Annotated in this window: 102 protein-coding genes, 1 tRNA gene and 8 pseudogenes (2 of these 111 running past the window's edge); 43 read left to right on the top strand and 68 right to left on the bottom strand. The window is 48.6% G+C overall.

The features are described 5' to 3' along the window. From MCB1EB_RS03120 to MCB1EB_RS03075, 10 genes are all read left to right on the top strand, one after another. On the top strand, positions 1 to 202 hold the final stretch of the coding sequence (locus tag MCB1EB_RS03120; protein ID WP_045363054.1) for an EscN/YscN/HrcN family type III secretion system ATPase. The gene continues 1,142 nt to the left of window position 1, outside the view; the window shows 202 of its 1,344 coding nt (coding positions 1,143-1,344); its start codon lies beyond the left edge, outside the window; its stop codon occupies positions 200 to 202. Further along, on the top strand, positions 181 to 564 hold the full coding sequence (locus tag MCB1EB_RS03115; RefSeq protein WP_126353851.1) for a hypothetical protein: 384 nt from the start codon (positions 181 to 183) through the stop codon (positions 562 to 564). The genes MCB1EB_RS03120 and MCB1EB_RS03115 overlap by 22 nt, the downstream gene beginning before the upstream one ends. Positions 565 to 567: 3 nt before the next feature. Next, the gene (locus tag MCB1EB_RS03110; protein WP_045363056.1) at positions 568 to 1,029 is read left to right on the top strand and encodes a hypothetical protein; all 462 of its coding nucleotides are present in this window, start codon (positions 568 to 570) and stop codon (positions 1,027 to 1,029) included. Further along, complete coding sequence (gene sctQ / locus MCB1EB_RS03105; RefSeq protein ID WP_045363057.1) at positions 1,007 to 1,954, top strand: type III secretion system cytoplasmic ring protein SctQ; 948 nt, start codon at positions 1,007 to 1,009, stop codon at positions 1,952 to 1,954. Before MCB1EB_RS03110 ends, sctQ begins: the two co-directional genes overlap by 23 nt. Before the next feature lie 134 nt (positions 1,955 to 2,088). Continuing rightward, positions 2,089 to 2,415: a hypothetical protein gene (locus tag MCB1EB_RS03100; RefSeq protein ID WP_126353850.1), complete on the top strand. Its 327-nt coding sequence runs from the start codon at positions 2,089 to 2,091 to the stop codon at positions 2,413 to 2,415. Positions 2,416 to 2,635: 220 nt separating this feature from the next. Next, positions 2,636 to 3,286, top strand: coding sequence for a type III secretion system export apparatus subunit SctR (sctR, locus tag MCB1EB_RS03095; protein WP_045363059.1), 651 nt, complete (start codon positions 2,636 to 2,638; stop codon positions 3,284 to 3,286). 21 nt (positions 3,287 to 3,307) lie between these two features. Next, entirely contained in the window at positions 3,308 to 3,577 is a 270-nt protein-coding gene (locus MCB1EB_RS03090) for an EscS/YscS/HrcS family type III secretion system export apparatus protein (RefSeq protein ID WP_045363060.1), read from the top strand. 2 nt (positions 3,578 to 3,579) lie between these two features. Beyond that, the gene (sctT, locus tag MCB1EB_RS03085; protein ID WP_045363061.1) at positions 3,580 to 4,356 is read left to right on the top strand and encodes a type III secretion system export apparatus subunit SctT; all 777 of its coding nucleotides are present in this window, start codon (positions 3,580 to 3,582) and stop codon (positions 4,354 to 4,356) included. Next, positions 4,353 to 5,405, top strand: coding sequence for an EscU/YscU/HrcU family type III secretion system export apparatus switch protein (locus MCB1EB_RS03080; protein ID WP_045363063.1), 1,053 nt, complete (start codon positions 4,353 to 4,355; stop codon positions 5,403 to 5,405). The genes sctT and MCB1EB_RS03080 overlap by 4 nt, the downstream gene beginning before the upstream one ends. Continuing rightward, positions 5,392 to 6,150 (top strand): lytic transglycosylase domain-containing protein, encoded by a 759-nt coding sequence (locus MCB1EB_RS03075; protein ID WP_052393789.1) that lies wholly within the window; start codon positions 5,392 to 5,394, stop codon positions 6,148 to 6,150. Before MCB1EB_RS03080 ends, MCB1EB_RS03075 begins: the two co-directional genes overlap by 14 nt. Before the next feature lie 81 nt (positions 6,151 to 6,231). Here the strand turns inward: MCB1EB_RS03075 and sseE are convergent, their stop codons facing one another. The 6 genes from sseE to MCB1EB_RS03045 all read right to left on the bottom strand — a co-directional run bounded on the left by sseE (position 6,232) and on the right by MCB1EB_RS03045 (position 10,469). Continuing rightward, complete coding sequence (gene sseE / locus MCB1EB_RS03070; RefSeq protein ID WP_045365840.1) at positions 6,232 to 6,666, bottom strand: type III secretion system effector protein SseE; 435 nt, start codon at positions 6,664 to 6,666, stop codon at positions 6,232 to 6,234. 20 nt (positions 6,667 to 6,686) lie between these two features. Then, complete coding sequence (locus tag MCB1EB_RS03065) at positions 6,687 to 7,460, bottom strand: hypothetical protein (protein ID WP_045363065.1); 774 nt, start codon at positions 7,458 to 7,460, stop codon at positions 6,687 to 6,689. Positions 7,461 to 7,476: 16 nt separating this feature from the next. Then, positions 7,477 to 8,865, bottom strand: a complete 1,389-nt coding sequence (sctE, locus tag MCB1EB_RS03060) for a type III secretion system translocon subunit SseC family protein (RefSeq protein ID WP_052393790.1) — start codon at positions 8,863 to 8,865, stop codon at positions 7,477 to 7,479. Then, complete coding sequence (locus tag MCB1EB_RS03055) at positions 8,850 to 9,347, bottom strand: SycD/LcrH family type III secretion system chaperone (RefSeq protein WP_045363067.1); 498 nt, start codon at positions 9,345 to 9,347, stop codon at positions 8,850 to 8,852. The genes sctE and MCB1EB_RS03055 overlap by 16 nt, the downstream gene beginning before the upstream one ends. Before the next feature lie 104 nt (positions 9,348 to 9,451). After that, a complete protein-coding gene (locus tag MCB1EB_RS03050) occupies positions 9,452 to 9,994 on the bottom strand; it encodes a hypothetical protein (protein ID WP_045363069.1) in 543 nt (180 codons plus the stop codon). A 28-nt stretch (positions 9,995 to 10,022) separates the two neighbouring features. Further along, complete coding sequence (locus MCB1EB_RS03045) at positions 10,023 to 10,469, bottom strand: hypothetical protein (protein ID WP_126353849.1); 447 nt, start codon at positions 10,467 to 10,469, stop codon at positions 10,023 to 10,025. Positions 10,470 to 10,867: 398 nt separating this feature from the next. On the opposite strand from MCB1EB_RS03045, the gene MCB1EB_RS03040 reads away from it, so the two are divergent. From MCB1EB_RS03040 to MCB1EB_RS02990, 11 genes are all read left to right on the top strand, one after another. Continuing rightward, a complete protein-coding gene (locus MCB1EB_RS03040; protein ID WP_232034140.1) occupies positions 10,868 to 11,629 on the top strand; it encodes a helix-turn-helix transcriptional regulator in 762 nt (253 codons plus the stop codon). Beyond that, the gene (sctF, locus tag MCB1EB_RS03035; protein WP_045363071.1) at positions 11,586 to 11,801 is read left to right on the top strand and encodes a type III secretion system needle filament subunit SctF; all 216 of its coding nucleotides are present in this window, start codon (positions 11,586 to 11,588) and stop codon (positions 11,799 to 11,801) included. Before MCB1EB_RS03040 ends, sctF begins: the two co-directional genes overlap by 44 nt. Further along, positions 11,798 to 12,088: an EscG/YscG/SsaH family type III secretion system needle protein co-chaperone gene (locus MCB1EB_RS03030; RefSeq protein WP_045363072.1), complete on the top strand. Its 291-nt coding sequence runs from the start codon at positions 11,798 to 11,800 to the stop codon at positions 12,086 to 12,088. Before sctF ends, MCB1EB_RS03030 begins: the two co-directional genes overlap by 4 nt. Before the next feature lie 10 nt (positions 12,089 to 12,098). Beyond that, positions 12,099 to 12,446: a type III secretion system inner rod subunit SctI gene (sctI, locus tag MCB1EB_RS03025; protein WP_081953499.1), complete on the top strand. Its 348-nt coding sequence runs from the start codon at positions 12,099 to 12,101 to the stop codon at positions 12,444 to 12,446. After that, positions 12,443 to 13,159, top strand: a complete 717-nt coding sequence (gene sctJ, locus MCB1EB_RS03020) for a type III secretion system inner membrane ring lipoprotein SctJ (RefSeq protein ID WP_045363076.1) — start codon at positions 12,443 to 12,445, stop codon at positions 13,157 to 13,159. Before sctI ends, sctJ begins: the two co-directional genes overlap by 4 nt. Continuing rightward, complete coding sequence (locus tag MCB1EB_RS03015) at positions 13,156 to 13,746, top strand: type III secretion system domain-containing protein (protein ID WP_045363078.1); 591 nt, start codon at positions 13,156 to 13,158, stop codon at positions 13,744 to 13,746. Before sctJ ends, MCB1EB_RS03015 begins: the two co-directional genes overlap by 4 nt. Beyond that, positions 13,743 to 14,402, top strand: coding sequence for a hypothetical protein (locus MCB1EB_RS03010; protein WP_045363080.1), 660 nt, complete (start codon positions 13,743 to 13,745; stop codon positions 14,400 to 14,402). The genes MCB1EB_RS03015 and MCB1EB_RS03010 overlap by 4 nt, the downstream gene beginning before the upstream one ends. Next, positions 14,392 to 15,507, top strand: a complete 1,116-nt coding sequence (gene sctW, locus MCB1EB_RS03005) for a type III secretion system gatekeeper subunit SctW (RefSeq protein WP_126353848.1) — start codon at positions 14,392 to 14,394, stop codon at positions 15,505 to 15,507. The genes MCB1EB_RS03010 and sctW overlap by 11 nt, the downstream gene beginning before the upstream one ends. Positions 15,508 to 15,972: 465 nt before the next feature. Then, the gene (locus MCB1EB_RS03000) at positions 15,973 to 16,398 is read left to right on the top strand and encodes a CesT family type III secretion system chaperone (protein ID WP_045363082.1); all 426 of its coding nucleotides are present in this window, start codon (positions 15,973 to 15,975) and stop codon (positions 16,396 to 16,398) included. Positions 16,399 to 16,464: 66 nt separating this feature from the next. Beyond that, positions 16,465 to 17,868 (top strand): hypothetical protein, encoded by a 1,404-nt coding sequence (locus MCB1EB_RS02995; RefSeq protein ID WP_052393793.1) that lies wholly within the window; start codon positions 16,465 to 16,467, stop codon positions 17,866 to 17,868. Between the two features lie 644 nt (positions 17,869 to 18,512). Then, on the top strand, positions 18,513 to 19,793 hold the full coding sequence (locus tag MCB1EB_RS02990) for an anthrax toxin-like adenylyl cyclase domain-containing protein (RefSeq protein WP_052393794.1): 1,281 nt from the start codon (positions 18,513 to 18,515) through the stop codon (positions 19,791 to 19,793). Position 19,794: 1 nt separating this feature from the next. Here MCB1EB_RS02990 and MCB1EB_RS02985 read toward each other — a convergent pair whose 3' ends face one another. After that, on the bottom strand, positions 19,795 to 19,920 hold the full coding sequence (locus MCB1EB_RS02985; protein ID WP_431311532.1) for a RapZ C-terminal domain-containing protein: 126 nt from the start codon (positions 19,918 to 19,920) through the stop codon (positions 19,795 to 19,797). A gap of 269 nt (positions 19,921 to 20,189) precedes the next feature. On the opposite strand from MCB1EB_RS02985, the gene MCB1EB_RS02980 reads away from it, so the two are divergent. Then, positions 20,190 to 22,907 (top strand): hypothetical protein, encoded by a 2,718-nt coding sequence (locus tag MCB1EB_RS02980; protein ID WP_045363083.1) that lies wholly within the window; start codon positions 20,190 to 20,192, stop codon positions 22,905 to 22,907. Positions 22,908 to 23,161: 254 nt separating this feature from the next. Here MCB1EB_RS02980 and rapZ read toward each other — a convergent pair whose 3' ends face one another. From rapZ to MCB1EB_RS02930, 10 genes are all read right to left on the bottom strand, one after another. Further along, the gene (gene rapZ, locus MCB1EB_RS02975) at positions 23,162 to 24,034 is read right to left on the bottom strand and encodes an RNase adapter RapZ (RefSeq protein WP_045363085.1); all 873 of its coding nucleotides are present in this window, start codon (positions 24,032 to 24,034) and stop codon (positions 23,162 to 23,164) included. A gap of 194 nt (positions 24,035 to 24,228) precedes the next feature. After that, on the bottom strand, positions 24,229 to 25,197 hold the full coding sequence (gene hprK / locus MCB1EB_RS02970) for an HPr(Ser) kinase/phosphatase (protein WP_026921018.1): 969 nt from the start codon (positions 25,195 to 25,197) through the stop codon (positions 24,229 to 24,231). Beyond that, complete coding sequence (locus tag MCB1EB_RS02965; protein WP_026921019.1) at positions 25,194 to 25,670, bottom strand: PTS sugar transporter subunit IIA; 477 nt, start codon at positions 25,668 to 25,670, stop codon at positions 25,194 to 25,196. The genes hprK and MCB1EB_RS02965 overlap by 4 nt, the downstream gene beginning before the upstream one ends. Then, positions 25,667 to 25,999 carry a ribosome hibernation-promoting factor, HPF/YfiA family gene (gene hpf / locus MCB1EB_RS02960; RefSeq protein ID WP_026921020.1) on the bottom strand — a complete coding sequence of 111 codons (333 nt, stop codon included), beginning with the start codon at positions 25,997 to 25,999 and terminating at the stop codon, positions 25,667 to 25,669. The genes MCB1EB_RS02965 and hpf overlap by 4 nt, the downstream gene beginning before the upstream one ends. A 154-nt stretch (positions 26,000 to 26,153) precedes the next feature. Beyond that, positions 26,154 to 26,936, bottom strand: coding sequence for an LPS export ABC transporter ATP-binding protein (lptB, locus tag MCB1EB_RS02955; RefSeq protein ID WP_026921021.1), 783 nt, complete (start codon positions 26,934 to 26,936; stop codon positions 26,154 to 26,156). Beyond that, entirely contained in the window at positions 26,933 to 27,598 is a 666-nt protein-coding gene (gene lptA, locus MCB1EB_RS02950) for a lipopolysaccharide transport periplasmic protein LptA (protein WP_045363086.1), read from the bottom strand. The genes lptB and lptA overlap by 4 nt, the downstream gene beginning before the upstream one ends. 8 nt (positions 27,599 to 27,606) lie before the next feature. Next, the gene (gene lptC / locus MCB1EB_RS02945) at positions 27,607 to 28,215 is read right to left on the bottom strand and encodes an LPS export ABC transporter periplasmic protein LptC (protein WP_045363087.1); all 609 of its coding nucleotides are present in this window, start codon (positions 28,213 to 28,215) and stop codon (positions 27,607 to 27,609) included. Then, the gene (locus tag MCB1EB_RS02940) at positions 28,215 to 28,763 is read right to left on the bottom strand and encodes a KdsC family phosphatase (protein ID WP_045363088.1); all 549 of its coding nucleotides are present in this window, start codon (positions 28,761 to 28,763) and stop codon (positions 28,215 to 28,217) included. The genes lptC and MCB1EB_RS02940 overlap by 1 nt, the downstream gene beginning before the upstream one ends. Then, entirely contained in the window at positions 28,763 to 29,746 is a 984-nt protein-coding gene (locus tag MCB1EB_RS02935) for a KpsF/GutQ family sugar-phosphate isomerase (protein ID WP_026921025.1), read from the bottom strand. The genes MCB1EB_RS02940 and MCB1EB_RS02935 overlap by 1 nt, the downstream gene beginning before the upstream one ends. Before the next feature lie 195 nt (positions 29,747 to 29,941). Then, entirely contained in the window at positions 29,942 to 33,670 is a 3,729-nt protein-coding gene (locus MCB1EB_RS02930; protein ID WP_045363089.1) for an NACHT domain-containing protein, read from the bottom strand. Between the two features lie 246 nt (positions 33,671 to 33,916). Here MCB1EB_RS02930 and MCB1EB_RS02925 point away from each other — a divergent pair, with 246 nt between their 5' ends. After that, on the top strand, positions 33,917 to 35,608 hold the full coding sequence (locus tag MCB1EB_RS02925) for a glutamine--tRNA ligase/YqeY domain fusion protein (protein ID WP_045363090.1): 1,692 nt from the start codon (positions 33,917 to 33,919) through the stop codon (positions 35,606 to 35,608). A gap of 32 nt (positions 35,609 to 35,640) precedes the next feature. Beyond that, positions 35,641 to 36,282, top strand: a complete 642-nt coding sequence (pdxH, locus tag MCB1EB_RS02920; protein ID WP_045363091.1) for a pyridoxamine 5'-phosphate oxidase — start codon at positions 35,641 to 35,643, stop codon at positions 36,280 to 36,282. A gap of 58 nt (positions 36,283 to 36,340) precedes the next feature. Here pdxH and MCB1EB_RS02915 read toward each other — a convergent pair whose 3' ends face one another. Further along, on the bottom strand, positions 36,341 to 40,351 hold the full coding sequence (locus MCB1EB_RS02915; RefSeq protein ID WP_081953500.1) for a HEAT repeat domain-containing protein: 4,011 nt from the start codon (positions 40,349 to 40,351) through the stop codon (positions 36,341 to 36,343). 6,416 nt (positions 40,352 to 46,767) lie between these two features. Here MCB1EB_RS02915 and MCB1EB_RS12300 point away from each other — a divergent pair. Then, positions 46,768 to 46,921: pseudogene (locus MCB1EB_RS12300) on the top strand (recombinase family protein); the annotation flags it as partial. On the opposite strand, the gene msrA reads toward MCB1EB_RS12300, so the two are convergent. Together msrA and MCB1EB_RS02895 are read right to left on the bottom strand one after the other, a co-directional pair. Continuing rightward, the gene (msrA, locus tag MCB1EB_RS02900; protein ID WP_045363097.1) at positions 46,916 to 47,467 is read right to left on the bottom strand and encodes a peptide-methionine (S)-S-oxide reductase MsrA; all 552 of its coding nucleotides are present in this window, start codon (positions 47,465 to 47,467) and stop codon (positions 46,916 to 46,918) included. The pseudogene MCB1EB_RS12300 and the gene msrA overlap by 6 nt on opposite strands. Positions 47,468 to 47,469: 2 nt before the next feature. Beyond that, positions 47,470 to 49,239, bottom strand: a complete 1,770-nt coding sequence (locus MCB1EB_RS02895) for an ABC transporter ATP-binding protein (protein WP_045363099.1) — start codon at positions 49,237 to 49,239, stop codon at positions 47,470 to 47,472. 113 nt (positions 49,240 to 49,352) lie between these two features. Here MCB1EB_RS02895 and MCB1EB_RS02890 point away from each other — a divergent pair, with 113 nt between their 5' ends. Genes MCB1EB_RS02890 through MCB1EB_RS02880 form a run of 3 tightly spaced genes read left to right on the top strand, consistent with a single transcriptional unit; the run spans position 49,353 to position 50,384 of the window. After that, a complete protein-coding gene (locus MCB1EB_RS02890) occupies positions 49,353 to 49,655 on the top strand; it encodes an ElaB/YgaM/YqjD family protein (RefSeq protein ID WP_026921033.1) in 303 nt (100 codons plus the stop codon). Between the two features lie 17 nt (positions 49,656 to 49,672). Then, positions 49,673 to 50,050 (top strand): phage holin family protein, encoded by a 378-nt coding sequence (locus tag MCB1EB_RS02885; RefSeq protein ID WP_026921034.1) that lies wholly within the window; start codon positions 49,673 to 49,675, stop codon positions 50,048 to 50,050. Continuing rightward, the gene (locus tag MCB1EB_RS02880) at positions 50,025 to 50,384 is read left to right on the top strand and encodes a DUF3318 domain-containing protein (protein WP_045363101.1); all 360 of its coding nucleotides are present in this window, start codon (positions 50,025 to 50,027) and stop codon (positions 50,382 to 50,384) included. Before MCB1EB_RS02885 ends, MCB1EB_RS02880 begins: the two co-directional genes overlap by 26 nt. Before the next feature lie 34 nt (positions 50,385 to 50,418). On the opposite strand, the gene MCB1EB_RS02875 is transcribed toward MCB1EB_RS02880, so the two are convergent. Genes MCB1EB_RS02875 through MCB1EB_RS02855 form a run of 5 tightly spaced genes read right to left on the bottom strand, consistent with a single transcriptional unit; the run spans position 50,419 to position 53,443 of the window. Beyond that, positions 50,419 to 50,997, bottom strand: coding sequence for a type IV pilin protein (locus MCB1EB_RS02875; RefSeq protein WP_269471771.1), 579 nt, complete (start codon positions 50,995 to 50,997; stop codon positions 50,419 to 50,421). Positions 50,998 to 51,025: 28 nt separating this feature from the next. Beyond that, a complete protein-coding gene (locus tag MCB1EB_RS02870) occupies positions 51,026 to 51,583 on the bottom strand; it encodes a pilus assembly PilX family protein (protein WP_052393798.1) in 558 nt (185 codons plus the stop codon). Next, the gene (locus MCB1EB_RS02865) at positions 51,577 to 52,485 is read right to left on the bottom strand and encodes a PilW family protein (protein ID WP_232034138.1); all 909 of its coding nucleotides are present in this window, start codon (positions 52,483 to 52,485) and stop codon (positions 51,577 to 51,579) included. Before MCB1EB_RS02865 ends, MCB1EB_RS02870 begins: the two co-directional genes overlap by 7 nt. Further along, complete coding sequence (locus MCB1EB_RS02860; RefSeq protein ID WP_052393802.1) at positions 52,425 to 52,880, bottom strand: type IV pilus modification PilV family protein; 456 nt, start codon at positions 52,878 to 52,880, stop codon at positions 52,425 to 52,427. The genes MCB1EB_RS02865 and MCB1EB_RS02860 overlap by 61 nt, the downstream gene beginning before the upstream one ends. Beyond that, entirely contained in the window at positions 52,850 to 53,443 is a 594-nt protein-coding gene (locus tag MCB1EB_RS02855) for a GspH/FimT family protein (protein ID WP_045363102.1), read from the bottom strand. Before MCB1EB_RS02855 ends, MCB1EB_RS02860 begins: the two co-directional genes overlap by 31 nt. A gap of 208 nt (positions 53,444 to 53,651) precedes the next feature. Here MCB1EB_RS02855 and MCB1EB_RS02850 point away from each other — a divergent pair, with 208 nt between their 5' ends. From MCB1EB_RS02850 to MCB1EB_RS02830, 5 genes are all read left to right on the top strand, one after another. After that, positions 53,652 to 54,599, top strand: coding sequence for a metal ABC transporter solute-binding protein, Zn/Mn family (locus MCB1EB_RS02850; RefSeq protein ID WP_081953587.1), 948 nt, complete (start codon positions 53,652 to 53,654; stop codon positions 54,597 to 54,599). Further along, positions 54,599 to 55,426 (top strand): ATP-binding cassette domain-containing protein, encoded by an 828-nt coding sequence (locus MCB1EB_RS02845; protein WP_051213852.1) that lies wholly within the window; start codon positions 54,599 to 54,601, stop codon positions 55,424 to 55,426. Before MCB1EB_RS02850 ends, MCB1EB_RS02845 begins: the two co-directional genes overlap by 1 nt. After that, positions 55,419 to 56,207, top strand: coding sequence for a metal ABC transporter permease (locus MCB1EB_RS02840; RefSeq protein ID WP_045363103.1), 789 nt, complete (start codon positions 55,419 to 55,421; stop codon positions 56,205 to 56,207). Before MCB1EB_RS02845 ends, MCB1EB_RS02840 begins: the two co-directional genes overlap by 8 nt. A gap of 497 nt (positions 56,208 to 56,704) precedes the next feature. Then, positions 56,705 to 57,001: a helix-turn-helix transcriptional regulator gene (locus MCB1EB_RS02835; RefSeq protein ID WP_045363104.1), complete on the top strand. Its 297-nt coding sequence runs from the start codon at positions 56,705 to 56,707 to the stop codon at positions 56,999 to 57,001. Continuing rightward, positions 56,998 to 58,218, top strand: coding sequence for a type II toxin-antitoxin system HipA family toxin (locus MCB1EB_RS02830; protein ID WP_045363105.1), 1,221 nt, complete (start codon positions 56,998 to 57,000; stop codon positions 58,216 to 58,218). The genes MCB1EB_RS02835 and MCB1EB_RS02830 overlap by 4 nt, the downstream gene beginning before the upstream one ends. Before the next feature lie 73 nt (positions 58,219 to 58,291). Here the strand turns inward: MCB1EB_RS02830 and MCB1EB_RS02825 are convergent, their stop codons facing one another. The 8 genes from MCB1EB_RS02825 to MCB1EB_RS02790 form a co-directional block, all read right to left on the bottom strand. Next, positions 58,292 to 59,746, bottom strand: coding sequence for an efflux transporter outer membrane subunit (locus tag MCB1EB_RS02825; protein WP_045363106.1), 1,455 nt, complete (start codon positions 59,744 to 59,746; stop codon positions 58,292 to 58,294). A 17-nt stretch (positions 59,747 to 59,763) separates the two neighbouring features. Then, positions 59,764 to 62,961 (bottom strand): efflux RND transporter permease subunit, encoded by a 3,198-nt coding sequence (locus MCB1EB_RS02820; RefSeq protein ID WP_081953501.1) that lies wholly within the window; start codon positions 62,959 to 62,961, stop codon positions 59,764 to 59,766. Positions 62,962 to 62,990: 29 nt separating this feature from the next. Then, positions 62,991 to 64,196, bottom strand: a complete 1,206-nt coding sequence (locus MCB1EB_RS02815) for an efflux RND transporter periplasmic adaptor subunit (RefSeq protein ID WP_045363107.1) — start codon at positions 64,194 to 64,196, stop codon at positions 62,991 to 62,993. A gap of 98 nt (positions 64,197 to 64,294) precedes the next feature. Then, a complete protein-coding gene (locus tag MCB1EB_RS02810) occupies positions 64,295 to 65,692 on the bottom strand; it encodes a 4Fe-4S binding protein (RefSeq protein ID WP_081953502.1) in 1,398 nt (465 codons plus the stop codon). A gap of 7 nt (positions 65,693 to 65,699) precedes the next feature. Next, positions 65,700 to 66,539, bottom strand: a complete 840-nt coding sequence (locus MCB1EB_RS02805) for an FTR1 family iron permease (protein WP_026921043.1) — start codon at positions 66,537 to 66,539, stop codon at positions 65,700 to 65,702. A gap of 69 nt (positions 66,540 to 66,608) precedes the next feature. Beyond that, the gene (locus MCB1EB_RS02800) at positions 66,609 to 66,974 is read right to left on the bottom strand and encodes a cupredoxin domain-containing protein (RefSeq protein WP_081677964.1); all 366 of its coding nucleotides are present in this window, start codon (positions 66,972 to 66,974) and stop codon (positions 66,609 to 66,611) included. Positions 66,975 to 67,042: 68 nt separating this feature from the next. Further along, positions 67,043 to 67,591: an iron transporter gene (locus MCB1EB_RS02795; RefSeq protein WP_026921044.1), complete on the bottom strand. Its 549-nt coding sequence runs from the start codon at positions 67,589 to 67,591 to the stop codon at positions 67,043 to 67,045. 182 nt (positions 67,592 to 67,773) lie between these two features. After that, positions 67,774 to 68,838 (bottom strand): glycosyltransferase family 4 protein, encoded by a 1,065-nt coding sequence (locus MCB1EB_RS02790; protein ID WP_045363109.1) that lies wholly within the window; start codon positions 68,836 to 68,838, stop codon positions 67,774 to 67,776. 323 nt (positions 68,839 to 69,161) lie between these two features. Here MCB1EB_RS02790 and MCB1EB_RS02785 point away from each other — a divergent pair, with 323 nt between their 5' ends. Beyond that, complete coding sequence (locus MCB1EB_RS02785) at positions 69,162 to 71,051, top strand: ABC transporter ATP-binding protein (RefSeq protein ID WP_045363110.1); 1,890 nt, start codon at positions 69,162 to 69,164, stop codon at positions 71,049 to 71,051. 427 nt (positions 71,052 to 71,478) lie between these two features. On the opposite strand, the gene MCB1EB_RS02780 is transcribed toward MCB1EB_RS02785, so the two are convergent. Then, complete coding sequence (locus MCB1EB_RS02780; RefSeq protein ID WP_045363111.1) at positions 71,479 to 71,976, bottom strand: hypothetical protein; 498 nt, start codon at positions 71,974 to 71,976, stop codon at positions 71,479 to 71,481. 485 nt (positions 71,977 to 72,461) lie between these two features. Between MCB1EB_RS02780 and MCB1EB_RS02775 the strand changes: the two genes are divergently transcribed. Together MCB1EB_RS02775 and MCB1EB_RS02770 are read left to right on the top strand one after the other, a co-directional pair. Next, positions 72,462 to 73,085, top strand: coding sequence for an SCO family protein (locus MCB1EB_RS02775; protein ID WP_045363113.1), 624 nt, complete (start codon positions 72,462 to 72,464; stop codon positions 73,083 to 73,085). 16 nt (positions 73,086 to 73,101) lie between these two features. Beyond that, on the top strand, positions 73,102 to 73,551 hold the full coding sequence (locus MCB1EB_RS02770; protein WP_313790308.1) for a copper chaperone PCu(A)C: 450 nt from the start codon (positions 73,102 to 73,104) through the stop codon (positions 73,549 to 73,551). Here MCB1EB_RS02770 and MCB1EB_RS02765 read toward each other — a convergent pair. The 4 genes and pseudogenes from MCB1EB_RS02765 to MCB1EB_RS02750 form a co-directional block, all read right to left on the bottom strand. Beyond that, positions 73,546 to 73,778, bottom strand: a pseudogene (locus MCB1EB_RS02765) (sugar nucleotide-binding protein); the annotation flags it as partial. The gene MCB1EB_RS02770 and the pseudogene MCB1EB_RS02765 overlap by 6 nt on opposite strands. 13 nt (positions 73,779 to 73,791) lie before the next feature. Further along, positions 73,792 to 73,934, bottom strand: a pseudogene (locus MCB1EB_RS02760) (dTDP-4-dehydrorhamnose 3,5-epimerase family protein); the annotation flags it as partial. Continuing rightward, positions 73,919 to 74,815, bottom strand: coding sequence for a glucose-1-phosphate thymidylyltransferase RfbA (gene rfbA, locus MCB1EB_RS02755; protein ID WP_045365875.1), 897 nt, complete (start codon positions 74,813 to 74,815; stop codon positions 73,919 to 73,921). The pseudogene MCB1EB_RS02760 and the gene rfbA, both read right to left, overlap by 16 nt. Before the next feature lie 79 nt (positions 74,816 to 74,894). Next, positions 74,895 to 75,155, bottom strand: a pseudogene (locus MCB1EB_RS02750) (GDP-mannose 4,6-dehydratase); the annotation flags it as partial. Positions 75,156 to 75,401: 246 nt separating this feature from the next. Here MCB1EB_RS02750 and MCB1EB_RS12235 point away from each other — a divergent pair. Then, a pseudogene (locus MCB1EB_RS12235) lies at positions 75,402 to 75,756 on the top strand (transposase); the annotation flags it as partial. Positions 75,757 to 75,772: 16 nt separating this feature from the next. Here MCB1EB_RS12235 and MCB1EB_RS02745 read toward each other — a convergent pair. The 8 genes and pseudogenes from MCB1EB_RS02745 to MCB1EB_RS11960 all read right to left on the bottom strand — a co-directional run bounded on the left by MCB1EB_RS02745 (position 75,773) and on the right by MCB1EB_RS11960 (position 91,442). After that, positions 75,773 to 77,956 carry a preprotein translocase subunit SecA gene (locus MCB1EB_RS02745; protein ID WP_045363117.1) on the bottom strand — a complete coding sequence of 728 codons (2,184 nt, stop codon included), beginning with the start codon at positions 77,954 to 77,956 and terminating at the stop codon, positions 75,773 to 75,775. Between the two features lie 17 nt (positions 77,957 to 77,973). After that, the gene (locus tag MCB1EB_RS02740; protein WP_081953503.1) at positions 77,974 to 84,945 is read right to left on the bottom strand and encodes an ankyrin repeat domain-containing protein; all 6,972 of its coding nucleotides are present in this window, start codon (positions 84,943 to 84,945) and stop codon (positions 77,974 to 77,976) included. 4 nt (positions 84,946 to 84,949) lie between these two features. After that, positions 84,950 to 86,329, bottom strand: a complete 1,380-nt coding sequence (locus tag MCB1EB_RS02735) for a hypothetical protein (protein WP_126353845.1) — start codon at positions 86,327 to 86,329, stop codon at positions 84,950 to 84,952. Positions 86,330 to 86,577: 248 nt separating this feature from the next. Further along, positions 86,578 to 87,957 (bottom strand): hypothetical protein, encoded by a 1,380-nt coding sequence (locus MCB1EB_RS02730; protein ID WP_045363123.1) that lies wholly within the window; start codon positions 87,955 to 87,957, stop codon positions 86,578 to 86,580. 401 nt (positions 87,958 to 88,358) lie between these two features. After that, on the bottom strand, positions 88,359 to 89,852 hold the full coding sequence (locus MCB1EB_RS02725; RefSeq protein WP_126353844.1) for a hypothetical protein: 1,494 nt from the start codon (positions 89,850 to 89,852) through the stop codon (positions 88,359 to 88,361). 71 nt (positions 89,853 to 89,923) lie between these two features. Next, positions 89,924 to 90,880, bottom strand: a pseudogene (locus MCB1EB_RS02720) (IS5 family transposase); the annotation flags it as partial. A gap of 29 nt (positions 90,881 to 90,909) precedes the next feature. Continuing rightward, a complete protein-coding gene (locus MCB1EB_RS11965) occupies positions 90,910 to 91,083 on the bottom strand; it encodes a hypothetical protein (protein WP_161566166.1) in 174 nt (57 codons plus the stop codon). Between the two features lie 206 nt (positions 91,084 to 91,289). After that, a complete protein-coding gene (locus MCB1EB_RS11960) occupies positions 91,290 to 91,442 on the bottom strand; it encodes a hypothetical protein (RefSeq protein ID WP_161566165.1) in 153 nt (50 codons plus the stop codon). A 423-nt stretch (positions 91,443 to 91,865) separates the two neighbouring features. Here MCB1EB_RS11960 and MCB1EB_RS02710 point away from each other — a divergent pair, with 423 nt between their 5' ends. Together MCB1EB_RS02710 and MCB1EB_RS02705 are read left to right on the top strand one after the other, a co-directional pair. Beyond that, entirely contained in the window at positions 91,866 to 92,279 is a 414-nt protein-coding gene (locus MCB1EB_RS02710; protein WP_045363128.1) for a DUF4158 domain-containing protein, read from the top strand. A gap of 327 nt (positions 92,280 to 92,606) precedes the next feature. Beyond that, positions 92,607 to 93,440, top strand: coding sequence for a symmetrical bis(5'-nucleosyl)-tetraphosphatase (locus tag MCB1EB_RS02705; RefSeq protein ID WP_174232254.1), 834 nt, complete (start codon positions 92,607 to 92,609; stop codon positions 93,438 to 93,440). Positions 93,441 to 93,448: 8 nt separating this feature from the next. Here the strand turns inward: MCB1EB_RS02705 and MCB1EB_RS02700 are convergent, their stop codons facing one another. The 9 genes from MCB1EB_RS02700 to MCB1EB_RS02660 form a co-directional block, all read right to left on the bottom strand. Beyond that, positions 93,449 to 94,249 (bottom strand): lysophospholipid acyltransferase family protein, encoded by an 801-nt coding sequence (locus MCB1EB_RS02700; RefSeq protein ID WP_045363130.1) that lies wholly within the window; start codon positions 94,247 to 94,249, stop codon positions 93,449 to 93,451. A gap of 62 nt (positions 94,250 to 94,311) precedes the next feature. Continuing rightward, complete coding sequence (locus MCB1EB_RS02695; RefSeq protein WP_045363131.1) at positions 94,312 to 95,595, bottom strand: dihydroorotase; 1,284 nt, start codon at positions 95,593 to 95,595, stop codon at positions 94,312 to 94,314. 39 nt (positions 95,596 to 95,634) lie between these two features. After that, complete coding sequence (locus MCB1EB_RS02690; protein ID WP_026921056.1) at positions 95,635 to 96,633, bottom strand: aspartate carbamoyltransferase catalytic subunit; 999 nt, start codon at positions 96,631 to 96,633, stop codon at positions 95,635 to 95,637. A 75-nt stretch (positions 96,634 to 96,708) separates the two neighbouring features. Then, a complete protein-coding gene (gene pyrR / locus MCB1EB_RS02685; RefSeq protein WP_045365881.1) occupies positions 96,709 to 97,236 on the bottom strand; it encodes a bifunctional pyr operon transcriptional regulator/uracil phosphoribosyltransferase PyrR in 528 nt (175 codons plus the stop codon). After that, positions 97,223 to 97,627 (bottom strand): Holliday junction resolvase RuvX, encoded by a 405-nt coding sequence (ruvX, locus tag MCB1EB_RS02680; protein ID WP_045363133.1) that lies wholly within the window; start codon positions 97,625 to 97,627, stop codon positions 97,223 to 97,225. Before ruvX ends, pyrR begins: the two co-directional genes overlap by 14 nt. Positions 97,628 to 97,707: 80 nt before the next feature. Continuing rightward, on the bottom strand, positions 97,708 to 98,283 hold the full coding sequence (locus tag MCB1EB_RS02675) for a YqgE/AlgH family protein (protein ID WP_045365884.1): 576 nt from the start codon (positions 98,281 to 98,283) through the stop codon (positions 97,708 to 97,710). Between the two features lie 90 nt (positions 98,284 to 98,373). Beyond that, positions 98,374 to 98,544 (bottom strand): rubredoxin, encoded by a 171-nt coding sequence (locus MCB1EB_RS02670; RefSeq protein ID WP_026921060.1) that lies wholly within the window; start codon positions 98,542 to 98,544, stop codon positions 98,374 to 98,376. Positions 98,545 to 98,760: 216 nt separating this feature from the next. Next, entirely contained in the window at positions 98,761 to 100,410 is a 1,650-nt protein-coding gene (gene groL / locus MCB1EB_RS02665) for a chaperonin GroEL (protein WP_026921061.1), read from the bottom strand. A gap of 45 nt (positions 100,411 to 100,455) precedes the next feature. Further along, positions 100,456 to 100,749, bottom strand: a complete 294-nt coding sequence (locus MCB1EB_RS02660; protein ID WP_034956440.1) for a co-chaperone GroES — start codon at positions 100,747 to 100,749, stop codon at positions 100,456 to 100,458. Between the two features lie 571 nt (positions 100,750 to 101,320). On the opposite strand from MCB1EB_RS02660, the gene MCB1EB_RS02655 reads away from it, so the two are divergent. Continuing rightward, positions 101,321 to 101,956 carry an F-box protein gene (locus tag MCB1EB_RS02655; RefSeq protein ID WP_045363135.1) on the top strand — a complete coding sequence of 212 codons (636 nt, stop codon included), beginning with the start codon at positions 101,321 to 101,323 and terminating at the stop codon, positions 101,954 to 101,956. A gap of 207 nt (positions 101,957 to 102,163) precedes the next feature. Here the strand turns inward: MCB1EB_RS02655 and MCB1EB_RS02650 are convergent, their stop codons facing one another. The 7 genes and pseudogenes from MCB1EB_RS02650 to surE form a co-directional block, all read right to left on the bottom strand. Further along, the gene (locus MCB1EB_RS02650) at positions 102,164 to 102,940 is read right to left on the bottom strand and encodes a 3'-5' exonuclease (protein ID WP_045363136.1); all 777 of its coding nucleotides are present in this window, start codon (positions 102,938 to 102,940) and stop codon (positions 102,164 to 102,166) included. Continuing rightward, positions 102,937 to 103,623: pseudogene (locus tag MCB1EB_RS02645) on the bottom strand (sigma-70 family RNA polymerase sigma factor); the annotation flags it as partial. The gene MCB1EB_RS02650 and the pseudogene MCB1EB_RS02645, both read right to left, overlap by 4 nt. Positions 103,624 to 103,655: 32 nt before the next feature. Next, on the bottom strand, positions 103,656 to 104,984 hold the full coding sequence (locus MCB1EB_RS02640; RefSeq protein ID WP_126353842.1) for an IS5 family transposase: 1,329 nt from the start codon (positions 104,982 to 104,984) through the stop codon (positions 103,656 to 103,658). 123 nt (positions 104,985 to 105,107) lie between these two features. Further along, positions 105,108 to 105,503, bottom strand: a pseudogene (locus MCB1EB_RS12690) (sigma-70 factor domain-containing protein); the annotation flags it as partial. A gap of 20 nt (positions 105,504 to 105,523) precedes the next feature. Continuing rightward, on the bottom strand, positions 105,524 to 106,393 hold the full coding sequence (locus tag MCB1EB_RS02630) for a peptidoglycan DD-metalloendopeptidase family protein (RefSeq protein ID WP_431311529.1): 870 nt from the start codon (positions 106,391 to 106,393) through the stop codon (positions 105,524 to 105,526). After that, on the bottom strand, positions 106,390 to 107,226 hold the full coding sequence (locus MCB1EB_RS02625) for a protein-L-isoaspartate(D-aspartate) O-methyltransferase (RefSeq protein WP_045363140.1): 837 nt from the start codon (positions 107,224 to 107,226) through the stop codon (positions 106,390 to 106,392). Before MCB1EB_RS02625 ends, MCB1EB_RS02630 begins: the two co-directional genes overlap by 4 nt. Further along, positions 107,223 to 107,981 carry a 5'/3'-nucleotidase SurE gene (gene surE / locus MCB1EB_RS02620; RefSeq protein ID WP_026921068.1) on the bottom strand — a complete coding sequence of 253 codons (759 nt, stop codon included), beginning with the start codon at positions 107,979 to 107,981 and terminating at the stop codon, positions 107,223 to 107,225. Before surE ends, MCB1EB_RS02625 begins: the two co-directional genes overlap by 4 nt. Positions 107,982 to 108,013: 32 nt before the next feature. On the opposite strand from surE, the gene MCB1EB_RS02615 reads away from it, so the two are divergent. The 3 genes from MCB1EB_RS02615 (at position 108,014) to MCB1EB_RS02605 (ending at position 111,184) form a co-directional block, all read left to right on the top strand. Next, positions 108,014 to 108,871, top strand: coding sequence for a 23S rRNA (adenine(2030)-N(6))-methyltransferase RlmJ (locus MCB1EB_RS02615; protein WP_045363141.1), 858 nt, complete (start codon positions 108,014 to 108,016; stop codon positions 108,869 to 108,871). Then, positions 108,868 to 109,824 (top strand): transaldolase, encoded by a 957-nt coding sequence (tal, locus tag MCB1EB_RS02610; RefSeq protein WP_045363143.1) that lies wholly within the window; start codon positions 108,868 to 108,870, stop codon positions 109,822 to 109,824. Before MCB1EB_RS02615 ends, tal begins: the two co-directional genes overlap by 4 nt. 136 nt (positions 109,825 to 109,960) lie before the next feature. Continuing rightward, positions 109,961 to 111,184: a hypothetical protein gene (locus MCB1EB_RS02605; RefSeq protein WP_045363144.1), complete on the top strand. Its 1,224-nt coding sequence runs from the start codon at positions 109,961 to 109,963 to the stop codon at positions 111,182 to 111,184. A gap of 21 nt (positions 111,185 to 111,205) precedes the next feature. Here MCB1EB_RS02605 and MCB1EB_RS12615 read toward each other — a convergent pair whose 3' ends face one another. The 6 genes from MCB1EB_RS12615 to rdgB all read right to left on the bottom strand — a co-directional run. Next, on the bottom strand, positions 111,206 to 111,463 hold the full coding sequence (locus MCB1EB_RS12615) for a GNAT family N-acetyltransferase (protein WP_197721982.1): 258 nt from the start codon (positions 111,461 to 111,463) through the stop codon (positions 111,206 to 111,208). Positions 111,464 to 111,620: 157 nt separating this feature from the next. Continuing rightward, positions 111,621 to 112,493, bottom strand: coding sequence for a hypothetical protein (locus MCB1EB_RS02595; protein ID WP_045363145.1), 873 nt, complete (start codon positions 112,491 to 112,493; stop codon positions 111,621 to 111,623). 365 nt (positions 112,494 to 112,858) lie between these two features. Next, complete coding sequence (locus MCB1EB_RS02590; protein ID WP_052393805.1) at positions 112,859 to 113,743, bottom strand: tyrosine-type recombinase/integrase; 885 nt, start codon at positions 113,741 to 113,743, stop codon at positions 112,859 to 112,861. Positions 113,744 to 113,917: 174 nt separating this feature from the next. After that, positions 113,918 to 114,007: transfer RNA gene (locus MCB1EB_RS02585), tRNA-Ser, on the bottom strand. Between the two features lie 74 nt (positions 114,008 to 114,081). Beyond that, positions 114,082 to 115,311 (bottom strand): radical SAM family heme chaperone HemW, encoded by a 1,230-nt coding sequence (hemW, locus tag MCB1EB_RS02580; protein WP_045363146.1) that lies wholly within the window; start codon positions 115,309 to 115,311, stop codon positions 114,082 to 114,084. Position 115,312: 1 nt separating this feature from the next. Then, positions 115,313 to 115,343 carry the 3' portion of an RdgB/HAM1 family non-canonical purine NTP pyrophosphatase gene (gene rdgB / locus MCB1EB_RS02575; protein WP_045363148.1) on the bottom strand. 635 nt of this gene lie beyond the right edge of the window, so the window shows 31 of its 666 coding nt (coding positions 636-666); its start codon lies off the right edge, out of view; its stop codon occupies positions 115,313 to 115,315.

The raw sequence follows: 115,343 nt of genomic DNA, 5'->3' as shown, positions 1-115,343 counted from the left end.
CCGGTTGCGCCAACTCGCCAGCGCGCATAAAGACATCGAGTTACTAGTGCGAGTTGGCGAATATCAAGCCGGCCAAGATCCTGAGGCAGATGAAGCACTGGCCCGCAAAGACGCGATCCGTGAGTTTTTGCGTCAACCCACGACGGAAAAAAATGACTTTGAACACACTCTTGAACTGCTATGGAAAACGATACACGCGTAACTCTAGCCATGCTTTTGACTCTCAAGACGCGACGTGAGCAGAGCTTGCGCGCCAAATTGGCGGCCAACGCACGGCAGCAAGAACAACTGCGGGATAAGAAAGCGCTGCTACTTGAAGAGCGTTACCAGATCTGGAAGACCTGGCGTAGCCACAGCACTGTGGTTGAAGTACTCGATGCCACTGCGCGCCAGACCTTGAAAAACCAATTGACCGACCATTTTCAGAACGATCAGGCCTTGGCGGAACAAATCGACACACTCCAGGCGCAATGGCAAGCCTTACAGATTGACAAAGCCCAGCAGCAGACACTGCTACGCAAGGTTTTAATGAAACAGGAAAAATTCAACACGCTTTTGGAGTAACCCATGCTTTTGCTAAAAACTGGCACACGCGGCATACCGCGCCGTACCACTGGCGACACGCTGCACGATGAAGACCAACCCGATGCCCAACACTGCTTTGAGGCACTGTTACATGCGCCCGTTTCACACGCGTGTGCACCGCAGGATGCCGCGTCGGATCCGCCAGCAAGCGCACCACCGTACCCGCTGCATAAGAGCGCCGAAGCGCACTTCGTCGCCACAGCCCGCTCCCTGCGCAAAAATCTGGAGACACTCCATTTGCGACTGACCAATGGGCCGCTCGCGGGTTTGGAAATTTCAGCCTGCGCACACGGCCCACAGGTGGCGCTAAGCGTGCAAGTCCCAGATAAACAGCAATTTGAACGCGCGGTTGGCCAGCTTGAAGAATGCCAAGCTGAATTAGCCCGATTATTTGACCATTCCGTGACCTTGGAGGTGCGTGATGCAACCCCTGCCACTGACTGAAGCCGCCGGCGCACTGCTGCGCAAAATAGGGGCGGGACGACGCCGGCAACATAACGCTAGCACATATGTCCTGGCCTATCAGCATGCCGGCGGCGCCGGCTTGATTCTGCACACCCACATTGCAGGCGCTCCGGTGCGGCTGTGGCTAGAGGCAATGCAATGGTGCCGTTGGCTCGAACCGATGCTGGTCGTCCCCGCTTGGTCAGCGGTACCCGCCGACCTACGCGATGCATTGGCTGCCTGGACCTGCGCCAGTACGGACCCGGGCTGCGCGGACAATGATTGGCTCGTGGGCAGCACGATTGAAACGGGTTACGTCGAGCCGGCGCAGGATTGGTGTCTACACCTTGAGCAAGCAGAAAGACAGCTTACCTTGCGCGTCCTTGACGCACCGCTGGCCTGGCTCGATACGCTGGCTGACCAGTTCGAGCCTATCCTGGCACCCGAGCTCAATCCGCCTGCGCCACGCGTTCCGGTGCCGCTTGTCGCAGGTTGGAGCACCCTCGACGCGCAAGCCTTAAAACAGATCAACGTTGGCGACGCCATTCTGCTACAGCATGCCTACCGCCTGGCAGAGGGCGAACTGTGCCTTTTTATGAACCGCCCCCTTGCCGTGCTCACGCATGACGCAACCGGCAATTACACGATCGGAAACATTATGGACCACTCCAATGATTGGCTGGACATCACGCCAACCACAACCTCAGAAAACGGCAGCAACCTAATGGTGCGCGTGGTTGCAGAAGCGGCCTCACTTCAAGCGCCACTCGCGGCGCTCGCGCACCTAAGTGTTGGCGATGTGCTAGACGGCCCAGCGCACAGCGATGGCCTCGTCACGCTCACCGTCAACGGCCGGCCTGTCGCACGCGGTTTGCTACTCGACATCAATGGACACCTCGCGGTTCGGATTGAACATCTTGCTTGAATGATCAATGTGCAATAGGGATACTTTTCGCACGATCGATCCTGCTTATGGTGGTGCTGGGTTCATCGTTTCTAAAGCTTACCATCTTCTTTTCGCTACTACGTACTGCACTCAGTATCCTTCACAGGATCGTATTGGCCTACCCAATATCAGAAGATACAATTGCTTCAGAATTTAATTTGCTCGAAATTGCAGAGTCGCCCGGTCTAGATCCAAGCAAGCAAGAAGCTCATCGATTATCAAAATTTGCATATTGGCTGCCACAAGGCGGTTATGTTGACATAAAAATTCGTCCAAATAAAAACATAGCAAACGATCCTTGCTATCTATTTACTCCTGATTTCAGCCACTGCTCTCTCATTGTCCATAAGAAAAATGTTAATGACTATCGTGTTCGGCATGTGGAAGGTGGCAAAGAAGATGAGCCATATCACGACCTCCCTGAACATATAGCACCGTAAGCGTTAACCATTTTGGCAAAACGACTAATGTCGCCGATAGAGGCGTTTCAAGGCCATTCGCGCAAACTGATGCTGATTTGGCGGTATATGCCTAAAGCCTAAAATTTCACCCAGTCAGCCATTGTTGACTACATCAGCGTAGTTCAGGTATTTGCCGGATAGGCCAGCGCTTAAGGCCCCGACAATAATGCAGGCTCAATAAACCTTTCCGGGGAATCTTATGAGCCTGCTAAATCAGCCCGTGCAACTGATTACTGTACTTTTTGCGCTATCGATCCTGCCGCTTATAGTGGTATTGGGGTCGTCGTTTCTAAAGCTTGCCATCGTCTTCTCGCTCCTGCGCAATGCACTAGGTACCCAACAGATTCCGCCCAACATGGCGCTACACGGGCTGGCCCTGATGCTCACGCTCTTCATCATGGCACCGATTGGTGTGCAAATTCAGAGCAACCTGGCGCAGCGTCCACTCCATCTCGAAGCGAAAAATTTCACTGACCGGATCGATAAAGACGTGCTGGTTCCCTATCGGGAGTTTCTGGAGCGCAATACCGATCCAGGGCAAATTCAGTTTTTCTCGGAGATGGGTCATCAAGTCTGGCCTAAGCAATATCACAGCCAAATTCCAGACCGTTCGCTGATCGTGCTCATGCCTGCCTTCACCGTCAGTCAACTGACTGAAGCCTTCAAGATCGGACTCTTGCTGTATTTACCGTTTGTCGCGATCGATCTCATCGTCTCCAATGTATTGCTGGCCATGGGCATGATGATGGTCTCGCCGATGACCATTGCTTTGCCGCTTAAATTGCTCGTTTTCGTACTCGCGAACGGCTGGGAAAAACTGCTTAAACAGCTCGTGCTGTCCTTTTCCTGATCTGACGCACCAAGGTTTTCTATGAGCGAATCCATCGTTACTCAACTCGCGGCCCAAATGATGTGGCTGGTGTTGCTGCTGTCATTGCCAGTCGTCGTCGTGGCCTCGGTCGTCGGCATCATCGTCAGCCTGGTACAGGCGCTGACCCAGGTGCAAGACCAAACCGCTTTATTTCTGATTAAGTTGATCGCGGTCGCCACCGTACTGGCGATGTCTTATCACTGGATGGGCGATGTGCTGCTCAACTATATGAATCAAATTTTCGCACACATGAGCCAGATGGGAGATTAAAGATGACAGAGTACACGCAATGGCTCACGGCACTTGGGTTATGCATGCTGCGTCCGCTTGGCGTCATGCTCATCATGCCGCTGTTTAATCGGACCACCCTTGGGGGGACGCTGATTCGCAATGCGCTCGTGCTCATGATTGCCTTGCCCGCTGCGGCTGTCTATGCGCATACGCCCTTGGCGAAGTCAATGACCTATGTACATTACGGCCTGATCTTAGGCAGCGAATTGAGCATCGGTTTGATGATCGGTTTTTGCGCCGCCATACCGTTTTGGGTTATCGATATGGCAGGTTTTTTGATTGATACGATGCGCGGTGCGTCCATGGCCAGCGTACTCAATCCACTGCTCGGCGAACAATCGTCATTATTCGGGATTTTGTTCACGCAGATCTTCAGTCTGCTGTTTTTACTCACAGGGGGCTTTAACCAGCTTATTGCGGCAATTTACCAATCTTATGTGGCGCTGCCGCCAGGCGTCAGTTGCCGTTTTGACGCAGCCTGGCTCACCTTCCTCTCGGACCAATGGCAATTGATGTACGAACTGTGCCTATGTTTCTCGATGCCCGCGCTCAGCATTATTCTACTGGTGGATATGGCGCTGGGTCTTATCAACCGCTCAGCGCCACAATTGAATGTCTTTTTTCTCTCGATGCCAATCAAGAGTGGCTGTGCGCTGCTGATGCTGATTATTTGCAGCAATTTCGCCTACCAAACACTGCTTGAGCACAGCCTGTCATTTACAGCCCGCATCTTTACCGCACTGCACTCCACGCCATGAGTGAAAAAACTGAAAAACCTACTGAAAAAAAGTTGCGCGATGCGCGCAAAAAAGGCCAGGTCGCCAAGAGTGCCGACGTTACCAGCGGCGCGCAGCTGGCGGCTCTGCTCGGCTATTTCACCCTCGAAGGCCCGGCGCTGATGCACGGCTTCGAGGCACTCATCAACGTCTCAATAGACTCCATTCTACTGGATCTAAACGCCGCACTGAACCAGCTTCTCGGCGTCTTTGCGGGCCTGGTGATACGTTTTACCTTAGGGATCGCCGCCCTCGTAATCATTACGACGGTGCTCGCGATTGTGTTGCAAATCGGTCCATTGCTTGCGTCCGAAGCCTTAAATCCTTCATTAAAAAAAATTAATCCGCTCGAAAACCTTAAGCAAATGTGCTCACTACGTAGCCTCTTCGAATTGAGCAAATCACTCTTCAAAGTCGTGCTGCTGTCATTAATTTTTTTCTATCTAATTCGCCAATATGCGCCCTCGCTCCAGTTTCTGCCGCTGCAGGCTGTAACCAGCGGTCTGCTGGTGAGTACTCGGCTGCTCTACATCATGTGGAGCACGCTGGTCGGTTTCTATGTGCTTTTTGGGCTGGCTGATTTCGCCTTTCAACGCTACACCATGACGAAGCAATTGATGATGTCCATCGAAGACATCAAACAGGAGTTCAAAAACTCTGAAGGTAACCCTGAAATTAAACAAAAACGCAAAGAAACGCACCGCGAAGTACAAAGCGGCAGCCTGGCCGCCAATGTAGCGAAATCGACCGCCGTGGTGCGCAATCCAACGCATCTTGCAGTGTGCTTGTATTACCGTCCTGGAGAAACCCCGCTACCCCAGGTACTCGAGATCGGGCATGACGAATTTGCCTTGCATATCGTCGCGCTCGCCGAGAAAGCGGGTATTCCTGTTGTAGAAAACATCCCTCTGGCACGAGCCCTCGCCGCCCAAACTGAAGTCGGCCGCGCTATCTCGCCGCATTTGTTTGAGCCCGTCGCGCATATTTTGCGTCTGGCGATGAAACTTAAATATGACCATGAACCCACATAATCTCGCTCACAGCCTAGCGCGCTGCGCTTTATTCTCCTCCGAATGTTTGGTTTATTCTATGCTCTCTTGCTGCCTCACCCTCGTGAGCACCGTGTCGGCCCAAGCACAAACGACGCCAGCAAACACGCCGCTGGTCTGGAAACGCACCGCGATGCCGTGGCCAACTCTACCCGCGATTCAGAGTGCGGCCCACGAACCCGCCAAACCGGCCCGCTGGCAGAGTCCGCCGCGCGCCTATGATGCACTGATTGAGCAGATAGCCAACGAGCTAGATCTAAGCCCGGGCTTATTGCACGCTGTCATCGCAGTCGAATCAAATTACAATGCTGCGGCCATTTCGCCCAAAGGTGCGCTTGGACTGATGCAAGTTATGCCAGCGACTGCGCGCCGCTTTGGCTTTTCCGATTTGCACAATCCACAGGCCAATCTACGCGCGGGTGCTACCTATCTGAAATGGTTACTCAATACTTTTGACAATCGTCTCGAACTGGCCATCGCGGCTTACAACGCCGGCGAAGGCGCGGTACGCAAATATGGCGGCCAAATTCCCCCTTACCGCGAGACCCAGAATTATGTGCGCAACGTATTGTTGCGTTATCATGACAAGGCGCAACAATACGTTGCGCCTTATAAAACCACAGAAAAACTTCCTATGACGACCCAATCGCCCACGCCCCCGAGCGTAGCGACCGAGTTAAACAAACTAGCGAACTTGCTGTTGCGTGCCTCGGAACCGTCGGATTAAAGTGCCTGCCAATGTCCATCCGGTCTGGCAGGCTTGCAGGCCTAGTCTCACTTTAAACCTCGCTCGACCTGACCCGCGGATTTACTGAGGCCGTTGGCCCCTTGCGCCGGCACGCATTGGGTAAACCAGCCAGCGTTGCCCGTCAATTTCGCGCCAGCCTGCCCCCTGAGCTTGCAATACAACAGCCAAACGAGAGCGAAACTGATTGAGGGCAAAATTAGATTGGCTTTCAATAAACATGCCCCGTATTTCGCGCACCGCCCCCACCTCGCGCTCGATTTGGTGCATCAACGAGATAAATGCAGCGACCGCACCAGGTTTACCCTGCACGGCAGGGGTGGCGACCAAATCACAAATGATCAGCACCTCCCCCTCTTGTCGGTAGACAAGCTCAAGCTCATCCAGCTGAATTTTCCAACCGATCACAAAAGCGCTTTCTTTGAAGTAAGCGACTTCCGGCTGGAAGCGATGCGCTCTCAGAAATTGGGTAACAGCATCATCAAGGCAGGCTGACATCGACATTGCATAGCTCCTTGTTAGAACTTCACCGCAGAGAACACGCGGTCATTTAATGCAACCAGCTCGCGTGTGGTTTCATGTAACTGACGAGAAGCCTCAAGTGCATGATCCGCAGTTTTAGCAAGCGATTTTTGGAAACTTTCTGCTGCTTGAGTTTCGAAATCGCCGTCTAGCTGTAGCTGCTCCGCCTCGCGCTTAGAAGTGGCTGCGGAATAGCCAGCAATCCCTGCCACTGCGTCTTTCCCACCCAACATACTATTTCCGATACCCTCAAGCTTAGAAGAATTTGCCGCCGGAGTGGCAGCTTTAGTCGTAACCGAAACTGTATTTAGATTTGCCGTTTTAGCTGAAGTTGAAGCGGAAGCAGAAGCCAAATTTAAAGTTTTAGATGAAGCAGAAGCTGAGGTTAAATCTATGGTTGTAGTTGCAGCCGAAGCTGGATTATTGACCTTGTTCGCAGCCCCGACTGCGCTAATACTCGCTCCAACCAATCCTATAGAGCCAGCCACAATTTGGCCAACCGCTCCGGTTTTAGCCGCCTCGAAATTTTTCTCAATCGCTTCTCTCTTAGTGGCCAACGCATGGACCTGCTTTTCGAATGCGACACTTTGCTGCGACGTAAAAAATTCGCGCTCCAAGTCCCGCATCTGCAGATGCATTTTCTGTAAACGCGTCATTAAATGGTCTATGATTGCAAGCGCGCCCTCACCGCCATCCATAACTTCCGTCTGGGGACTGTCCACTGCTTCAGCACGAGGTGTCACCGAGCCAGCTTTTACATCAGTATTCATCATTTTCTCCTAATATTTAGACCATCGACGCAGCCACATGGGCTTGCAATGTGTTGGTCTGGTTAAGTAATTTACTGCCATCTTCCATAGCACTCGACTGAGCGTCGAGTAAATCACGCATTTGCTTCAGGGTTGCCTGCTTTCCTTTTTCGTAAAAATCAAAACAAAACTGCAACCACTGTTGATCCGTAATGGACGCATCAATCTGTTTCTGCAGCTTTGCACGCTCCAATTGAGACACCCCTGAAGTGAGTTGCCCCGAGACATAAACTACATTGCGCGTGTTCTTCAGAATATCGATTAAGAACGCCTTGTCGGTTTTAAGTTTCTGCGCAAATTGCTCTATAGAAGCGCCTATATCTTTGACAGAGGGACCCATTTTCTTGACGAAAGCACCGACTCCTGCCTCCGAAACAGTACTCATGTTCTGCATGAATTCGGTTGCCGCTTGCTTTACATAAGCTCCGGCTTTTTCCATGTATTGCCCCATCTGCATGCAGGTGCTGGCCATTTGCTGAAAAGCAGCGGAGGTCTTTTGAACAACTCCCGCCGCAGCTTTCTTTATGAGAAGGCCGGCTTGCTTTAAGAGAGCCCCTGCTTTTTCTAAAAAGGTCCCCCCTTGCTTCACGAAATTAGTGGCTACTTTCGCTAGGCCTCGCACCGCCGCACTCAACATATCAACCGCTAGGCCCACAACTTCTAGCCCCATCTGAATTTTGCCCGCCCAATCAGCAATTTTTCCATATACACTGGCATGAGACGGGTCAATCAGGGCCAGTGTGTTCGCCACCGCCTTGACCGCACCGGAGACACCCGCGGCTATATCTATCACGCCCGTCGGATTGCCACAGGCGAGCTTCAAAACCCCAATCCCGATTTCGACGGCGGCGACTATCCAGTCGAAAATCACGCCGAACACACCGGCTTTTTTGGCTTTTTCCTGCTGCTCAGTCGCTTTATCGAGCTGCTCGCAATATTCTTTCACCTGCTGGGTGCGTATAGCTTCTTGCTTTTTGCCCATAATCTCAAGTGCTTTGCACTTCGCCTCAGCCGTATCGCCCATGACTTTGCCTGTGAGCAGCGTCGTCGCGATCATCATCGAGTCCATCGAAACGGTCTCAATCTTGCCCAGCTGCAGGCGCGCGCCCTCGTCCAGGGGAGCGCCTACACGCTCCATGATCCGTTCCATGGCTTGATTCGCCTGCGGCAACGTGACAACCGACTTGCCCGGTGTGGGCCGATTCAGTGGCTCAGGCTGTTTAGCAAGAATCTCCGTGACCTGTTTCGATGCGTCCAAACGACCGACCGAACGGGTCGCCGCAGAGTTAGCGTACTCTTCATCTGAAGCTAGCGGATAAGCGGCCTTGGCGCCGTCAGCCGCGGGCGTGTTTAATGTAACGGACATACTGATGCCTCCTGCGCACAGCAGGCAAGCAACTGCACTGCGCTCTGTCTGAGCGTTGCATATTGAGCATGCTGGCCGCACCATTTGATTGACGCGTTCAAGGCCTTACGCGCATAGGCTTTATTCCCGACGATTTGATAACTCACCCCAGCAAAAAACGAGGCGCGTGGATCATCGATTTTGATCACGCCGGCTCGGCTAAAACAAAAAAGCGCATCTTCGTGCTGCATTAAACGCTGGTGACATAGTCCCAGACCCAGCCAATAGTCAGCATTCCATTGATCGAGCTGCGCCAGCAGAAAATATAAATTGCGCGCCCCCTTGAACTCATCTGCTTCAAATAGCTGCGTCGCGTAAGCGTATAAGTGCTCCATGTCATCTAAAGGAATATCGGCGAGCATCCGCACGGCGCCGCCGCACGCGAAAAAACGCCGTAACACTTCTTGAGCATCTTGTTTTTCATTAAAAGTATCGTGTGTCATTACAACTCCTAGGTCTAACAGACAATCTCTGTGCTCTATTAAGCCGACGTAGATTGCGCAACGTCAGTGATATGCGCAACCCACGTCAACCCGTTGCAGCACAATTAGCGAATCGACTTCGCAATCTCCATGTTTGATTGAGCACTCATGCTCAGCAAGCTGTTGATCATCGTGATAGTCGTGTTGAAGTTTTGCATCAACTGCTGCAACTTCAACTGGTTTTGCTGTACGAAATCCGCCGCGCTAGCCGAAATCGATTCGTATTTGGCTCTCAATTTCATCATTTCGCCTTTGTTGAGCTCGCCTGATAAATCTTTAGCCTCTTTGCCATCTAAGGAAATATTATTTTGCTTCATGTCATTCTTCATACTTTCAGACAGAGTCGCTTTATCTCCCTCTTTATTAAGCTCGGCTATTTGAGCGTCAAGCTGATTCACCTTATCCTGCGCCTCACGTGCAATAGCTGCCTTTTTTTCCATCTGGGCGAATTTTGCTCTGGCCAGATCAGTAAACAATACCATGATGACTTCCAGGGTTAAAATTCCCTGCCCTATAATTGACTCGTCTACATCCAAGCCAGACTGCGGCCCACTTGCATATGACGGAGTGACATAACTGGTGGCTCCAGAGTTGTTTACTTTAGACATAAATTTCTCCTTAATTTCAATCAATAAATTAAACAAACGCACGGTCAAACTGCCGCGCGCTTGCAGGTTTTGACGCTAACCCGCCGCTCTCACGACGAACATCGTCCTCAGGAGCGACCAGCTTGAGCTGATCATTCAACTGTTTGAAACACCGCTCGGTTTTTTTAATTTGCCCGAGCATGCGCGTCTCTAATGGCTGGCCACCCGCGTTCATCACTTCATCCAAGCGGCGCAGTTTCTGGTATGCGTTGGGATCAATCTGCGCGCGTGCTTGCAGTGCCGCTATCTCGCGTTGCAACGCCTGAAACTCTTGCGCCTGCTTTTTAAATATGGCTTGACGCCTTTTAAGATCGCCAACCATCTCTTTAAATTGGTTGAGTTCTTTCATCTTTAACTCCGTGCCTAAATTCACCACATTAGCCGTCCTGACATGAGCAAACTTCTTAAAACATTCAAACGTTTTAGGTTTTTGCACGGTGCAGATCCAGCCGTTTTCCCGGCGAGCGTCGTCATCAAGAGCAATCAGCTTGAATTGATTCTCAATAATTTTTCGCTTGCCTTAATCCAATCGCCACACATCGATAAATCCGTCTTTAGCGATCAGGCAATATCTGTAGCGTACGCACCCGCTCCCCTCTCGGCTTTCGAAATCGCCCAATTTTTTCTGATTTTGGAAAGCTGAGCACAGCTCAATGGCATGACCAACGCCACTTGAAATAAACCTCTATTACGCACGTCTTCAGGTCATCACCGGATAACCCTATGCCTACGAAATCCCGATCATGCAGATCAACATCAACCACCCGTTAAAGCGGCAAACATTCAATGCAATCCATACGATTTTTATTTGGCAGAAATGGCGCCTATGTGCGTATGCAGGACAACACGTACACTCTGCCCCCCAACTGCATTGCCGTGACGTATAACGGCGCAGCCCTATGCAATGCTGGCATCGCTACGGATGTTCAGTGCGTAGATTTCCAATTGGCTGATTTGCAAGAACTTTATTTGGAGTTGGTCAATCTACTTGACGCAGCCCAACCCATGCGCTTCTGGCGCGAGCCGATGCGCATTGTCAAGGCGCCAGACAATATGCTGAGCGTCATCGAGTTGCTCTCAGGCTCCAGTCCGGCCACCTTGCTGCGCTTTCTCTATGCATATTGCCTGAGCATCGACCGGCCTTACTTTTCAGCACTGCTGCACTACCTGACGGCAGGGGATGTCGCCTTCGTCGAATTTATGGAAAGCCACTGCCTCAATGGCTGGTCAGTGGCGCGCTTTGCACAGAAATTCAGTCTCACGCCACGCAAGTTCAACATTTTGTTCTATGAAAAATACGGCGTCTGCGCCAAGCGTTGGCTACTCGAGCGACGGCTGGCGCATGCCGGTAAGTTGCTGCGCTCGAACTCGTTGCGTGTGCTGGATATCGCACTGGAATGCGGCTTCTCAAATCACGCCCACTTCACGGATAGTTTTCGCAAGCATTTTGGTTGCAGCCCCACGCAGTTCCGGTTGCAGCACACCCAAAAACACCCAGGTTTATCTCACCCTCAATCAGTTTTACTCACCCCGGAATTAAAGGTAGAAGAATATGGATATCGAGCTTTTCAACAGTCAAGTCTCTCAATTATCTGAACGCGTTGGTAGCGAAGTGCAAGCGCGCATTAGCGCCACCGATCTAAACAATCCGGCCAGCATGCTCAAAGCACAATTCTCGATGCAGCAGTATTCGACCCTCGTGAATTACCAGAGTGCGGTCATGAAAGCCGTCAAAGATATGCTGGCCGGGATTATCCAGAAGATATGAGTCGGCTCGATCAAGACGTCTGCCGGCTGATCGTTGAAGTCGGCCTAGCTGCGGTCAACCACGCTCTGCTCGATGACGCTCAGATAATTCATGCCGCTTTGATCGACCTGGTCATGGACCTAAGCCAGCGCCAGGTGCTCGAAGCAACCATGCTAATCGGTCTCGGGCAGCCCCAAGCCGCACTGCAGTTACTCGCGCAGCACACGCAACCCGAAGCCGAACTGCTACGGCAGTTACTCGCCTCACCGGTTTCTTCACACTCGCTCGTCGAGTCTTTCATTTTTTAACAGGAGTCCTATGATGGAAATCCATGCAACCCACTTGCTCACTACACCGGTCCAGAGTGACCCGCTGCGCGCCCAGCCTGAGGCGGATCCCACGCAGGTTGAAGCCTTTACCCGAGCTCTCTTCAGCCAAACCGATAAAACCCCAGAACTACACGCACTCGAACATTTACAAACGCAAACACAGCAAGTCAACCAAGTGCTAGTCAGCGCTCACCAGCCAACCGCGGAGCTGCACAACCCCAGCGCAATGCTCGCCATGCAAGAAAAAATGATGAATACGGTGATCGATCTTGATTTTGCCGCTAAAACCGCCGGCGTGTTGGCGCAAGGTGTCAATAAACTCGTGAGCATGTCATGATCAGCCGCCTTGTTCAGGTCACCGTCGTCACACTGCTAGCCCTGTCTCTGGCTGCTTGTAAGATGGATTTATATAAAGACTTACCAGAGGCGGAAGCCAATCAAATGATTGCGCTCTTAATCTTGCGTCAGATCGATGCGGATAAGCAACCCGCCAAAGGCGGCCAGGTCACGGTCCGCGTTGACAAAACGCAATTCGTTAATGCGGTCGAATGGCTGCGGCAAAATGGCCTGCCCAGCAAAACCGTGGCCACCATGAATGATTTGTTTCCCTCCGGCCAACTCGTCACCTCGCCGGCGCAAGAACAGGCAAAAATCACCTATCTTAAGGAACAACAGTTAGAAAAAATGCTCCGCTCGATAGAGGGCGTTGTCTACGCCCAGGTCTCGATTGCGCAAAACAGCAGCCAGAATCGGCATGAAACGCCGACGCTCGCTGCCTCTGTATTTATTCAATATAGTCCAGAGCACAACTTAAACAACCGCGAAATCAGCATCATCGGCTTGATTAAAAACGGTGTACCCAACCTACAGGCCGAGAACATCAGTTTGGTGCTACAGCCTACCGACTACCGTTATCTGCCAAGCCAGCCGAGCGGTTTTCTGGCTTGGCTGGGTCGATCTCGGCTGTGGCTCACCGGGCTGCTGATCGTCGCCGCAGGGATTTACTTACGGCCCTACCTACGGTCCTATTTAAAACGGATACGAGCATGACTTTAGCCATCCTTCCATTTGGCTTACAGCGCCTGCATCAACTGGCTTGGCAACCTGGCGCATGGATGCATGACAGTTGGTGGAGCAAACTCGATCTCGCGCGCTGGCATGACATCTACCGCCGCCACCCAGCCTGCCGCTCGAGTATCGACGCGTTGATCATCGCGCGCCGCGGCTTTCCTGCATGTGCGTTACCGGCTAAGCTCGAACCGCAGCAGCAAATGCTGCTCGAACTCGAGCCACGCTGGTTAGCATTAACCATCGCGCTAGGCGTCATCGCGCTGGGCTGTCCAGACCATCTTATGCTGAAGCCCTATCGCCAAGCCCTCGCCGCCCAATTGGGTGAGCACGCATGTGACCAATTGCTTGCGCTACAACATAACGGGCACGGCGGACCGTGTATCGACTCCGCCACCCCACTCGTCGAGGCAGCGCTTAACGCTGGGGCATGCTGGTGGGCGCGCGACATGCATCACTGCATCGTTGCTCAACTACTCACGACACGTTTGCCACCTGCGTCAGCGCCAGCCCAACCCGTGCCTGGCAACGCCGCTCATTGGTTACTCAAAATTGCCCGCTTTTTATGACTCATCTCAATCTTTCGATTATCTCTCTGTGCGGCGCGATCCCCTGCACTACGATCATTCCAGCGGCCACACTGGCACAGTATTTTGATGCCAGAGCGATTGTCACGCATGCGCAAGAGACCGCGCAAGCGCGGCTGCAACAAGCCGATGCGATCTTGGCTGAGGCGCAACGCGAAGCAGAGCAAATTCGCGCCGAGGCGCGCCAACAGGGCCTCGCCGAGGCGGCATCTGAACGCGAAACCATGCGTACGGCGCTGATCGACGAAACCCTAACTTGGCTCGTCGCCGAGGAGCAGCTTGAAAGCGCAATCGCCGCGCAGCTTGACACGCGGGTGCGCATCTGGATGGCCAAAATGCTGACTGAGTGGATCGGTGAGCAAGACGCCACCGAGTGGATCACGCAGCGCATCAAGCGACGGCTGCCGCAAGAACTTGAGGATACTTCAGTGACATTGCGCGTATCCGCCGCCGCCATGCCCGTTGCGCAAGCCGAGTTCGCCGCATATCCGCAAGTACGGGTATCTGCTGACGCAGCGCTCAACACGCGTCAGGCCGTACTGGAAACTCGCTTTGTCACACTGCACATCGATCTTGATACGCACCTGCAATCTTTATTAGCTTATTTAACACGTGAAGAGATTCTCTATGCTGAATAAAATCGATTCTCAAGCGGCAACACCTACCAGCCGGACCCAGCCCACGCCTCCGCCCCCCCCCTCTCGAGCAACCTCGATTGAACCCGCGCAATCAGTGCTAGAACTCGCCCAAAGCGAATTAGAAGCAAGCGCGTCAGACTGGACTGACATGTCCGTTATGTTCAGTGAAATGCAGGGCGACGCCGTGACAGAAACCTTGGAAGACATCGGCTTTGCGCTCGGTTCACGGTTACGTGATCCCCGACGGGCGAACACCGCTAGCGATGGCAAAATCGAACGGCCTCGCACCCGTGCGATGCTGCAACGGCTCGCCCAGCAGATTAGCGCAATCTCTCCCGCACAACTCGATGATCTACACCGTCGTCTACCTGACCTAGAAGATCTGCTAGACCCTGACCAGGCAATGCGCGAAGCTGGGTTTGATGCCGGCGAACAAGCGCTCTTGCTCGCCGCCCTACTCGCCGACAAAGGTATCAGTGGCGCGCGCCGAAAGCGGCTCGAAGCAGCGTTGGCCAACGTTATGGATAACGATGAATGGGCGCTGTGCCTATTTAGCTGTCTGGAATTCGGCGCCGCCAATCGCCAGAACTTAAGCGAACTACGGCAGCTCTATCAACGTGCAACCACGCGCCAAACGCGCTTAGTACAGTGGTTTGCTGAGTTTCGCCGCCTCCAGGACCGCCAGCGCAAACTTAAAACGCTGATCCGCGCCCTAGCATTTGAGCTTTCAGCCAATGGCCCTGCTCTGGAAACTCATCTGGCCGCCGTGATTACCGATCTGAAGCGGATCCTACATTTCCTAAGCTTAGAAGATCATTGTCAACGCATGGCCCAGTCTCTCGCCCTAAACGAAGTAGACGGCGACACGCTGATTGCAGACCTACTGGAGATTGTGCAACAGACCTGGGTGCAATCCGACTGGCTTGCCGAACGAACTCAACAACGAATACCGGACAGTACACGCTATTACAGTTATGCACGTCACTTAACTGAGCTCGTCAAACTCTTGCCTGACGATTGTTTCGATGACAACGATCAGCGCGAAATGATTTTAAATGCGTTTACCGATTATTTAACGCGGCTGGCAGAATCAGAGCAAGACTGAGAACACACCTCACTTCACGGCGGCCAACCATGCCGCCGTCTTCGATCACGCCCTTCGCGTTCCAGCAGGCGCGTCTTCAAAACCCATCCTCACACCGACTAAAGACGCGTTACAGAGCAAGCGAGAGGTGGTTAAGTACCGTCGTCAGCTAAGCACAACGTCCTTATCGTGCTCTCCTCCACTGCTTCGTCTCACCCAAATCTTTAGACAGCTCATCAACACCGTAGCAAATCACACCTATTCAGACATAGCTATCGCCATGGCTATGCTCAGCATGGGGCCAGCCCGTCCTGACCACACCTTGGTAAGCATAGGGATTGCAAACTTTAGAGGATGCAAAGCAAGCGGTGTTGGCGTAACTCAAGTGCGCGCAAAAAACAGTAGCTTTTTAGTTTTTCCGAAAACCACGAGCCAGACTTTGGACAATCATATGCTTATCCAATCACGAATGAACCGGAAAATGCCATGAATCACTTCTTTACAACCACACGCTTTCAGACTGAAGAACGCGCACGCAGTTGTCTTGAGGCGCTCGCTCGACGCCACCACATCGCCGGCTTAACGCTGGATGCCAATGGCGGTGCTGGACTCGAGCTAGCGCAGGGAGAACGCCTGTATTTCAGACTCGATGTCGAAGCAAACATACTGTATCTTTACGCGCCTTTTACACCTTTGCGCGGCGCACAAGATGGACGGGTGTTGGTCGATATGCTGCGCCTAAATTGCCTGGAAACAAGCGCGCATGGCGGTGTGATTTCAATCTCTGAGCAGCTAGACGCATTTATATATCATCTCGGCCTACCGGTTGAGACGCTTGAGCTCGATGCACTCGAGCAAGCGATCGAAGAGTTTATTAAACAGCGCCAGCATCTCGCGCAACAGTTCCAATGATGCAAATACCCTTGGGCAATTAGGGCTTGAGGGATTTTTAATTAATTCAAATTAAAAGAGTAAATCATGCTTCCAAAAGTAAAAAATCTCAAAAGCTTGGGTAGTCCGCCGGAGATTGAGGATCCCAAGCTGAGAAAATCGCCAAGTCCTTTAACCGGCGCAAATTCTTTAGGTGCCATCAAACTAACACTAAACGACGACTGGGCCGATAAAGGAAAGCGGCCAAGGTGTAAATATTCTCCTGTCAGCGTCGACAAGAATCAGGGGGAACACGCCACTCAGAGCATGAAAAATGTTCTAAAAAAAAGAGTCGATAAGTGCGAGGAACTTGCTAAGACAGGAGAATCAAGCAATCAAGTCAGATGGTTCTCTTTCATAGGAAGAGATAAATTCAGCGAACGTAAACTGCGGTCGGAGAACGTGCCTGCCATCGTCATAAGCGGCGGAAGCGCGGAGAAGATTGCGAGAGATTTAGAACAAAACCGGAGCAACCTCGCCTGGCATCCCAGAAACATGCAGAACAGGCGTCCAATAAACAAGGACGGGCATCTAATAAACATGCTGAACGATCCTGTTTACCTACTTGTCCATCAGAAGGATTTCAAATCTTATCGTTCTGCTCTTGGCACGGCGCTCGCTCAATATGAAAACTTGCATCTTATCGGGTGGAGCGGCGGTAACATGACCGGTTTTGGGACTGCGCGCGCTGCAGCCTTAGCACTCGCGGATACATTACCATACCGTCCGGAGAAAATTATGATGATAGATCAGGATGTTGCTTTAACCGAAGCTACCAGACACACCAGTCTTGAGGTACAACGCGAGTTGAAAATGAATTTCGAGACGAGTGGAAAAGAGATCGCTGCGTACGGGGTCGGTTATCCTACACGGGGTACGCCTCCGAATCACTTCGGCCTCCGCACTTTTGACGAAGCTGCAGAAGCTGAAAAACCCTCAGAAACCGACTTCAATTCACCAGCACAACAATTCGTTGCTATCAAAGCCCCATTTCGTCAAAACGGGAAAGATGGGAAAGATGGGATCTATGAGCCATATATGGTTGGGGGCGGAGAAGACATGCTTATGGGAATAAGGTTGGGACTGATCAAAGAAGGTAAAAATATTTCTCTGCTCGATAGAAAGATCGTGAAGAAGGCACTGGAGGGTCCGGCGGATCAACCAAATTCCTATTGGAATGAAATGCACCGCGCAACCCTTGAGGAACTTTTCAAAGCCGAGAAAGATACCCTGGTCGAATTCGATGGCGAGAAAATGAGTTTGGAAGACCTCATACTGAAATTCGAGGATCGTGACTTAATCGAAAGACGTCCAAGTATGGAATCTTACAACACCGCGGCCTGCATCATAGAACGCATTATCTTGAGATATCATAAAGATAATAAAGAAAAAGGACTCCCCTTCGATGAACACAATACTATTTTTAATACCCATCATAAAATGGGCGAGTAGCCCGAGGGAATCTCACCCTCAGGCTCTGTAGTAGTTCTGACTTTATCGTACAGTAAGGCCTTGCCAAAGGTCAGGGCTTCCGCATGAAGCCCCTTGTAAATAAAAGAATTGAGCAAGCAATAGGGTTGTAAACCGTAAATAAAGAGGGATAACTGTTGGCTTTTTTGAGTCAAGAGATGCCCGCGATGATGGAAGCCTTTGCCAAATTGAGTGATCCGCGCAGATTATCACGTTGACCTCAGATGGCGCGTTCAAAATCTCCATCGAACCTCCGTACTAGCCACCGCAACAAGCTTTAACCACATTTTGCAGCGCGCGGCCGTTGCGCCAAATCGGTTCAAATTGTGCTCGGCTCGCATCGCTTATTTACAGATGTCTTCTCATCTCTGTAATACCTAAAACCAAAACTCTTAATCTTTTCAAATTAAAGAAATTGTGAACTAACTCTAAATACGCAGTTCTATAGGTTTGTCTGCCACTTAGGGTTGTCTGTCGAGACGCTTGAGTTCGATGGATTAGAGCACAAGCGCTCGCAGGGTTTGTCGCACAACGCCAGCCTCTCGCGCAACAATTTCAATGAGTTAGATTCTTAGGACATTAGCGCCTAGGAAAATTTTAATTTATTTAAATTGAAAGAGTCAATTATGCTATCGCGTAACTATCCTCGCCTCTCGCCCAGCGAGATACAGCCTCAGAATGAGAGTGCGCATGCGCCAGACCCATCAAAGTCTCTTGACAAATCATCTGCTATTAGCGCCCCGAACTTCATTGGTACTTCTAATATACCTATCCGCTCGGGTAAGAATCAAAAAGTGCGTCAGCCACCCCCCACGCTTGACGATTTAGTTAAATGCGTAGCGAAAAAAAGCGGCATCGTGCCCCGCCATCTCGCTCCGCTCCAACAAGTCGCGCAAGATTACAACTCTATCATTGGCATACGGCCGGTCGAAAAGATAGCCACCGAACTCATCGAGAATGGCTATCCAACAAAAAATCTTCATACCAAAGGCAAAAGCGCAACTTGGGGAGCGCAAAGCGGCTTAATCTGCGTCGACCAAGGTTATAGTAAGATCGAAAACAAACCCGCACAGATCAAGAAATTGAATCAACAGACACAGCAATGCATTGCGGATAACCATGCTAAGTCCGTGCCGCTCGCTATTCCGCTGATGCGGCTGACCAACCTACAGAATAATGGCTGCATCCACGCTCTGTCTGATAAAAATGCTCAAGGCATCGTAACCTTTAAAGCGGCAGGGCCAAGCGGCAAAGAATATTCCTTCGAGGCAACCTGCGAACCCAATCATAGTGAAGGACTTTACCAAATTACTCATGAAGGTGAGCCAATTATGGTGCTGGCACCGCCCGAAGGTACAAAACCATTCACGGCTGACTACGATTTGCTCTTGATTGGTCCGCACCTCAGCGATCTCGGACCGCAGGATAACCTTCAGGTACCGGATGTCGCGCATCGCCAGAAGTACCAGTCGCTGCCGAACTCTGATGCGACTGATGACCTTTGGGATATAAGTAATTTTTGCAGAAAAGCAGATTCAGAAACCGGCAATACGTCAACTCGAATGAAGGAGATGATACCCGTCATCAATCGTTATCTCGTCGGTGATGGTAATCCCGTTGTCCATCATAGTGCAGATTCGAGTAATCCTGTAGCTGATCCAACCACGAATTATCCGGCTACATTTGTACTACCGATGAAACTTGGTCGTTCCGAAAAAATCTGTGTGGTCGAGAATGGCTACGAGCTAGCTGAGCTGTTCCAGCAGGCAAAAAACCATGGTTATCACATCCCCACGAATCCGCTATGGGAGAAGGAAGTGCGAGACATTAAACGCAGCAGTTTCACTAATGCACGCAATCCCTTAGCCGCTTTACTGACGCGCACGATTCGTCAGCAGCGAAGCTGAATCATGGCTGTCCATCTAGCACCTCTATTTCTCGATGCCGCACCAAAACATCCGCGTCCTTCGCTAGACGCTGACCCAGTGCTTGCGCAATATAAAACGAGCGATGCCACTCCCCCGTACACCCAATCGCAACGATTAACTTTTATGCGAGAGACTAAGGCGTAACCTCTGCTTCGCGGCGGCTACAGTCAAAAAGAGAGTTGCTCAGGTCATTAATTATTATTATGGTTGTGCAGCGCAGCTATCGTATATTTCTATCCAAATTCTGGGCCTACCTCTACTAGAAATTTATTGGGTTTTACACTATTCTTTTAGAAAAAGATAAATTAATAATTACTTTTTAGTTTTATGATTAATCCGTAATGAAAGATTGTTATAGCTTATCTGGGGAAATGTATGGACATAACCGGAAGCTCATTTTTAAAATATTTACCATTGCGTTCTAGCGCATTCAGCCCATTGCAGGCCACTCTGGAAAAAAATAAGCAAGCTGATGTGGAAAAACACGACCAAGCGATGAATTTTAACAATTTATCTCAAAATAGCGATAATGCTTCAGAAGGGTGTAAACATTCAGCTATTAACGTTCAGATCAATGATTCTTTACAGATTTCATCGGAAACCAATCGACCCCGTTCTTCTATAAATTTAACATCAATCAAATCAGCAGAAAAGGTTCAACCAACCGATTTATCTCAAGTGCAAGAAGAAGGTTTGGAAGCAATTACTGAAAAATTTCAGTCATTACGCATAAAATACCCACCTGATGCTGAGGCTACGCAATCTCAAAGGGGAAGTAGCTATTCCGCAGATAAACAAAGAAATTTATTGTTTGAAAATTTAACTAAATTAATCAGAGAGATTGAGGTGCAAATTAACAATGGTGAAAGATCTGTAGAAATAATTCATAAATTATTAGATTATGAGGAAGGGATCGATACGCTTTCTAACATTAAAGATGTTAGAAGTTTGGTAAGCTGCCTGAGGCAACCATTCAAAAATGCCCGTCAAAATGAGACCAAAATACTTTGGAAACTTGCAGACAAAATGGCCGGTGCTTTTCTTGAATATAATTTCATAAGCGCATCTACAATTAACGAAGTTTTTCATCTAAAACCGTTGATGCAAATAAATTTACAGCAAAAAGTAGAAAATAAATTTCAAAGAATGCTGGATTTAACTATCAGAAAAATCAATGTATATTTGGAAAGTGGAAATAATGGACCAGAAATTTTTCTATTTTTTCAAAATCTATATATATTAGTCAAATACATTTACCCCCATCCTAAAAGAGAGAGCAATTTATTAAGAATAATCAATAATTTGAGTGGTGTCATTCAATACGCATCCGTGCGAAAAGAAAACTTTCAAATAAAATTAATTATTTCAGCGTCTAGAATTTTGAATGAAATATTCTCGCACGAATATAGCCATAATTTTTATTTGTTTGAATTTGGACTGCCACTGCAAAAACTATTTGAACGCTTTTCAATTTTTGAATATAAATCAGACGATTATTTAAATTATCTAACTCAACATACACAACAAGATTTAATATATATTTATAAATCTTCTAGTTTTTATAGAAATAAGGAGAATTATTCGGAATTAGAAAGTAGCAAACTGGATGACTGGTATATTAGACTGCGAGAATGTTATAAAATAATAAATGATGGCGAAATAAATAAAATTAAATTTATCGATATAAAAAAGATTGCAAATAGATTTACTGATCCAGAGAAAAAATTATTTTTATTTGGCTTATATAAAAATTTAATTTCAGATTTACTTAGAAATAATCGGGGAGATTATTTTAGGCAAAAGGCACTTGATCTTTTAGAAACAATTTTAAATGAAGATGGGTCCTTAATTACAAGATTGGATATTTTTAAAGATATCGTTCTCTCTACAGAAGAGAATTTTTTCTGGATTAATGAGCTACCAAAAACAAAACAAAGGGTAACGTTAGATAAATGGATTAAAAATATTTCTAGTGAAGAGAATGATCCATATGAATTTCTCACAAGCTTAAAATGTTTGTTATCAAAATATATTTTTACTGCACCACTAAATTTTAACTATTTAATCAAACATGCCAAAAGGAAAATGATAAAAAATATCAGGCAAAAAATTGGTTCGGCAATAAGATTAAAAGAAATGGATATTCGATGCAGCGCATTCCGTTTCTTTCGTCATATGAGATCAGCAATGGATGGCGTCCCCCCTTATCGGAATATTGCCTCTATGAAATATGTAGATGAAAATGGCAAAGCATTTTATTTGATAGGCTATAGCATGGGAAGCCCTGCATTAGGGAAGATAACTTTACCTCCGCAACTCATAGCAGGTAATGATTGGTCTCTAGATCGTGGACACAGTGAGGCAAAGTTATTGGCGACTCACGAAATAGGTTGCATTGAAGAAAAAGGCTCAGGAAGAATATTAAACCTAGCTAACCTGAAGCGAGAGTATTTTGCATCCACCAATGAGCCGTGTTCTACAGGGGAAAACTGCAAAGGAAATCTTCTCCCTTCATTACCTCCTGGACGTTATGCTAATGATTATAAAAGCCCTGAAAATAGATACGGCTTTATGCATAAGCTGGATGCTCACCGTTGGAGAAAACAAAATGACGAATTTTATGAAAGTGAAGTTGATAGCGAAGAAGAATGTGAAGCATTTGTGTTAGAGAATGAGTATTTTGAAGGCTTGGATTTGACTAACGGACAAGAGCGAGCGCCAGTCCCCGCTTGGCGTTTTCATGATTATATTAAAGAAAAAGATCCTGATTATTCGAAGAAATATCTGGAAAGCTCCGTTGAAAAAAAATATTTTTCTGGCTATGTAAATTTTTCTAAAAACGGCGATGAAGTCTCGCTAATTCAAAAAGACGAGCAAATCGTAAAGTTAGACATAAAAAAGGAATCAAAAGTAGATGAATTGGACGGTGAAATAGACTTGGCAACAGCTATAAACAACTGCTATCGTTCAAGCGTATCAGTTAGCGTTTTGGCAACCAGGTTTAGATCTTTGCTCGATGACTTACTCAACCTCCGTTTTGACTCTAGCCGCCGCGAAGCAGAGTTTACGCCGCGTCTATCGCAAAAAGGCTAACCGGAGCGCTAATATACTGTTCAATCTGCTTTCTGAGATGATCCCAAGACTGGGGATCTACTTATGACTCTCGCAAAGAACACTTCTGGTATAGCAATTTGAAAGTCCATTTGGCTATCGCTGCTATAGATTTGTAACAACCCCGCTGAACTAATCAGCGCACTCATTTTTACCCTAAAAAACATTAAAAACGGTTTGCAGAAAAGTGAGAGGATGTGTCTAAATCGCTTACTTAATTATTTAATTCACTTAATTTATGGTTGCCCATCCAGCACTTCTATTTCTCGATGCCGCACCAAAACCTCCGCCTCCTTCGCTAGACGCTGACCCAGTGCTTGCGCAATATAAACCGAGCGATGCCATCCTCCCGTACAGCCAATCGCAACGGTTAGATAACTGCGATGATCGGCGCGAAAACGCGGTAGCCAGGCCCGTAAAAAGCCCTCAATATCATCGATAAACAGGCACACTTCAGGCTGCGCGTTTAAAAAATCGGCAACAGGTTGATCTAACCCCGTTAGTGGCCGTAGCCGCTCGTCATAATGTGGATTAGGCAACGCGCGCGCGTCAAATACAAAATCCGCATCCAGTGGCAAACCCCGTTTGAAGCCGAAGGATTCAAACATTAACGTCATAGCCACATGTTCATGCTCAACAAATTGCCGTACCCAAGCGCGTAAATTATGCGCGCGCAAATTACTGGTATCAATTTGATGGCCAAATAAAGTCAAGTCCGCAACCAGCTCGCGTTCCGACTCAATCGCGTCGGCCAATGACGTTTGCCCGTGCATGGGATGGCCGGAGCTTAACGAGAGCGGATGACGCCGCCGAGTTTCTGAGAACCGTTGGATCAGTGCCTGTGTGCTCGCATTGAGAAAGAGTACGCTGACTTCATGGCGGCCCTGCAATCCGTTGACAATCTCCGGCAAATTCGCCAATGAACTACCAGCCCGTGCATCAATCGCCACCGCCAGTCGCGTATATCCATCGCGCGCTAAGAAATCCGTTAATTCAAGTAGAAAACCGGGAGGCAAATTATCCACACAATAATATCCCGCGTCTTCGAGCACATTCAGCGCAACCGACTTGCCCGATCCAGAAATGCCCGTAATTAGAATAATCCGCATCGTTAAAACCTGTATTTTGATTTAAATCTGCTAGAGGTTTTTGCTTCAGGCCAAACCGTGGTCGGCCACAGCGTTCATAGATTGATTATGTGTCTCAGTTCCGATTTGACCGTACAACTGCACTCATCAAATCGGGGAACTGTCAGATCAGATGGCGACCCGTACAGATTATGGTTTGGGGGATTTAACTCTTTTTATCGATAACTAAATTCTTGGCTGCCGGGCTCCTGCATTGCCACCCGCTGCTGCTCCATAAAATTCTGCAAGGTATCGATGCCCCGCAATTGCAAAATGGTATTGCGCACCGCAGCTTCGACCAGCACCGCCAAGTTACGCCCAGCCGCCACTTGCAACGTCGCTTGGCTCACCGGCAAGCCCAAAATCTCCACCGTTTGCTTGTCCAGCGGCAAACGCTGAAACTCCCCATCGAGCCTGCGCACCAGCCGCACCACGAGCTTTAACTTCATTTTGCGGCGCACGGCCGTTTCGCCAAAAATAGTTTTTATATCGAGTAAACCCAAGCCCCGTACTTCAAGCAAATTTTGTAGCAGCGGCGGACATCGGCCTTCGATAAAATCTAAGCCTAAACGCCTGAAATCAACCGCATCATCCGCGACTAAACCATGGCCACGACTAATTAACTCTAAGCCAAGTTCGCTCTTGCCCAAGCCCGAGTCACCCGTGAGCAGCACCCCCATGCCTAGAATGTCAAGAAACACGCCATGCATCGTGATAGAAGGCGCAAGCACGCGTGACACATAAAGGCGCAGGCTATCGATCACAGCTGCCGCGGAGATGGGGGTTGTAAACAGCGGTGTGGATGAACGCGTACAGCGTAAAACCAATTCATCCGAGGCCTCGATGCCCCCAGCAACCACCAAAAAAGGCGGCACCAAAGCAATTAACTCAGCCATTTGGCGCTGACGCTCTTCATCGGACTGACGCGCGTAATACAATATTTCAGCGTCACCTAGTACCTGAATTCGATTCGGATGAATCAAGTTAAGGTGGCCCACTAAATCCGCGCTAGAAGTTGCATTCGCCACGGTTTCGCTTGAAAAGCCACGGTCCCAGCCTTCATGGCCAGCCAGCCAACTCAGTTTCAGCGAGGCCGCGTTATCATCGAAAACACTCTGCGCATTAACGCTGCTTGAAGGGTTCATAGATTGGCATGAACACTGTCAGGCGTCCACTTAATAAGAAAATTACGCAGTGCGACTCGATCTTTCTCATCAGTCAAATGGGCGCGCGCTTTTTCATCAGAAAGCAATTGCGCAATTTCAGACAAAATATCAAGGTGTTGCTGCGTCGCCTGTTCAGGCACTAGTAAAAAAATTAATAGCGCTACCGGCAGCTCGTCGGGCGCTTCAAATGGAATCGGCTCAGCGAGCCGGATAAAAGCCGCCAATGGGCGCTTCAGCTTTTCGATGCGCCCATGTGGAATTGCTACCCCGTGGCCCAAACCAGTTGAGCCGAGCTGCTCGCGGGCAAATAAATTATCCGTGACCACACTACGCGCGATCCCATGATGATTTTCAAAAAGCAAGCCGGCTTGCTCAAATACTCGTTTTTTGCTGGTTACGGGCAAATCTAAAACAACATTTTCAAGGGGCAAAAATCTACTCAGGCGGTTCATTCTATCTGGTGTTTAAGAGCTTCATGATGGTGATTTTGGATTTTTCCTTTATAGCGAATGACTTGACGGTCAAGCTTGCCAATCAAAATGTCAATCGCGGTGTAAAGATCGCTTTCTGTAGTTTCTGCAAAAATATCCTTGCCTTTTAGGCGCAGTTTAATTTCCGCTTTTTGACGTTTCTCTTTCTCTTTATGGTTATCAATCGCTAACAACACGGCCCCGTCAATCACATGATCGAAATGGCGCGTGACTTTTTCTAATTTATTGATTACATAAGCGCGCAGTGCAGGCGTAACGTCAAGGTGGTGTCCACTGATCTGTAGGTCCATATAAACCTCCGTATTGAAAATCGAGTGCTATAACAAAACTGCTGACTTGCTTAACTCCAGCGTATCAGCAATCTCGGATAAAACCAAGCGCTGCGTCGCAATTTCGCCTTATACGAAGAAATTTTACCTAAAGGCGTTGCAGGTGCACACTTTTTTACATGCGGAAATGTTCGCCCAAATAGACGCGCCGCACGGATTCATTTTCGATAATCTCTTCCGGCAGGCCAGCCGCTAATACGCTGCCGTCGCTAATGATATAAGCGTGGTCGCAAATTCCCAGTGTCTCACGCACATTATGGTCAGTCATGAGAACGCCGATCTCACGCTGTTTTAAAAAACGCACAATTTTTTGAATTTCCAATACAGCAATCGGATCGACCCCGGCAAATGGTTCATCTAGCAAAATAAAAGCCGGATTTGTCGCCAATGCCCGCGCAATTTCGACACGGCGCCGCTCGCCGCCAGAGAGCGATAAAGCTGGGTTATCGCTTAAATGGGTAATCTGGAGTTCTTCCATCAAAGCTTGGGCGCGCTCGCTGACAATATCCTGCGGCAAGCGCTTGCCGTTCTCGCCAAGCTGCAACTCGAGCACCGCGCGAATATTTTGTTCAACCGATAATTTACGAAAAACCGAAGCTTCTTGCGGCAAATAAGAAAGCCCGAGCCGCGCTCGCTGATGGATCGGCAAGACGCTAATGAGTTTGCCATTTAGAGTAATTTCACCGCGATCAAGCGGCACTAGCCCAACCATCATATAAAAAGACGTGGTTTTGCCCGCACCATTCGGGCCTAGCAAACCGACTACTTCGCCGCCTTTGACTTCTAGCGAAACATCTTTAACCACTGTGCGTTTGCCGTAACTTTTTTGCAAATTGCAGGCGGCAAGTATATTGTCTCGACCTACTGGGTAGCGGCTTGAAAAAGCGCTGACATTCACTGCGAGGTATTCCTTTCGAGAGGGCTTGAAGCGCCTAATGGAGCAGTGGGGTTTTCTGGCGCTAGCGTCTGACCCTCGACCGCGCTGCGCGGCGTCAGGATAGCGCGCACGCGAGAGGTCTCATGACTCGACCCAGCGGCACCCTCACTCGCGCTGGCGGTATAAAATTCTCTCCGGCCGTCATAACGGATCACGCTACCGCTAATCTCATCTAACAATTGAGCGCTAGGCAACCGCCGCCGCACCGTAGCGCAGCGCGTTAAAACGGTCAGATCACTTTGACTATTATAATCGATTTGTTTTCCGTAGCCCTCGATATAGCCTCGCGCACCACTCAGTTCTTGCCGAAAATAAGCTCGCTCTTGGCGCTCGGCATAACTGGTTATAGATTGATAGCCCTTTGCATCTTGTTTTAGGATGACGCGGTCACCTTTGATCGTAAGCGTCCCTTTAGTGACAATCACTTTTCCAGTTAAAATATTAACTTGTTTTAAATCATCATAAGTCCAACGGTCCGCCTGAACATAAATCGGTTGCTCACTCTCTGCGCGCGCAGCATAGGCAAACGGACTCAATAATCCTGCTAACCCCAAAAAACACAGTGTAGAGACGCCTTGAGCGATTAAGCGGCGCCAAGCGCCATAAGGAAACCGACAACTCATAAAGTGAACTAGCGAGAAGAGCTGGCGCTCCTAGAGATAAATGTATCCGCAGCAATCATGCCACGTACCTGTCCGACCAACTTGACCACCCGTGTGAGGTTGTTATAAGTCATACCGCTCGCGGTCACAATTGACGCGCCTCGCTTCAATTTAACGGGCTGTTCAGTTTGCACAATATCATCGTTAAGCAAAAATCGGAAATGTTGCGACTCCGCTTCCAGCGCAGGATCCTGGACTCCTGCCGCGCGCCGTACATGAGCGTCATCATAAAGATCAACCATCGAACCATCGTGATTGATCTTGCCACGCTTGGCAAAACTGGTCACGTCGGGTTGGCCTGCTACGAACACCCGCACCGCCGGAAAAACCACTTCGGTGTCATCATTATCCTCGTAATGCACCATCTTTGCGGCATTAATTCGGTATTGGGTAGCACCGGTTTGGTCCAACAACGTAATCGATAAATTATCCGCAAAGTAATCGGGACGATGTTGTTTGACCGACGGCGCAGAAGAAGTTGCCGCAGGCAGATGTAATTGCAACAGCCAGTAGCTGGCCCCGGCCAGAACCGCTACGATTAGAAGAGACAACCATTGGGCCCGAGCGCGCGCCAACATCAGGCTTGACCGCACGCTGTCAAAAGCAGCTTGGTATAACTATGCTGCGCCTGCAAAATTAAATCGCAAGCTTCACGCACCGCGCCAGCGCCCCCTTGGGCGCGCGCAACCCAATGCGCACGCGCTAATACTTCCGCATGCGCATTGGCCGGCGCTGCCGCAAAAGCCACTTTCAGCATGACCGGTAAATCAGGCCAATCGTCTCCCATATAACCGCACTGCTCAGCCGTATAATGCGCCTGCGACAGCAATTCAGCAAAAGCCACCGCTTTATCGCGCACCCCCTGATAGACCCAGGCAATCCCTAGCTCTTGCGCGCGTGCAGCTACAATTTGAGAGCGCCGTCCAGTAATCAAGGCAAGCTGAATACCGCTTGCCGCCAGTAATTTCAGCCCTTGCCCATCCAGCGTATCGAAAGCTTTGAGCAACTCTCCCTCGGCACTGAAATACAGGCGCCCATCAGTGAGTACGCCGTCTACATCAAAAATCATTAAGCGAACCTGCGCGGCTCGTTCACTCACAGCGGAGTTCACAGATGCGTGCGCCATTAAATCACCTTCGCGTTAAAAAGATCATGCATATTGAGCGCGCCAATCAATTTATTGGCCTCATCCACGACTAGCACTTGATTAATGCGGTAGCGCTCCATCCATTCAACGGCTTCCATGGCGAGCCGATCTGGGCTAATGGTATGGGGCTGAGCCGTCATCGCCTCAGCCATTTTAAGCGTAGCCAAATCATTGCGTTTAGCCAACAAGCGCCTTAAATCACCATCCGTAAATATCCCTTTGACCAAGCCAGCATGATCGACTACAGCCGTCATGCCTAAGCGTTTTTCGGTCATTTCAAAGAGGGCGTCATGCACGGTCGCCGTGAGCTCTACATGCGGCAATTGCGTGTCGGTACGCATTACATCGCGGACATAAGTGAGCAGCCGCCGTCCGAGCATGCCGCCTGGATGAGAGCGCGCGAAATCTTCTGGCCCAAACCCACGGGCATCCAAGACCGCCATCGCCAGCGCATCGCTTAGCGCTAGCGCCGCAGTTGTGCTCGCGGTTGGTGCAAGATTAAGTGGGCAGGCCTCTTTTTCAACTCGTGCATTTAAGTGCACATCGGCCAGTTTAGCCAGGCTTGAAGCTGGATTGCCAGTGATCGCAATCAAGCGCGAACCCGTGCGTTTGATTAACGGGAAAATATCCACCAGCTCTTCAGTTTCACCTGAATTAGAAAGCACAATCACGACATCTTCCGCCATGATCATGCCAAGGTCTCCGTGGCTGGCCTCGGCCGGATGCACAAAAAAAGCCGGCGTGCCGGTACTGGCGAGAGTCGCTGCCAGCTTGCGCGCAATATGGCCGGATTTGCCAATCCCAGAAACCACTGCCCGTCCTGTTCCAGCAAGGAGCAACTGAACTGCTGTGATGAAATTTTGATCAAGTTGATCCGCTAACGATACAATCGCCGCGGCTTCGGTTTCGAGGACATTACGCGCTAGGGATAAGATCCGGTCAGTATGGCTTGCTTTTATCATGCGGTGAGTATAGCAAAAACCCGAGCGGGCGGGCCTATTGCAAGGACCCGCCCACTCAATAAATATCCACCCTGTCGGAGCCGGGCATATGCCTGATATATACCCACTTGCACGAAAAATCTAACGGCGCGTCGTTTGACTCAAGCTTCAATAATCATTTCAATCCTGACGCTAGCAGCGTTTAATGCAGATTTATTATGCAAAAAACTGCGGTCTTAGCCATAATTCAGAAACGTTACTTATTCGCTTCTCGCCCACAACTTCTGACGCTTTACCTAATACCGCGCTCATAATGTCTGGGCCGGATGAAAACCGCCAAGAAGATAGAGATTTCCTTGGCGCCCACGGATGCTGGTTATCGATGCTATCGGATGAATCACACCCTCCTATCCACTCCACTCGGTTCAGCCCCATGCCAGCTACATCTAGGCCTAGATCAAATGAGGTCCTTTTATACGACGGCAATAGAAAATTACTTAAATCCATCGCGTCAAATTGAATAAAAGATAAGCTCCGGCTTGTATTTGTATTTTTTTGCGGCGCCTCTTGAATCTCATTGGAATTTTTTCTATCCAGCGACACACCCGCGTTAACCAAAAGCGCTGACGCATTTTTCGCGCCAAGCTGACACGCTTGATCTAGCTGCGCATTTTCAATCCAGGCAAAACACTTCTGCTCTAAGTCACTATTTTGCTTTACGAACTCTGTCAGAAAATTCAACACAGCCGGCTCTTTCGCCAACGATACCTGATTCAGCAAATTATCCCTCCACATCGGCTGCTGCATGCCAGCGGATAGCGCGCGCGCGACTAAATAGGCTTGTAATGATGGATCGATAAATTGATAGCGAGGAATCGGCAAAGCGTCTTGAGCTTGGCAGGCGTATTGGCGGATTAGAGGCATCGGGTAGTACGACAAATGCCGCTCGATTGCTTCATCATTGTTTAACCGCCAGCCACTTTGGTTGTCTTGAGCGTCTTGGTACATTTCCAGGGCTATATCTTGGCTAAACTGAATGCCCTGTTGAATAAACTCTGCTGGCTCCTGTTTATTTTCTAACCGAGCATGGTGGTAAACAAACCAGCTCTTCATGAATTCTTCGTATATTCTAGCTTGAGTTAATGATGCCTCGCCTTGTTTATCAAGCTTCGTTACGGCTTCTAATAGCGCCTTAAGGGTGAAGGGACTCCGCTTCAGCGACTCTAGATCGAACTTTTCTAAAAGCTCCGCGTAAGCCGCTGCATCCCGCTTGGAACCTTTTAAATCCGCTACATATTTCTTTATATAGAGATTAATTTCTGCATCGGAGAACGGCGCCAATTGACATATTTGCAATGATTCTGCCTTGCCGGGGCTATGGAATTTCCCTTCATCGCCAGCCTCTAAATACTCAGGCCGACTCGTAATCACAAATTTGGCATGCCACCCATCCAGTCCATTTTTTTCGTAAAAACCTTCGTTTCCCCTGCCAACTTTGTCATAGCCATCCAAGATAAAGACAAAGCGCCGGGTTTTGCGCAACATTTTAATTTGCTGCAGCGAAAAACCCTGCTCTTGGAAAAAATCAGAGATTAAATTTTCGGCATGAACCCTTCGTGACGAAAATGGAATCAATATAGGAATAGGCTCACTGCTGAACTCGGTTGATGCAGGATATTGCCGCCATAGCTGGAGTTCGAGATGCTGGCAAAAATCCGTTTTACCCGAGCCCGCTGCGCCCAATAAAAGCAAAGTTTTCTGCTCTGAAGCAAAAAACTGCTCCACTTCCTGATCTAAATTGAAAGATTCTGACGACTCCGAAGGTTCTGACACATTGGTTAAGTTAATACCTCGCGGCGCGATACGCTCTTCCTTTTTAGCGCTTTCAAGATACTCCAAGCGAGCACCTTTGAGTTCCTGAACTTGAGTGCGTAGTAATTTATTGGTGGATACTGCCACGAAAAAATCCACAAGTTTTTCTTCCGGCTCTAACACAAATTTGTTTTCCGACTCTGGCAGCTTAAGCAGTCGGCCGACGGCATTGGACAGCAATTTTGTGCTCAAAGGTGCTTGTTCGATAAAATCGCTTGCCTCAAACCTGTACTGGCTTCCAACCGGAAATTTCTGGACTCGTTGGATAGCTTCGAGCGCACTTGCTTTCACCTCGCTATGCCCGCCCCATAGTTCATTGTCGTGATGCAAACTTTGCAAAAACCAGAACGCGCTTTGCCGGGTTTTTAGATCTTGATGTTTATCAACGATCTGCTCTAAACGCTGACACAAACCCAATCCAAAGTTTTTATTTTCACAATCAGAGCTATTCCGCACAAAATGTTCAAATTCGACTAATTTATTTAGCCGCAAAAACAAATCTGCAAACCATAGTGTCCGATACCATGAACCATGGCGGATTACCTGAGTATCTGTCCAAGCGCTATAAAAATGTTTAAACGCATCTAAAAGCTTTTCTACCTCAAAGCCCACCACTGCGCCGCTCAAGCAGACCATGCCGCCGCCTACCTCATACAAAGGACCTAATGCATTTTGCCAAACGGTCCTGACACTTAGAGTCTGCGCACAAGCCTGATATGCGCAAGAAGCTTGGTGAGCTAATGCGGCATCTTCATGTCCAATAAGCGTACTCAGAGTAGCAAGTAGCCCCTTATGATCATCGATATTAAAGTCTTGCGAACTGGTGCGCCCTATCACATCAAATAATTGCGTAATAGCTTTTAGCAGTTCTTTTAGATTCTCATTACTTCTCCCTTTACATGCGGCTTCTAAACACTTTTCTAATATATTTAGGAGCGGCATCAAAGACCCCGGCTCTATACCCTTCTCGTTTACTCCCGGATCAATACCCTCCCCTCTCATTAAAAGCGCGGTTGGGCAATCTTGCAAGATCGCGGTCAAACCTTTCACCAAAGGCAAATTAAGCACAGAGCTCGGATTGAGTTCTTGCGCCAGGATATTAATGATCTGTTTATACAGTTCTTTATCTGGGATCCTAGCTAAAGGGATAATTTCTTGAATATGTTCAGAACTTTTAATTTTAGTTTCAAAGATCTCCAGCACTTCAAACGCTAATGTGCGCAATAACCTTCGCTGATCATCAGGCAAATTAGGCCGTTGCAGGTAATAGGCTAAATGTTGTGTATTCGCAATATCAGCAAATCCTATCTCGCAGGCCGGCCATGGCCCCAATTGCATCACCAGCGGATTGCGCTCAAACAAAGAAATATCGCTCTGCACTATAGATGAAGTCAGGCTTTGAGACATCACCGGCGTATACGCCAACAAAGATTTTAAAATGTGTTGATGAGCGATCTTATTTTGCTCTGAGCCCTGAGCTCTCGATACCACCCACTCAGGCAAAATTTTCGATAGCAGAGAGGGTTCAGGCGGTAGCTCATTCAGCCTTCTTTCGATTTCTTCTTTCGCGTTTTCAGGCAAATAAGTTAAAGCTTTTTTATAACTTCTACGCGCCTTTTCTGGTGCGCCCAACTCTTTAAAAAAATCTCCTCTTTCGAGATAAGTCTGAGCCAGAAGATCTTTCAACGCACCTTTTTGTAGCGTCCCAAAATCACTATAGGGGTCGATTTCCTTATAAGCTAGCTTGAATTTTTCTTTGGCTTGGGTAAAGAGTTTTTCTACCGCAACCAAATCTTTTGGTTCTTGATTTTGAAAAAAACGCGCCTGATCTAGGCAAAATTTACCCTCTGTGTAATATTCTTTAAGCTTAGGCGACGACTGAGCACCCGCTATACCTAATCTCGAGGAGCTACGCGAACTCCCAGTTTGAAAGGAGCCATTCCAACTCTCATTTAGAAGGGGCCTATCCGCCCTTCCAGTTTGAAAGGAGTCAGTTGAACGTCCAGTTTTCAAAGTTCCATGACAACTTCTAGCTTGTTGAAAGCCAACGCGCGCAAAAATGTCTCCCGCCATGATACAGCCTCCTCTCTGGTTTCAAACCCAATTCTAATTCTTGGAAAAACTTCTAACACCAGATAGCAACTAGCGCCGCTATCCAATCGCTGCCTTGTTTTGGGCGCTTTCTTTTTGCTGTGAATTGTAATTGTTATTCAATATATGTCAATTATATTTTTCATTTTTTAGCACCCCTGCCGCACCACTTCAATGAGTTAGAATACTTGTCTTTGATTTGCGCTTCTTAACCTAGCTCGCTTAAACATGAGTACCAGCCCTACCCCTGCCAATTTCATTCGCGCTGCGATCGACCATGATCAGCGCTCAAACAAACAACAAGGCCGAGTAGTCACGCGCTTTCCGCCTGAGCCTAACGGTTATTTACACATCGGTCATGCCAAAAGCATCTGCTTAAATTTTGGCATCGCGCGCGATTACGGCGGCGTTTGCCATTTGCGCTTTGACGACACGAATCCAGAGAAAGAAAGCCTTGAATACGTTCAATCCATCATTGACGCGGTACGCTGGCTTGGATTTTCTTGGAGTCAGGATAACGTTGAGCACCTGTATTACGCGAGCGACTATTACGATACGCTATATCGTTGCGCAGAAATTTTAATCGAACGCGGCTATGCTTACGTAGACAGCCAATCCTCCGAAGCCATGCGTGCGCTGCGCGGCACACTCACCGCGCCGGGCACGCCATCGCCCTATCGCGAGCGGTCTGCGGCGGAAAATCTTGACCTTTTCCGGCGCATGCGCGCCGGCGAGTTTGACGAAGGCGCGCACGTATTACGCGCAAAAATCGATATGGCTTCGCCCAATCTCAATCTACGCGACCCTGTGTTATATCGGATTCGCTATGCACATCATTACCGGACAGGCGATACCTGGTGCATTTATCCAATGTATGACTACACGCATTGCATTTCGGATGCGCTTGAAAACATCACGCATTCGCTCTGCACCCTTGAATTTGAAGATCATCGGCCACTATATGACTGGATCTTGGCACGCCTCGCTGAGGCTGACGTATTCAAACCGCCTTTACCGCAACAAATTGAATTTGCGCGGCTTAACTTAAATTATGTGGTTACCAGCAAACGCAAGCTTTTACAGCTCGTGCATGAACGCCATGTGGAAGGCTGGGACGATCCGCGTCTACCCACCCTAGCGGGTTTGCGCCGGCGGGGTTTCACGCCGAATAGCTTGCGCTTGTTTTGCGAACGCATTGGCGTGGCGAAAGCAGATTCATGGATCGATATGAGCGTACTTGAACAGGCACTACGCGACGATCTAGAGCCCCTTGCCGCGCGCGCCATCGCCGTACTTGATCCGCTTAAATTGATTATTGATAACTATCCCGCGGATCAATCTGAGTTATGCACTGCACCGCTTCATCCGCATCAGCCAGAACGCGGTGTACGCTCCTTCCCATTTAGCCGAGAATTATGGATTGAGCGCGAAGATTTTGCCGAACAGCCTCCCAAAGGTTATTTCCGCCTCTTTCCAGGTAATCGCGTACGGCTACGCTACGGTTTTGTGGTGGAGTGCACCAGCGTAGAGAAAGATGCCGCTGGCAATCTCCTGGCGGTTCATTGCAACTACTTTCCAGATAGTAAATCAGGCACTGCGGGTTCAAACAATTACAAAGTTAAAGGGAATATTCATTGGGTCAGCGCGGTCCATGCCTATGCCGCTGAGGTGCGCCTCTATGATCGGCTCTTTACCGCCGAGCAGCCGGATGCCAATGGACGAGATTTTTTAACTGTGCTTAATCCAAATGCGAAACGGCTGGTCCACGCCTACCTTGAACCTGGAGTGCAAAGCATGCAGCCTGAAGAACGTGTACAGTTTGAGCGGCATGGTTATTTTGTCGTCGACTACGCGGATTCGAAGCCACAACAACCCGTATTTAATCGGATTGTCAGCCTGAAAGACAGCTGGGGTAAATAAGCCATTTTGCGCATAGCCTTCTAAAACTTAGCATGACTGAATCTGAACTTGCCCACCTCCGTACAGAGTATGCGAGCGGCTCATTAAATGAAACTGAGCTCGAACCTGACCCTCTGCGTCAATTTGAGCTCTGGTTTAAGCAAGCCCTCGCCGCTCGTGTGCCAGAACCGAACGCCATGACCCTAGCGACCGTGGGCGCGGATCTGCGCCCGTCAGCGCGGATTGTGTTATTAAAAGATTTTGATCCGCACGGCTTTGTTTTTTTCACCAACTATACCAGCCGCAAAGGCCATGAACTGGCTCAAAACCCGTATGCGAGCTTACTGTTTCATTGGATTGAATTAGAGCGCCAAGTGCGAATTGAAGGGATGGTTGAAAAAACCGATGCGGCACAAAGCGATGCCTACTTTGCGCTGCGCCCCTTTGCCTCAAAAATTGGTGCTTGGGCTTCGCAACAAAGTGCAATCATTCCAAACCGCGCAACGCTTGAGGCCAACCTGGTGCAATTCACTGAGCAATTTAAAAACCATGCGCCACGCCCCCCTCACTGGGGCGGCTATCGGCTGCAACCTAAGCGCATCGAATTCTGGCAAGGCCGCCCTTCGCGCCTGCATGATCGGATTCAATATCAGCGCACCGAGCAGGGCTGGGAAGTGGTGCGGCTTGCGCCCTAATTACCTTATGTTAATCAAGCCATAATGAACACAGAGAAATCCCTGCGCTTTTTACCGCTTATTCCTCTATCAAAAATGGCTCTTCCTCGGGGAAAGGCGCAATACCCGCTTCCGCTCGGACCGATCTTAGGGCTTTGATTATCACGGCACTTTGTTCTGTGGTGAGATCAATCGGTTGCCCGGGACCCGTTGCCGTATAAAAGTGAAGTTGGTGATCTTGAATATAAAGCGGCATAATCTGTTCACGGCTACGCGGGAAAAAAAACCGAGTATAAAGTTCTTCTACCTGATTTCGCTCCAAGCGCGCAAGCACAGTAAAAAGCTGATTCATATGGCTGCCTAAGGCACGGAAGGCCGCAAACCTGACAGACCTGTCTTCATCCTTTAAGGAGGAAATCAATGTCTGGACCGCCTCCGATGACAGCATACTCTGGCTGCCTAACGCACTGGCGGCCGCATCTCTGACATTCCTGTTTTCATCCTTCAAGGAGGAGACCAATGCCTGGGCCGCGTCGGCTGACAGCGTACGCTGGCTGCCTAACGCACTGGCGGCCGCATCTCTGACATATTCATGGTTATCCTTCAAGGAGGAGATCAATGCCTGGACCGCGTCGGCTGACAGCGTACGCTGGCGGCCTAACGTGCCGGCGGCTTCAGACCTGACATACCAGATTTCATCCTTTAAGGAAGAGATCAATACCTGGACCGCGTCCGATGACAGCGTACTCTGGCTACCTAAGGTACGGGCGACCGCAGACCTGACATCTTCGTCTTTATCTTTCAAGGAGGAGATCAATACCTGGACCGCGTCGGCTGACAGCGTACGCTGGCGGCCTAACGCATGGGCGGCCGCAGACCTGACAAACCCGTTTTCATCCTTCAAGAAGGAAATCAATATTTGGACCGCGTCCGATGACAGCGTACTCTGGAGACATAAAGCACGGGCGGCCGCAGACCTAACCTCCCCGTCTTCATCTTTCAAGTATGAAATCAAGGCCCGGACCACGTCCGATGGCAGCGTACTCTGGTTGCCTAAGGCACTGGCGGCCATTTCCCTCACCTGCTCGTTTTCATCCTTCAAGGAGGAGATCAAAGCCCGGACCAAGTTCGATGGCAGCGTACTCTGGCTGCCTAAGGCACCAACGGCCGCAAACCTGACAGACTCATTTTCATCCTTCAAAGAAGAGAGCAAGGCCTGAACCACGTTCGATGACAGTGTACTCTGGCGGCCTAAGGCACCGGCGGCCGCAGACCTGACAGACTCATTTTCATCCTTCAAGGATGAGATCAAAGTCTGGACTGCGTCCGATGGCAGCGTACTCTGGCCGCCTAAGACGACGGCGGCGGCCCAGTTTTTATCCTTGAAGGATGAGATCAATACCTGGACCGCGTCCGATGACAGCGTACTCTGGCGACCTAAGACATCTGCTGCCACATACCTGACAAGCCCATTTTCATTCCTCAAGGATGAGATCAATGCCTGGACCGCGTCCGATGACAGCATACTCTGGCGGCCTAAGGCACGGGCGGCCGCAGACCTGATATTCTCTTCTTCATCATTCAAGAATGAAATCAATGCCCGAATCGCGTCATCTGACAAAGCAGGGCGTGCTCCCAAAGTCGCCATCACCTTGTTTTTTTTCTTTCCCTCAGCCTGGCTCAGACTCTCAAGCAATAGACGTTCCGGAAAACCCCTCTGGCTACCTAGGTGGCTGTAATCGCTTTTTCCATTCTTCACCTCAAAATCCAGCCACTGCATGAATTCCTTTTCTAATTGTATCCTGGTGGTTGCCTTCAATTGAGTCCGGGCTTCGTTTAAACATCCCACCATCACCTGCTGATGCCGCATCCCGATCAAATCTCGCGGCGATTGCTCCAGTACATCAAAGAAATTTTCGAGCGCTGAGCCCTTGAGCAAGCCTGCCACCATCCACCAAACGATCTCATACCGTGGATTGTATTTATACGTGGCGATAAACGCTTCCAGCTCACTGCGCTGCGGTATGACGCCTAAATCCTTTTGCACAACGTGGGTTTGAGCTTTTTCCACTTTTGTATACGCCTGTAAATGACCTGCCAGGAACTTGGCCGCAAAGAACTCTTGAAACGTTAAATGCAGGAAATGATATTGGCGCTCCGACTCAGGCCGGTGCGCATCCAAGGTATGTAAATACGACGTTTTTTTCAGATTCGTCGTAAAATTCAAAGGTAATTTCCGCCCTGTCTGAGCGCTTCCGTTTAATTCTTTCCTACGCTGACTGAGTTCTTCACGACTGAATTCGATTTTCTCCGTTCCCAAGCCCTTAAACGCTAAATAGCCTAGATAATCGATTTCAGCCGTCATCAATTCTGCCAGATCCGATTCTGATAAATCTTCAATGACATCTTCCCCTAGTAACTGACCGTCCTCTTCTTTCTCTAAACGCACGCTGTCTTTGCGCCATAATTTATCGACCATTGCCTCATACAGCATTGACATCGTCACCTCTTTATTCTGGGGGAGTCGATCCCAGCTATAACACAGTGCATCCAGTTGAATCGGTATATTCACCAATCCTTGAATCAACGGCGTACGATAGATGAATTGTTGAATAGCTGTTTGGTTCGAGATAGGCGTAAATTTTTGAATATAGGTCTGGACATTGTCTACGCTAAATCCAATGGTCTCCAACTCTAAATCCAAATCATTACACTGGGATGCGCTGACGCTCGCAGGACGCGAAGTGATTAAAACATGAGACTGGCCCAGGAGTTTCATTAAAAAATGATTTAAACGATGACGTTGATCGAACATTTCCGTGACTTCATCCAGGCCGTCCAGGATAAATAAAGTCTTACCTTGATGTTCAAGAAAAAGTTTACTTAAGGCTTGTGCTTTGAGGCTGCCATGATCTGAAAAATAACGATTACACAGCAAATCTTCCAGATGTCGGGGCGAGGCCGTTTTGAGTTGTCGTAAAGGTATCCACAAAATACTGTCAAAGCGGTCCTGCCAAAGCCCATGGTGGTGATATTCATGGACCACTTTTTTGCATAAAGTCGTTTTACCTATTCCTGCTCGCCCTTGAATTAAAATCCGTTTGGGGATGCCTTCTGAACCATTGCGTAATTCTTGAGACTCAAAAAGCTTCTCTAGCGCAATTAACTTGTTGGGATTGGTCGCCTCAAGCTGCTGCTGCTCACTACTGGGCAAACGTTCAAAAGTCGCCGCTTGCTTTTTCAGGCCTTCTTTATCTTTTTCCCTTTGCGCCTGACTTTCAACAATCGCTAGATTGATATAGCAGTCTTTCAGTGATGCGGTCTCACCCGATACGCGTTGAATCGACAGATTAGATAATTGGTAATGCTGATACAGTGCGTTACGTAAGCTGTCTAACGAGACAGCATGAGACCTCTTAGCCTCTAAATTCGGTGGGTAGTAATGCACGTTGACCGTGTTATTCTTGCCATGGACTGGTGCATTAATCGTGCCATGGCAGCTTTGCACTAACGTCTCCACCCCAACATAATTAGTACCGGCTGAATCGGTTAATATCGGTTTAAAAGAGAAGGGTTGGACGTTGTCCGAGCTATCCTGGAAAGCTTCGAGCTTTGCAGAATAGCTTAATAAAGAAGCATCCACCCTGGAAAGTTGTTCAATGGCAAGGGGATGGTTTTTTTTATTTAAATGCAGGCTACTTGCCCCCCTCTCAACCGTTCGCTTTTTAGAAAAACCAGCGTTATTGAGTCTATATCGCTCAAAAATTTGCTGTCTCTTTTGTTCTAGCGTCTCTGCGTCGGTCCTGCGCCCTTGTTCATTTAACAATAAGCCGTAACTCAAATAAATAGACTCAATTATTTTTCCCGACTGAGGCTCAAGGGACAATTTTTCTCCTTCTTCCTCAAAAAGCTTTTGAGCCGCCTGATAAAGCTTTTCTGCTTCGTCAACCTGACCGCTTTTTTTATACCCATCCGCCTCAGCTATATATTGTTCGGCTTCCTGAAGCATTTTCTGCGGAGTTTGCACAGCAAGCTGTCCCGGGACAATAGAACGGGATCTCGACGACATGTCATTGATAGGTGTAAGCATCGTTTTCCTTGTAGGGGGTATAAGCGGGAAACGTCGAAAATTCCGGCCCCCCTATTTTCAGCCTGTTATGATCTCATCCAGGTTGGAAAATCTACCCTTGGAAAGGTGTAGTCCCCGTTTAGATGAATGTAACGTCAAGCCACCGGCGAGATTTTACTGAAATCTTGGCCCAGTTGACAACGCTGTACCCGTAAAGCTTACTTTACACCAGCCTGGATGAGACCAACTGACTGAGCGGAATTTTCGACGTTTTCCGCTTACACCTCCATATAAGCCCATGTCAGCTAGCCAGTGGCGATTGCCTCAGGCCAAATGAGAGAATACGCCCCGCCCACTCGCCGAAGGGTTTGACCTTGCTGACGCTTCAGTGGCTGAACTGAATGGCGCTGTAGAGAGGGTATTTAACGTTCTACGCATTGCCAGGAGCTTGAATTGAGAGACCGCTGATGCCACGCCGCTTAGTTGCTTAGTTGCTTAGTAGCCTGATGGAAGCGTAAAGCCGGTTCACCCACTGCCCCACGCTGCTCTAAGAGCCTCTTATTCACCTGGCTTAAGCCTTGTACGCCCTGGATAGAGGCACCCGCTACGGCAAGCACCTCATGCGTCGAGCTCCAGTACAGATGCACCTGAACTTGACCCTCTTTTTCACTCACCTGCCACTGGCGAACGGACCTATCCCTGCCGCCAGTCACCAGATAGGTACCGTCAGGGGTGGCTTTCCAGGCAATACTATGGATTGATCCGTGAAAACCCCGAATCACCGCCTGGCACTGCCCCGAGTGCGCGTCCCACAAACGCACCGTCTGGTCCATACTGCCGGAGGCGATCTGCTGACCGCTGGGCGAATACGCCACGCTAATAACAGGGGAGGTATGGCCTTGCAAGGCGGGACCGGGCTGCCCCGTGTGCGCATCCCACAGACGCACCGTATTGTCATGACTGCCGGAGGCGATCTGCTGACCGTTGGGCGAATATGTCACGCTCCAAACACAGCTGGTATGGACGGTGAGGCCAGGCTGCCCCGTGTGCGCATCCCATAGACGCACCGTATTGTCCCTACTGCCGGAGGCGATCTGCTGACCACTGGGCGAATACGTCACGCTACTCACCAAGTCGGTATGGCCTTGTAAGGTGGGACCCGGTTGTCCCGTGTGCGCATCCCACAGACGCACCGTCTGGTCCATACTGCCGGAGACGATCTGCTGACCGCTGGGCGAATACGCCACGCTATAAACAGAGTTGGTATGGCCTTGTAAGGTGGGACCCGGTTGCCCCGAGTACGCGTCCCACAGACGCACCGTATGATCCCCACTGCCGGAGGCGATCTGCTGGCCGCTGGGCGAATACGTCACGCTATTCACCAAGCCGGTATGGCCTTGTAAGGTGGGACCGGGCTGCCCCGAGTGCGCATCCCATAGACGCACCGTATTGTCATGACTGCCGGAGGCGATCTGCTGACCGCTGGGCGAATACGCCACGCTATAAACAGAGTTGGTATGGCCTTGTAAGGTGGGACCAGACTGCCCCGAGTATGCATCCCACAGACTCACCGTATAGTCCGCACTGCCGGAGGCGATCTGCTGACCGCTGGGCGAATACGCCACGCTACTCACCAAGCCGGTATGGCCTTGTAAAATGGGACCGGGTTGCCCCGAGTGCGCGTCCCACAGACGCACCGTATGATCCGCGCTGCCGGAGGCGATCTGCTGGCCACTGGGCGAATACGTCACGCTACTCACCAAGCCGGTATGGCCTTGTAAGGTGGGACCGGGCTGCCCCGAGTACGCGTCCCACAGACGCACCGTATGATCCCAACTGCCGGAGGCGATCTGCTGACCGCTGGGCGAATACGCCACGCTATTCACCGCCTCGGTATGGCCCTGCAAGGTGGGACCGGGCTGCCCCGTGTGCACGTCCCACAGACGCACCGTATAGTCCGCACTGCCGGAGGCGATCTGCTGACCGCTGGGCGAATACGCCACGCTACTCACCAAGTCGGTATGGCCTTGTAAAATGGGACCGGGTTGCCCCGAGTGCGCGTCCCACAGACGCACCGTATGATCCCCACTGCCGGAGGCGATCTGCTGACCGCTGGGCGAATACATCACGCTAATAACCCTGTCGGTGTGGCCTTGTAAGGTGGGACCCGGTTGCCCGGAGTGTGCGTCCCACAGACGCACCGTATAGTCCGCACTGCCAGAGGCGATCTGCTGACCACTAGGCGAATATGTCACGCTAATAACCCTGTCGGTATGGCCTTGTAAGGTGTGCATTTTTTCCCAGTTCAACGTGTTATATACGCTGATCGTGCCGTTTTTCAGTCCTATGGCGCAGATTTTACCATCCGGGGAATACGAGCAAGAACGTACCTCGCTCTCTTCTTTAAGCGTCGGACATTCACCAAACTGCACCCCAGCCATCTGCGCGCCGCTTAAATTCGCTTCCCGCAGCCAACTCTGGCGGAGTTTCACACCGCTTAAATCCGCTCCTTGTAACCGGGCTGAATCGAATACGCCACCCCTCAGATCCGCTCCAGGGATCCGGATGCCTTGTAAATTCATCCCATTAAATTGGATCCCCGCTCCGACTAGAATCGTCATCGCATTCGCCGCGCCTTGACTCACCGACTCTGTCTGCGCGGATGCCTTGATCCATCCCAGAAGTTGCTTCACTAACCCTTGACCCTGCTCCACTCGCTCCACTAAAAACCGCTGGATCGCTGCATCCTCCACCAGATTGAAGCGGTTCAGTAACCCCTCTGAATCCACTTGATTTGAGTCCATCAGCTTTTCCCATAAGCACTGCACACTTTTCATACCGTTCCACGCCACACCCCTCACGGATGCATCAAATTCAGCTCCGCTCTCCAGCTCTTCCCACACCGCGCGCGCCACTAAATAATCTTGGATCGATTTATGAATAAAGCGATATTGATCTTTTTGACGAGACAGCGGTGCATTGAACCTTAAGAGCTTCGTCGTTTCTTCTGCGTCCCCTAGATAGCGCGCGCGCCAATCCGCTTTTTCCCCATCCTTCGCTTCTGAATACGTCACCGACACCAACTGCTTTTCATACATCGATAACGCTAGATTCTGGCTATACGCCCAGCCGTGACTCGTAAATTCCCCATCTAGCTTCTCAAACGCTTTCTGTTCTTCGGGGTTGAGCTGTATCCGCGCTAGCCTGTCCTGTGAGCGGTTCAGCCAATTCTCCACAAACTTCTCGTATAAACGGATGCGCGTGAGCTTTGATTTTTCCTCTCGGCCTTCCAGTTTCGGCAACACCTCTAATGTCATTTTGAGCATAAAAGGCGTGCGCACCAACTCTTTGAGTTCAGGGATGTCTTTAAACGCCCGTTTATACGCCTCCGCTGTCCACTGTGGCTGCGCATACTCGACATATTTATCAATATACTTCTCGATTAACTGATCCGAAAACCCCACCAAACGACACTCTTCCAATACACTCGGACTGCCAGGCGGATAAAATTTATTTTGATAGTTAGTCCCTAAATATTCTGGCCGACTGCTGATAATCACCTGCGCTTGCCAGCGCTCCAGTTTGTTCCCTGCATAAAACGCTTGCGAGCGGTGCGCGATCTCATCATACCCATCCAGAATAAAAATAAAGCGCCGTTCGCAACGTAAGGCTTCTATTTGAGCCTCTGACAAACCCTGTTCCCTCAAATATTGCTCAATCAGATTCTTGCCGGGATTATCCAGCGTAGCTAATGGGATGAATAACGGTATAGGCTGCGCCTGAGCGTGATCGGTGTGTTGATAGTCAGTCCATAAGCGGCGCGCAAGATGCCGGTTAAACGTCGACTTACCGGAACCCCCTTCGCCCAGCAGTAACAGCACTTTCTTATCCGATTGAAGAAATGCGTTCACTTTGTCTTCTAGATCAAAATGCTCAGTCGACTCTACTCTAAGCTTGCCTTGTGGCGCTGTATACATTTCCAGCGCTTCTTTCACTTCATCCGCTTTTAGGCTTTTCGTGTACTGCGCTTCAAGTTTTTGAATATCCTTCCCTAACAGCGCCAGCGGAGCTTTGTTGCTCTGCAACGCAGTAGTTTGGAACTGCGTTAAAAAGTGCTCATCTCCCCGGGCTTGGTATAACAACTGTGTGCCCACCTGCTGCCACGCAGGATCCCAGACGGGGGCGAGGTAAAGATCTTCTGCATCCTCTGCTTGCGCCTGAGCCGTCGCAGGCAATTGATCTAACGCCTGTTGAGCTTGTGTGTGTATCGGTTCAGACACGGTTTGAGTCTTGGCTAGCCGACTCAGGACCTGATACACTGCCTGCTGCACCTGTTCATATTGGGGTGAGTTCAGGACCAAATCGCTCAAAAACGTAATTGCCGCTTTTTGTGTCACCTCCTCTTTTTGGGTCCGAACGATGTGTTCTAAGCGTTGACACACCCCCAGTAAGAACGCTTCGTTGCCGCTGAATTCGCTCTGCCTGGCAATCTGCTCGAATTGCACCCATTGGCGCTCTTCTAAGCACGTATCCATAAATTGCAACGCCGCATACCAGCGCTGTTGCCTTTTTTGGCTCAGACTATCTCGGATCGCTTGGCCGGTTTCCTGCACCGTAGCACCAAAACCTTGCAGTTCAGTCGTTAATTCGGCTAAACGCTTAACCGTCTCAACCGCCCCTGAAAACGCCTCGCTAAAACTATCCAACGCTTTCAGTAAGTCATCCGAATTGAACGTCCGCACCACACTGGCTAACGTGACCGCCCCTACAACTACACCGCTACCCCGACGCCAGATCTCTTGCCAGCGACTTTCATCATTCGGGATATGCGCTAACGCTTGACGCGCATAGTAGGCTTGAAAACGCAACGCCGGTTCTTGACCTAACCCAGCTAAAATCTGATCTAGGGGTTCTTGCACCTCGGTCCGGCTAATACCCGTGACCCCGGCTTTGGCCATCGCATCTAAAACCTGGGACGTCGTTTGCAATAACTGTTGAAAGGACTGAGTATTGCCGGGCTGATGTTCACTCGACAAACGCTTGATCAACGCTTTCAGGAGTTGAACTAAATCTCCTGTACTGCTTTTAAAGAGGGATTCTGGTAAATGATGAATCATCACCGCCATGCTTTGTAATACCGATGGATCCAACAGCTTTTCTTGCGTTGCGATAACCTTATGCGCTTTACCGATTAAATAGCGGCATTTCACCGGATCGGGCGTGGCCGCCAACGGAATGACTTCTCGCCAGATCGCTAAATCTTTGTAATCTCGTTGTCCGAAAACTTCTAATATATTACGGGCTAGTTCGTTTAATTCTTGGGCGTTCGACAAGTCAGCGCTGCGCAGCGATCGGGCCAAGTGATAGGTGTTTCTGATATTTTTCGGCTCGCCTGAAACGTCTTCATCCGCCTTAACCCATGCAGGATTAATTTTAAAGTACACCGTCTCAATTGGAGTCGATAAAGAGGGCGGCTTGCCTGACTGGATGGCCAAGGCCATCACCATGTCGGAAACAGACGCCTGAACCAAGCTTGACTTCGGCGTAACAAGCGCCTGTAATCGCTCGTTTGCCAACGCCGGATCAAACACGCGAGCCGCCTCGTACCCTGCCCGCGCTTCTAGAAGAGCGCCGCAATCGCGTAAACGATCTCCGTACTCCAGATAGGCTTGCGCAAGCGTATGGTTTAACGTGTCCGTTTTATCGGACAGGTCAATCTTATTAAAAGTATGCTGCGCTTTACCGAATAAGCGCTGCGCTTCCGAAAAGCGTTTATTGTGGTGCTGTTGCTCCGCCCGATTTAAATAGTCTGTGCCTTTCTTAACGTAGTAGACTGAATCGTGGCCCAAAACACTACGCTTGAAACTAGAAACCGCAGATATTTTCATTGTCTTTATGCGTTCATTCGGCGTGCTGCACGAAAACTCTTGCCTAGAGGCTCTGGTGTTCATTCACACACTTTATCGAGTCCGCATCCTTGATGTAAATTGAATGTTCTATGCCAATTTGAGGTTGACATAGCCCCCTAAGCCTAGTGCAACGTCGCGCCCATTCTATTTCTATGGCTGGGCCGATTCTAGCAGAGGGTTTTTAGCGCTAGAGAACTTTCATTCACGGCGTGTGGTGAAACGGCTACGCACCGTTCATCTCGACCCTCCAATCCAGCAATATTTCATAACATGAAAAATATAGGGTGCGCCTTGTCTGCTCATTAACATTTCGCAGTCTTAGTCAAGAACACGGATCGCCCAGTCGTCCGAAAAGATGTTGATGCTCTTGGCTTATTGCATCAGGGCCCGCAGGCTTTAGCCTGCTTTTCAAGGCCGGATATTAAGACTGCAACCCTTTCTACACCTTCACTGAATTATCTGCTTGCAAAATGGGGAGCGACCATATAAGGAGCGATTTCGTACATACATATTCGTGAGTGCACGAAAGAGAGGCCAGGCTTCATCAAGTTGATTGACCGGATGGAAGTGGGGGGATGTACTGGTTGTGACAAAACTTGATCGACTCGACCACAACACGATGAATATTCGGGCAACCGTCGAGCAACTCGGGATTTTAAGCGTGCACTGTCTTGCGCTAGGTTCTTAAATAATCAGTAAAATTTTTACGAAACTGCGCCAATTTGGGAGCAATCACAAACTGACAATACCTCTGCTCTGGATGCTGTAAAAAATAGGCTTGATGATCCGCTTCGGCAGGCCAATAATTGTCATTTAATGGGGCGACCTCCGTTACAATCGGCTCCGCATAAATTTTTTCTTCTCTCAATCTATTGATTACCGCGCAAGCGCTGTCATGTTGCGCTTGCGAGTGCGTAAAGATCACCGACCGATACTGAGTTCCAATATCATGACCTTGCCGATTCAGTTGAGTCGGATCATGCAGCGCAAAAAAAATCTCAAGCAGTTCCGCATAGGAGATTTGCAACGGATCAAATTGCATTTGCACCACTTCGGCATGACCCGTATTTCCGCTGCAAACTTGCGCATAGGTGGGATGCGGCACAATACCACCAGCATATCCAGCAACAACTGAGGTGACACCGGCCACTTCACGATATACGGCCTCTAGGCACCAAAAACAGCCGCCGCCTATAGTCACGGTTTCAGATCGCATTTCATCACTCATAGTTACTCCGCAGGAACAAACCCCCCACTTTGTCTACGCCATAATTCAGCGTAACACCCCTCATTCATCAATAAACTTTGATGCGAACCGTCTTCCACAATCCGGCCTTTTTGAAACACTAAAATGCGGTCCATTTCAACCAATGTGGACAAGCGATGCGCAATCACAATTGTAGTGCGCCCAGGCATGAGTTTGGCTAAACCCTCTTGCACATATTTTTCTGTGATTGAATCTAAGGCGGAAGTCGCTTCATCCAAAATTAAAATAGGTGCACCTTTTAATAAAGCGCGGGCAATCGCGATCCGTTGGCGTTGCCCACCCGATAATTTAGTCCCGCGCTCGCCTACCAAGGTTTGATAGCCAGCCTCAAGTTGTTGAATAAATTCCTCGCAATGTGCAAGCCGGGCTGCCTCGTATACTTCTTCATCGCTGGCGGCGGGCCGGCCATAACGGATGTTTTCTAACACATTACGATGGAACATCACTGGCTCTTGCGGAATAAAGCTAATTTGCTCATGCAAAGAGGCTTGCGTCACATAACGTATATCTTGCCCGTCAATTAGAATACGGCCAGCGTCTAGATCATAGTAACGTAGGATAAGCTGAACAAACGAGGTTTTGCCACTCCCAGATAGACCCACCAAACCGACTTTTTGCCCGGCGGGTATCACCAGAGATTTATCTTGAAAGAGGTTATGTTCGGAGTAATAACTAAAGGTCGCGCGCTCAAAAACAATTTCTCCTCGCGTCACCTTTAAGAGCCCCGCATCTGGCGCATCTTGCACATCTGGCTCAATCTGAATAAAGGATAAGGCTTGACGGCACACGCCAATTTCTTTGAATAAATTAGGCAATTGCGCACCCGCCATCCAGGCCATACCCATAATGCTAAACGTAGCATTCAGAATCAGCAACGTCTCGCCGATTGACAGTAAGCCACGATGCCAAGCGAAAATGATGCCGCCCATCTGCACAATGCCAATACAGATAAAAGCCGCAATGCCCAAGGCGACCTTCATTCTTTCAATATAAAACAAAGATTGGGTTTGCTTAGATTGCTCCTGCTGCTGGTAGGGCAGCATATGTTGATATTCAAATCGTTGCCGGGCAAAAATCCGAACGCTTACGATATTGCTAATGACATCAACCACTCTGCCTTGTAAAGTGCTGCGCGCTTGTGCGTGTTCTTCGGACAACTGATTACAGCGGCCAGCGAAATACAGACAAATTCCAATATGAATCGCAATCCAAATTAAAAAAATAATGACAAAAAAGGGCTGGAACAGAGCCAACACGACCAATACCACGAGAGCTGACACGATGGTGGGGATGAACATGGTCATCACCATTTCAAAAATACGAATTGGGCTTTGCGTAAGATCAGCGATCTTATTGGATAAGCTGCCCGCTAAATTATTAGCGAAAAAGCGATGCGAGTGCTGCATTAAATAATCCAAAACCGTCATTCGCACTTTCGCTTCAAAACGAGGAAAAAGCCAGGCGAAACAAAACCCTTGCAAACGGTACATCCCTTCAATCAGAAACCAGCCTCCGATGAGCATCAAAAAAATGGGAAGGAAAATGCTTCCAAATGACGAGATAGCCGGTTGATAGTTCTCCATCGCATCGACTAAAAGCTTAACTAAATACGGCCATAGAATGGCGTCGCCAGTCCAGGCCAACGCGCATAATTGACCGCCAATAAATTGCCAGCGATAGGGCCGAATAAAATGCCAAAGAAAAGCGGATAGTTTTTTGGGGAGTAATAGCATAAACTAAAATAACTTGGCCTATTTGACTAGAGAGATTTTTATTGAAAGTGCTCGCAATTTTCGTTTACTTTCGTTAACATGCAAGATCTTGGGGCCTAATTAAGGAAATTAACATGTTGAAAGTAGACAAGGAGAAACTCATGTCCGATATAAAAAATATTTTGTTAGATGCCGAAGAACTTCTTAAACAAGCAGCCAATGCGAGTGGCGAACGCGCTAACGAGTTGCGCGAAAAAGCCCTTGCACAACTTAAGCAAGCTAAAGAAAAAGCGGCTGACGCGCAAGCCCTAGTGGTTGAAAAGGGCCGCCAGGCTGCGCGTGCTACAGAAGATTATGTGCACAATCATCCATGGCAAGCAACTGGAATTGCAGCAGGTGTGGGTATTCTAGTCGGCTTGTTAATTAACCGCAAATAAGCGAAGCGGCGACTGCTATGCAAAACACACAATCATCAGGCGGCGCGCTCAATCGATTAGTCAGCTCGATTTTAGCGCTTGCGCAAACACGGCTTGAGTTAGCTGGAATCGAGCTTGCTGAAGAAAAAGCGCGTTTACTCAGTGTGCTTTTTCTAAGCTTCGCCGCTTTATTATTTGGCACCATCGCTCTGACAACTGTTACCGCCTTAGTGGTAACAGTATTTTGGGATGCCTATCGCTGGCAAACGTTAGCCGCGCTGTCTGCTCTGTATTCAGTAGCAGCGCTACTTTGCGTCATTGTCATCCGTGTCAAATCACGCAAAGCAACGCGGCCTTTCGAGGCTACTCTTGAGGAATTCAGGAAAGATCATGAGGCACTCGGGAAAACGTCTTGAGCGTGTAATGCGCAAAGAGCTGTTGCTCCTTCGCGCTGAAGTTGAACGCGCTGAACTGGTCGAGGCAGCAGCCGCATTACATAATAAGTTCAGTTATTTTAGTTGGCTAAAAGGGTTCTTGCCGCTGCCAACTACCGTTAATGCGGCACCAATCAAGGATATCAAGGATTTTGTGCCACGCGCTTACACTACACTAAAGTCAGCTATGTCATTGTTGTTGCTGCTTCGTCCTATATTACGCAACGCTAGACCGCTTGCAAAATGGACGACCATCGGCGTTGCGGCCTGGAAAGGCGTACGTCTGTGGCGCCGCATGATCTCCCATCGGCGCTGACCTACAGCCGACATGGCTTTTTTAAAGCGATTTTTTAACGCCCCTGCCAGCAATACGCCATCATTCTAGAGCTGGCTTGGGCAGCTTCTCCCAGCGCTTGATTTGCCCGCCGCCCATTCGCGTCCAATAGATAACTACCGCATATATCGCCCTGCATCGGCCCCGGGTTGATTGGCTCGGCTTCTATTGTATAGCCCCCGTTAGTCTGATTTTTGGCGCGCACATGCAAACGGTATACTGCTTTTGCGTCTTGCGGCGCTTGGTCAAAGCCAGCGGGCAGTGACCATACATTGCCGCTGGCAACTCTAGCTAGATCCTCGCCGCTACGTTCAATCATCTGCGCCGCCCGATAGAGAGCGATACAAGCCGCCAAACGATGCCCGCGCCGAATTGAGTTTTGATAGCTAGGAATAATATAAAAATGCATTGATGCAATGATCGCCAACGCTACCATTAACTCAAGCAAACTCAAACCACAGCAGGAATGAGGTGGGCATTTTTTTCTTGCATTACTGGATACTCTGCCGCTTCTGCAAACGTACCACTCACACCGTACATAGACATCTCCAATGTGCCAAGTTTTCAATTTATGACGGCCTCCTTCAATCTTCACTATTCAAGCGCACGTAGCGTACCCGGAATTAATAAGGCCGCGCCACGAAGGAACGCCATGTATAGCGGATGGTTTTTTCTTCAAAGATGACGATCGATTGGACCCATGCTTGCGTTTCAGGTGTTGCGCCAAAACCACGAACTGTAATCCAATAGACAGCGGGTTTAGGTTGTCGTGGCAACCGTTCAGGGGGTAACGGCGCGGAAGATTTAGGTAGCGGCCTGGCCTCAATCAAACATTGCGGCGGTTGCGCCGCGTAGGGCCATGCGTTGACCAGCTTAAACGCCGCTGGCAGTCGGCTATTAAATGCAGCCGGCGTACGCCAATACGCAGGCTCCCCTTCACCTAACCAACTCCGCACCGGCGCATGTCCGCGGATGAGTCTGCGGACACACATTCTCAAGCCTGCATCCGCTGCATGCAATGCACGCGCACGGTCCTCCCGGCTCGCTGCGTTACGCGTCTCTAGAGTCGTTAAATTAAGCAGCGAAATAGAAAATAAGTGCAAAATGGCGACTAAAGTTGTCACCCAAACCAAAGTTGCACCCGTTTGGCGCACTGGCCAATCGGAGCGACTTCCTACCATGCTAAACCTCGATTACGTAACGCCACCCAAGTTGTAAAAGCATCGCGCGGCAAGCCGTCGGAAGCGGTCACACGCCGTCCATCGCAATCAATATATGAGGTCGCTAAGCTACGCTGAGTCCCACGCACTAAGACGCACAGTTCAACCGCCGCCACCTGCGGCCACGCCGCGGGCGGCACTGCGCTCGCCTCCACCAGACGACTGGCGCCGGCAAGCCAATAGCGTATGCGTAAACGCTCAATGCCCTCCACCATAGGTTGCGCGACGTTAAAGCGCCCGCTGCCCTCGCCATATAATTCCACTGCGCGAGTCGATGGGCTAGCGCGCACAAAAAAGCGGTTGACCGCCAGCGCCGCCGCCCCCGCTTGAGATGCATCATCCGTTACTATGGCTTGCCCCAAACAATCTGTAGCGCAACCCTCCGCACTGGCCCAGGTATTCACCTCATCTGCTCTATAACGCACTTCGATTCCGTCTGAGCCGCTTGCCGCATTGGGTTCGCATACGGTTGTCTTGGGACTAGAATCCAACAAATTCCGTGGACGCCCTAAGCTACACCCCAAAATAGCGACGCCAGGCGGCGCGTCGCCCGGCCCAGCAAAACCCGCTAGGCGCAGATGTACGCTCATTAGATGCAAAGCAGTCAGACCGGCATCCATCCGGCGCGCACGTTGCACAATCTGCTCAAATAGTTCACGTTGCCCACGATAGAGTGTTACAGCCGCCAATATCAGCATAAGCCCTAAAGCAAACGCAATCATTAGCTCTAATAGCGTGTGTCCAGTTTGGCGGCGCAGCGCTCTGCGCTGACCTGTGCACACCTGGCTAAGTGGGCCCAATCCTATTTCGCGATAGCGAGCGCTAAGCATTGCGTCATGGCTCCGGTTACCTTGAATGGGCATGCATGGGAATCACTGAGCGCCGTATCATAGTCACCCCCCAACCATTGAGCCGGCCGGCGCCAAGATAGAACGATTAAGCGTATCTCAGGGGCTGGATCGAGCAAGCGTATATCGCCAGACGGCAGAAGTTGGGCGGCGCGCAAGCGCCACTCTGTGACCACCCGAGCCGCTGGATAACCGCTGCGCAATGCTTCCGCCGCAGCCTCCGCTAAACTTAAGGCGGAGGTACGCCAAATCATTGACTGCTGCGCGCGGATTACCGATAGCTGCAGGCTGATTGCGCCAAGCGCCGCGAAACCAATGAGCCAGAGAGCCACCATCACTTCTATTAAAGAATCGCCCTGCATCAAGCGCCGCCAACGCTTTAAAAGCGGCTGTGCGGTGCTGCTGCGCATGGTCCATTAAATATACGACTGCGGCCACCCGCAGCAACCCGTACGCAGCGACACGCTCTAACACCATACGGGCCCAATGCCGTAGTACGCGCACCAATCTCAAAACTGCGAAAACCCCCTATTATTTGCCCCGCCGGAGGCGTGAATGAGAGTGGCGCAGACACACTTTGAATCGTCACGGCCTCGATCGGGGGCTGCATGCGTAAAATCTGAGCGCGGCTAGGTTCGGTTAAGCAAGGGGGTAATTCAGCCAGCACTAAATAGCCACGCGCCCAATTATTCAGCTCCATTGTTGACAATGGCTTATGGTTTGCGCAACAACGTCCGTGCCCATCATCCCGGCAGAGGGTGACGCGTATGGCGCGCCGGATCGCTTCGCCACGCGCATAAGCCAATGTCGCCAACAATGCTTGCGCTTGCATTTCTACCTGATCTCGCGCCAGCCAATCGCGCATGGCTGGCGCGGCCATCGCCGCGAGCGCTCCGAGTAAAGCGAGTACACACAAAAGCTCAAGCAACGTGAAACCTGCATTGATTAGCGTGCTGACATAGCGAGATTGCATTTAAATCTCCTCGGCATAATGCAGCCGCTCTATACTGCCTACGCTATGCTAGCGCCAGCCGTAGGCGACTGCCTTTTGCTTCACTGTAGACAACCCGGTCAGCGCGCACAATCCGCCAAAAGATAGAGTTAAAGCCATGATTGAGGCGGCAAAGCGTTATCTGTTATATCATCTGGGCTACTCACGCTTTTTCCTTTCCGGTTGCATCATGCCCACTTTGATTCAGCAGATGTCTGCTTATATTGCCCGTTTTTTATTGTCACTCAGCTTATTTACCGTGAGTGGGTTTGCCATAGCGCACAACTCATCCGCGGCGGCAGCGACGTCAAGCCACGCCACGCCACACCTACTACTGGTTGCGGCAGAGAACTTCTATGGCGACGTGTTGACCCAGCTAGGCGGCGAACATGTCGCCGTGACAAGCCTCATCAATCATCCTAAACAAGATCCCCACCTTTTCGAGGCCAGCCCATCGACTGCGCGCCAACTGACGCATGCGCGCCTGGTGGTGTATAACGGCGCCGACTATGACCCGTGGCTACCCAAGCTTCTAGCTGCTGCCAAAGCGCCGCAGCGCGAGCAGATTGTGGCGGCGACATTAGTCGGCAAGAAAAGCGGAGATAACCCTCATTTGTGGTATTTGCCAGAAACCATGCCCGCGCTAGGCGCTGCGGTTACCGCCTTTTTAATCCGCGCCGATAGTGCGCATCAAGATGATTACAAGGCGCGTCTTAGCGCATTCCTGGCTTCCTTAAAGCCCATCGAGGCAAAAATTACTGAGCTGCGAGAAAAATATCGCGGTACGCCAATCACGGCGACCGAGCCAATTCTTGGCTATCTGATACAAGCGCTTGAGCTCAAAGATAGTAATGCGCGCTTTCAACAAGCCATCATGAATGACACCGAGCCAAGCGCAACCGATATTGCAGCCTTTGAAAAGGATCTCCGGCAACAGCGCGTCAAAGTGTTGATTTACAATGCGCAAACCTCAGATGAAATGACGCGACATCTGCTCAAACTCGCTCATGCTTCTGGCGTTGCCGTAATGGAAGTCAGCGAAACTAAACCTGCCGATATGTCATACCAAGCATGGATGCTGTCACAATTAAGCGCGCTTGAACAAGCGCTCGCCCAAACACCAAAGCAAAACCGCTGATGACCGTCCAACCCAGTGCCAACCCGGGTCGGCCTGCGATCGAGTTGACGCAGGTCACGCTTGAGCTTGGCAAGCGCACCGTCTTGCACGAGATTACGCTCGCCATCGAACAAGGTGAATTTATCGGCGTATTAGGGCCCAATGGTGCAGGCAAAACCACCCTATTACGCGCTCTACTTGGCTTGCTCACGCCGCGCAGTGGCACCCTGCGCGTGCTCGGCGCGCCGGTCATGCGCGGCAATCCGGTCATCGGTTATATGCCGCAAGCACGTAGCGCAAGCGCTTATCCACGCCTGTCCGGCTTTGATTTCATTGCATGCGCTGCCAATGGCCATCGCTGGGGTCTGCCTTGGATGGATCGTGCCGCGCGGCGTTCCGTGGAACATGCGTTAGAACTGGTTGAGGCGAAAGACCTAGCTAAACGAGCCGTCACAGCGATGTCGGGCGGTGAACGACAGCGGCTTTTGCTGGCGCAATGTCTACTGGGCCAGCCTCAGCTGCTGCTGCTGGATGAACCTTTAATCAGCCTTGACCCCTCTCATCAACATAGCATCGTTGAATTGGTGCGACGTATCCAGCAACAACTGAATATCACCGTATTATTTAGCGCCCACGAGCTTAATCCCTTATTGCATGTACTTGACCGCGTGCTCTACCTGGGCCGCGGCAGCGCAGCTTTGGGCGAAATTGATGAAGTGATTACCCGCCCCGTGCTATCTCGGCTCTATGGTTCAGCCATCGAGGTATTACGCATAAACGGCCGTATCTTTGTCATGTCCGGCACCAGCGAAATTGAAAAAGACGAGCACCGCCATCACCATGTTTGAATATGATTTTATGATTAATGCATTCGCCGCCTCTGGCATGGTTGCGGTGGTTGCGGGTGTCGTTGGCTTTTTTCTGGTGCTGCGGCAGCAAAGCTTTGCGGGACATGCGCTCTCGCACGTCGGCTTTACGGGCGCTACGGGCGCAGCGTTATTCGGCATTGCGCCGCTCTGGGGCCTACTGGGCTTTACGCTAGCCGCCGGTATGGCAATGGGGGCTCTCGGCGAAAAGCTAAGCGGACGCGATGTCGCAATCGGCATGATTTTATCTCTCTCGCTTGGCTTTGGCTTGCTCTTCTTGCATTTTTTTACCGCCTACGCCACGCAAGTGAGCGCTCTCTTATTTGGCAATGTGCTAAGCGTAAGCAGCTTGATGCTAAAGATTTTAGCGCTTCTGAGCGTGATCTGCTTAGCCACGCTCGCATTCATTATGCGGCCATTAATCTTCGCTACGCTACAACCTGAGCTCGCCCAAGCCAAAGGCGTTTCTTTACAACTTGTCTCTGTGTTATTTCTAACGCTGGTCGCCCTCGCTGTAGTAGCGTGCACCCAGATCGTTGGCGTGCTGCTGGTTTTCACTTTAATGGTAGGCCCAGCGGCCACCGCGCAGAATCTAACCACCCGGCTAGGCGCAGGCATTGCAGCCGCGGCATTTTTTGCTTTGACCCAGGCCTGGGCCGGCATTGCTCTGGCTTACTACACGGATTGGCCAACCAGTTTTTGGATCACGGCCTTAAGCGCGCTTCTTTATGGTTTAAGCCTCACCTGTAAGTGGCGTAGCTAATGTATTTTTTGATTTGCTCAAGCGCCAACAAATTAAAACTAGAGAAAGGTGTTTTTTCTTAAGCTTTTGCTCCAACGCTCATCACAAGAACTCTTAACTCTCGCAGCTTGGAGTGGTTTGGAGCCTGCTAAATCTTTTGAGAAGAGTATTTGCCATATGTCGTCAAATTGTAGTTTCGCTCCCACTGAGCATAGTAGCGCGCTGATTGAAGGCAACCGACTCGACTCTATAGGCCCCCATTTAAGCCAGAGCCATATTCTTTGCGAACCTTTGAATCTTTTCTAGATGTTTTCCTGCGCGCAAAAAACAATTTGTGTTTGGATAGCCTCTTTTTAAGCAAGGTAGGTTCTGTACCGATCTACTCCACCGCGTATTGCTTAAAATGATTAATACATCATTTAGATAAAAAATAAAGTATACTAAAATATCCGTATCAATGGATAACGTAAATTAAAAAATACTTTATTTTATACTCTAACTGAGTATGGCTAGACATGATGAGATCATTTCGCGTTGAACGCGCATTGCAAAAATTAGGCGCCGACATTCGGGATGCGCGCAAGCGTCGCCGTATCACCGTTGCCTTAATGGCTGAACGGATTGGCGTCACTCGTGTTACGTTAGCAAAGATTGAAAAAGGCGACCCCAAAGTGAGTATGGGCAGCTATGCGCTCGCGCTATACGTATTGGGAAAAATTGACGAGCTCGAAAAGCTGATTGACCGCACCAATGATCCATTAGGCTTAGATATGATGGACGAACGCCTACCTAAGCGCATTAGGGTAGTCCAATGAGGAAGTTACAAGTTTCACTCAGTTGGCTAGATACACATTACGTCATAGGCGAATTGCATATCTACGAATCGCGTGGTCAAGAAAGGTATCAGTTCACCTACAATCAAGCCTGGACACAAGCTAAAATAGGTTTTGCGATTGATCCCGCCCTTCCCCTCATGGCTGATGCACGATATATCAATCACCGGCTATGGGGTGTCTTCCAAGATATATCTCCCGATCGTTGGGGGCGTCTAGTCCAAACCCGAGCGCACAATAGACATCTGAGCGAAAGCGATTTCATGCTTGGTGTCAGTGATTACATGCGGATGGGCGCATTACGTCTCAATCAAATAGAGTCACCTGAGGCATTTCTGGCCGACCATCATAATGTGCCTAAGTTAGTCGATTTACACGCACTAGAACAAGCCATTTCACACTTAGAGGCGGGCCAAGAAACCGCTGCAGATCTCGCCTTACTGGTTCAGCCAGGTTCTTCATTAGGCGGCGCACATCCGAAAGCTGCGCTTGAGGATAAAGGCCACATCTGGATTGCTAAATTCCAATCTAGGTTCGATACTGAGCGAGTGGCGTTATGGGAGGCAACTTTACTAAATATGGCGCAGCAAGCCGGGATCCGAACCGCCAACTATAAACTACTCAATGCAAAAAATGAGCAGCCAATACTACTCGTTAAACGCTTTGACCGGCAAGGTAAACAACGCATTCCTTTCATGTCTGCAATGACCTTTCTTGAGCGCGATGAAAATAACTGTAGCAGCGCGAGCTATATAGAATTGTCAGATGCTCTTACCCGCTATTCCTCGCAACCTCGATTAGACAAACTTGAGTTGTGGCAACGCATGGTTTTCAATGCGATGGCGGGCAATATCGATGATCATCTGCGGAATCACGGCTTCTTGCGCGACCCACAAGGTTGGAGGCTAGCGCCAGCTTATGACATTAATCCAACCAATGAAACTTTTGAGCGCAGGTCTCATCAACTTTCTTTTGATGGCAGCACGTCTCGCCCATGTTTAACCACTTGCATTGAGCTCGGGGGGTTCTTCGGTCTAACTCAAGAAGAAACAAAAATTGCGTTAGCAAAGATAGGTAATGCGCTTAAAAATTGGCAAACTACCGCTAAAAAGCATGGATTACGCGGTCAAGAATTAAAGCGGATGGAAAATTCATTCGTTCATCGAGATACTAAGGAACTAATGCGCTATTTAACTTAGGCTAGCGCCAAATCAATATGCTTTTGGGCCTAACTGATGGAGCCTGCTCCATAGTTAGGTCCTTTATATTTCTTTATGATGCAATGGGCGCATCAGCGGGCCGCACAACATCGCCCGTGCGCTCCAACCAGCCGCCACCTAAATATTGATAGAGATTGACGAGATTAGTCAGGCGCGCCAAGCGGGTTGAAATTAGCGCTTGTTCGGCCGCGTATAAGCTAGTCTGAGCGCTCAACACGCGGAGATAGCTATCAATTCCATTACGATAACGCAAGCTGGAGAGGTCAAGCCGACGTTGCTGGGCTGAGGCGTAACGCTTTAGCGACACAATTTGTTCATCATAGGTACCACGCGCAGCAAGTCCATCGGCGACTTCGCGAAAGGCCGTTTGAATGGCTTTTTCATATTGCGCAATCGCCACTCGTTTGCCAGTTTGCGCTACATCAAGATTGGCCAGATTCGCGCCACCGCTAAAAATCGGCAGCGAAACCTTTGGTGCAAAACCCCAGGCAGCCGAATGCGGTTTAAACAACCCGCCCAGATCCTGACTGGCGCTGCCGAACTGTCCAGTGAGTGAAATACTTGGAAAGAACGCAGCCCGCGCTGCACCGATATTAGCGTTGGCGGCGCGCAATTGTTCTTCGGCCGCGGCAATATCAGGACGGCGCGTTAACAGATCTGATGGCAAACCTTCTGGAATATCCGCCAGAATTCCCTGGTGATCGAGCGGCAATGGCTGCGGTAAATCGGCTGGCGCGGGTTCGCCCACTAATAGCGTCAGTGCATTTTCAGCCTGAGCGCGCAGCCGGAGTTGGTTTTGGTGACTGGCGCGAGCTTGCTCAACCGTGCTCTCGGCTTCCTGTAAATCAAGCTCAGAGCCAACGCCTGCATCAAATTGCACTTTGGCGAGTCGGTAAGATTCTTGGGCAGCCGTGAGGGTTGCTTGCGTGACTTGGAGCTGTTCGTCATAGGCACGGGTTGTCAAATACTGATTCGCCACCTGCGCCACCAGCGAAATTTCAACTCCCTTGCGCACCTGAGCCGTTGCCAAATATTGCGCCAGTGCTTGATCTTTTAAGCTACGCAGCTTGCCAAAAAGATCAATTTCCCAGGCTGCCGCTATGCCAGATTCATACTGGTTAGCCACGACTGCGCGCCCAATTGGAGAAAGATCCGCCGGCGTGCGCGTACGGCTACCCATACCTTGCACTTGCAAATCAGGCGCTAAACCTGCCCGCTGAATGCGATATTGCGCACGCGCCTGTTGCACATTAAGCGCCGCCACACGTAAATCGCGGTTATTGCGCAACGCCAGCTCAATTAGCTTTTGTAAGCGCGGGTCGGCAAAAAATTGACGCCATCCCAAATCAACCGGTGTCGAAGTGGATTCAGTCAGCAATTTATACGCCTCCCCGCTAGGGTAGGTTGCCGCAACCGGTGCTGCTGGCTGCTCATAACGCGGCGCAAGCGTACAGGCAGTGGAAACCGCGACGACTGATAATGCCGCTAAAAGAGAAAGTTCACGCATCTGCAAATTCCTAAAGTTCAATTTTTCGGGTGAATATCTGCGTCCGTATTGCTTTCATGGCTCTCAGTGCGCGCTAGCGAGTGAGCGTCAGCCGGCTCATTCTGCGGTACTTTAGATTTACCCCATTTATCCCGCACCACGACAAAGAACATTGGAATCATGAAAATTGCGATAAAAGTTGCGCTCAGCATCCCGCCGATAACCCCCGTGCCAATTGCATGTTGACCCGCAGAGCCCGCACCGCGGCTAATTGCGAGAGGCAGCACGCCCAGGATAAAAGCCAGCGAGGTCATCAAGATGGGCCGTAAACGCAAGCGCGCAGCTTCCAATGCCGCTTCCATCGCGGTTCTGCCCTGCGCCTGGAGTTCTTTGGCGAACTCGACAATCAAAATGGCGTTTTTGGCGGACAAACCTACGGTGGTCAACAAGCCCACTTGGAAATACACATCATTAGATAGGCCCCGGCCCGTCGCTGCCAATAAGGCGCCGATGATCCCTAACGGCACCACCAAAATCACCGAAAATGGAATCGACCAACTTTCATAAAGTGCAGCTAGGCTTAAAAATACCACTAAGATTGAAATCGCATAGAGTAACGGTGCTTGCGAGCCAGAGAGAATCTCCTGGAACGACATCCCGGTCCATTCATAGCCAATCCCATGCGGCAACTTCGCCGCTAGATTTTGCATTTCTTCAATCGCATCCCCGGTGCTCTTACCCGGCGCCGCTACCCCTTGGATCGCGACTGACGCTACGCCGTTATAACGCTCCAGCTTAGGCGAGCCATAAGCCCAGCGCGAGCTCAAAAAGGATGAAAATGGCACCATCTCGCCTTGCGCATTCCGGATATACCAACGTTTAATATCTTCTGGAGTCATACGAAACGGGGCATCCCCTTGTACCATAACCTTTTTAATCCGGTTATCCGTATCCAAGAAGTTGTTCACGTAAGCACCGCCCCACGCCGTCGAGAAAGCTCGATCGATCGAAGACAACGGAATACCCAGTGCGCTGGCCTTTTCACGGTTAATATCCACATGAAATTCCGGCGTGTCATCCAGACCATTCGGACGCACCTGCATCACAGCTGTGCTTTGCGCCGCCATCCCAAGCAACTGATTGCGCGCTTGCATCAAAGCGTCATGCCCGAGACCCGCGCGATCTTGGAGCTGCATATCAAAACCCGAAGCGATACCAAGCTCGAGAATCGGCGGCGGGTTAATCGGAAACACCATGGCGTCTTTAATTTGCGAAAAACGCATAAAAGAGCGCTGCATTAGAGCTTGTACCGATTGATTCGCTTTGGTGCGATGTTTCCAGCCTTTTAAACGAACAAAAACGATACCCGAGTTTTGGCCGCTCCCCGCAAAACTGAAGCCATTCACTTCAAAGGTCGATTCAACCACCTGGCTTTCTTCTTGCAACAAGTATTGACTGACTTCACTCAGCACTGCTTGCGTGCGTTGTTGGGTTGAGCCCGGCGGGGTTTGCACAAATACGAAGACAATGCCTTGATCTTCATCCGGCAGGAAAGACGTCGGCATACGCATAAACAATAGACCGACGGCAACAATAATCACCCCATAAATGGCGAGGCTACGCCCAGAGCGCCTAATGACTGCGCTCACACCTGCCTGGTATTTATCGCGGCTACGCTCAAAAGTCCGGTTAAACCAACCGAAAAAACCTTTTTTCTCTTCGTGGTGCCCTTTGGGGATCGGTTTAAGCAAACTCGCGCACAGAGCCGGCGTCAGGATCAACGCAACTAAGACCGAGAGCACCATCGCCGAAACAATGGTGAGCGAAAATTGGCGATAAATCGCCCCAACCGAACCGCTAGAAAACGCCATCGGCACAAATACCGCCGATAAAACTAGGGCAACGCCAACCAGCGCGCCGGTGATCTGCCCCATCGCTTTACGCGTCGCCTCGCGTGGTGAAAGCCCTTCTTCGGCCATCACCCGTTCGACGTTTTCAACCACAACAATCGCATCATCGACTAATAGTCCAATTGCCAATACCAGGCCAAACATGGATAAGGTATTAATCGAAAAACCCAACGCCGCCATGATGCCAAACGTACCCAGCAACACAATCGGCACTGCAATAGTTGGGATCAGCGTAGCGCGCCAATTTTGCAGGAATAAATACATCACCAAGAAAACCAGCACAATCCCTTCAAACAGCGTCTTGATCACTTCTTCGATCGAGATGCGGACAAAGGGGGTGGTATCGTATGGATATTCCACTTCCAGGCCAGGCGGGAAGTATTTTGATAATTCACTAATCCGTTCGCGCACCAGACGCGCCGTTTCTAGCGCATTAGCTCCCGTCGCCAGCTTGAGCGCAAAACCTGTCGTAGGTTGACCGTTATAGCGCGTGTCTATCTGATAGCTCTCGCCGCCTAACTCAATCCGCGCCACGTCGCGCAAGCGCACTTGCGAACCGTCAGCCATCATCTTCAATAAAACATTGCCAAACTGTTCCGGCGTTTTTAATAAAGTGGCTTCGGTAATGACTGCGTTGAGTTGTTGGTTATCTACGGACGGCAGCCCTCCTAGCTGACCGCCTGGCACTTGCACATTCTGCTCAGCCAAGGCTTGCGTGACATCCACTGGCGTCAGACCGTAGCTCGCCAGTTTGTCTGGATTCAGCCAAACCCGCATTGCATATTGCGAGCCAAACAACGTGGTAGTGCCTACGCCATTAATCCGACTCAGTGGATCTTGAATATTAGCCGCGACATAATTCGCCAAATCGAATTTATTCATGCTACCGTCGGTAGACACGAAAGCCAGCACCATCAAAAAACTGCCAGAGGATTTAGTGACCTTAATCCCCTGTTGTTGCACCGTTTGCGGCAATAGAGGAAGCGCCAACTGAAGTTTGTTTTGCACTTGCACTTGCGCTACATCCGGGTCAGTGCCAGGCGCGAAGGTCAGCGAGATATTTGCGCCGCCCGAGTTTTCGCTAGTGGATGACATGTACAGCAAATGGTCAATCCCATTCATCTGCTGCTCAATAATCTGCGTGACCGTGTTTTCAACCGTTTGCGCCGAAGCCCCTGGATAAGCAGCACTAATTTCGACTGAAGGCGGCGCAATCGATGGATATTGTTCAACCGGTAGGGTGCGAATCGATAACGCGCCGGCCAGCATCAGGATGATGGCAAGCACCCATGCAAAAATCGGTCGATCGATAAAAAACTTAACCATGGAAATGGTTTCCTTTATTCTGAAGGCGATTATTCTGCGTTCGTATCAGCGGCATCGCTAGCGGCAGGCGATGACGCAACTTCCGCTGCAGGCGCGGTGGGCGATAACTGCGCCGCGACCGGCTTAACCGTCATGCCGGGCTGAACTTTTTGCAACCCTTGCACAATCACTTTATCGCCGGCTTGCAAGCCGCTCGACACGATCCAATTATCATCCGCCGTACGCGCCGTGGTCAGGGTGCGCAATGCAACCTTGTTATCTTGAGTGACAATCAGCGCTGTCGGCTGCCCCTTGGCATCATGCGTGATGCCAATTTGCGGGACCACCAAAGCGCGATTGTTTGTGCCCTCTTGCACCCGAGCGCGGACAAACATGCCGGGCAGCAAAGCTTTTTGAGGGTTTGGGAAAAGCGCGCGCAGCGTAATCGTGCCGGTGCCTGGATCAACTGCAATGTCGGAAAACTGTAATTTTCCTTGGAGCGGATAGGATGAGCCGTCTTCCAACACGAGATCAACCTTAACCTCATTACGACCCGCCATCTGTAATCGGCCCTCCGCCATTTCGCGGCGTAGCCGCAAAACGTCTGAACTCGATTGCGTGAGGTCGACATACATCGGATCAATTTGCTGGATGGTCGACAACAGAGTCGCTTGGCTTGCCTGTACATAAGCACCGGGCGTAACCTGCGATTTACCGGCCCAGCCTGAAATCGGCGAGGTTACTTCGGTATAACCGAGATTGATGCGCGCCGCCTCAAGCGCTGCCTTGGCTACCGCCACTTCTGCCGCCGCCTGGCCATGTTCAGCCAGCGCGTTATCATATTCTTGCTGACTAATCGCGTGCGCAGCAATCAGCGGCTTGTAACGCTCCGCTTTGGCAGCCACTGCATTCAGGCTAGCTTGCGCTTTCGCCAGTCCGGCTTTAGCTCGATCAAATTCAGCTTGATAAGGAGCCGGGTCAATTTTATACAGGCGCTGACCCGCTTTCACTTCGCTGCCTTCTTTAAATTCACGCTTAAGTACAATGCCGTTGACGCGCGCGCGCACCTCAGCCATCTGCCAGGCAGAGGTACGACCAGGCACATCAAAGGTAACCGGCATCGTACGCGGCTCAAGCGTGACCACGCCCACTTCTGGGAGTGACGGCGCGGGAGGAGCCTGCTTTTTACCGCAAGCAGTCAGCGCCAGGAGTGCAGCAAGACCAATCAAATTGGAAAAGGACCGATTGACATGCATAGAACAACCTCTATTTATTACTCATTATTGAAAGAATTTTGAACGGGCCATTATATAGGCGGATTGCAGCCCAAGCTAGCATCCGCATTAGGCGGTGTCTACCAATACCAAAATAATAGCCACCATGCGCTGTCAGCCACGCCCAGCGCCGCTATGATAAAGACCATTGCTGCGCTTCGCCGTAAGCGACTCGTAGCATAACCACTCACAACCCGCCAGGACAACCACAGACTCCATACATTAACGCCGGCCAGCAAAGCGAAGCGCATCTCATTCACCCACCCCAACGAAATGTGCTCACCTTTTAATAAGGAGACGGTCAACGCTGACAACCCTAGAAATACCCCACAGCCGGCTAATGGAATCAGAGTTTGTGCCAGATGATGCAAGCGCGTCGCGCGCCAGCTCCCCAAACAACGCACCGCCAAAGCCAGTAAGACGTTAAGCGCAGTACCATAGACCAAACTCGTCGCTACGATATACACCACAAGCAAACCGCCATCCAACCAACTAAACACGTCGTTTTGGTCTGGATAATGGGTGAAGACAAACCACGGCGCATTAGTTGCAAACGGCCACCAAATATCCTGTTCCATCAGCCAACCGGCGAGTGCTTGCTTAAGCGTAATAAACCAAGGACTTGCCGTCCAATGAAACGCCCCTACTGCAATTCCCATTAAGCCATAGAGAATGAGTAATGTATCCCACCCATGCGCTGTGGTTTTCCCTAATTGCACGACCTCATGACTCGGTGAGCGCCAGCTTAGCGAGATTGCTTCGCGGTGTCCGCTGCAACGTGAACACATGTGACAGGCGGCGCTGCCCTGCATCGTGCGCAGCGGCACCAAGGGCGCACAATTGATTGGAATCACGCGATGACCATATTCACCCTGCGTATAAGAGCGCCGCCACGCTTCTTCATCGACTTTATAATGCATCGGCGCAAGCCGCGCCAGTAGGCCAAATACGCCATTCACTGGACACAGATACTTGCACCAAACACGCTTTTCACGCCCATACAAGAAACCGACGACAAGCGCCGCCAGAGTTGAGCCCCCTAACACCAGCAGGACGGCTTTGGGATATTGGTAAACGCTGACCATTTGCCCATAGAGGGTGGTCAGGACAAACGCCACAAAAGGCCAACCGGCCCAGCGCAGCCAACGTGGGATGGGCCGATGGCGTCCATGTTTACTGGCAAATTCAGCCAAAGCACCTTCTGGACACAGGATCCCGCACCAGAGGCGGCCAAACAGCACCATTGAGAGCAGCACGAAAGGCCACCAGATACCCCAAAAAATAAACTGTGCAAATAGCGTGAAGTTATCCCAAAGATGTGCGCTAGGCCCCGGCAACCGCATGAATGCCGGAGCGATCACCAAAATCGCGTAAATCAGCGCTATCGTCCACTGCGTATAACGAATCGCGGCGCTGTGCCGAAGCATCCAATGTCCACAACGAGCAAGCCACCTGCCATATCGGCTAGAATCTGCCATGATCGGCTCATATTGATTGAGTTTGAGCCGTCAGGCGCTGTTTTTTATATTTCATTAATCCGGCCACCACAACCCAGTAAATCAGGTACGCCAGTACATTCATTAATGATGGGTATGCGCGGTAACCTGTCAAGGCCGCCAACAGTGAACCCAGCCCACCCGTATCGTCTAAGAGAGCAGACGTATTCCACAAGGGGTCAATCAAGCTCGGCAAGAGTTCTTTATCGATCAGTTTGTCGACACCGGCTTGGACTAAGCCCGCTGCAAGCAGGAGCAACATCACTTCAGTGACACGGAAAAACGCCGGCCACGAAAATAGCTTACCCCCTAATTGCAATAGGTAAACGGTCAAAAAGGCCAGGCTAAAACCAATCAATACGCCCGCTAGGTGAGAAGGCAAAATATATCCGGCTTTGCCAAAACCTAAGCCGTATAGAAAAATCACGGTCTCGCTTCCTTCCCGCGCAACCGCCAAGGCGGCAAGCAACGCGATGCCCCACCATTGCGCGTTTTGCGCGCTTTTCTGTAACGAAGCCTCCATACCTTGCTTCAAAGTGCGCCCATGGTATTTCATCCATAACACCATCTGCACAATCAGCACAGCGGCAAGCCACACCATGACCACTTGAAAATAATCTTGTGCTTCGCCAGTCAGCGTTTCACTAAAGCTCAATAATGCAAAACCAAACGCAAAAGCCGCCAACAGGCCAAGCCCAACGCCTAGCCATAAATAGGACAGCCCCTGCCGCGCAACTTTATCGCCATTACGCAACCATGCATATAAAATGCCAATAACAAGTAACGCTTCAACACTTTCACGCCATACAACAAACAGCACCTGCCCCATTAAGCTCTCCAAACCTACCTGATCCCCGCTTACGATTATCCCTTTCTCTGTCTCTAGATAAACTCAACGTTATCTTGCGACGATCACCCCTTGCGCCGTCGCTTGATGAAAATCATCGAAAAACTTGTATTCTCCCGGCGCCATTTTTTTAATTACCACAAAGGATTTCGAGCCAGGAGCCAGAACTTTCTCTTTGCGGAGTTGAATGCTCTCAAATTCGGCAGCTTTTTTACCTGAATTGGTAATCGAGATTTTAATCGGCTGATTAGCCGGTACTTCAATGCGAGATGGCGTCAATTTTCCGTCAGCCATATCCAATTCAAAGGTCAGCAATTCTTCTTTTGTCTTTGCTTCATCACGCTTAGGATTCGATAAGGTTAAAACCAATGCAAGCACAGCCGTCACGCACAGAGTGATAATAAGACTGATTTTCATTTAAATATTCCTTTATTCGGGGACTTCACTATTTGATTGAATAATTTAATCTAGCGCTTAAATTATTTTTAGTACCCTCCTTTTTTACCTATGCCAGCAAAATTAAACGTATATTCAACGGTAAATGGCTTAAACCAAGGCCCCACTCCCGTTTCTTTATCGATATGCCGACCAAATGTCATATGTCCGGTAGCCGGTGGTGGCGCAATGAAGTATTTCAGATGATATTGGCCCGGGCCAAACAACTTTACGTTATCACCGTAATGTGGCCCATCGCTGGCGATCATTGGCATGAACTCACCTTGAATTTTTTGCCCCGTTTTGATTTTTGTCAGTTCGAATTTCACCTGTAAATAAGGAATCCAATCTCCTTCAGCGAAACCGGTTGGAAAATCTTTCATGGCATGGATATCCGCTTCAAGGTGAATATCCGATTCGGAGGCTTTGCGCATTCCATGTTCCGGATCCATCGTGACCGGTTGCAAATAGACCGCTATAATCTCCATATTGGCGTGAACCTTGGGTTCGCCAATTGGATATTCGGCAGCACTGGCGGAGCAGGCTGCGCCGACCAAGAGACTCGCTGCGGCAAGCTGAAAAATTTTTGATGCAAACATAGAAAGGACCCTTTGCAAGTGCCTGATAATATGTAGTGGAGAGCACTACTCAGCCAGCGTTAGTGCTAATGCGAATCATTCTCAATCAAGGGTGAGTATAGCATTCTTTTTTCTAGGCCACACCTCAATCCGAACAAAAAAATAGCCGCACGTAGTTTGTGCGGCTATTTTTTAACCTGCTTTTAACCTACCGCTACTTCGCGTAGTACGGTGCGGCGTTGTTGATGTAAAAGACGTTCGTAAGCGGCAAGATACCCTTCCGCCATCCGTTGTGAGGTAAAGCGCTCCTCAAATTGTTTGCGTACCGTATCGCGTGACAATGTATGCAAACGGTTCAGCGCGGTGACCGCTTCAGTTTCATTATTCACTACAAAGCCGGTTACGCCATGCTCGATGACTTCGGGTACTGAACCGCGCTTGAAAGCAATTACGGGCGTACCGCAGGCCATTGCCTCAATCATGACTAAACCGAATGGCTCAGGCCAGTCAATCGGAAATAGCAGCGCATGTGCGCCGGACAAGAACTCGGCTTTTTCTCCTTCAGAGATCTCGCCGATATATTCGACGTGCGGTTGCGACATCAGCGGGGCGATCTGTTCGTCATAATACGCCTGATCCGCTTTGTCGATCTTCGCAGCAATTTTGATCGGCAAGCCGCATTTAGCTGCAATCGAAATCGCCGTGTCAACCCGCTTTTCAGGTGAAATGCGACCTAGAAACGCCAAATAGCCAGGCTTTATATCCGGGCGCGGCATCAGCATTTTTTCCGGCAAACCGTGATAAATGGTTGACAGCCAATTCGCCTGTGGCAGCGGCGCGCGTTGGCTATCGGAAATAGACACCACCTGAGCCTGCGGAAACATATTAAAAACGGGCTGTAGCTCAGGCAGATCTAAGCGACCATGCAAGGTCGTTAGAAATGGGGTGTTCTGACGGCTAAAGAGTGAAAAAGGATAGTAATCAAGATGGAAATGCAGAATATCGAATTCTTGGGCACGCTCGCGTACTTGCTCGAGCATCAGCATATGAGGCGCGAGTGCGTCGCGAATCTTCGGGTCGAGACGAAGCGCCTGAGGCCATACTGCCTCGAGTTGCGCAGCAGTGATTGAATCGCCGCTCGCAAACAACGTCACTTCTTGGCCTAGCTCAACTAAGGCTTCTGTCAAGTAAGACACTACCCGTTCTGTACCGCCATACAATTTAGGCGGCACAGCCTCGTGTAACGGTGCAATTTGAGCGATTCGCATGACGTGACTCTCCTAATAAAAATTCAGGACAAAAGTAGAAGCGCGGCTAGTAAATAGCCAAACGCTCTACCACTGATTATCGTTTGCTTAATCTGAATTCAAGCAGTGAATTTCAAAGTATTTATCTTGTTACAGTACAGAAACACTTTGTCGGCCTTTGTTTTACAACCCTGCTCTAAATTATCTGTAGTGATTTGTTAAACGGGTCGCTTGCTTTGCCGCTGATAGATTTTGCCACAAAAAGAATCTGGTGCATGGACTCACTCCAGGTTCCCCAAAGCAAATAGCAAGTGACTGATCTCACATAGCCAGGCCGAGGCCATATGATAAATGTCAAGATTAAAGAAACCCACTCTGTGGGACGCACAAATGAAATCCCTCTACGCTCAACTCAAGCTCAAAACGCTGCGTATGACGCCCAACTTGCTGGCTATGCGCAGCGACCGCTAGCCTTTCTTTATCGCTATATTCGTCGTCATCCAGTGGCTCACGGCGCGGTGCTAATCAGTGTGTTTGCCGCCGTAGGTTGCTCGCTTGCTTCCCAATATGGGATTAAGCACCTGATCGATGTATTAAGCCAAGGACGCAGCCACATCACGCAACTCTGGGGGGCATTTTTGCTGTTAGCTGGCTTAATCGCTGCCGACAATCTACTCTGGCGCGTAGGGGGTTGGGTCAGCACGCATGCGTTTGTCACCGTAACGGGCGATTTGCGGCGCGATTTATTTGGCTATTTAAACGGCCATGCGCAAGCCTGGTTTACAGAAAAACAACCTGGTCTGCTCGCAAGCCGGATTACGGCCACCTCAAATGCGGTTTTCACAGCCGAAAACACTATGGCATGGAATGCTCTGCCACCCTGCATCGCCGTAGGCGGTGCAATTGCCATGATTGCCGCAGTCAATCCATTAATGGCGGGCGGACTTTTATCGGTATCGGCAGTGCTCGCGCTGATTCTTTTCAAATTGGCGGGTCATGGCGCTAAACACCACCGCGGGTTCGCCAAAGAAGCGGCCACCGTGGACGGCGAGTTAGTCGATGTCATCAGCAATATGGGACTGGTACGCGCCTTCGGAGCCATCACTCGTGAGCAAACCCGCTTTGGCGCAAAGCTCAAAGAAGAAATGCGCGCGCGCCGCAAAAGCTTACTTCACCTCGAAAAATTAAGGCTTTTTCATGCTGTTGTGACCGCTTTTTTGTCCGCAGGATTACTCGGCTGGGCGCTTTGGTTATGGACCCGCGGCCAAGTCAGCACGGGTGATATTGTGCTGGTCAGTTCACTTGGCTTTACGATTTTGCACGGCACGCGCGACCTGGCCGTCGCCCTCGTGGATGTAATTCAACATATTGCACGGCTTGCCGAGGCCATTGAGACCTTGCTTGAACCTCATCAATTGCCCGATCATCCACAAGCCAAGAAGCTGGTTGAACAAGGCGGCCGCGTTGATTTCAATCAAGTTAGTTTTGCCTACCCAAATCGGGCACGGACGCTCGAGGCATTTGACTTGCACCTAGAGCCAGGCCAACGAGTTGGCTTAATCGGCAGCTCAGGAGCAGGCAAAACCACGGTACTTGCCCTACTGCAACATTTTTATGAACCGCAAGCGGGCCGCATTTTGATCGATGGTCAGGATTTAAGCATGATTACCCAAGAAAGCTTACGGCAATCGATCGCCGTCGTGCCGCAAGATATTTCGCTCTTACATCGGACGATTTTTGAAAATATCGCTTATGGCCGGCCTCAGGCTAGCCTAGAAGAAGTCCTTGCCGCCGCGCATGAGGCACGCTGCACTGAGTTTATCGAAGCCATGCCGCAAGGGTTAGACACCATGGTGGGCGACCGCGGCACGAAACTCTCAGGCGGCCAGCGGCAGCGCATTGCGATTGCCCGAGCGATTTTGAAAAATGCGCCTATCCTGCTCCTTGATGAAGCCACTTCGGCCCTCGATAGCGCCTCAGAAGAAGCGATTCAACAAGCGCTCGATCGACTCATGCGCGGCCGCACGGTCATTGCCATCGCCCATCGGCTTTCAACCTTGCAAAATTTTGACCGCATTATTGTAATGAGCGACGGTAAAGTCATTGATGATGGCGCACCTGAGGCTTTGCGCAAACGAACCGGGCTTTATAGGGATTTACTGATGAAACAATTTGGCAATGGCGTCAGCGCTGTCAATTACTATGACACGCGCATTGCTGAACACGCAGCTTAATCTCCTGGCGCAGACGCAACTTGAAGCGGCTCAAGCAAGTATCTGCTTGAGCCGCTTCAATCCAAAACAAATGGTAGGTAAAGTATAAATCTGGCTTTATTATGACTTGTTATTGGCGTCATCTTATTATGAAATTGGCTTTTAATATAAATAATGCGTAATATTTAATTAGATAAAATACACGGGTAATCCGTAGCCTCTTCATCTGGCAATACATGAAGTTCTCACGTTACTGCCGATCCATATTTGACTGAGTCCCCTTACCATCTCTGTGCGTCATCGGCTTTACAAGCAACAAATTTAACAAAAATCATCCTTTGTTAACCTGGATAAAACGCTCGAATTTGCGGCTAATTGCAAGTTTAATAAGCACTTCCGTATTTCAGTGATCGAAACTAAATTCCTCGCTTCGGGATTCGATAAGCTATTACTTTTCATCTGACCGCCCCGGAAATCCATTGTTTTTCAAGTCAATCAGAGTAAATACTGCCTCTTTTTCTTCGAGATACTGCTTAACGTATTTTCTATATTTTTGCGTATTACCTGATCCGTCGGCTTCTTGGAAAGGGTGACTACCATCGACACGGGTAAATTTTTTGGCGGACAGCTGCTTCAAGTATTTGCGGTAGGCGGTCGTGTCGACCACACCATTTTGGTCAACGAAACGGGGTTTGCCGTCCTTATCCTTGATATTTCCAGCATCACGCTGTGTCCGCAATCGATTGTAACGGGCTTTATCTGGCATTCCCTCTTCTGTAAAAAAACCTCGACGGGCTGCTGCTTTTTCGTACTTTGAGAAAGTGTCCCAATCCGGATGAAGCTTTTCTTGATTTTTAAATTGGTTGCGGTAATTGCACCCAGCTTCCTGCTTCTGCTTTTTCGTTTCATCAGGTTTTGAGCTTTGTGTTGGGTCCGCACTCTGCATGGCGGGCGTCCTTTTTCTCGACCTCAGCGGCGCTATCGGACTAACGTGCACAGGCTGACTCGAGGCCGAAGATGCGGTGGCGCGATGGGGTTCTTCCGAATCCGCAAGCAAATGCTGGATTGACATCCGTTCTTTTATAGTAAGTGGCGGCATATATGACTCTCTGACTGGTTTAACACCTTCTAAATTTTAGACATCCCCACTCTCCTGCCCTTGCTGCAAACGAATCAGTCGCTCTAATGCCGAAATCTTGCTTTTTATTTAACTCTGTCTTTACACCTACTTTTTCTGAAGTGAAAAGTATTTTGATCCTGCTCCAAAATTTCCTTTTTTAAAATCGTTCACGATCAATTGTTCTCACTCCAATTAACGGAAAATATTTAGGGGGTCTGTTAAAATAGCCTGGCTAACGCAGATTGGCACACTGCGCGCATGCCAACGCTACCCTCCGCTATTCAACACAATCGAGTTAGAAGGCTTTTATCATGCAGCGAGTCATGTCCCAGCAGCGGGCGATACTTTACTGTGCGCTCCTTGCCAGCGTCTTATCCGTGCTTTTTCTCGGCTGTAGCCGGCAGCGCGATGAAAATTGGCAGTTAACCCAAGTGCGTCACCACCTTCCTAAGCTTGAGTTTGCTTTAACGGATGATCAAGGACAAAAGGTCAGCGCGCAAACTTATCAAGGCCAAATCACCCTGGTCTACTTTGGCTATACGCATTGCCCGGATGTTTGCCCTGAAACCATGGCGCGCCTTATGCTGGCGCTCTCGAAGTTAGGTGATGAGGCACGTGCTGTACGTATTCTTTTTATCTCGATCGACCCAACACGCGATACACCTGCCTCAATGCAGCGTTATGTCCGTGCCTTTGATGCAGAGCATGTAACCGGTCTGACCGGTACCCTTAGTCAAGTCGAGGCATTAGCGAAACGCTACCGCGTCGCTTATCAATCTGAAAAGCCCGATGCGGACAACCGCTACGAGGTAATGCACAGCTCGGCTATTTATATCTTCGATCAAAAAGGTCAAGCGCAGCTGATGGCGACCAACGCCGATTCAGCGGATAATATTGCACACGATTTGCGCATTCTGATTCAATCATCATCATAACGGGGAGTATCAACTCATGAAATGGATGACTTTGCTTTTAACCAGCCTATGCTTTAGCGTAGCTTCCTCAACCGCAATCGCCGCTGCCTCGCCAGAGGTTATAGCAGAAGCGGGCTGGGTGCGCTGGCTACCTGACGGACGGCCCGCCGCCGGTTATATGACATTGCGCAACAATAGCGCCCAAGCCATCGATGTCGTCGCAGCCTCTAGCCCTGATTACGGCCATGTGATGCTCCATCAGTCGGTATCGGATGGCACGCTAAGTAAGATGGTTCACCTCAAAAAATTGACCCTTCCAGCCCACAGCGAGGTCAAGCTCGCCCCCGGTGGTTACCATCTTATGCTTGAAAAAGCGCGCGCGGAACCGGCTATCAAACCAGGCGATACTGTGCAGGTTAAACTCACCTTATCTGATGGCACATTCCTGCATCTAACGTTGCCTGTACGCCCGCCTGCGACTTTATAGCTTGCTTAAGCCCGCTTCAGGGCACAGGCATAAGCGTAGTGCGTCATGCCAGTTAGGCGCAATAAGTTAAAAGTTCGCGCCAATTTATCGTTAGACAGACGCGAATTGGCCGGGCGCTTTGCCGGTGTCGGGTAATCTGACGCCGCTAGCGGCGTCAATTTCGGTTGTTTAACCAGCGGCGCAAGCGTAAAGATCGCTTGCGCAAATTCATACCAAGAAGTCGAGCCGCAGATCAAGCGCTACATAAAAGACCGCTCCCGCCACTTGCACAGCGAATTCACGCGCATTAAAACTCTCAAAAAAATAACCTCGCGCATCATTAAAGCTTTTAGGTTCAATGATTTTAACTTCAGGTAACGAGTCGCAATTACGTTGATGGCCACCTTGGCTGATCCGATACAATGCGTTTTAAATATTGTCCATAGCCGTTTTTTTCAAGCGGCGCCGTAAGCCGATTCACTTGCTCTGCATCTATCCAGCCACGTTGGTAGGCAATCTCTTCCGGGCAAGCCACCATTAAGCCCTGGCGCTTTTGCAGAGTGGCAATAAAACCTGCCGCGTCTATCAGCGAGTCATGGGTGCCGGTATCGAACCAAGCGCAACCGCGGCCCATTATTTCAACTCTGAGCTGGTTTTGGTGCAAATAATATTGATTGATATCCGTAATCTCATATTCACCGCGGGCTGACGGCTTAACCTCAGCGGCCATGTCGCAGACTTGTCGATCATAAAAATACAGCCCCGTCACAGCATAATTGGAGCGCGGCTTAAGCGGCTTTTCTGCAATCGAGAGGGCTTGAAAGGCGGCATCAAACTCAACCACGCCATAACGCTCAGGATCTTGCACGTGATAAGCAAATACCGTCGCGCCGTGCTCACAGTTGCTGGCGCGTTCAAGTTGTTCGGCTAAATGATGCCCATAAAAAATATTATCGCCAAGAATTAAAGTGGATAGATGATTGCCAATAAATTGCCGGCCAATCCTCAAGGCTTGCGCCAACCCATCTGGCGAGGGTTGCACTGCATATTGGAGATTCAGCCCCCATTGAGCGCCGTCGCCTAGCAGCATCTGAAAGCGCGGTGTGTCGGCGGGCGTAGAAATCAGCAAAATATCGCGGATGCCCGCCATCATCAAAGTGGAGAGCGGGTAGTAAACCATGGGTTTATCGTAAACCGGCAATAGTTGTTTTGAGACAGCATACGTAATCGGATACAACCGGGTACCGGAGCCGCCGGCTAAAAGAATCGCTTTGCGCACCTTCATGCTCCTTTTATGCGCATTGCGCATAGTGCGTTTCAAGCCATTTCAGGTAATCGCCTGAAATAACTTGATGCACCCAATCTGAACGATCAAGATACCAGCGTACAGTTTGCAGCACCGCGCGCGGCCGATATTTCACCAAAAGATTTTGCAAGAGAGCGATATCGGCAATATCCGCCCTCACAAATTGATGGCGCGGGTCCGCGCGCAACGAATCTAGAGTACTCAGATTGCCGGCATAGGTAAGTTTGTCGACATTTACCACGGCTTCGTCATGCTCAGCTAACCAGCCGAGCACAAAATTAGCGCCAATAAACCCCGCGCCGCCAGTTACTAAAATCATCAGAATCCTTAATTCAATTGAAATACACCCGATTAACGCTAAGATTCCATCTTTTAAACACACGGAAATTTAGCATACAATTTATTATTGTATCTCTTCAACGAATAAACACAACCCTGCTTTATCCTATATAACAGGGCGATTGGGCTATAAAAGCGTTGCATTTATTGGCCCTACCCAAAAATTTCGATGCCTTTAAAAGTAGAAAAAGCGGCCCAATTTTGAAGTTGATCAGGAGATGGTGCGGTGAAGAAATCGAGATATACAGAAGAGCAAATAGCGTTTGGTCTAAAACAGGCGGAAGTAGGGATATCGGTAGATGAAGTATGCTGAAAGATGGGGATATCTCAAGCGACCTTCTATAGTTGGCGCAAAAATATGGAGGGTTAGGCCCTTCGGAATTACGTCGCCTGAAGCAATTAGAGGAGGAGAATAGTAAGCTCAAACGTTTAGTGGCTGACCTATCGCTAGATAAGGCTATGCTACAGGACGTACTCTCAAAAAAGCTTTAAAGCCTTCTTGCCGTAAATCGCTGGTTGAGTATCTAATCAGTCGGTATGGAGCGAGTCAGCGTCAGGCCTGTGCGGTAATGAAGATATCCAGCTCGTGATCCTGCTTCAGGCACTCAGATTTTTCATAAAATGATCATACAAGCTATTGAGCGTGTTCCTGTAGTTCGATAATGCGGTATCAAAGTGATGCTCTACATTAACTTTGATGTTCTCCAAATCGGTATAGAATTCTGCCCACTTGTTTAAGATGGCATGTTGATGGATGGAGTTAGCGTATTTATACTGAAAGTCATTCCAGAACCTTTCCAGGATATGATGCTGAGCTAAATAAATGGCAGCGTACTGACGTCTGGTTAACGACGCTTTCACAACCATCAGCTCCCTTAATGCTATGAGTGTTTCAATGTTGCCGCTGCCGGTTTTGGCAAGTAATTCATCATCATGGGGTACGATAATCCTGTAGCTACCAGGATTCCCCTGGCGTCCAGCACGCCCAGCTCCCTGTATTTCCACACGTTCACTGTTTGGGAAAAAAGTAAATATCACATGTAGGCCGCCATTTCTTGCCGCCTTTGCGCAGACAGCAATATCAGTTCCCCTACCTGCAGCATTGGTTGCAATGGTGACAGAGTCGCTATACACGGCACTTGCTACCAAAAAATCTTCATCTTCATTTTGCACATCGTTTAAAAGTTGAATATTAGAAAATTTCGGTTCGATGAATTGATAGAGGGCATCACTCATTGCTATGGAACGGCATAAAATCAAACAAGGCCGTGCAGCTTTGATGGTGTTTGTGACTTCGCTAAGCAGGGTGTGATTAAATGCTCGTTCTGTAGTATTGCAGATAACGGTTGGTAATTGCTGAGTGAGTGGCGGCTTATGGGTTGGTACGTCAAAGCTGGTCAAACCATACATTTCGGTAACTTCATTGCGCTCAATCTCAGCTCCTAAGGAGCCGGTTACGCCGTAGATTTCCCCATAGTAAGCAAAAAATGCCGGGTGTGATAAGGCACCTAAGGTTAAAGTCTCATCAAGAATGGGCAAACCATGCTTATATTCAAGAAATTGGTGTAAGCCATGCTGCCAGCGGCTGTTCTCAGATAACCGTCCGGTATCTTGATCAATAATCACTATTTGAAGGTTTGCATCGTGTCTGGCATGCTCGTTTTGTTTTCTTAGGCAGTAATGTTTCTTCAATTCATATTTAAAACAGGCTCGATAGGCGCTATCAATGAATTTTTGTAACTGTGTGTTCGAGAGCTGATACGATTTAACTAACTTGGCACACTCTGAAATGGTGTCTATGTCTGGCTCTTTCTCAAGGCAGTTGTTTTTAACAAAATCATAAATAATGGGATATAAGGCGGTTAAATTTTTCTGACTTGAGTAGGCAATTCGTGCGGAATTGGAGGCTTTATCAAGCAGCATATTATCCACTTCATCGACGATGGCTACATGAAATGGCCGACTACTATTTCTATTATTGTATAAAGTTCGATTAGCGGTTAAATGGAACTTGTCAAATAAAACTGAAAATTCAAAGTTGTAATTCGTACCGTATACAATTTGCCCGGAAAAATGATCAGGCGTGAGTGCTTTATTGCATATATGAGATGTTGTTATGTCAAAGAAATCAAAAAATCGCTTGTATTTAACTTTGTCTCTTTTTGCCAGGTATTCGGTAGAAGTAATCACATCGATACATTTCCCTTGGTAGGCCAAAATGAGCGCCAATAGCGTTATGACGGTAGACTTTCCTTCGCCGGTTTTAATTTGGGCCAAGCTACCTTTAAAATTCCCCTTTGACGCTAGGATTCCCAGTACCGCCAGAATTTGCACAGAATAGGGCGTAAAGCTAAAGTATTGAGCGAATACGTGATTAGCAAGAGCTAGCAATTGGCATATAGCTTTTTCCTGTAAATGAGATGCCGTTTGGCTGGAAGGATTAAGTGCATGCTTAATCCGACTCATTAATTCCTTTAACTGATCCGCGGAAAAATTCTGGATTTCCTGCTCAGACTCCCTAACTAATACGAGTCGCTCCCTGATAGTACGAATCACTTTATTGCCAAGAGGATATTGAACCTCACGACTTGGCCCCCGAAATGCAGCCAAAATGTTATCTAAAGGTCGTTTTTGATGACTTGCTTTGAGATCACTAAGCTGACCTTGCCATACATGCTCGATGGTTTGACTTCCGCCCTCTTTTTCCGCTGGTGCCAGCTTGGCCTGCTGTTTTGCGTGAGTTGGAGCTATGCAGCGTAAAGGAGTTATTGCATTTAACATTTAATCCTCCTAGAGAATCACACATTTGTCGAAGCTGAGGCGGTTTCCAGGCATTGAATGCATTCAGTTTGATTCTCTAGCAAAGCCTGGCTTAAAGCGGTTTTGCCCGCATAATTTTCTGTATCAACACAGCCGCATAGGATGAAAAAAGCCAGCATATTGGGTCGGTTATGTTTAACTGCATGGTGCAGCAATGTTTCTCCATTGGCGTCTGTGGTATAGATTGCTACTTCGTCACAGGCATCAAAAAGCCGTCTCGCCATCACGAGTTGGTCATGCCGGATGAGTGCTTGGAATGCCGCATAGATTTCCTGATCGCTTGGTGTAATATGCGCTAACAGTTCTTTTAGCACATCGTGCGCTTGGGCCATACAGGCTAGTACGATGGGCGTTGATCCATCGTTAAAGATGAGATTTTTCCGGTTTTCTCCTAGCCGGCTCAGCAGTTGTTTAACGTTTTCTACACAGTTACTGACAATGGCTGCAGCCAGGCAGGCTTGTAATATCTGTTGGTTTATACCATCCCACAGCCTATCCATCACATAATTGAATAGCGCAATATTCGGGCTGGCACTTGCGGCTATCAGTGCTCTTTTGCTATGAAAGAGGTCATCTTTAGCCATTTGATCGATTAACGTGGCGACGGTCGTTTGGTCTTCGGCCCAAATGGCCAGTTCTAACGGGGTTTTATCGCCTTGTTTATACGTTTTAAAGTGAATGGCTTGATTTGCAGTCGGCTTATCGCGCAGCGGTAGCCAATGCTTTTGCGTCAGGTGAGCGCTTAATGTTGGGTGGCGATGAATTAACGCAAAATCCCTAACGTCTCTATCACGCTGGTCAGTGAGCGATACCACAGTGGCTTTTCGCTCTTCCCCTTCTGCCTCCCGGTTTTCGATATCGTCCAGTAAATCAACGATTTCCAGGTCGCCATGTTTGGCTGCCAGGTGTACGGGCAGCATGCCTATATTGTCTGGGATTCGACTCTGAACGCCGCAACTGAGCATATAGAACACGATTTTGGCATGGTGTGACAGGACCGCATAATGCAGCATAGTGCGTTGCTTAAACCCATCTATGCTATGTATATCCGCACCGGATTCAACCAGATACTGGGCAATCTCTAAATTACCCGCTTTCAGCGCCATGGCCAGCGCGCACTCTTGCAGCGAGTTCTTATGATGTAAGTTATAAGCATATTGCTGGATTGCGCGTTTGATGAAGGCCAAGTCTTTTTGTTCGATGGCAATCTGTAATATGGCTTTGCCTGCGGCCGTTTCGGCATAGATATCAGCGCCGTTTACCACTAAATAATCCGCCATTGCCTGGTTTTGGGTCAACAGGGCCATGTGCAATAGAGTATAGCCATTCCTTGGGTCAACCCGGTTGATGTCCAATTTAAATTGTTCAATGAGTTGAACCACCCATTGGGCATCGCTAAGCTTCATTAACAGGTGAACAGCGCTGAAGCCTAAAGAATTGGGGGCATACGGATCACAACCACCCTCATTGAGTAAATATTGTATGATTTTCGGCTGGTTTTCCAGGATCGCTATGTCCAACAATGAAGCCGTGATTTCCTCGCCTTTGTAAAGATACTGAAAACTAATACTCCTCACCGGCGCATAGAGCGTCGTTAATTCTCTGACTTTAATTAAGTCATCGTCCTTGATCGCTTTAATAAATTCTTGACTAACCGCTGCCGCTTGGCCCGCTATCATCAGCTTTATCCATTCACTCGGCTTGAAGCTGCTCCTTAGGCTTAATGGACCGCCTTGAATGAGTGCGTATGCGCATAAATCATGCTCCAGTTCGCAAGCAAGCTCTAGCGGCGTCAGCTCATTGACCTCTGCCTGCCGGTCACAACCAGCAGCGATCAGTAAGGGTACGATTTCATGAGCGTTACAGATGACGGCTCGATGCAGCAATGTATTGTCTACTTTGGCGCCAAGACCGGTTAAAAGCTTGTAAGCGCCGACGTTATGGTGGTCAATGGCGGTGGCAAGCAGGCTGTTAGCACAATCTAGGACTGCGTTTTTAAATTCTGGTCCATGGCCTAATAATTGCTGAAAAATGACATTCTTATGGAGGCCAATAGCGTAATTTAAAATCTTCTCTAAATTGCCGAGCTCATATTGAAAGATCAGCCGGATTAAGTGCGGCGCATTGTTTGCAATCGCGTAATAGATGGGAAGTTGATGATGTTGATTCGGTTCATCAATTTTAGCACCCCAACGAATCAAGCTGGTTACCAGCTTTAAATTGCCGAGCTTACACGCTAAATCGATTGCCCGGATTTTCTCTTTCTCACTCACCAACCCATTGATGTTTAAAAAAGAGCGGTAACGCTCATCTAACAGTAGGCGACGGATAATGTCTGGGTGGTCGTGCTCGATTAGGGCATAAAAGAAGTGTTGGCCATTCGGCGCTATCGGGCGAGCTTGCTTGTCTAGCAACATCTCAATCAGTTGACGATTACCACTTTCAGCGGCCAAATACAGCAGGCTTTTCCCCTTTGCAGTGGCATGCTCGAGCTCGACTTGACCCGTCGCGTGCTTGACATAGGGCTCATAAAATTGGGGCAAGCCATAGCGCACTGCAAATTGAATCAGGTCATAATCGCTATAGGAGGCAAATCGATCATTCTTGAATAGTTTGCGCTCAGGTGTATATCCATCGACTTCTTCAAGCTCAGAATGCAACTCAGTTAAAAGCGCATGACTACGGTGTTTAATCACCAGCTTATACAGCTTATCAGCATGCGCTTCCAAATACGCTAAAGTTTTCGCTTTGAAGTTTTCAAGCAAATGCTGCCATTGCGTAACACGGTTATGCTTGCATACATAATCAATATAACCATTCAGCTCAGCATGGCCAGGGTCGAGCGTCTGCGTTATCCATTGAGGATCGCTCGCGATAATTTGTTCACATAACCGCCAATAACCCAGTTTACACATCCATAAGAAATTGTCTTGATCGATCTGACGATAGGTAGCCAGCTTGAATTGGTTGACTTTGAATATCGCTTCAGCCACGCTGACTTGCCCGGTTTTTAACGCATGAGTTAATGCGTTTTCGCCCTCAAAGGGTTGATCTGTTTTAGCGCCTATTCCCAGTAAATAGTGACTCACCGCTTTCTGACGGTGCTTGATGGCCAAATCAAGCGGCGTATTCCCTGCTGAATCGGTTCGTTCTAAAGCCTTATTATGCGGACCCAGCAATTGCTTAACGATGTCCAGATACCCAAGCGCTACCGCAATATGCAGTGGCGTTTTACCATCACGGTTATATACATTCTTGATATCGGCCTTGATATCAACCCGTTTGCTTAAAAGCAAAAGCACTTGTATCACTGCTTGCGCATTCACAAGAACCGCCAGGTGAAGCAGCGTATTGCCATTTTCTAATTGAAAATGAACCTTAATAGATGGTTGGGATAATAAATAGTCGCTGATTTCGAAAGAATGGTGATACAAAGCTGTGTAAATAATCGGTATACCATTGATACCCACTTCATTCACATCGAAACCATACGACACTAGCAACTTAACCGTTTCCAAACGATGATGGAGTACCGCTAAATACAACGCGCTCTCATCATTCATCGTTAATTGGCGAAGACTATCTTGATTAGCCTGATAAATAGCCGTGATGATCTCGTCATGCCCATACATGCTCGCGACATGCAAAGGTGAATTGCCAAATTGGTTCAGCACATCGATTTTGACGCCGTGCTTTAGTAATAGCTCAGCGAGCCCTAGATTATTATTCATTGCCGCCAGGTGTATGGCGGTATTCCCATACGCATCGGTGATATTGAGATTAAGCGTGAGCTTATTCTCTGCTATGAATTTAGTCACTGCGTCTAATTGCGCTGCGGTCGGATTTTGTGCCGCTAGATGGATCCATTCCCTCTCCGTAGCCGTGCTGGCCATGTTGGGCTTGATGAGACTTTGCTCTAGCGCGCTGTGGTCTAATAAACTTGCATGCTCAATATAAAAAGCTTGATAGGATTGATGGTTGATCGTGACGGCTTTCCATACCTCGCCCGGCTCTTTTTTCGACATCTTGGCCGAATATGCCTCTAACTGCTGACTTAAGCGGGTGACCAATGCGGTATTCAATAAGATGGCTTGATCCTCAAGCTTAAAGCCTGTTCCTCCATGGAGGCGCACGAAGGAAACGTTATCTGTCAAGAGAAATGCGGGGAGCCTTTTCACGATAGCAGGTATTCCCAGCTCGATGGTTTCGGCAATCATTTGATGACTGGGGCGCGTGTTAATCAATTCACGCAAATTTTTAATTCTGGCAACCTCTGCCTTGATCTTTTCCACGTTGCTGCCTACGCCGACAATGTGTTCATCAAGCGTTTTAACATCTTGCTGATAAGCTGCTTCTATCTGCTTACGTTGATCGTTCCAATATGCTTTAACGGCATCGATTAGCCGCGGTAATTCTTGCTTAAACTTTTCGTCAAGGCGACGATGCATATTAAGGTTAAACTGAAGCACATAATACGCATCTGCTGTAAGATAAGAAGAAAGGGGAATCTCCTGGCCTAGACGTTGCTGATGAATGCTTAGTTCAAGCGCCCTCGTTTGACTCGCGATATTGTCTCTTTCTTTCTCTAAGATCTGATTCTGAATAGCATCATGCTGCTCGCGTAGCGGCAAGCGCATTGCCTCATGCCTTTCGATATTTTCTTCTAGTTGTCTCTGAGATGCTGCTAATTCTTGTTGTTGCTGTTCAGTCTCTGGCGAAAACAACTGTTCCTTTAAGTCTGATATCGCTTTGAATATATGGTTAGTCAAGAGTAAAACCAGCTCGTTCAGATTCGCTGCGGGAAGCTTGACTGCACCTTTGGGTAACCGCTTCTGGATGGCATGGGCCAAAGCCGTTTGCAATTGGGGGGCAATGCATTGGAGCTTTTCCTTTTGCAGTAAAAATTCATTGAATAAGGCTGTACTATCTACATCCAGATCTTGGACCACATCCCACAGCGTGACGGACGTCACCTCACGTTCGACCCGGGTCTTGGGGTAAGGGGGGAAAAGTCCTGGACAGGTTTGCTGCGTATCGGCTTTGATAGGCAATAACTTAGGCACCATCTCTTGTTTTTTAAGACTGCTAAAGTAGTAAGACAGTGCGCAAATAACGTCCAGCATCTTGAAATAGTCCTGGCATGGCGGTAATTGCCGCAGCCTGGTTTTGATATCGTCGGCGACTTGCGTGCAAATCAGTTGGAGCAATTGATACTCTTTGGATGCCTGGTATTGTTCCACTTGGCCAAGCGCAACGCCGTGACATTCAATCGTATACAACACATCCATTCCACCGTGAAATAATAAGGTGCTGTCATGCTTTTCGATTTGGTCTTGTTTGGCGATGATCCGAAACGATATCTGAAACCGCTGCTGGATTTCGTCTAAAGTGGTTTTATCGAGCTTCGAGTTGTATTGCTGAATGTGGTATTCCTGTAAAAGCTGGATGAGCGGCGTATATTCACTATCGTCTTGAAAGGTTTTCTGATATAGCGTTTCCATCGACTGGATGGATGGCTTTAATTGATCCACATCCTTCATCCATGATTTATCACCGGCAAAGCGAATCAAATCCGGTTCATTGAAATAGCCACCATTCAAATAGCCTTTCATGAAGTAATCAATCATGCCAATGACTTTGCCAACGAGGGTGTTTTGGTAGCCAGGGTGGATGACCGAATAGAGGCTGCCTCTTTCAGTAAAATGCAAGCTATAAAAAGGAAAGGTGTTATGAATATAGACGGTTTGTGCCAGTTCGCGGGTGATTTGTTGGAGCCACTGGTTTGAGAAGGGTGCCTTATCGGTATCGGTCATAAAAGGAAACGTGATCCAATAACCCTCGGCAGTGAGGTCGTAGAGGCTGCTGTTCAAATTCAGCAAAATGGCGTTGGGATTATGGATAGCCACGCCACCGATTTGTTGTTGGTGGCCGGTTTTGAGCAGCGGTTGGTTGGGATTGGTACGGTTGTAACTGCCGACTAAGTTATTTTGGTTGAGGTTGTTCTGAAATGCCCCCGTCGAGCCACCGCCAGCACCGGATTTTCCGCTGCTGCCACCTGATCCAGAGCTGCCATCACTTCCTCCTCCGCCACCCTTTGGTCCGGAGTTTCCGCGACCTGGTCCATTGGGATCTCTTGGCGTGCCATCTGGCGATTGTTTGGTGATATCAGTAGGCACCTGTTTACACTCTAGATACCATTTGCTTTCTAATTTACTCCGCCACTGCGAATCTGTGTGTGGATTAGCTAGCGGAAATTTTAAACAGTCCCATTTATTTTCTTGATTTTTTACGGTGCGATAGAGTATACCGACATGGGCGGGCTCGGTATTTCCATTTTCTGTAACATTAATAATAATTTTTGGTTCGCCATTGTTTTCGAGTTTAAACGTATGTTGTTTTCGAGTGTCTGTAGTGTCAGAACGAGGCTCTGTATGGTTAGTGTTGCCATCACTTATAACATCATTTGTACCCGGCACCGTGAATTTACCACTTTTAATGTCTGCAACGCATTGTTCAATTGATTTGTTTAAAAAGGGATTATTTTTGTTGTCAGTCACTAAATAGGCGGTACGGTGTTGTCCTTGGCCAGCTGCCTGCATATGTGGCCACAAGCATACCTTGCCGGTTTCCGCAGAAAAAACTGCTCTAAAACTATCCGAAGGTCTTTGCATGATCTTCAAAATGGCCCCATGGTCCATGAGTTGCCCCGTCAAACCATTGACAATTCTTGATGGGGCTACCATGTGTTGTTGACCATCTGGGGCGATGACTTCAGCCATGAAGCCTGGATAGCAATCGGATGTATATACCCCTACCCTGTATCCATTGCTACCCGCATAGGGTTCGATGATGATGGTTTGTAGCGAATAAGGAACTTGATTGTTTCCACTGACCGCTTTTTGTGACAGGAGGCTCAAAAAGCAAGGATTATAGTTTGGCTGTATGTTCATCAATTCATCCCATCAAATAGCAGAATGTAAGGTCGATATTTGTTTCAATACGGTTTTTTACAGAACCAAAATGGTGAGCATAAATTGCTGCAAAGAGTCCTTCACCGATTTCAGGGTAAAAGTGATCAACGATGTGTACATCTTTTTCATCCAAGTAATCACAGACCATTTCAAACCCTACTAATTCTTCGTTCGTTCGTGGTAAAAAAAATAGCGCGAGCGCCTCTTGAGTTCCATAAATCTCTAAATAATTATCTGGGGAGTATTCAAAAGAGATATCATATTTAGTAAAAAGGATGTATTTTTTTATATTATTTTCTATATGTACCCCCGCTTCTTTGAATTGGGCTAGCTTTGCCTTTATTTTTTTCAGGTGAAGCGTCCAATCGAATGGAGGTTGTGGGATTTTATATATTTTTAAGCCTTTGGTGCAATTATCATAAAAATGGTTTTTTACTGCATACATAGTCTCCTTATCATACAATTCAGAATTCATTAGAAATGCAGTGGCCACTTCTTCTTCAATCCAATCTTTATTTTGCTTAGTTTCAATTTCAAGAATATGCGTATCATCGTCATAGATAAATTGAGACAAACTATTTACAAATTCATCGGATAAATAACAATCTTTTCTCATGTTAATTCTGTAATAATCAACCTGCATTAAACTATTATCAAATATAAATGAGGCGGATTTTTTATTTTTATAATATCCCTCATCTTTATAATATCTACGTTTCGCTTTAATTTTATGAAGAGCATGATTGATATAGTCTGGTGCAATACTAAATCTCATACCATAAGGATACTTTCCTTCTTTAGGAATAAATACGAGTACCTTTATTGGAATTTCTGCACCTTTTTCCAATCCAGTAAAAGAAAAACGAGCCAAATCACAACCAATAATCTTGTCAAGCCTGATCAAGTTACGAATGATATGACTACCCTCCAATTCATAGATTGCTTTTTGCAAAATTTCATCTAGAAAATCCGGATCTTCTAATGGCGGATAAATATTATGATATTCCCTATCCTCATAATAGTATTCTTTTTTTATATTAGTATAAATGAGCTCTTTTCTTTCGAATCCACCAAATATCACACTTAACTGTTTCCAATTTAAAATATCACCATCTTTCAATTGGTTTATTACTGTCTCAACGCCCTTCAATGGCTTAATTTCTTTGTGATAGTGGTAATATTTAATTTTCCCTGATTTGTCGATAACTTTAAAAATTGCACCATCCCATCTACAGGCTAAATATTCGAATTTAGATAATATTCTATATTTATAAGTATCTTCATTTTTATGCTCTTTTATAAAGCTCACTATCATGGATTTCAATCGCTCTTTTAAATTTGGTATTAATGGGTTTGTCGTCATATTTAGTCGATTTTGAACAAATCGTTTTTCAAAAAATCATCTGTAAATGGAAGCAGCAGAACAGAGCGTCGTTAAGCCAAAAATAAGCAAAATAAAAGGAGATAAAAGCCGAAGCTCTCTGAGGATCATACGCAAATTATGCCCAGCGCCACAAAGGCGAATAAGGGACTTGATTGTTTTCACTGACCACTTTTTGTGGCGGACGGCTCAAAAAGCAAGGATTATAGTTTGGCTGTATGTTCATCAATTCACTCCATCAAATAGCAGAATGTAAGGTCGATATTCGTTTCAATACGGTTTTTTACAGAACCAAAATGGTGGGCATAAATTGCCGCAAAGAGACCTTCACCGACTTCAGGGTAAAAATGATCAACGATGTGTACATTTTTCTCGTCTAAGCAATCACAGACCATTTCAAACCCTACTAATTCTTCATTCGTTCGCGGTAAAAAAAATAGCGCGAGGGCTTCTTGAGTTCCATAAATTTCAAAATAATTATCTGGTGAGTATTCAAAAGAGATATCGTATTTGGTAAAGAGGGTATATTCCTTTATATGATTTTCTATACACATCCCCGCCTCTTTAAATTGGGCTAGCTTTGCCTTTATTTTTTTCAGGTGAAGCGTCCAATCGAATGGAGGTTGTGGGATTTTATATATTTTTAAGCCTTTTGCGCAATTATCGTAATAATGGTTAAAGAATGCATACATAGTCTCTTTATCATACAATTCAGAATTCATTAGAAATGCAGTGGCTACTTCCTCTTCAATCCGACTCTTATTTTTCTTAGTTTCAATTTCAAGAATATGCGTATCAGCGCCATAGATAAAGTGAGACAAACTGTCTACAAATTCATCGGATAAATAGCAATCTTTTTTCATGTTAATTTCGTAACAACCAATCTGCATTAAACTATTATCAAATTTAAATGAAACTGTCTTCTTATTTTTATAATACCCTTCATCTTTATAATATCTACGTGTCGCTTTAATTTTCTGAAGAGCATGATTAATATAGTCTGGCGCAATACTAAATTTCATACTATAAGAGTATTCTTCTTCATTAGGAATAAATACGAGTACCTTTATTGGAATTTCTGCACCTTTTTCCAACCCAGTAAAAGAAAACCTAGCCAAATCGCAACCAATAACCTTGTCAAGCCTGATCAAGTTACGGACTATATGACTGCCCTCCAATTCATATACTGCTTTTTGCAAGATTTCATCTAGAAAATCCGGATCTTCTAATGACGGATAAATATGGTGATATTCCATATCCTCATAATAATATTCTTTTTTTATATTAGAATAGATGAACTCTTTCCTTTTGCATCCACTAAATAGCGCATTTAACTGTTTCCAACTTAAAATGTCACCATCTTTTAATTTGTTTACTGCTGCACCAACCCCCTTTAATGGCTCAACTTCTCTGAAATAGTGATAATATTTAATTTTTCCTGACTGATCGGTTACCTTACAAATTGGGCCACCCACTCCACGGGTTAAATATTCAAATTTAGATAAAATTCTATATTTATAAGTATCTTCATCTTTATGCTCTTTTATAAATCCTATTATCATGTCTTTTAATCGTTCTTTTAAATCCGGCATTAATGGTTTTGCAGTCATATTTAGTCGGTGCTGAACAAAGCGTTTTTCAAAAAATCATCTGTAAATGGAAGCAGCAGAACAGAGCGTCGTGAAGCCAAAAATAAGCAAAATAAAAGGAGGTAAAAGCCGAAGCTCTCTAAGGATCATACGCAAATTATGCCCAGCGCCACAAAGGCGAATAAGGAACTTGATTGTTTTCACTGACCGCTTTTTGTGGCGGACGGCTCAAAAAGCAAGGATTATAGTTTTGCTGTATGTTCATCAATTCATCCCATCAAATAGCAGAATGTAAGGTTGATATTCACTTCAATATGGTTTTCTACAGAACCAAAATGGTGGGCATAAATTGCCGCAGAGAATTCTGCACCGCTGTCAGCGGTAAATTCCCTCCACCACTGCCAGCCGATCTTGCGTCGCCGCTATTCCACCGCCCCTTTTCCACCACCTGATCCATTGGGATATCTTGGCGTGCCGTCTGGCGATTGTTTGGTGATATCAACGGGTACCTGTTCACAAACTAGATACGGTTGTTCCGTCAAATAGCAGAATGTAAGGTGGATATTCGTTTCAATACGGTTTTTTACAGAACCAAAATGGTGAGCATAAATTGCCGCAAAGAGTCCTTCACCGATTTCAGGGTAAAAATGATCAACGATGTGTACATCTTTTTCATCCAAGCAATCGCAGACCATTTCAAACCCGACTAATTCTTCATTCGTTCGCGGTAAAAAAAATAGCGCGAGCGCCTCTTGAGTTCCATAAATTTCTAAATAATGATCTGGTGAGTATTCAAAAGAGATATCGTATTTGGTAAAGAGGATATATTCCCGTATATCACGCCACTTTTCTATCCGCACCCCCGCTTCTTTGAATTGGGCTAGCTTTGCCTTTATTTTTTTCAGATGAAGCGCCCAATCGAATGGAGGTTGTGGGATTTTATATATTTTTAAGCCTTTGGCGCAATTATCGTAAAAGTGGTTTTGTACTGCATACATAGTCTCTTTGTCATATAATTCAGAATTCATTAAAAATGCAGTGGCCACTTCTTCTTCAATCCAACCTTTATTTTGCTTAGTTTCAATTTCAAGAATATGCGTATCATCGTCATAGATAAAATTAGATAAACTTCCTACAAATTCATCAGATAAATAGCAATCTTCTTTCATTTTAATTGTGTAATAACCAATCTGCATTAAACTATTATCAAATTTAAAAAAATCGGACTTTTTATTTTTATAATACCCTTCATCTTTATAATATCTACGTGTCGCGTTGATTTTCTGAAGAGCATGATTGATATAGTCTGGCGCAATACCAAATTGCATACCATAAGAGTACTTTTCTTCCTTAGAAATAAATACGAGTACCTTTATTGGAATTTCTGCGTCTTTTTCCAACCCAGTAAAAGCAAAACTATCTAAATCGCAACCAATAACCTTGTCAAGCCTGATCAAATTACGGACTATATGACTGCCCTCCAATTCATATATTGCTTTTTGCAAGATTTCATCTAGAAAATCTGGATCTTCTAACGGCGGATAAATATTGTGATATTCCCTATCCTCGTAATAGTATTCTTTTTTTATATTAGAATAGATGAGCTCCTTTCTTTCGCATCCGCTAAATAGCGCATTTAACTGTTTCCAGTTTAAAATATCCCCATCTTTTAGTTGGTTTATTGCTGCATCAACACCTTTCAATGGGTTAATTTCGTCGTGATAGTTATAATATTTAATTTTGCCTGACTTGTCGTTAACCTTAAAAATTTCACCATCCCATCTACAGGCCAAATATTCGAATTTAGAAAAAATTTTATATTTATAAGTATCTTCATCTTTATGCTCTTTTATAAAGCCTATTATCATGGACTTTAATCGTTCTTTTAAATCCGGTATTAATGGGTTTGTTGTCATATTTAGTCGGTGCCGAACAAATCGTTTTTCAAAAAATCATCTGTAAATGGAAGCAGCAGAACAGAGTGTCACTTGATGATGGTGCGTAGTGTGCGGGAGATTACTCGGCGTAAGCCGGGGTGATAGATTTTTATCCCGTCAATTGCAACACCTTTGTAACCCCGATCCACAATCGCGACCTCTGGCGTCACATCGCTTAAGATTGCCGCCTGTTCGAGGGCTTCAGCCAGTGTATGCCCATCGTAAGGATTGCCTGGCATCGCGCGTGCGCCTATCACCAGACCTTCTTTATGTGTCCTGGGAATCGATACCTTGACACCAAACTCGTAAGGTTTACCTGCTTTACCTTTGGCGATGCACTCCACTTCTGGTGCATGCAGCGCATAGAGTTTGTTTTTGTCTTTCGACTTTTGTCCAAGGATTCGTTTCGTGCGATCTAACAACTCTCGTAAGGTATTCCGGCTTTGCTCAGCGAATGATTCGACTTGCCTCTCAACATCCCGCATCACACGGCCCACACGCGAATGCAATGTACGTAACGCATGTTTCATTCTTTTGAAATGCGCGTGTGCATAACGACCGATCTGACTTGATAGGCGACCTGCGATTCGGTTGTAGTTCTGCCTCACCTTTAAACCAAAGTGATCGGCGGCTTTCACCAGATGGACTCGGCACCGCTCAAGCAAACGAGAATCGGTTGGGGGCGCTACCGCCGTTTCCATCGCCGTGGTATCAACGATCACGCGTTTTGCGCTCGACGCTTTAATCACTCTGCGTTTAGCCGCTTCAATCGTCTCTGCTAATAACTCTTCTACCCCAGCTTCACCAAGTCGTTTATGCCAACGCGTCAGACTCAATACGTCTCTCGGCACCTCTGTTTGAAGGTACCTCTCTCCGGCGAAGTATTGCTCATAAGGGTTTTCCACCCAACCAATCACTACTTCTTCATCTGACAAATCAAACGCGTATTGTAAATACAGTAAGCCCGCTATGAGCCGCGGCAGTGTCGCTGGCCGACCTCTATTTGAGGGCTGCAGCAGCCTCATCTGCACCATGATCAGGACCATGGTCGATTCCTGTCTGACTTATATATATCCAAGGTCCGTCTTGTCATCAATGCGGCTTTTTCTACAAGATCTTTCGCGTCTTTTTCTACCGTACGCGCAACTTGCCCTAAGGGTCTTATTGTCACTTCTTCTACTTCACGTAAAGTACTTTCTACAACGCCCATTGTGATCTCTTTAAACTAAAAAATTAGAAAAAATACCAATTAGCAACTTCTCTCAGGAGAAAATTATTTATTCATAGAAAAAGCAACTACCTTAGTATAGTCAGGATAATTATATTTACAAATTTTTATTAAAATTTATTTTCTAAAAATACTTTTTCAATAATTTAATTATCATACATAATAATTGCACGAGCAGAATGCTTCTTTTACAGATTCGCCTGAGGCAAAAGCAAAGCTAGTAAATCTCTCTCTTTTATGGTAGCGTTCACACATAAGTTATGCAATCCCTCATCAGCCTGAATTTCCACCATTTTCATTTCTTCTTCATATTTTTGCTCAGATATCCCATTAGATTTCATTACCCAAGATCTGCGTAAAGCATTAAAAATAAGAGATCGCAAATCATATTATTTTCCATCTACAATTCCAATCTCAAACAAGTCAAATTGAAAGTTTCATTTTCGACATCGCATTTCAGCTTACATTGACTCTGAAGCAAATTCTCAACTCCAATACAGAATTGGGGTTGTAAGCTGGAAGCGCAGAAATTTTTGAAAGTTATATAAATTCATGGCTTACACGAGATTTTTATAAATGAGTATGGTGGGGGAAAGCGATCAGATAGAGTTAATAACAGGACAATACTGATGATTTGTCCAGCACGCTTTAGAATAATAGGGTCATCCCGATTACCTGTGCCCGCCAGATGCGCGCTCACAATAATCATCTCACTCTGTTGCCCGAGGCTGAGCGACACGCGCTCTACGATCGGCCCGGGTTCGATGATTTCCAGCGTGCCGAATATTTCTCTTTCACCTCTGACGAACTGGCCATCGCGCAAAGGCGCAAAGGATTGCCCGAACAGATCTTGCGCTTGGCTACAGATCGGCTACTTCAGGGCCAAGCAGGCATTTTTTACACTCACAGAATTGCCGCCAGAAGATACGGACTACCTGTATGAGCGTTATTTCCCGGAGCGGGGAGCCTTTGCTCCCAGACCTATTCGGCTTAACGAGCATTACGCCCAACGCCGCAAGATTCTCTTCCTATTTGGCTACCGTCTTTGGACGAAACAAGATAGTCCATCGCTCATACAGCGCGCCGAGCAATTAGCGCGGCTAGATGTTACCCCAACATTTATGCTCACTGAGCTGGTCATCTGGCTAAATCAGCAACGCATCGTACGACCAGGGTAATACCACATTTCAGGCTATCATCAGCAAGACGTTGATCGCAGAGCGACAACGCCTTGGAGCATTGATCGAAGCAGAGATGACCGATGACGCAAAATCTGTGCTACTGATATAGTGATTCATACACATCCTGCCGAGAAATAGAAGAAGCTATGATTTGTGTGATTGCCCTGACCCTATATAATCACCCCTCCTTTGACGCAAACGACCCCCCTTAAATCCTTTGCGAGCGCAGCAGGAGTAAACTTAGCGATTTTTTCAAATGATGGCACCCCATTCAAGCCCCTCTTTTCATCAGAGACACCAGCTATTCTCAATTTTAAGATGAACATTAATCACTCCTCCGCCCCCCCGCCGCTTGCTTTTGGTGACCTACAAGGCTGTCATGGGGCTTTTCGCGCTTTGCTTGCAAAGGCAGCGCCAACGCCAAATACACCGCTTTGGTTTGCGGGTGATTTGATTAACCGCGGACCTCATTCCCTGGCTTGCTTGCACGATGTTATTGACTTCGGTCAACGGGCAGTCATGGTACTGGGCAACCATGAGTTGCATTTGCTGGCCGTGGCCGCAGGCGTGCAACGTATCCGTAAGGGCGACACTATCAATGAGATCCTCGCGGCGCCTGATGCCGCCGATTTAATCGACTGGCTGCGCCACCGGCCGCTGACGCATTATCAAAACGGCATGCTGATGGTGCACGCCGGAGTGCTGCCGCAGTGGGATCTAACCCTGACCCTGGAGCTGGCACACGAGCTAGAGCAAGCTCTACGCGGGCCCGCTTGGCGAGACTGTATAGCGCAACTTAGCTTACCTAGGTTAACGCGTTGGCATCCTGGGTTAACCCGTGATGAACGTCTGCGCATCACGGCTCATACGCTAACGCATATCCGTTTTTGTAATCCAGAGGGAGAGCTAGAATTTAATGCTAAAGGCGGGCCAGACACAGCACCACCTGGGTATCTGCCGTGGTTCGATGCGCCCGATCGACGCACTGCCGAGCTCACCATTGTGTTCGGGCATTGGGCTGCACTCGGCCTCTTGCTGCGCGATAAGTTGTGCGCATTGGATAGTGGTTGCGTCTGGGGCAAACAACTCTCAGCCCTCACCCTCGATCCTGAGCCAAGTCAGCGCAAGCTGATCCAGGTTACCTGCCCGACGGAATAGCGCGCCGCTTAATTCAGCTCAACCCCGCTCACCTGCGCATTGACGACAACCGCAGCTTCAGGCGACTGCTCTAACCGTTGTTGCAAAAGCTGCAGCGCACGATGCACCGCCCCTTGCGCGCACCGCGCCAGCTCGCGTCGGTCATCACAAGCTCCCAGCGGAGCCGTAATATACAAATGGGCGGTGAGCGGCGCAGCCCGCAAAATCGATATGAGCGAAGCACCTAATGAAACCTCACCAATATAAGCGGGCGCAAGCGACTGCCGGCCTTGTGCGTTTTCATACATTAAACAGATGGGTTGCACTGCAGCCATCGCGGCTATCGGCGCTTGCAATAAATTCGCATGAAATGGCAATAGCTGAGCGCCGTCGGAAGTCGTCCCTTCTGGAAAAATACAAATTCTTTCGCCGCTTTTTAACGCATCGGCTAACTGATGCACAATCCGTAGTGCATCGCTACGCTTATCGCGCCGAATAAAAACCGTACCGATGGTTTTCGCTAGCCAGCCCACGATCGGCCATTTCTGAACTTCCGCTTTAGCCACAAAAGAGACTGGCCGCCAAGCATTAATCACATAAATATCTAGCCATGACACGTGATTGCCCACAAGCATTACGCTGTGCTCCAGCACTTCGCCCGACTGATGCACCACCAACTTAACCCCGCATATCTCAAGTAAGCGCCGCGACCAATCACGCACCATCGATTGTTGAAGCGCCCGCTCCACGCGCGGAAAAACCAAAACGGCAAGCGCTATGCCGCGCAGAAAATGGAAGATTAAGCGCGCAATGCGCAGGCTGACTTGCATGATTTTTCCTTGCTTTATAGTTCAAGCAGCCCCAGCACGAGCGCCGTTTAGTAGATTGATTTTTAGGCTCGACTTGCTTGATAGACCAGTTGGCCTGAGATTATGGTGGAGCGTACGCGCGCTGGCAATTCATACCCTAAAAATGGCGTATTATGGCCCTGACTTCTAAGCTGGTTGGGTTCAACTCGCCAATGTGCGTCTAGCTCGAAGAGCGCAAGGTCAGCTGGAGCGCCTAACTCTAAACGCCCTCCGTCCAAGTTCAGGATAGCGGCTGGCGCACAGGTGATTTTGGCTAATGCAGTGGGCAATGGCACGCGTTTTTCTTGCGCCCATTTCACTGTCAGCGATAACAGTAGCTCAAGTCCGGTTGCGCCTGCTGAGGCTTCACCAAATGGCAAAAGTTTTTCATCGTCGTCAACCGGCGTATGGGCGGAGCAAATGGCGTCGATGGTGCCATCCATTAACGCAGCGCAGATTGCATCCCGATCACGCTGTGCGCGCAAAGGTGGATCGAAGCGGTACTGCGCATTAAAATCCCCAATGTCCAAATCAATCAGATGCAAGTGATTAATCGTCACATCACAGCTTAAGCGCAAACCTTCTTGTTTTGCCGCGCGCACCAGCTCAAGCCCAGCGGCGGAAGAGAGATGAGACACATGGACTCGCGCGCCCGTGATACGCATCAATTCAAGAATCGTATGCAACGCGATGGTTTCCGCCGCTGCCGGCACCCCGCGCAAGCCAAGCCGCGACGCCCAAGGTCCGCTGGCAGCCACCCCGCCTTGGGCTAAATACACATCCTGCGCGCGCAACCAAACCGTATAGCCATACGTCGTGGCATATTGCAAAGCATGCAATAATACTTGGGTGTTCGCAATCGGCGCATCTGCCTGAGAAAAGCCAATACAGCCCGCATCCGCCAATTGAGCCATTTCAGTAATAGCTTTCCCTTTAAGTCCAACCGTCAAGGCGCCTAACGGATACACATGTGCTTGGTTTAAAGTGCGAGCGCGGAATTTCAGCATTTCAACTAAACCAGGCTCATCCAGCGGAGGATCCGTATCCGGTGGGCAAACTAAGCTGGTCACCCCACCCGCAAGAGCCGCGGCCATTTCCGAGGCAAGCGTTGCCTTATATTCATGACCAGGTTCACGCAGCCGCGCTAACAAATCAACCAGACCGGGCAATACGATTAAACCGTTCGCGTCAATTTCCTGGTGCATTTTAAACGTCGGCGGCGCGCTGCCAATACCGGCAATTTTGCCTGCAGCAACGAATAAATCAGCCTGGGTGTCCATACCTGAGGCTGGGTCAATTAAGCGAGCACCTTTGATGTGAAGGTTCATTATTTATTTTCAATCGGAGTTATGTGTAATGCGTTGGCTTTAACCATTGTTCCCAGCAATAATCCCCATGACCGCCATGCGCACCGCAATCCCGAAAGTGACTTGGTGCAAAATCACGGATTGCGCACCATCGGCAACCGATGACTCAATTTCAACCCCACGGTTCATCGGTCCTGGGTGCATTACAATTGCATCTGGCGCAGCCAACGCAAGGCGCTCGGGAGTCAAACCCCAACTCTTGAAATATTCTTGAGCCGACGGCAATAGAGTGCTATTCATTCTCTCATTCTGCAAACGCAGCATAATGATGACGTCCACTCCCTTTAACCCTTCGCGTATATCATGAAAAACCCGCACGCCAAATCGCTCGAGTCCATCGGGCAATAAAGTGCGGGGACCAATTACCCGCACTTCTGGCACGCCCAGTGTGGTTAACGCATGAATATCAGAACGCGCTACTCGGGAGTGCAGAATATCACCGACAATCGCCACGCGGAGCTGCGTAAAATCTTTTTTGTACTGACGGATGGTATACATGTCCAACAAACCTTGCGTCGGGTGCGCATGCCACCCATCGCCCGCATTAATCACATGCAAATGAGGTGGGCCATGTTGCGCCAGTAAATAAGGGGCTCCACTTTGCGCGTGACGCACGACAAACATATCCGCTTGCATCGCAGACAAATTCGCTGCTGTATCCAGTAACGATTCGCCTTTGCTGGTCGATGAGGCATTGATATTGAGATTCAGCACATCAGCCGATAAACGCTTGGCGGCAATTTCAAACGTTGTGCGAGTGCGGGTTGAGTTCTCAAAAAAAAGATTGAAGACTGATTTGCCGCGCAAAAGCGGGACCTTTTTGACCTCTCTCTCAGCTACGCCGACGAATTGCTGAGCGGTATCGAGGATCTGCGTAATAATATCTTTTGGCAACCCATCGATTGTCAACAAATGCTTCAGTTCGCCATTTTTTGTTAATTGCAGATTGCCTTTAAAACCCGGGCGTAAGGTTGGCGCAGGCGGCCAAATGTTTGACATCTACTCTCCAGCGAAGCAAGCTATGCAAAGCGGCACAACTTCATAAGTACGGATTGGCATGGATCAAAAGACTCGCTACAGCCCTAAATCATCGGTGCGCGCTTCAGTATGAAACTCAAATGCGCCGTGATCATTACGTTGCAAGACCAGTGTGCGGGCGGCAGGCATGTCTGCAGTTGCGCCTACAAAACGGGCGGCGATCGGCAATTCGCGCCCTCCTCGATCAACCAATACCGCGAGATCAACCGCAGCCGGGCGGCCAAAATCGTACAGCTCATTTAGCGCAGCTCGAATTGTGCGGCCAGTATAAAGTACGTCATCTAGCAATACAATCCGACGCCCCTCCACTTGAAACGGCAACGAGGTTGGCTGGCCTGGTCCATGCAAACCTTTTTCAGCATAATCATCACGGTGCAACACCACGTTTACAACGCCGAACCCAGCGAGCTTCAAATCACTCGCAAGCCGTTCGGCCAGCCAAGCGCCGCCACTCCAAATCCCGACCAGCACAACACCATCAGGCTGATGCAACACATCGCCATAAGCGGCGCGAATTTGGTCACGCAAAACATGGTACAACGACTCAGCGTTAGGCAATTGCATATTCATCAAAAAACTGTTGCAAAATAATGCGTGCAGCTTCAGCGTCAAGCTGCGTTAGGTCACGGCTCAGCACAGCCGCGGCGACTGACGAATAACCTTCGTCCACCCACACCACGGGCAAGCCAAAGCGGCCATATAGCTGCTGACCGAAGCGCTTAGCCCACTGCGTCATCTGATGTGCTGCACCATCTGCGTGCAGCGGTAAGCCAACAATCAGTTTTGCGGGTCGCCATTCTTTAATCAGTGCGCCAATCGCTGCAAAACGGTGCTCGCGGTTATGATTCATAATCACAGTTAAGGCTTGCGCTTGCCGCATCAACATATTTCCAAGCGCCACCCCGATTCGCTTTTCGCCATAGTCAAACGCAAGTAGCGTTTCTATGCTGCTCATCGCACTACCTCTTGCGGTTTTGCGCTTTAAGCGCCACCAATCTTAGCGCGCCAGCGCAAAAAGCTAAAAGCACCCTATTTTTACGCATGGCCCGCTTCGCTAGACAACATCGCCGGCGACACTCCAAGTATCGATAACGCCGCCGTAAAACGCTGCTCGGCCGGCACGTTAAAAATAATGCCGGGGTCCGCTTCGACGTTTAACCAACCATTGCGCGAAATTTCTTCTTCGAGCTGGCCTGCGCTCCAGCCGGCATGGCCTAGCGTCAACAAAAATTTCTCCGGCCCTTTGCCAAACGCAATTTCTTCCAGCACATCTTTCGAGGTGGTCATAGCTAAGCCGCCTGGCACCTGCATGGATGAATTATATTGAGTCGAGGTGGGCTCATGTAAAACAAAACCACGCTCCGCTTGGACCGGACCGCCGAAATAAACCGGCAAATGCAGCAAAGGCTCATTTTCCAGCTTGAGATCGATACGGTTAAAAAGCGCTTGCAAAACAATATCGGTCGGCCGATTGATCATTAGACCAAGCGCGCCGCGCTCATTATGTTCGCAGACATAAATCACGGCGCCAGCGAAAACCGCATCGGCCATGCTAGGCATCGCGATCAAAAATTGATTCGTCAGATTAATACGATCAGAGGCTTTGGACATATTGAATTCTAATCCTTGAATTCCTTTATCAGATAGCCATTCCGCAAAATCAGCCGACCCATCCCAAGGCTTTATTTTGCTCACAGCGTCTCAAATTTGCACCATTTCAAAATCCTCTTTGCGGGCACCGCACTCAGGACAAGTCCAGTTAAGCGGGATGTCCTCCCAACGCGTGCCCGGCGCAATGCCCTCTTCTGGCAGACCGGCTTCTTCATCATAAATCCAGCCACAAATGAGGCACATCCAATTTTTATATTCCATACTGTTATATCGCTACATCCCACACGCTATGATTCAAACGATGCAAGAATATCTCAAAAGGGCGATGGTACCGCGGTTGCGGCCTAATTTGCTCACGTTTTGAGATAAATCTCATCAAAAGGACACAAAAAACCCGCAGCAATGCGGGTTTTTCGTTCAGAAATTTGCGCCGCGCTCTTACGAACGCGCGGCGCAAACACAGGCAAGCCTAGGCAATTACATATCCATGCCCATGCCACCCATACCACCCATGCCACCTGGCATACCGCCAGCCGCAGGCGCTTCTTCTTTAGCCAACTCAGCAACAGAACAGTCGGTTGTGAGGATCAAGCCAGCGATAGATGCCGCATTTTGCAATGCAGTGCGGGTTACTTTGGTCGGATCGACCACACCTGCTTGCACCAAATCACCGTACTCGCCAGAAGCCATGTTATAGCCAAAGTTACCTTTGCCATCGGCTACTTTTGCTACGACTACGCTGGCTTCTTCACCACCGTTCGCCACGATCTGACGCAGTGGCTCTTCCATCGCGCGCAGCACGATTTTGATACCCGCTTGTTGATCAGGGTTATCGGCTTTCAAGTTAGCAACCGCTTGACGCGCACGAATCAGGGCCACGCCACCGCCTGGCACAATCCCTTCTTCCACCGCGGCGCGAGTTGCGTGCAGTGCATCTTCAACGCGTGCTTTCTTTTCTTTCATTTCGATTTCAGTCGCAGCGCCAACCTTAATCACCGCTACACCGCCTGCCAATTTAGCAACGCGCTCTTGCAGTTTTTCACGATCGTAGTCAGAAGTTGCTTCTTCAATTTGCACACGGACTTGCTTGACCCGCGCTTCAATGTTTTTCGCATCGCCTGCGCCATCGATAATCGTGGTGTTTTCTTTAGCAACTTCAATGCGTTTTGCCTGACCTAGCTCAGCCAACGTAGCTTTTTCAAGCGTATGGCCAGTCTCTTCAGCAATCACTTGGCCGCCCGTCAAAATCGCGATGTCTTCGAGCATGGCTTTACGACGATCGCCAAAGCCTGGCGCTTTTACCGCGGCAGACTTCAAGAAACCACGCATATTGTTCAAAATCAACGTAGCCAGCGCTTCGCCTTCGATATCTTCAGCGATAATCAACAATGGACGGCCTGCTTTTGCAACTTGATCAAGCAAAGGCAACAAGTCGCGGATGTTGGTGATTTTTTTGTCGTGCAGCAACACGTATGGGTTATCCAGAGCCGCCACTTGCTTATCTTGGTTATTGATAAAGTAGCCCGACAGATAGCCACGATCGAATTGCATGCCTTCGACCACATCGAGTTCGTTCTCTAGCGATTTACCATCTTCAACCGTAATCACGCCTTCTTTGCCAACTTTTTCCATGGCTTCGGCAATCAGCTTGCCGACCAGCTCGTCGCTGTTCGCTGAAATTGAACCCACTTGAGCGATTTCTTTAGTTGTCGTGCAAGGTTTGCTGATTTTACGCAATTCTTCAACTGCCGCTATGACCGCTTTATCGATACCGCGTTTCAGATCCATTGGGTTCATGCCCGAGGCGACGGATTTCATCCCTTCGCGCACAATGGATTGTGCCAGCACGGTTGCGGTTGTCGTGCCATCGCCAGCGTTATCACTGGTTCTTGACGCGACTTCTTTAACCATTTGCGCGCCCATATTTTGCAGCTTATCTTTGAGCTCAATTTCTTTCGCAACCGAAACCCCGTCTTTAGTCACGGTTGGGCCTCCGAAGCTACGCTCCAGCACAACATTGCGTCCCTTAGGACCCAGCGTAACCTTAACTGCATTGGCTAGAATATTGACCCCTTCAACCAGTTTGGCGCGGGCCAAATCACCGAATACAACTTCTTTAGCTGCCATCTTTAACTCCTTGAATTCTTTAACTTGATGAACCGAAAACTACGCTTAGCTAACTAGCACAGCCATGATGTCTTCTTCACGCATTACCAGCAGTTCATTACCGTCGATCTTGACTGACTGACCGGAATATTTGCCGAACAGCACGCGATCGCCCACTTTAACATCAAGCGCAATCGAAGCACCTTTCTCATCTTTCTTGCCTGGCCCAATCGCCAGCACTTCACCTTGATCAGGTTTTTCAGCAGCCGTCTCAGGAATAACCAAGCCTGAGGCGCTTTTGGTCTCTTGGTCCAAACGCTTGATAATGACACGATCGTGCAAAGGACGCAGCTTTTTCATACAGACTCCTCTCAATAAATACTAGAAATACTCGAGAACAACTAAATTTTTAAAGCTCATAGGGAAAAGTATTCCCCGAGCCAAAAAGCGAAGATTTATTAGCACTCCTTGCTAACGAGTGCTAATTATACTGAATATGGAGACACATTGGCATAAATTCAAGAGCCAGGCGCAAGCCTTGCGCATTATCTTCATAACTACGGCGGCTTAGACCCGCTGGGCAGGCTGTTGACAATCCACGCTAGCGTAATCCAGTATAATAAAGGCGCAACAGGCGGTGATCAAGGCCGCCTTGGCAAACTGACCAAGAACGAGCATTTTTGGCAATCAACTGCAACCGACATGGCTGCTTGACCCCGAATACAATTCATACTCTGAGTGAAAAACAACGTAAGAATGACAACTCGACTCGGCCCAAAATTCGCTTGAATGACGCTTCGGCAGAGACTTAGCATAAATCGCGCAATATCTGCATCGCCCTTCTTCGCTCTTTACTCAGTTCCTAGCTTCTACTAGGGAAGTAAAATTAACATGGACCATGCTTGAGCCTTGAGATTTTTTTAGACTAATTATGCAGATCACCGACTTTTCCAATGAAATTCTGTCTAGAATTTTTAAACAAAGTTCGATTACAGACTATGCTTCGATTGCGCTCGTCTCGAGGCAATTTTATACAGTGGTTAATGACAATGAGTGCTGGAGAGACTTAGTTAAACCTGACTACATCGCGAAAGATGAAAATCAGGTGAAACAGCTCTTTTTAAATAATTTATCTGCCAGAAAATTCGAGTACATCCCGGTTGATCAAAAAGGGAAAATATATTTGACGCTCATTAAGCTATCCGCAGGTGAATTAGTTGAAAAAGCAAAAAATGATATAAAAACAGCTAAAATTATTTTAGAAAATAAAGCTCTTTATCATAAAATTTTAGGATGGCACCGGTGTTTAACGCATAATTTAAAAGAAATCGCTATTTCCGATATTTCGCTCGCCGAAACAATTTTAACCAGCCCAATATTTTATAAGTGCTTTTCAGAAAACTCCAATAGAACAGTCGCCAGCCATCACCTTAGATGTATTATGGAAGCTTATCCAGAAATCACTCGACAATTAATTTCAGAAAACCAAGAATTAAACGCGTTATTTTTAGATAAAATCGGTCAAAGGATGCATACAATATGGAAAAACCGCAAAGCGATGGCATAGTTGAATCATTCGCAATTTTTTGCCTGAAATTTTGATCCATGCCTCTCTCAGTTTGAGGAAAGTATCAATACTGACCTAAATAAAGACAGACTGAAATTATTAAAATAATTTATTGTCAGACATATTATTTTAATAAAAAAGAAAAGTGCCAGGCACATTGATATTGATCCACAGCGGCCCCCTGCTCTTTCAAACACAGCAGAGGTTTTATCTCGCAAAGGCTGCTAGATATTCCGCCCAATGCACGCCAGCCTCAAGCGCCAACGCCTCTTTAATCAACCCTACTTCCTGCTCATACTCTTGCGGCGTAAAGCCTCCCCGCATTTGCTGAAAACGGCAGTACATTAAATAAGTATTGACGACATCCGTTTCGCAATAATCACGAATTTCATCGATGCGCCCTTCACTAAAAGCTTGCCAAACCTGACTTCCATCCATCCCCAGTTTGCCAGGAAAGCCACATAGTTTAGCCAATGCATCAAGCGGTGCGTTAGCACGCGGCTGATAGAGGGCGAGCAAATCCATCAAATCCGTATGGCGCATATGGTAACGGCTGATGTAGTTATTCCATTTAAAATCTCGATCATCTTCGCCCAAGTCCCAGTATTTCGGGGCCGCGACGCCATGCACCAAAGCACGATAGTGCAAGACAGGCAAATCGAACCCTCCGCCATTCCATGACACTAATTGGGGAGAATATTTTTCGATGATGCGGAAAAATAATTGAAGCAAAGTGGCTTCCGAGTCCTGCTTAGTGCCCAGTGACTTTATTCGAAAGCCTTCGCGGTCTCTAAATGCGCAAGCAATCGAGACGACCCGTTGCAGATAATGCGGTAAAAAATCGGAGCCAGTTTTTTCGCGGCGCGCAGCAAACGCGCGTTGCGCAACTTCTTCATCAGGCATGACGCTAGGCCAATCATCTAATTGACGCACACCTGCAATATCAGGAATGGTTTCAATATCAAAAACTAAAATAGGCGTCACAGCACAGCATCCTTGCGCACACCGCTGGAGATGAAATAACGCTTTAAGCGCGTCATGGCTTCTTGCTGAATCTGACGCACCCGCTCACGCGTTAGTTCCATCTCGTCAGCCACTTGCTCAAGCGTAGCAGGCTCAACGTTGCCCAGGCCAAAACGACGCTCAACCACATGCCGATGTTTGTCCGGCAGACGCGCTAACCAAGTCCGCATTAATTCTTCAAGCTCACGCTGCTGAATCTTCGCCTCAGGCAATTGGCTTTGCTCGTCAGATAAAAAGTCCAGCAAACTACTTCCTGGATCGAGTTCTAGCGGCGCGTCAAGCGAAGCCGTTCGTTCGCTTAAGCCAAGGATATCAGAGACCTCTTCAGCGGTCTTGCCAGTTAGATGAGCAATATCATCCACACTCGCGTCGCGGCGCTCGAGAGAACCATCGGCATTCACCGTGCTTTTTTCTAAATGGCGCTTAGCGCGTAATATTTGATTTAACTCACGGATCACATGGACCGGCAAACGCACTGTGCGCGCTTGATTCATAATGGCGCGCTCAACGCTTTGCCGAATCCACCAAGTCGCATAAGTAGAAAAACGAAAACCCCGCTGTGGCTCGAACTTGCTGATCGCGTGCATCAGTCCAAGATTGCCCTCTTCGATTAAATCGAGCAACGGCACGCCACGGTTTAAGTAGTCGTCGCTGAATAAATCGTTTTGTGAACTAATTAGAACCAAAACCTGAAACCAACAGCAAACGTAGGGCGGAAGAAATCGGATAAAAGTAAAACGTAAAAAAGCCGAAGCTTTCTGAGGATCATCCGTAAGTTATGCCCAGCGCCACAGAGCACAGCGTGTATGGCATCGCCTAATGCCCCTTTGAGCCAATTCCGACCAAGTTTCCCATCCGTCTTCATATGACCGATGATAGGTTCAATGGCACTGCGTCGTTTGATGATAGCACTTAGCGTACGTGTGATACCCCGGCGCATACCTGAGTGATAGATTTTTACGCCATCGACCTCAACCCCTTTGTAACCGCGATCTACGATCGCAACTTCGGGCGTCACATCACTCAGAATTGCGGCTTGTTCTAGTGCTTCAGCCAGCGTGTGACCGTCGTAAGGGTTTCCCGGCATCGAGCGCGCACCCAACACAAGTCCTTCCTGGTGAGTTGTCGTAATCGATACTTTGACACCGAACTCGTAGGGCTTACGTGCCTTGCCCTTGGCTATACACTCCACTTCCGGTGCATGCAGGGCATAAAGTTTGTTTTTATCCTTGGGGCTTTGCGAAATGATTCTTTTCGTACGGGCTATCAACTCTCGCAAGGCATCATGGCTTTTCTCCGCCACCGACTCGATTTGTCTCTCAACATCGCGCATCACTCGTCCCACTCGAGAACGCAGTGTGCCTAACGCTTTGTTCATCCGTTTGTATTGCTTCGCATGCGCATAACGGCTGACTTGGAGTGACAAACGGGGCGCCACTCGGTTGTAATTTTGTCGCAACTGCAAACCATGTTGGGCTGCCGCTTTCACCAAATGCTCTCGACAACGCTCGAGCAATCTGGAATCGGTCGGATGGGCTATCGCCTTCTCCATCACGGTGGTGTCTACGATCACTCGTTTCACGCTCGATGCTTTGATCACATCACTCCGTTTCGCCGCTTCGATCGTCTCGGCTAATAACTCTTCGACTCCCGCCTCGCCAAGACGTTTCCGCCAACGCGTTAGGCTTGATGCATCTATGGGCGCTTCTGTTTGTAAATACTCCTCTCCCGTGAATACTTGCCAATATGGGTTTTCTAGCCACGACCCAACGACTTCTTCATCAGACAAGTTGAACGCATATTGCAAATACAATAACCCCGCTATCAGGCGAGGGGACTTGGCTGGGCGACCTCTCGATGAGGTAAAACTCTCACTCATCGATTCGCTTAATTTCTCCCAATTGATCAAATCTCCTAAACCTACCAACTCATGTTTCAGATTGATCTGCTCTCTTAACGGTTGTCTGAACATATCTGCTTCAATCACTTGCGCCTTCGGTCTCATTCTTTTCTCATCAAAATTTGCAGGCTTTATTTTCTCAATATGCCATTTTCTTGCAATTTATGCCACTACATTTCGCTTAAAAAGTCTTAGCACATAAGGGCTTACGAATTATTCAGGGGCGACTAAGTAACCTTTAGCAATGCTGACGACTAGCCGTAAATTACGCTCAATCATGACCTGCCGCGCCTCGAAGTCCCCTTGCTGTGCGCCCGTTGCATACCGCTGCTCTTCCTCAACCGTTAACAAAGGCTTGACGCTAATTCGGTTCAGATAATGCTGAATCGTGTCCGCGGTTAGCTCAGACCGCAGCAAAGCGCTAAAATCACTGGGGTCAGGTTCGTCACTCACGGCCGCATCCGATGTATTTTCGTTTTCATTTTCGTCCAGCGCCTCTTCAGCCTCCTCACCGCCACCCTCAAACGGCAAGTCAGATGTCTCTTCCGAGCTTAATCCCTCGTCAAGCTGACCAAATAGTGGATCATCTCTATCGTACGGCTGCTGGCGCTTTGAATTCGGCATATTGATTTGAAAGAGCTAATTTATTGGGGGGTCGATAAATACTTCATTGGATCTACTGGCTTACCCTGCTGACGCACTTCAAAATGCAACATCACGCGATTTGCATCGCTATTTCCCATCTCTGCAATTTTCTGGCCCTTAGCTACAGCCTCGCCTTCTTTAACGAAAAGCGCTCTATTATGCGCATAAGCCGTCAAAAATGTAGCATCGTGCTTAATAATAATCAAATTGCCGTACCCTCTTAGGCCGTTGCCGGCGTAGACAACTCGGCCCTCAGCCGCGGCTGAGATTGGCGTTCCGACGACCCCGCCAATATCCAAGCCTTTATTTTTTAATTCATTAAAAGTATCCAGTACTGGGCCGCGCACTGGCCAGGAAAACGCAATCACCGCCGCTGCCGCAGCAGGAGTCTGCGCGCCAGGCGCAATACTGGCGATAGGCGGAGCAACGCCGTAAGAATTAGCGGCGGGACTACTCTCCAGCGAGCGCACTTCAACCGCGTCATCTACCACCGGCGCGGTTGAAACGCCGGGCGTAGGGGGAGCAGGTTCCACTCCTGGCGGCGTCACGCGCAGTAATTGATTAACTGCGACCTGAGACGGGCTTGGCAGGTTATTCCACGCCACAATATCCTGATAATGTTGGCCGTTTTCAAGCGCGATTCGATATACCGTATCGCCTGGCTTGACCCGGTAATAACCCGGCGGCGCCGGCATTGACACTAACTGGCTCGCCAATGCGCTCGCCTCAAAGCGGTCGCTGATTGGAGCTTGGACAAGTCGTGTCGAGCACGCGCCAAAGACTAGCACCGACAATCCACAAAGGATACGCGGAAACATTGCTAGGCAGCCGCTTTTATCGAATCTTCGCAACGTAGTCATCAATTTCAAATCACTCCGGATTTCAAGGGAACAAAAAAGACGCGATCGAGTTTCGATTCACGCCATTGGGTTGCTGATATACGCTCAATCAGCATCAAAATCTGTGCTTCATTACTGCTTTCTTGATAGGCTGGAAGCACCACCGGCGCCACCAAACGCCCACCAATTGCGAGCTGCTCAAGCAATATTTCGGGAATGCCAATGCCAGCTGCCGCGATGATAATCGCATCAAATGGCGCAGCCGCGGGCAACCCCAAGCATCCATCACCATACTGTAACCGAAGATTCGCTAGTCGTAGCGGACGCAAGTTTTGTTTAGCACGCTCAAACAACGGCCGCACCCGCTCAATCGAATACACTTCGCGCGCTACATGACTCAGCACAGCAGCTTGATAACCACAACCCGTACCAATTTCAAGCACTTTATCTAACCCTCTATCAGTCGTAGCCAGTTCAATCATCCGCGCCACCACTGTAGGCTTAGAAATCGTTTGCTGATAACCGATGGGTAAAGCTATCTCTTGGTAGGCTTGCGCCGCCAGGCCTGGATCCACAAACAGATGCCGCGGTACCGCGGCCAGCGCCGCCAGCACACGCGCATGGCTCACGCCATTGGCCCGCACGCGCTCAACCATACGCTCGCGCACCCGTTCCGAAGCCAACGCCGGGTGCAGCACCGTTACCGGATTAGATAAAACTTGAGGCCTAGCCGCTTGACGCCACGCCACAGCACTTACGCTACTCTTTACGGGATGCGCAACCCTAACCCCCATACCGCTTTTTATAGCCTGGCGCGCCCGCACTTCAGCTAAACTGAGCGGAAAACGCTTAGCTTGCGTCATGCTTCTGACTCCACCGCCGACACCCAGTCTTGCACGACTGGAAGCAATTGCGTATGGGTGAGGTCGAGTTGCAATGGAGTAATCGACACATGCCCGTGCTCTACCGCATGAAAATCCGTTCCTTCACTCGCATCGCATACATCACCCGCTGGGCCAATCCAATAAATCGGTTCGCCCTCTGGACTCATTTGCTGAATCACCGGTTGCGATGGATGCCGCTTGCCCAGCCGCGTCACCCGCCATTCAGCCAACTCATGATAAGCCCGGTTGGGAATATTAATATTGAGTAATAGCGGCGCTGCTAACGGATACGCCAGATAGTGCGCCACAATATCACCGGCCACGCGCGCGGCAGCGCCCAGGTGTTCCCAGCCCTTATCAGCCAGAGAAAAGGCAAGTGCAGGAACACCAAACATAAATCCTTCCGTAGCCGCCGCTACCGTACCTGAATATAATGTGTCTTCCCCCATATTCTGCCCATTATTGATGCCCGAAACAACTAAATCCGGTTTGTAATCGAGCACACCCGTGAGCGCAATATGAACGCAATCGGTCGGCGTGCCATTCAAATAACGAAAGCCATTCGCCGCGGTAAACACGGATAATGGCCGCGATAAGGTCAATGAATTAGATGCACCGCTACAATTACACTCTGGCGCAAGCACCGTAACCTCGCCTAATGGCTTTAAAGCTTCATAAAGTGCAGCTAAGCCAGGCGCTAGATAACCATCGTCATTACTGAGTAAAATTCGCATATTTATTGATTGTAACTGAGGAAACGCCAAACATGCTGAGCTACCGCCACGCCTTTCATGCTGGCAATCATGCCGATGTGCTCAAACATAGCATTATTGTGCACATCTTGCGCCATCTGGCACAGAAAGAAAAAGCTTTTTGGTACCTAGACACGCACGCGGGCGCAGGTGTTTATGAGCTATTGGGCGCCTATGCAAGCCAAACCGCCGAATACGAAACCGGCATTGCCAGGCTCTGGACACAATCCGCTTTGCCCCCTCTGCTAGCAGATTATATCGCCCAAGTGCGCGCTTTGAATGACACTGAAGCTTTACGTTTTTATCCAGGCTCGCCGTGGCTTGCCTGGCACTTGACCCGAAACCAAGACAGGCTACGACTATTTGAACTCCATCCAACTGAAATTAAAATCCTACGCGATAATTTTGCCCAGCTAGAATCTGACGGAAAAGCGCGCACCCTATTACATGCAGGAGATGGCTTTAGCGGGCTCAAGGGATTACTCCCGCCCCCGCCGCGACGAGCGGTCGTACTCCTCGATCCTTCTTACGAAGACAAACAAGACTATCAGCGCGTATTGGATACGCTACAACAAAGCTTACAGCGCTTTGCGACAGGCACATATGCAGTTTGGTATCCGCAGGTCCAACGGCTTGAAGCGCAACGCTTTGCCAAACAGCTCAAACACATATCAGAAAAAAACTGGCTGCATGCTGCGCTGCAAACCTGCGCCCCGCCGCGGGATGGCTATGGCTTATATGGCAGTGGTATGTTTATACTGAATCCGCCTTACTCATTAGCAGACAACCTAAGAACCGCTTTACCCTATCTAGTGCAGACACTTGGGCAGGATAGCGCGGCCACCTTTACGCTTGAGCAGCACACACTATGATGACGACCCTTGACGCGCTAAGAAAATACACCACCGTGGTGGCCGACACCGGAGACTTTCAACTACTCAAGCAATATCAACCGCATGAAGCCACAACCAATCCCTCACTTATCTTAAAAGCGGCCCAGCAAAATCAATATCGCCCGCTCTTGGTTAAGATCGTGAATGATCATCGCCATCAAGGCATTGATTCCATCATGAATCAATTACTCATCGCTTTTGGCACGGAAATTCTGGCGCTTATTCCAGGTCGCGTATCAACCGAAGTCGATGCTCGTTTATCGTTTAATACTGCCGCGACTGTCGCCAAAGCACGTCAATTGATTGCATTATATGAAGCCGCGGGAATCGCACGTGAGCGCGTGTTAATAAAAATCGCCGCCACCTGGGAAGGCATACGTGCTGCCGAACAACTGGAGCAAGCGGGCATCCACTGTAATATGACACTGGTTTTTTCGCTGGAACAGGCGATTGCATGCGCCGCAGCAGGCGCTCGCTTAATCTCGCCCTTCGTTGGTCGGATTTATGATTGGCATAAAACCCATGCAGGCGTAGCATGGGATGAACAGAAAAATAGCGGAGCCAACGATCCTGGCGTACGCTCTGTCAAGCAGATTTATAATTATTACAAACAATTCGGCTACGCTACAGAAGTGATGGGCGCAAGCTTTCGCTCAACTACGCAAATCATCGAACTTGCCGGCTGCGATCTACTCACCATCAGCCCGCCATTACTCGAGCAGCTCCAAACCAGCACAATCGCGCTTGAGCGCAAACTTACACCACCGAGTTCTGCCAACGAACCGCTAGAACGCATTACATTAGACGAATCAGCGTTTCGTTATCAGCTTAATGACAACGCCATGGCAACTGAAAAACTGGCTGAAGGCATTCGTCAATTTGCAGTGGATAGCGCTAAACTTGAAACTATTATTCAAGCGTTGCAAGCCTAAAAACGGGTGTGCGCGGGCATGTAGCTGCGCTACCCATGTATTTAAACTCTACCTACACTGAAAGTTAGTGAGCACGGTTAGATTTCTTAGCTTATATAGTCTTTTTTAATCTAGATATAGATATGTGAAAGGATGTATGGATATTAAACAACTAAGGGCCCCTATTAAGAAGACCGCGCTCTTCTTTTTTACTACGCTTACATCATTAATTGGCTTAGCTAGCGAACCGGTTGGTCCTAATCTGAATGTATTTCTCCAAGCTAATGTTATTGCTCCTCATTCCCCAAAGCAAAACCAGACACAGATTAGACTAGCCGATGCGCAACACACCTATGCGCAAACGCAAACAGAACAAGATTTAGCTGAAGCAGATGCACTAAATTACACACTAAACAATAGAAAAAATATTGATCACTGGCTGGATAACGACCCAGATTTCCAAGCATTAGCACAACGTGATCCGCATTACGCACAAGCGTTACGTCTAGGCTACAAAGTGTTTCAGCAAACGGGTTCCACAAAATTGATAAAAGAGGCTCAAAGGCAAGCGCTGATGAGCGAAGCTTACCAGGCGATTCCCCCTGACTCGCAGGGCCTTGATTTGCAAAACCGGCTAGTTTCGATTGCGTCGGGTGAAATTTATGAGCCATATAGAAATATTGCTGAAACAGTTTATGTCATGAACAGAGCCACCGGCAATATTCGCCCCGGTAACCCAACGATAGTTGATTCTTTTCACAAAACTCAAAAAGCACAAATCAATTTAAAATTAGCTCTTGCGCAAAAAGCAAAGACGGAAGTCAGCTCGTCTCTTAATCAGGAGGAGCTTGAGATTGAACTCAAACGAGTAGAAATTAACTATAAACGCGCTCTGCTAGAGAGTCGTCAGCAAAGATTAAAAGCGCAGCAAGAAAAATTAGAAGAAAAATTGCACCAAGATTTGGCCGGGAAAAAAACTGACTTATTGTTGGCCGATAATGCTTTATTCTATATTGATAAGCTGCTACAAAATAAAAAAGGTTTAGATGGGATCACGGGTGCTTTTTTAAGCAAAAGGCCAACTTGGTTGATGACGGATGCTCAACGCAACGCCATGGCGAATTTGGATACGATGAAATCGCAAATTGCATTGAATGTAATTAGAAATTTACAAAAAGACAGCACAATGGGCTTGGCCAACTTTGCGAGTATGAATGCAAAGCAAATCCAAGAAAGGATCGATAGAGAGCTGAGCGACTTAACAAGAGGAGTGAGCACAGATTATTTCATATACATTTTGCAACTTTATCAGAAAGATTTTCAGAGAATGCGTAGAAATTTGTTAGAAGATATAGCCAGGCTGAAGGCTAAAATTACCTAAAGCGTAAAAATCAAGTCTTAGCTAGGACAGCTGAAGTTTCATCCCTTCGTGCGAGGCTATAAAGCCTAAGGACTCATAAAATTGCTTAGCCCTTGGACGTAATTTATCGGTCGTAAGCTGAACCATGCGGCAATTTCGCTCCCGTGCCCGCATCATTGCCCATTCAAATAACATTTTCCCGAAACCACGCGAGCGAAATCGATTATCTATGCGAACCCCCTCAATAAGTCCTCGCCAACTCCCTCGATGGGTGAGGTAAGAATGGGATTGTAAGCACAAAATCGGTTAATTGGGCTTGGGGCGTCTCGTTATTGATAACGAAAAGTACTCCATTGCACCCCAAAGTTAGAGCCAATCCAACTTGTGGAGTGCAATTCATTTTTTAGATTGCCAACTATGTGTAAACTGCCTAAAAAGACAGAGCACTTTGGCTTTATTAAGTTGATTTTTCCCCTCCTGCTTTTGAGGAAGTGCTGGTAGTAGCTTCATTCCCTCCCCCTACATTCAAATTTCTCATGGTCTCGCTGATTTCCTGGTAAGGTTTTCCTGAGTTTATTAGCGCTACAGCCTGTGCGGAATCTTGGTAGATACCTCGCATAATTTGGTGGGCCGTGTCAGGTGAAGGCGGTGGCGAATCTGAACTATTTGGGGGGATCTCTGGATTTTCCACACGAGCGGAACGCCCCTTAAGGCTTTGATGATCAAAAGTAGTGTCTGGCTTAAAATCGCCATGCCGACCTGTCCGCGTCTTATCATCCGGCGGAACCTCATGCGTCGTACGCAGGTAAGAACCGCCGCCTTCATAATCAACCATCGTTGGGTAATTAGAGTGTATACCGCCCGGTGGATGATACTCGATTCCGCCTTTGAATTCGGTTATCGTAGTATTTTCATCGACTAGTTTTGGCTCTTTTGCTTTAGGCTTTGTAAGTTTAATTTCATTATATTTCTGCAGATTGTTTTCATTTTTAATCCTGGCTTCATCGGATGTAAGATTCCGTTTTTTCTCCGTAGTCACAAGAAACCCTCCCCCTTTTTCGAAGGAAAGGTTTGGGTGACTGCCGCTCTTGGGACCGAGATTAGGCGTCACCGTACTGTACGGATCTGCCTCTGCCGTTTTCATTATGCGGCGCGCACCTGTACGCGGACTATTGGGATGTCCTGTCATCAGCCCAGAAAGTGCGCCTTCTGTGGACGAGGAAGGCTGTGATGGCTTCCCCTTGCCCTTCTCGACAGACGTTGGAGAAGGGGTCGATAGATCGTGGATCTCTGCAGTACCTGTCTTGGTGGTTAAATTACCCTTTAGCATGTTAGCTCCTGGAATGGTTCATAAGTGCGTTTGAAGTAACGCAGGAATTCCAGTATTGACAATCGTAAGTGCAGGTAGGGGTACAACGCGAAGCCTAGTATCATGCAGCGAGCTTGTTGGAATTTTTAAGATGTAATCGCTGCGTAGGTTAACCACTTGTGAGATATACTGTGCCTCCCCGAAGCACATAAAAAAACCATAGCCGCGAGATTGAGGTGGGCCATCGACCGTGAGCGCTTGATATTGATGAAAGCAATATGGGCCGCTCCGATTTGATCGGCTTTGTGGCGGGTTTCGTAAAGTGATCAGCGTTCCATCGAAGGTGGAACCTATTGCAGAAATTTATTCACCGCGCATTGCGCAGCTTAGATAAAATCAGGCTGCGTATCTCTGTATGGTGGCAAAATTTTAGAGAGCGGCACAATATGAGGCGTTCTCATCTTCATACGCTCAGCAGGAATACGCCAAACTTTCGTATCGATCTCAAATTCGCTCCATTGAGCGCCAATCAATTCACCGGTACGAATAAAGGTCAGCGCCATTAACTGCATCGCAAGTCGGGTCAAGGGTTGGCCGTCGTAATCGTCGATTTTGCGTAATAGCTCGGGTAACTCTTTAGCGTTTAAACGAGCATAATTGGTCTTTTTAGCAGTTCTTAATACATCAGAAGGCCTTACCTCTGCTGCTGGGTTACGCTCAGCCAAACCATGGGCAATTGTATAACGCATAACTTGCCCACAGGTCTGAAATGCTCGCTTAGCAATATCTAACGCGCCCCGCGCTTCTATTTTCTTAATTGCCATCAGTAACAATGACGCAGTAATTTCGGTGACCGGCCTGGACCCAATAATAGGAAAAATATCTGCTTCTAATCTACGGATCACGTATTCAGCATGGCGTGGTGATCTTGCTTCACGCCAATCTGCCCACCATTGCTTTGCCACGGCTTCGAAACTATTCGCAAACCCCATCGCTTTTATTCGTTTTTCTTCTTGTCTAGCTAATGACAGATCTACTCCTTGCGCTAACAGCGCTTTGGTTTTGTCTCTGATAAGGCGGGCATTTTTAAGACTCACTGTAGGGTAAGTACCTAAAGACAGCATTTTCCCTTTACCAGCAAAGCGATACCGTAGCCGCCACCAACGGGAAGCATTCGGCTGAACGAGTAATAGCAGCCCGCCGCCATCTGCGAGCTTGAGAGGCTTTGTGGTCGGTTTTGTATTGCGAAGCAGAATATCTGTGAGCGCCATAGTGGCTCCGTGCGGGTAACTTTTTCACGGCTGTGGGTAAAATATCTGAAAGTTACCCACAATTTGCACTGGCTGCCCCTTGCTAAACCTGGGCATTATTTGCAACAAAAACCTCGCCAACCCTTTTAAATACTGATATTTTTTGTTAAAGCTTGGCAACGTTTGTGCTACAACTGGCGGAGGTGGTAGGATTCGAACCCACGGTACAGTCGCCCGTACGGCTGATTTCAAGTCAGCTGCCTTAAACCGCTCGGCCACACCTCCCAAAAAAACGCTATTGTAACTCAGGATTGCGCATAATATAACTCATACATCACTCTTTTGCCTGCCGCTTAAGCTCACAAAAACAAGCTCTGTAAATCGTTTAAAAAACGCTGGCCAAGCGGCGTTGGCGCAATCGTTTCATGGTCGCATAAAAGTAAGCCACGCGCTTCGGCGGCGCGTAAGGATGCCGCGATCGTCGTCATGGGCAAACCCGTACGCTCCGTAAAACGGTATACCGGAAACCCTTCTGGCAAACGCAATACGTTTAACATAAACTCAAACGGCAATTCATTCGCATTCACTTCATGCTCTTCCTGCACAAAAAGCGCTTGCTTAGCTTGTTCAATATAAGTCGCTGGATGTTTATAGCGGATTTGCCGAACAATCCGGTCGGGAAAGGAAAGCTTGCTATGCGCGCCTGCGCCAATCCCTAAGTAATCGCCAAAACGCCAATAATTCAGATTATGCTGGCAGGCTTGGCGCGGCTGCGCATAAGCAGATACTTCATAATGCAGGTAGCCAGCCTCTTGCATCCGCCCCTGGATCCATTCCTGCATATCAGCGCAGGTATCATGATCCGGCAAGGTGGGCGGGTATTTTGCAAAGCGCGTGTTAGGTTCAAGCGTCAGTTGATACAGCGAGAGATGAGGTGGGCTATACGAGAGCGCCGTCTCCAAGTCCGCGCGACACGCACTTAAGGTTTGCTCAGGAAGCGCAAACATTAAATCAAGGTTAAAACGGTCAAATAGGCGCTGCGCAACTTCCGTCGCGCGTCGCGCTTGCTGCCCATCATGAATGCGGCCCAACGCAGTAAGCTGAGCATCGTTAAAACTTTGTATCCCAAGCGATAGACGATTGACACCGCTGCTACGGAATTGGCTGAATTTCTCGGCCTCGAAGGTGCCAGGATTAGCCTCTAATGTAATTTCCGCATCCGCTATCAGTGGCAGGCGCGCGCGCACATCCGCTAAGAGCCGGTCGAGGCCTTTTGCCGACAATAAGCTGGGGGTTCCACCGCCAATAAATATCGTATGAATCGAGCGCCCCCAGATGAGAGGCAGCGCCTGCTCAAGATCGGCGCAAAGCGCATCGAGGTAAACCTCTTCTGGAAACTCACCGGTTCCCTTCCATTCATGCGAATTAAAATCGCAATAGGGGCATTTTTTTACACACCATGGAAAATGCACATAGAGCGAGAGTGGCGGCAATGCGCTGAGCCGGATACGCTTTGTCGACAAAAGCGGAGCCGCTATCCTGTGCTCGGTTGGCGCAATTGGCTGATCTGTGTTTACATCTGCACCCATATTACAGGCCTTTCATCCTCTCATTTTTAAGC

The organism is Mycoavidus cysteinexigens (assembly GCF_003966915.1).
GTDB lineage: Bacteria > Pseudomonadota > Gammaproteobacteria > Burkholderiales > Burkholderiaceae > Mycoavidus > Mycoavidus cysteinexigens.
The sequence above is the reverse complement of the archived record's forward strand: the minus strand, read 5'-3'. Positions and strand labels throughout refer to the sequence as shown.

Excerpts from the sequence above, each read along its gene's own strand:
- MCB1EB_RS02660 (WP_034956440.1), bottom strand. The coding sequence starts at position 100,749 with ATGAAAAAGCTGCGTCCTTTGCACGATCGTGTCATTATCAAGCGTTTG.
- MCB1EB_RS02930 (WP_045363089.1), bottom strand. The coding sequence starts at position 33,670 with ATGGCGGGAGACATTTTTGCGCGCGTTGGCTTTCAACAAGCTAGAAGT.
- sctF (WP_045363071.1), top strand. The coding sequence starts at position 11,586 with ATGGATATCGAGCTTTTCAACAGTCAAGTCTCTCAATTATCTGAACGC.
- MCB1EB_RS02735 (WP_126353845.1), bottom strand. The coding sequence starts at position 86,329 with ATGACGACAAACCCATTAATACCAAATTTAAAAGAGCGATTGAAATCC.
- MCB1EB_RS02640 (WP_126353842.1), bottom strand. The coding sequence starts at position 104,984 with ATGAGACCGAAGGCGCAAGTGATTGAAGCAGATATGTTCAGACAACCG.
- MCB1EB_RS02885 (WP_026921034.1), top strand. The coding sequence starts at position 49,673 with ATGCAAAACACACAATCATCAGGCGGCGCGCTCAATCGATTAGTCAGC.
- pyrR (WP_045365881.1), bottom strand. The coding sequence starts at position 97,236 with ATGCAATTGCCTAACGCTGAGTCGTTGTACCATGTTTTGCGTGACCAA.
- MCB1EB_RS03065 (WP_045363065.1), bottom strand. The coding sequence starts at position 7,460 with ATGAATACTGATGTAAAAGCTGGCTCGGTGACACCTCGTGCTGAAGCA.
- sctQ (WP_045363057.1), top strand. The coding sequence starts at position 1,007 with ATGCAACCCCTGCCACTGACTGAAGCCGCCGGCGCACTGCTGCGCAAA.
- MCB1EB_RS02790 (WP_045363109.1), bottom strand. The coding sequence starts at position 68,838 with ATGCGAATCGCTCAAATTGCACCGTTACACGAGGCTGTGCCGCCTAAA.
- MCB1EB_RS02690 (WP_026921056.1), bottom strand. The coding sequence starts at position 96,633 with ATGTCAAACATTTGGCCGCCTGCGCCAACCTTACGCCCGGGTTTTAAA.
- MCB1EB_RS11960 (WP_161566165.1), bottom strand. The coding sequence starts at position 91,442 with ATGAAATCTAATGGGATATCTGAGCAAAAATATGAAGAAGAAATGAAA.
- groL (WP_026921061.1), bottom strand. The coding sequence starts at position 100,410 with ATGGCAGCTAAAGAAGTTGTATTCGGTGATTTGGCCCGCGCCAAACTG.
- hpf (WP_026921020.1), bottom strand. The coding sequence starts at position 25,999 with ATGGACCTACAGATCAGTGGACACCACCTTGACGTTACGCCTGCACTG.
- MCB1EB_RS02940 (WP_045363088.1), bottom strand. The coding sequence starts at position 28,763 with ATGGCGCACGCATCTGTGAACTCCGCTGTGAGTGAACGAGCCGCGCAG.
- MCB1EB_RS03030 (WP_045363072.1), top strand. The coding sequence starts at position 11,798 with ATGAGTCGGCTCGATCAAGACGTCTGCCGGCTGATCGTTGAAGTCGGC.
- MCB1EB_RS03080 (WP_045363063.1), top strand. The coding sequence starts at position 4,353 with ATGAGTGAAAAAACTGAAAAACCTACTGAAAAAAAGTTGCGCGATGCG.
- sctI (WP_081953499.1), top strand. The coding sequence starts at position 12,099 with ATGATGGAAATCCATGCAACCCACTTGCTCACTACACCGGTCCAGAGT.
- MCB1EB_RS02590 (WP_052393805.1), bottom strand. The coding sequence starts at position 113,743 with ATGGCGCTCACAGATATTCTGCTTCGCAATACAAAACCGACCACAAAG.
- MCB1EB_RS03115 (WP_126353851.1), top strand. The coding sequence starts at position 181 with ATGGAAAACGATACACGCGTAACTCTAGCCATGCTTTTGACTCTCAAG.
- sctE (WP_052393790.1), bottom strand. The coding sequence starts at position 8,865 with ATGTCCGTTACATTAAACACGCCCGCGGCTGACGGCGCCAAGGCCGCT.
- MCB1EB_RS02745 (WP_045363117.1), bottom strand. The coding sequence starts at position 77,956 with ATGTTAAATGCAATAACTCCTTTACGCTGCATAGCTCCAACTCACGCA.
- MCB1EB_RS02845 (WP_051213852.1), top strand. The coding sequence starts at position 54,599 with ATGACCGTCCAACCCAGTGCCAACCCGGGTCGGCCTGCGATCGAGTTG.
- MCB1EB_RS03050 (WP_045363069.1), bottom strand. The coding sequence starts at position 9,994 with ATGTCTAAAGTAAACAACTCTGGAGCCACCAGTTATGTCACTCCGTCA.
- MCB1EB_RS03010 (WP_045363080.1), top strand. The coding sequence starts at position 13,743 with ATGACTCATCTCAATCTTTCGATTATCTCTCTGTGCGGCGCGATCCCC.
- MCB1EB_RS02770 (WP_313790308.1), top strand. The coding sequence starts at position 73,102 with ATGAAATGGATGACTTTGCTTTTAACCAGCCTATGCTTTAGCGTAGCT.
- MCB1EB_RS02925 (WP_045363090.1), top strand. The coding sequence starts at position 33,917 with ATGAGTACCAGCCCTACCCCTGCCAATTTCATTCGCGCTGCGATCGAC.
- MCB1EB_RS03110 (WP_045363056.1), top strand. The coding sequence starts at position 568 with ATGCTTTTGCTAAAAACTGGCACACGCGGCATACCGCGCCGTACCACT.
- sctJ (WP_045363076.1), top strand. The coding sequence starts at position 12,443 with ATGATCAGCCGCCTTGTTCAGGTCACCGTCGTCACACTGCTAGCCCTG.
- sctR (WP_045363059.1), top strand. The coding sequence starts at position 2,636 with ATGAGCCTGCTAAATCAGCCCGTGCAACTGATTACTGTACTTTTTGCG.
- MCB1EB_RS02865 (WP_232034138.1), bottom strand. The coding sequence starts at position 52,485 with ATGCCCATTCAAGGTAACCGGAGCCATGACGCAATGCTTAGCGCTCGC.
- rapZ (WP_045363085.1), bottom strand. The coding sequence starts at position 24,034 with ATGCGGATTATTCTAATTACGGGCATTTCTGGATCGGGCAAGTCGGTT.
- sctT (WP_045363061.1), top strand. The coding sequence starts at position 3,580 with ATGACAGAGTACACGCAATGGCTCACGGCACTTGGGTTATGCATGCTG.
- lptC (WP_045363087.1), bottom strand. The coding sequence starts at position 28,215 with ATGTTGGCGCGCGCTCGGGCCCAATGGTTGTCTCTTCTAATCGTAGCG.
- MCB1EB_RS03090 (WP_045363060.1), top strand. The coding sequence starts at position 3,308 with ATGAGCGAATCCATCGTTACTCAACTCGCGGCCCAAATGATGTGGCTG.
- tal (WP_045363143.1), top strand. The coding sequence starts at position 108,868 with ATGATGACGACCCTTGACGCGCTAAGAAAATACACCACCGTGGTGGCC.
- hprK (WP_026921018.1), bottom strand. The coding sequence starts at position 25,197 with ATGAACCCTTCAAGCAGCGTTAATGCGCAGAGTGTTTTCGATGATAAC.
- MCB1EB_RS03000 (WP_045363082.1), top strand. The coding sequence starts at position 15,973 with ATGAATCACTTCTTTACAACCACACGCTTTCAGACTGAAGAACGCGCA.
- MCB1EB_RS02795 (WP_026921044.1), bottom strand. The coding sequence starts at position 67,591 with ATGTTTGCATCAAAAATTTTTCAGCTTGCCGCAGCGAGTCTCTTGGTC.
- MCB1EB_RS03015 (WP_045363078.1), top strand. The coding sequence starts at position 13,156 with ATGACTTTAGCCATCCTTCCATTTGGCTTACAGCGCCTGCATCAACTG.
- MCB1EB_RS02895 (WP_045363099.1), bottom strand. The coding sequence starts at position 49,239 with ATGCTATTACTCCCCAAAAAACTATCCGCTTTTCTTTGGCATTTTATT.
- sctW (WP_126353848.1), top strand. The coding sequence starts at position 14,392 with ATGCTGAATAAAATCGATTCTCAAGCGGCAACACCTACCAGCCGGACC.
- MCB1EB_RS02880 (WP_045363101.1), top strand. The coding sequence starts at position 50,025 with ATGAGGCACTCGGGAAAACGTCTTGAGCGTGTAATGCGCAAAGAGCTG.
- sseE (WP_045365840.1), bottom strand. The coding sequence starts at position 6,666 with ATGTCAGCCTGCCTTGATGATGCTGTTACCCAATTTCTGAGAGCGCAT.
- MCB1EB_RS11965 (WP_161566166.1), bottom strand. The coding sequence starts at position 91,083 with ATGGGCGTTGTAGAAAGTACTTTACGTGAAGTAGAAGAAGTGACAATA.
- MCB1EB_RS02780 (WP_045363111.1), bottom strand. The coding sequence starts at position 71,976 with ATGCAGAGTGCGGACCCAACACAAAGCTCAAAACCTGATGAAACGAAA.
- MCB1EB_RS02805 (WP_026921043.1), bottom strand. The coding sequence starts at position 66,539 with ATGGGGCAGGTGCTGTTTGTTGTATGGCGTGAAAGTGTTGAAGCGTTA.
- MCB1EB_RS02815 (WP_045363107.1), bottom strand. The coding sequence starts at position 64,196 with ATGCATGTCAATCGGTCCTTTTCCAATTTGATTGGTCTTGCTGCACTC.
- MCB1EB_RS02990 (WP_052393794.1), top strand. The coding sequence starts at position 18,513 with ATGCTATCGCGTAACTATCCTCGCCTCTCGCCCAGCGAGATACAGCCT.
- MCB1EB_RS02775 (WP_045363113.1), top strand. The coding sequence starts at position 72,462 with ATGCAGCGAGTCATGTCCCAGCAGCGGGCGATACTTTACTGTGCGCTC.
- MCB1EB_RS02965 (WP_026921019.1), bottom strand. The coding sequence starts at position 25,670 with ATGAACCGCCTGAGTAGATTTTTGCCCCTTGAAAATGTTGTTTTAGAT.
- MCB1EB_RS02800 (WP_081677964.1), bottom strand. The coding sequence starts at position 66,974 with ATGAAAATCAGTCTTATTATCACTCTGTGCGTGACGGCTGTGCTTGCA.
- MCB1EB_RS02595 (WP_045363145.1), bottom strand. The coding sequence starts at position 112,493 with ATGCTAAAGGGTAATTTAACCACCAAGACAGGTACTGCAGAGATCCAC.
- MCB1EB_RS02830 (WP_045363105.1), top strand. The coding sequence starts at position 56,998 with ATGAGGAAGTTACAAGTTTCACTCAGTTGGCTAGATACACATTACGTC.
- MCB1EB_RS02995 (WP_052393793.1), top strand. The coding sequence starts at position 16,465 with ATGCTTCCAAAAGTAAAAAATCTCAAAAGCTTGGGTAGTCCGCCGGAG.
- MCB1EB_RS02785 (WP_045363110.1), top strand. The coding sequence starts at position 69,162 with ATGATAAATGTCAAGATTAAAGAAACCCACTCTGTGGGACGCACAAAT.
- MCB1EB_RS02810 (WP_081953502.1), bottom strand. The coding sequence starts at position 65,692 with ATGGCAGATTCTAGCCGATATGGCAGGTGGCTTGCTCGTTGTGGACAT.
- MCB1EB_RS02935 (WP_026921025.1), bottom strand. The coding sequence starts at position 29,746 with ATGATAAAAGCAAGCCATACTGACCGGATCTTATCCCTAGCGCGTAAT.
- MCB1EB_RS02670 (WP_026921060.1), bottom strand. The coding sequence starts at position 98,544 with ATGGAATATAAAAATTGGATGTGCCTCATTTGTGGCTGGATTTATGAT.
- MCB1EB_RS02850 (WP_081953587.1), top strand. The coding sequence starts at position 53,652 with ATGCCCACTTTGATTCAGCAGATGTCTGCTTATATTGCCCGTTTTTTA.
- MCB1EB_RS02840 (WP_045363103.1), top strand. The coding sequence starts at position 55,419 with ATGTTTGAATATGATTTTATGATTAATGCATTCGCCGCCTCTGGCATG.
- lptA (WP_045363086.1), bottom strand. The coding sequence starts at position 27,598 with ATGAGTTGTCGGTTTCCTTATGGCGCTTGGCGCCGCTTAATCGCTCAA.
- MCB1EB_RS02615 (WP_045363141.1), top strand. The coding sequence starts at position 108,014 with ATGCTGAGCTACCGCCACGCCTTTCATGCTGGCAATCATGCCGATGTG.
- MCB1EB_RS02915 (WP_081953500.1), bottom strand. The coding sequence starts at position 40,351 with ATGCTTACACCTATCAATGACATGTCGTCGAGATCCCGTTCTATTGTC.
- MCB1EB_RS02835 (WP_045363104.1), top strand. The coding sequence starts at position 56,705 with ATGAGATCATTTCGCGTTGAACGCGCATTGCAAAAATTAGGCGCCGAC.
- MCB1EB_RS02980 (WP_045363083.1), top strand. The coding sequence starts at position 20,190 with ATGGACATAACCGGAAGCTCATTTTTAAAATATTTACCATTGCGTTCT.
- rfbA (WP_045365875.1), bottom strand. The coding sequence starts at position 74,815 with ATGAAGGTGCGCAAAGCGATTCTTTTAGCCGGCGGCTCCGGTACCCGG.
- MCB1EB_RS02860 (WP_052393802.1), bottom strand. The coding sequence starts at position 52,880 with ATGCGCAGCAGCACCGCACAGCCGCTTTTAAAGCGTTGGCGGCGCTTG.
- MCB1EB_RS02730 (WP_045363123.1), bottom strand. The coding sequence starts at position 87,957 with ATGACTGCAAAACCATTAATGCCGGATTTAAAAGAACGATTAAAAGAC.
- ruvX (WP_045363133.1), bottom strand. The coding sequence starts at position 97,627 with ATGAGCAGCATAGAAACGCTACTTGCGTTTGACTATGGCGAAAAGCGA.
- MCB1EB_RS03055 (WP_045363067.1), bottom strand. The coding sequence starts at position 9,347 with ATGACACACGATACTTTTAATGAAAAACAAGATGCTCAAGAAGTGTTA.
- MCB1EB_RS02740 (WP_081953503.1), bottom strand. The coding sequence starts at position 84,945 with ATGAACATACAGCCAAACTATAATCCTTGCTTTTTGAGCCTCCTGTCA.
- MCB1EB_RS02695 (WP_045363131.1), bottom strand. The coding sequence starts at position 95,595 with ATGAACCTTCACATCAAAGGTGCTCGCTTAATTGACCCAGCCTCAGGT.
- MCB1EB_RS02710 (WP_045363128.1), top strand. The coding sequence starts at position 91,866 with ATGATTTCCAGCGTGCCGAATATTTCTCTTTCACCTCTGACGAACTGG.
- MCB1EB_RS02870 (WP_052393798.1), bottom strand. The coding sequence starts at position 51,583 with ATGGTAGGAAGTCGCTCCGATTGGCCAGTGCGCCAAACGGGTGCAACT.
- MCB1EB_RS02700 (WP_045363130.1), bottom strand. The coding sequence starts at position 94,249 with ATGCAAGTCAGCCTGCGCATTGCGCGCTTAATCTTCCATTTTCTGCGC.
- MCB1EB_RS02825 (WP_045363106.1), bottom strand. The coding sequence starts at position 59,746 with ATGCGTGAACTTTCTCTTTTAGCGGCATTATCAGTCGTCGCGGTTTCC.
- hemW (WP_045363146.1), bottom strand. The coding sequence starts at position 115,311 with ATGGGTGCAGATGTAAACACAGATCAGCCAATTGCGCCAACCGAGCAC.
- msrA (WP_045363097.1), bottom strand. The coding sequence starts at position 47,467 with ATGAGTGATGAAATGCGATCTGAAACCGTGACTATAGGCGGCGGCTGT.
- surE (WP_026921068.1), bottom strand. The coding sequence starts at position 107,981 with ATGCGAATTTTACTCAGTAATGACGATGGTTATCTAGCGCCTGGCTTA.
- MCB1EB_RS02655 (WP_045363135.1), top strand. The coding sequence starts at position 101,321 with ATGCAGATCACCGACTTTTCCAATGAAATTCTGTCTAGAATTTTTAAA.
- MCB1EB_RS02890 (WP_026921033.1), top strand. The coding sequence starts at position 49,353 with ATGTTGAAAGTAGACAAGGAGAAACTCATGTCCGATATAAAAAATATT.
- MCB1EB_RS03040 (WP_232034140.1), top strand. The coding sequence starts at position 10,868 with ATGCAGGACAACACGTACACTCTGCCCCCCAACTGCATTGCCGTGACG.
- MCB1EB_RS02625 (WP_045363140.1), bottom strand. The coding sequence starts at position 107,226 with ATGACGCAAGCTAAGCGTTTTCCGCTCAGTTTAGCTGAAGTGCGGGCG.
- MCB1EB_RS02820 (WP_081953501.1), bottom strand. The coding sequence starts at position 62,961 with ATGGTTAAGTTTTTTATCGATCGACCGATTTTTGCATGGGTGCTTGCC.
- MCB1EB_RS02675 (WP_045365884.1), bottom strand. The coding sequence starts at position 98,283 with ATGTCCAAAGCCTCTGATCGTATTAATCTGACGAATCAATTTTTGATC.
- MCB1EB_RS02725 (WP_126353844.1), bottom strand. The coding sequence starts at position 89,852 with ATGACAACAAACCCATTAATACCGGATTTAAAAGAACGATTAAAGTCC.
- MCB1EB_RS02605 (WP_045363144.1), top strand. The coding sequence starts at position 109,961 with ATGGATATTAAACAACTAAGGGCCCCTATTAAGAAGACCGCGCTCTTC.
- pdxH (WP_045363091.1), top strand. The coding sequence starts at position 35,641 with ATGACTGAATCTGAACTTGCCCACCTCCGTACAGAGTATGCGAGCGGC.
- MCB1EB_RS03075 (WP_052393789.1), top strand. The coding sequence starts at position 5,392 with ATGAACCCACATAATCTCGCTCACAGCCTAGCGCGCTGCGCTTTATTC.
- MCB1EB_RS02855 (WP_045363102.1), bottom strand. The coding sequence starts at position 53,443 with ATGCAATCTCGCTATGTCAGCACGCTAATCAATGCAGGTTTCACGTTG.